This is a genomic window from Anaerobacterium chartisolvens (assembly GCF_003337415.1).
GTDB classification, from domain to species: Bacteria; Bacillota; Clostridia; order Acetivibrionales; family DSM-27016; genus Anaerobacterium; species Anaerobacterium chartisolvens.
Genome location: NZ_QPJT01000004.1, coordinates 1 through 115,343 on the forward strand (window position 1 = coordinate 1; position 115,343 = coordinate 115,343).

Annotated in this window: 80 protein-coding genes and 1 pseudogene (1 of these 81 running past the window's edge); 20 read left to right on the top strand and 61 right to left on the bottom strand. The window is 44.9% G+C overall.

Translation table 11 applies throughout. The annotated features are described in order from the left end of the window. Positions 1-1,157, bottom strand: a 1,157-nt coding sequence (locus DFR58_RS04320; protein ID WP_207659123.1) for an Ig-like domain-containing protein, incomplete at its 3' end; no start/stop codon positions are given. 160 nt (positions 1,158-1,317) lie between these two features. After that, positions 1,318-2,388: a cadherin-like beta sandwich domain-containing protein gene (locus DFR58_RS04325; RefSeq protein ID WP_114296588.1), complete on the bottom strand. Its 1,071-nt coding sequence runs from the start codon at positions 2,386-2,388 to the stop codon at positions 1,318-1,320. Positions 2,389-2,613: 225 nt separating this feature from the next. Here DFR58_RS04325 and DFR58_RS04330 point away from each other — a divergent pair, with 225 nt between their 5' ends. Continuing rightward, positions 2,614-2,856: a phage tail protein gene (locus tag DFR58_RS04330; protein ID WP_114296589.1), complete on the top strand. Its 243-nt coding sequence runs from the start codon at positions 2,614-2,616 to the stop codon at positions 2,854-2,856. A 70-nt stretch (positions 2,857-2,926) separates the two neighbouring features. Beyond that, entirely contained in the window at positions 2,927-3,160 is a 234-nt protein-coding gene (locus DFR58_RS04335; protein ID WP_278278797.1) for a phage tail protein, read from the top strand. 83 nt (positions 3,161-3,243) lie between these two features. Here DFR58_RS04335 and pflA read toward each other — a convergent pair whose 3' ends face one another. The 3 genes from pflA to DFR58_RS04350 all read right to left on the bottom strand — a co-directional run bounded on the left by pflA (position 3,244) and on the right by DFR58_RS04350 (position 7,643). After that, a complete protein-coding gene (gene pflA / locus DFR58_RS04340; protein WP_114296590.1) occupies positions 3,244-3,984 on the bottom strand; it encodes a pyruvate formate-lyase-activating protein in 741 nt (246 codons plus the stop codon). Positions 3,985-4,004: 20 nt separating this feature from the next. Further along, positions 4,005-6,233: a formate C-acetyltransferase gene (gene pflB, locus DFR58_RS04345; protein WP_114296784.1), complete on the bottom strand. Its 2,229-nt coding sequence runs from the start codon at positions 6,231-6,233 to the stop codon at positions 4,005-4,007. A gap of 150 nt (positions 6,234-6,383) precedes the next feature. Next, positions 6,384-7,643 carry a PDZ domain-containing protein gene (locus tag DFR58_RS04350; protein ID WP_114296591.1) on the bottom strand — a complete coding sequence of 420 codons (1,260 nt, stop codon included), beginning with the start codon at positions 7,641-7,643 and terminating at the stop codon, positions 6,384-6,386. Positions 7,644-7,845: 202 nt separating this feature from the next. Here DFR58_RS04350 and DFR58_RS04360 point away from each other — a divergent pair, with 202 nt between their 5' ends. After that, the gene (locus tag DFR58_RS04360; protein WP_114296593.1) at positions 7,846-8,664 is read left to right on the top strand and encodes a tetratricopeptide repeat protein; all 819 of its coding nucleotides are present in this window, start codon (positions 7,846-7,848) and stop codon (positions 8,662-8,664) included. A 74-nt stretch (positions 8,665-8,738) separates the two neighbouring features. Here DFR58_RS04360 and DFR58_RS04365 read toward each other — a convergent pair whose 3' ends face one another. The 17 genes from DFR58_RS04365 to DFR58_RS22595 form a co-directional block, all read right to left on the bottom strand. Further along, positions 8,739-9,002, bottom strand: a complete 264-nt coding sequence (locus DFR58_RS04365; protein ID WP_114296594.1) for a type II toxin-antitoxin system RelB/DinJ family antitoxin — start codon at positions 9,000-9,002, stop codon at positions 8,739-8,741. A gap of 171 nt (positions 9,003-9,173) precedes the next feature. Continuing rightward, complete coding sequence (locus DFR58_RS04370) at positions 9,174-9,443, bottom strand: hypothetical protein (protein WP_114296595.1); 270 nt, start codon at positions 9,441-9,443, stop codon at positions 9,174-9,176. Between the two features lie 83 nt (positions 9,444-9,526). Continuing rightward, positions 9,527-9,784 (bottom strand): acyl carrier protein, encoded by a 258-nt coding sequence (locus DFR58_RS04375; protein WP_114296596.1) that lies wholly within the window; start codon positions 9,782-9,784, stop codon positions 9,527-9,529. 67 nt (positions 9,785-9,851) lie between these two features. Then, on the bottom strand, positions 9,852-10,706 hold the full coding sequence (locus tag DFR58_RS04380) for a 3-hydroxyacyl-CoA dehydrogenase family protein (protein ID WP_114296597.1): 855 nt from the start codon (positions 10,704-10,706) through the stop codon (positions 9,852-9,854). Between the two features lie 220 nt (positions 10,707-10,926). Continuing rightward, positions 10,927-12,249: an aspartate aminotransferase family protein gene (locus tag DFR58_RS04390; protein WP_114296599.1), complete on the bottom strand. Its 1,323-nt coding sequence runs from the start codon at positions 12,247-12,249 to the stop codon at positions 10,927-10,929. Between the two features lie 4 nt (positions 12,250-12,253). Next, complete coding sequence (locus tag DFR58_RS04395; protein WP_114296600.1) at positions 12,254-13,204, bottom strand: ACP S-malonyltransferase; 951 nt, start codon at positions 13,202-13,204, stop codon at positions 12,254-12,256. A gap of 3 nt (positions 13,205-13,207) precedes the next feature. Continuing rightward, entirely contained in the window at positions 13,208-14,353 is a 1,146-nt protein-coding gene (locus DFR58_RS04400; protein WP_114296601.1) for an acyl-CoA dehydrogenase family protein, read from the bottom strand. After that, positions 14,350-14,598, bottom strand: coding sequence for an acyl carrier protein (locus DFR58_RS04405; RefSeq protein ID WP_114296602.1), 249 nt, complete (start codon positions 14,596-14,598; stop codon positions 14,350-14,352). The genes DFR58_RS04400 and DFR58_RS04405 overlap by 4 nt, the downstream gene beginning before the upstream one ends. A gap of 4 nt (positions 14,599-14,602) precedes the next feature. After that, on the bottom strand, positions 14,603-18,865 hold the full coding sequence (locus tag DFR58_RS04410; RefSeq protein ID WP_114296603.1) for a beta-ketoacyl synthase N-terminal-like domain-containing protein: 4,263 nt from the start codon (positions 18,863-18,865) through the stop codon (positions 14,603-14,605). A gap of 34 nt (positions 18,866-18,899) precedes the next feature. Beyond that, positions 18,900-19,667 (bottom strand): ABC transporter ATP-binding protein, encoded by a 768-nt coding sequence (locus DFR58_RS04415; RefSeq protein ID WP_114296604.1) that lies wholly within the window; start codon positions 19,665-19,667, stop codon positions 18,900-18,902. A gap of 243 nt (positions 19,668-19,910) precedes the next feature. After that, positions 19,911-22,277, bottom strand: coding sequence for an FtsX-like permease family protein (locus DFR58_RS04420; protein ID WP_114296605.1), 2,367 nt, complete (start codon positions 22,275-22,277; stop codon positions 19,911-19,913). Positions 22,278-22,359: 82 nt separating this feature from the next. Next, positions 22,360-23,664, bottom strand: coding sequence for an MFS transporter (locus DFR58_RS04425; protein ID WP_114296606.1), 1,305 nt, complete (start codon positions 23,662-23,664; stop codon positions 22,360-22,362). 247 nt (positions 23,665-23,911) lie between these two features. Next, positions 23,912-24,382, bottom strand: a complete 471-nt coding sequence (locus DFR58_RS04430) for a DUF6790 family protein (protein ID WP_114296607.1) — start codon at positions 24,380-24,382, stop codon at positions 23,912-23,914. Between the two features lie 23 nt (positions 24,383-24,405). Beyond that, entirely contained in the window at positions 24,406-25,173 is a 768-nt protein-coding gene (locus DFR58_RS04435; protein WP_114296608.1) for a thioesterase II family protein, read from the bottom strand. A gap of 6 nt (positions 25,174-25,179) precedes the next feature. Then, positions 25,180-26,076, bottom strand: a complete 897-nt coding sequence (locus tag DFR58_RS04440) for a hypothetical protein (RefSeq protein ID WP_147273139.1) — start codon at positions 26,074-26,076, stop codon at positions 25,180-25,182. Positions 26,077-26,114: 38 nt separating this feature from the next. Further along, the gene (locus tag DFR58_RS04445) at positions 26,115-42,581 is read right to left on the bottom strand and encodes a non-ribosomal peptide synthetase/type I polyketide synthase (protein ID WP_114296610.1); all 16,467 of its coding nucleotides are present in this window, start codon (positions 42,579-42,581) and stop codon (positions 26,115-26,117) included. 282 nt (positions 42,582-42,863) lie between these two features. After that, a complete protein-coding gene (locus DFR58_RS22595) occupies positions 42,864-43,055 on the bottom strand; it encodes a DUF6444 domain-containing protein (RefSeq protein WP_423230826.1) in 192 nt (63 codons plus the stop codon). Positions 43,056-43,585: 530 nt separating this feature from the next. Between DFR58_RS22595 and DFR58_RS04450 the strand changes: the two genes are divergently transcribed. Further along, complete coding sequence (locus tag DFR58_RS04450) at positions 43,586-45,541, top strand: glycoside hydrolase family 9 protein (protein ID WP_114296611.1); 1,956 nt, start codon at positions 43,586-43,588, stop codon at positions 45,539-45,541. A gap of 125 nt (positions 45,542-45,666) precedes the next feature. Here DFR58_RS04450 and pdxA read toward each other — a convergent pair whose 3' ends face one another. From pdxA to DFR58_RS04470, 4 genes are all read right to left on the bottom strand, one after another. Next, complete coding sequence (pdxA, locus tag DFR58_RS04455) at positions 45,667-46,671, bottom strand: 4-hydroxythreonine-4-phosphate dehydrogenase PdxA (protein ID WP_114296612.1); 1,005 nt, start codon at positions 46,669-46,671, stop codon at positions 45,667-45,669. A 121-nt stretch (positions 46,672-46,792) separates the two neighbouring features. Continuing rightward, positions 46,793-47,632, bottom strand: coding sequence for a divergent polysaccharide deacetylase family protein (locus DFR58_RS04460; protein ID WP_114296613.1), 840 nt, complete (start codon positions 47,630-47,632; stop codon positions 46,793-46,795). 21 nt (positions 47,633-47,653) lie between these two features. After that, positions 47,654-48,436 carry an N-acetylmuramoyl-L-alanine amidase gene (locus DFR58_RS04465; protein WP_114296785.1) on the bottom strand — a complete coding sequence of 261 codons (783 nt, stop codon included), beginning with the start codon at positions 48,434-48,436 and terminating at the stop codon, positions 47,654-47,656. A 286-nt stretch (positions 48,437-48,722) separates the two neighbouring features. Next, entirely contained in the window at positions 48,723-49,700 is a 978-nt protein-coding gene (locus tag DFR58_RS04470) for a LysM peptidoglycan-binding domain-containing protein (protein ID WP_114296614.1), read from the bottom strand. A 395-nt stretch (positions 49,701-50,095) separates the two neighbouring features. Between DFR58_RS04470 and DFR58_RS21675 the strand changes: the two genes are divergently transcribed. After that, positions 50,096-50,284 (top strand): hypothetical protein, encoded by a 189-nt coding sequence (locus DFR58_RS21675; RefSeq protein WP_147273140.1) that lies wholly within the window; start codon positions 50,096-50,098, stop codon positions 50,282-50,284. Between the two features lie 185 nt (positions 50,285-50,469). On the opposite strand, the gene DFR58_RS04480 is transcribed toward DFR58_RS21675, so the two are convergent. The 7 genes from DFR58_RS04480 to DFR58_RS04510 are packed head-to-tail and all read right to left on the bottom strand — an operon-like array spanning position 50,470 to position 70,875. Further along, positions 50,470-51,006 (bottom strand): RNA 2'-phosphotransferase, encoded by a 537-nt coding sequence (locus DFR58_RS04480; protein ID WP_114296616.1) that lies wholly within the window; start codon positions 51,004-51,006, stop codon positions 50,470-50,472. A gap of 42 nt (positions 51,007-51,048) precedes the next feature. Next, entirely contained in the window at positions 51,049-51,432 is a 384-nt protein-coding gene (locus DFR58_RS04485) for a DUF6960 family protein (protein WP_114296617.1), read from the bottom strand. Between the two features lie 32 nt (positions 51,433-51,464). Further along, a complete protein-coding gene (locus DFR58_RS04490; protein ID WP_170138029.1) occupies positions 51,465-61,763 on the bottom strand; it encodes an RHS repeat-associated core domain-containing protein in 10,299 nt (3,432 codons plus the stop codon). A gap of 34 nt (positions 61,764-61,797) precedes the next feature. Beyond that, complete coding sequence (locus DFR58_RS04495) at positions 61,798-62,763, bottom strand: hypothetical protein (protein WP_114296619.1); 966 nt, start codon at positions 62,761-62,763, stop codon at positions 61,798-61,800. Between the two features lie 20 nt (positions 62,764-62,783). Then, positions 62,784-63,746: a hypothetical protein gene (locus tag DFR58_RS04500; protein ID WP_114296620.1), complete on the bottom strand. Its 963-nt coding sequence runs from the start codon at positions 63,744-63,746 to the stop codon at positions 62,784-62,786. Positions 63,747-63,760: 14 nt separating this feature from the next. Beyond that, positions 63,761-67,183: a fibronectin type III domain-containing protein gene (locus tag DFR58_RS04505; RefSeq protein ID WP_114296621.1), complete on the bottom strand. Its 3,423-nt coding sequence runs from the start codon at positions 67,181-67,183 to the stop codon at positions 63,761-63,763. Positions 67,184-67,230: 47 nt separating this feature from the next. Then, positions 67,231-70,875 carry a fibronectin type III domain-containing protein gene (locus DFR58_RS04510; protein WP_114296622.1) on the bottom strand — a complete coding sequence of 1,215 codons (3,645 nt, stop codon included), beginning with the start codon at positions 70,873-70,875 and terminating at the stop codon, positions 67,231-67,233. Positions 70,876-71,189: 314 nt separating this feature from the next. Between DFR58_RS04510 and DFR58_RS04515 the strand changes: the two genes are divergently transcribed. After that, on the top strand, positions 71,190-71,615 hold the full coding sequence (locus tag DFR58_RS04515; RefSeq protein ID WP_114296623.1) for an EamA family transporter: 426 nt from the start codon (positions 71,190-71,192) through the stop codon (positions 71,613-71,615). A gap of 84 nt (positions 71,616-71,699) precedes the next feature. Here the strand turns inward: DFR58_RS04515 and DFR58_RS04520 are convergent, their stop codons facing one another. From DFR58_RS04520 to DFR58_RS04595, 17 genes and pseudogenes are all read right to left on the bottom strand, one after another. Beyond that, entirely contained in the window at positions 71,700-73,808 is a 2,109-nt protein-coding gene (locus DFR58_RS04520) for a glycoside hydrolase family 20 zincin-like fold domain-containing protein (RefSeq protein ID WP_114296624.1), read from the bottom strand. Positions 73,809-73,832: 24 nt separating this feature from the next. Beyond that, positions 73,833-75,269: a M81 family metallopeptidase gene (locus tag DFR58_RS04525; protein ID WP_170138030.1), complete on the bottom strand. Its 1,437-nt coding sequence runs from the start codon at positions 75,267-75,269 to the stop codon at positions 73,833-73,835. Between the two features lie 26 nt (positions 75,270-75,295). Then, the gene (locus DFR58_RS04530) at positions 75,296-75,655 is read right to left on the bottom strand and encodes a sensory rhodopsin transducer (protein ID WP_114296626.1); all 360 of its coding nucleotides are present in this window, start codon (positions 75,653-75,655) and stop codon (positions 75,296-75,298) included. Positions 75,656-75,668: 13 nt separating this feature from the next. Beyond that, positions 75,669-76,841, bottom strand: coding sequence for a M24 family metallopeptidase (locus tag DFR58_RS04535; RefSeq protein WP_114296627.1), 1,173 nt, complete (start codon positions 76,839-76,841; stop codon positions 75,669-75,671). 105 nt (positions 76,842-76,946) lie between these two features. Beyond that, positions 76,947-77,948 carry a substrate-binding domain-containing protein gene (locus tag DFR58_RS04540; RefSeq protein ID WP_114296628.1) on the bottom strand — a complete coding sequence of 334 codons (1,002 nt, stop codon included), beginning with the start codon at positions 77,946-77,948 and terminating at the stop codon, positions 76,947-76,949. A gap of 57 nt (positions 77,949-78,005) precedes the next feature. Next, complete coding sequence (locus DFR58_RS04545; protein ID WP_242987394.1) at positions 78,006-79,034, bottom strand: ABC transporter permease; 1,029 nt, start codon at positions 79,032-79,034, stop codon at positions 78,006-78,008. Then, positions 79,034-80,548, bottom strand: coding sequence for a sugar ABC transporter ATP-binding protein (locus tag DFR58_RS04550; RefSeq protein ID WP_242987395.1), 1,515 nt, complete (start codon positions 80,546-80,548; stop codon positions 79,034-79,036). The genes DFR58_RS04545 and DFR58_RS04550 overlap by 1 nt, the downstream gene beginning before the upstream one ends. 150 nt (positions 80,549-80,698) lie before the next feature. Further along, positions 80,699-81,781 carry a LacI family DNA-binding transcriptional regulator gene (locus tag DFR58_RS04555; protein WP_207659124.1) on the bottom strand — a complete coding sequence of 361 codons (1,083 nt, stop codon included), beginning with the start codon at positions 81,779-81,781 and terminating at the stop codon, positions 80,699-80,701. Positions 81,782-81,990: 209 nt separating this feature from the next. After that, entirely contained in the window at positions 81,991-82,308 is a 318-nt protein-coding gene (locus DFR58_RS04560) for an L-rhamnose mutarotase (RefSeq protein WP_207659125.1), read from the bottom strand. Positions 82,309-82,463: 155 nt separating this feature from the next. Continuing rightward, positions 82,464-82,991 (bottom strand): ribonuclease H-like YkuK family protein, encoded by a 528-nt coding sequence (locus DFR58_RS04565; RefSeq protein ID WP_114296632.1) that lies wholly within the window; start codon positions 82,989-82,991, stop codon positions 82,464-82,466. A 252-nt stretch (positions 82,992-83,243) separates the two neighbouring features. After that, positions 83,244-83,468 (bottom strand): glutaredoxin family protein, encoded by a 225-nt coding sequence (locus DFR58_RS04570; protein ID WP_114296633.1) that lies wholly within the window; start codon positions 83,466-83,468, stop codon positions 83,244-83,246. Between the two features lie 29 nt (positions 83,469-83,497). Then, entirely contained in the window at positions 83,498-84,391 is an 894-nt protein-coding gene (locus DFR58_RS04575) for an NAD(P)/FAD-dependent oxidoreductase (protein ID WP_114296634.1), read from the bottom strand. Positions 84,392-84,420: 29 nt separating this feature from the next. Further along, positions 84,421-85,317, bottom strand: coding sequence for a thioredoxin-disulfide reductase (gene trxB, locus DFR58_RS04580; protein ID WP_242987403.1), 897 nt, complete (start codon positions 85,315-85,317; stop codon positions 84,421-84,423). A gap of 102 nt (positions 85,318-85,419) precedes the next feature. Beyond that, positions 85,420-85,698 (bottom strand): annotated as a pseudogene (locus DFR58_RS22340) (thioredoxin family protein); the annotation flags it as partial. 62 nt (positions 85,699-85,760) lie between these two features. Beyond that, complete coding sequence (locus DFR58_RS04585) at positions 85,761-86,342, bottom strand: TlpA family protein disulfide reductase (protein WP_170138031.1); 582 nt, start codon at positions 86,340-86,342, stop codon at positions 85,761-85,763. Positions 86,343-86,430: 88 nt separating this feature from the next. Then, positions 86,431-87,120, bottom strand: coding sequence for a cytochrome c biogenesis CcdA family protein (locus tag DFR58_RS04590; RefSeq protein ID WP_114296637.1), 690 nt, complete (start codon positions 87,118-87,120; stop codon positions 86,431-86,433). 129 nt (positions 87,121-87,249) lie between these two features. Beyond that, complete coding sequence (locus tag DFR58_RS04595) at positions 87,250-88,158, bottom strand: Rpn family recombination-promoting nuclease/putative transposase (protein WP_114296638.1); 909 nt, start codon at positions 88,156-88,158, stop codon at positions 87,250-87,252. Positions 88,159-88,402: 244 nt separating this feature from the next. Here DFR58_RS04595 and DFR58_RS21750 point away from each other — a divergent pair, with 244 nt between their 5' ends. From DFR58_RS21750 to sleB, 5 genes are all read left to right on the top strand, one after another. Next, on the top strand, positions 88,403-88,567 hold the full coding sequence (locus DFR58_RS21750; protein ID WP_170138032.1) for a hypothetical protein: 165 nt from the start codon (positions 88,403-88,405) through the stop codon (positions 88,565-88,567). A gap of 170 nt (positions 88,568-88,737) precedes the next feature. Next, the gene (locus DFR58_RS04600) at positions 88,738-89,058 is read left to right on the top strand and encodes a membrane trafficking protein (RefSeq protein WP_114296639.1); all 321 of its coding nucleotides are present in this window, start codon (positions 88,738-88,740) and stop codon (positions 89,056-89,058) included. Between the two features lie 69 nt (positions 89,059-89,127). After that, the gene (locus DFR58_RS04605; protein WP_114296640.1) at positions 89,128-89,535 is read left to right on the top strand and encodes a hypothetical protein; all 408 of its coding nucleotides are present in this window, start codon (positions 89,128-89,130) and stop codon (positions 89,533-89,535) included. A 16-nt stretch (positions 89,536-89,551) separates the two neighbouring features. Beyond that, positions 89,552-89,896: a hypothetical protein gene (locus tag DFR58_RS04610; protein WP_114296641.1), complete on the top strand. Its 345-nt coding sequence runs from the start codon at positions 89,552-89,554 to the stop codon at positions 89,894-89,896. Between the two features lie 178 nt (positions 89,897-90,074). Beyond that, positions 90,075-90,782 (top strand): spore cortex-lytic enzyme, encoded by a 708-nt coding sequence (sleB, locus tag DFR58_RS04615; protein WP_479722724.1) that lies wholly within the window; start codon positions 90,075-90,077, stop codon positions 90,780-90,782. Between the two features lie 227 nt (positions 90,783-91,009). Here the strand turns inward: sleB and DFR58_RS04620 are convergent, their stop codons facing one another. Both DFR58_RS04620 and DFR58_RS04625 read right to left on the bottom strand, forming a co-directional pair. After that, the gene (locus DFR58_RS04620; protein ID WP_114296643.1) at positions 91,010-91,807 is read right to left on the bottom strand and encodes a hypothetical protein; all 798 of its coding nucleotides are present in this window, start codon (positions 91,805-91,807) and stop codon (positions 91,010-91,012) included. A 172-nt stretch (positions 91,808-91,979) separates the two neighbouring features. Then, on the bottom strand, positions 91,980-94,133 hold the full coding sequence (locus DFR58_RS04625) for a Tex family protein (protein WP_114296644.1): 2,154 nt from the start codon (positions 94,131-94,133) through the stop codon (positions 91,980-91,982). A 105-nt stretch (positions 94,134-94,238) separates the two neighbouring features. Between DFR58_RS04625 and DFR58_RS04630 the strand changes: the two genes are divergently transcribed. Beyond that, the gene (locus tag DFR58_RS04630; protein ID WP_114296645.1) at positions 94,239-95,198 is read left to right on the top strand and encodes a GGDEF domain-containing response regulator; all 960 of its coding nucleotides are present in this window, start codon (positions 94,239-94,241) and stop codon (positions 95,196-95,198) included. A gap of 12 nt (positions 95,199-95,210) precedes the next feature. On the opposite strand, the gene DFR58_RS04635 is transcribed toward DFR58_RS04630, so the two are convergent. Then, positions 95,211-96,773 (bottom strand): response regulator, encoded by a 1,563-nt coding sequence (locus DFR58_RS04635; protein ID WP_170138033.1) that lies wholly within the window; start codon positions 96,771-96,773, stop codon positions 95,211-95,213. After that, positions 96,766-98,586 carry a cache domain-containing sensor histidine kinase gene (locus tag DFR58_RS04640; protein ID WP_114296647.1) on the bottom strand — a complete coding sequence of 607 codons (1,821 nt, stop codon included), beginning with the start codon at positions 98,584-98,586 and terminating at the stop codon, positions 96,766-96,768. The genes DFR58_RS04635 and DFR58_RS04640 overlap by 8 nt, the downstream gene beginning before the upstream one ends. Before the next feature lie 202 nt (positions 98,587-98,788). Between DFR58_RS04640 and DFR58_RS04645 the strand changes: the two genes are divergently transcribed. The 5 genes from DFR58_RS04645 to DFR58_RS04665 all read left to right on the top strand — a co-directional run bounded on the left by DFR58_RS04645 (position 98,789) and on the right by DFR58_RS04665 (position 104,018). Next, positions 98,789-100,153, top strand: coding sequence for an ABC transporter substrate-binding protein (locus tag DFR58_RS04645; protein WP_114296648.1), 1,365 nt, complete (start codon positions 98,789-98,791; stop codon positions 100,151-100,153). Positions 100,154-100,229: 76 nt separating this feature from the next. Further along, entirely contained in the window at positions 100,230-101,099 is an 870-nt protein-coding gene (locus DFR58_RS04650) for a carbohydrate ABC transporter permease (protein ID WP_114296649.1), read from the top strand. A gap of 3 nt (positions 101,100-101,102) precedes the next feature. After that, the gene (locus DFR58_RS04655; protein WP_114296650.1) at positions 101,103-101,933 is read left to right on the top strand and encodes a carbohydrate ABC transporter permease; all 831 of its coding nucleotides are present in this window, start codon (positions 101,103-101,105) and stop codon (positions 101,931-101,933) included. Between the two features lie 45 nt (positions 101,934-101,978). Further along, positions 101,979-103,217: an alpha-L-fucosidase gene (locus tag DFR58_RS04660; RefSeq protein ID WP_207659126.1), complete on the top strand. Its 1,239-nt coding sequence runs from the start codon at positions 101,979-101,981 to the stop codon at positions 103,215-103,217. Positions 103,218-103,265: 48 nt separating this feature from the next. Next, complete coding sequence (locus DFR58_RS04665) at positions 103,266-104,018, top strand: copper homeostasis protein CutC (RefSeq protein ID WP_114296651.1); 753 nt, start codon at positions 103,266-103,268, stop codon at positions 104,016-104,018. A gap of 20 nt (positions 104,019-104,038) precedes the next feature. On the opposite strand, the gene DFR58_RS04670 is transcribed toward DFR58_RS04665, so the two are convergent. The 5 genes from DFR58_RS04670 to DFR58_RS04685 all read right to left on the bottom strand — a co-directional run bounded on the left by DFR58_RS04670 (position 104,039) and on the right by DFR58_RS04685 (position 108,568). After that, positions 104,039-104,971, bottom strand: a complete 933-nt coding sequence (locus DFR58_RS04670; protein ID WP_114296652.1) for a 1-phosphofructokinase family hexose kinase — start codon at positions 104,969-104,971, stop codon at positions 104,039-104,041. 391 nt (positions 104,972-105,362) lie between these two features. Then, positions 105,363-105,512 carry a hypothetical protein gene (locus DFR58_RS21755; protein WP_170138034.1) on the bottom strand — a complete coding sequence of 50 codons (150 nt, stop codon included), beginning with the start codon at positions 105,510-105,512 and terminating at the stop codon, positions 105,363-105,365. A gap of 66 nt (positions 105,513-105,578) precedes the next feature. Continuing rightward, complete coding sequence (gene uvsE, locus DFR58_RS04675; protein ID WP_114296653.1) at positions 105,579-106,541, bottom strand: UV DNA damage repair endonuclease UvsE; 963 nt, start codon at positions 106,539-106,541, stop codon at positions 105,579-105,581. Between the two features lie 54 nt (positions 106,542-106,595). Next, the gene (locus tag DFR58_RS04680; RefSeq protein ID WP_242987396.1) at positions 106,596-107,360 is read right to left on the bottom strand and encodes a class I SAM-dependent methyltransferase; all 765 of its coding nucleotides are present in this window, start codon (positions 107,358-107,360) and stop codon (positions 106,596-106,598) included. Then, positions 107,357-108,568: an NAD(P)/FAD-dependent oxidoreductase gene (locus tag DFR58_RS04685; protein ID WP_114296654.1), complete on the bottom strand. Its 1,212-nt coding sequence runs from the start codon at positions 108,566-108,568 to the stop codon at positions 107,357-107,359. Before DFR58_RS04685 ends, DFR58_RS04680 begins: the two co-directional genes overlap by 4 nt. A gap of 284 nt (positions 108,569-108,852) precedes the next feature. Between DFR58_RS04685 and DFR58_RS04690 the strand changes: the two genes are divergently transcribed. Next, the gene (locus tag DFR58_RS04690; protein WP_114296655.1) at positions 108,853-111,297 is read left to right on the top strand and encodes a mannose-1-phosphate guanyltransferase; all 2,445 of its coding nucleotides are present in this window, start codon (positions 108,853-108,855) and stop codon (positions 111,295-111,297) included. Between the two features lie 193 nt (positions 111,298-111,490). Further along, positions 111,491-112,435, top strand: a complete 945-nt coding sequence (locus DFR58_RS04695; RefSeq protein ID WP_114296656.1) for an RluA family pseudouridine synthase — start codon at positions 111,491-111,493, stop codon at positions 112,433-112,435. A gap of 74 nt (positions 112,436-112,509) precedes the next feature. Here the strand turns inward: DFR58_RS04695 and DFR58_RS04700 are convergent, their stop codons facing one another. Together DFR58_RS04700 and proS are read right to left on the bottom strand one after the other, a co-directional pair. Next, on the bottom strand, positions 112,510-113,295 hold the full coding sequence (locus DFR58_RS04700; protein ID WP_114296657.1) for a CAP domain-containing protein: 786 nt from the start codon (positions 113,293-113,295) through the stop codon (positions 112,510-112,512). A 171-nt stretch (positions 113,296-113,466) separates the two neighbouring features. Continuing rightward, on the bottom strand, positions 113,467-114,903 hold the full coding sequence (proS, locus tag DFR58_RS04705) for a proline--tRNA ligase (protein WP_114296658.1): 1,437 nt from the start codon (positions 114,901-114,903) through the stop codon (positions 113,467-113,469). 350 nt (positions 114,904-115,253) lie between these two features. Between proS and ispF the strand changes: the two genes are divergently transcribed. Next, positions 115,254-115,343 carry the 5' end (the start) of a 2-C-methyl-D-erythritol 2,4-cyclodiphosphate synthase gene (gene ispF, locus DFR58_RS04710; RefSeq protein ID WP_114296659.1) on the top strand. 381 nt of this gene lie beyond the right edge of the window, so the window shows 90 of its 471 coding nt (coding positions 1-90); the start codon lies at positions 115,254-115,256; its stop codon lies off the right edge, out of view.

Below are 115,343 nucleotides of genomic sequence, written 5' to 3' on the forward strand. Positions count from 1 at the left end.
TCCGTAGCCGCCATACCTGTGTTTCCTGCCGCATCAGTCAGGGTAACACTTACCGCTAGCGTCCCGTCAGTCAGCCCGCTTACATCTATTCCCGTCACCTGCTGGGTTGCCGAAGTCACCGTTCCGCTCCCCGTTACAGGCGTTCCGCCTCCGGTGCTGCCTATAGTGTAGTCGTATGTACTGCCAACCTCTGCTCCCGCAAATGTGAACGACATGGAGGCTTTATTTGAATTATTTATATATGCCTGATCTATTTCTATGGCATAGCCTATAGGCGCTGAAGTGTCCACCGTTATGGCAAAGCTCCCGCTTGCAGACCAGTTTCCCGCGTCGTCCCTCTCCTGCACATACAGCGTATGTGTTCCGTCAGACAAGCTACTTCCGGGGGTATAGTATGTATCTGTTGTCTCGGTGGCTCCTGTGCTTAAGTCACTGCTGTTAACCTTGTACCTGTATGTACCATTGCCCGCATTGACTCCCTGTGTCCAGCCCCATGTGGGAGTGGTATCATTTGTGGGTGTTGTGCCTGTTACATTGGGAGCATCTGGTGCATTTGTATTAGGCGGTAAATCCGTAGAAGCATTTTTAATCGTAAAGCTCCACAGCATAAAATACCAATGCGCAGTTGTTCCAGCACCTTTTGTGTAATAAATTCTGAAAGAATCAATAATTTTATTTTGAGATTCGGTCATGTCAATGTTGAAATTTTGATTTGTCCCATCCATAGGACTTGAATAAGCTGCTGTAGAAAATGCCTCTTCACCATTTGCATACCCCACAACATAAACATTATTATATATACCGTCCTCCCACTCGCCAACATCCACATCCTCCAATTCAAAGCTTCCAAGGCCGTTAGAGCTTGTAACATCAAAATATACTGTTTCTTCACCTGTCTGATCACCATCTTCAAGCCACGCAGAAGTTTCATCATCTCCAAACACATATTTTGATGCCTTAAGCGAAAAGTAGCCATCATTACTTGCCGCTGTATCAGTCCCGTCATAATTAAAGTATGTATTGCCAAATGTATGCATCCCACCAATAGCTATGGGGTCAGCATAGGCATTAGCTGGAATGAAAACAAAAGCTGCAGTGATGCATACAGAAAGTATAACTAAAATTGCTGATACTCTTTTTAGTTGTTGCCTTTGCACTGCCCTTTCCCCCTATCATAATTATTTATTATTAATAATCATTATATTATAATGTATGCTTCTTTGTTAAATTCACATAACACCCATGTCTAACTGATTTCATCTTAATTTTAGACATAGGTGTTATAAATTAAGCAACAATATTAAAAGCTTTTATTGCTTACACTATAGTTATTCCATATTCTTCACTGTCAACCCCGATACTGCTTGTCACATTGATAGGTATTCTTGTTGTACCTACAACTACAGGTATTGAGCTAGAAGTCTCACCGCTGATTAGATTTTGGTCACCATTTACAAGGATTGCTGCACTTGTATCCTGCGAGTAAGGCGTAATGGTAACATTTGTTATTGTATTGGGTATATCGCAATTATACTCTGTCTGACCCGTAATAATGTCTATAGTTTGCGTTGTAGGTGATTTCCCACTTTTATAGGTTACATCAACTTTTGTTAAATACGGGCTGCTTGCCCTCGTCACCGTCACAGTGTACGTTGTCTGCGAAGTACTGTCGCCTGCCGTTACCTGAACCGGAATTGCATTGCTTCCCACGTTAAGGCTGACAGGTGCAGACGGCTGACCGTTTGTTGCCGCTACTCCATTCACCTTGATTATCGCATTGCCCTGCTCGGCAGTGGGGGTCAGTGTGACGGAAGCTGTATCATATGGTACGGTGGCAGTATATGCTGTAGTATTCATGTTAAACGTAGGCTGCATTACGATACACTGCTGTGCGGTATTGTTCAGAACCAGATTTGTCAGCTTGGAGCTGTCCGGCGCCTTATAAATTTCAAGCTCCATGGCCGAAGCTAACTTGGTATTGCATCTAAGTCCCTTGCTGACATACATCCTGAAATACCTGTATGTAACTATACTGGGAAGGGTGTGATCAACTATGGCCAAACTGTTTCCGGTAACGGTATCCAAATCAGTCCATAGTGCGCTGTTGCTCATACTGCGTTCATCAGTTACGGTATTACTTCCCTGAAGCTTAAAATCCACAATGTTATAATCGGGAGAAGCCCACCCGGCCGTACTCATATTTCTGATAATCCATCTGTTGACCCTGTAAGCAACTCCCAAATCGACACATATCCATCCGGGCAAATTGCAGCAGAGCCACCTGCTCGTGGGAGCAGTGCTTCCGTTCACAGCTCTCCCGGCAGTATAAGGCAAAACACTTGAGCTTGAATAAGCAGGCCTGTTTAAAGCCAAATTAATAGCACTCATTTTTTCCACCCTCTCAAATTAATATAAATAAAATATAGACATATTATAATAACCCTTGTCATCGTATATGACTTACTATAATTATAAACAATTACCATTGAAAAATCTACACTTATTTTACTTTTAAGCGTAAAATAATATATTAGTACTATAATTGACATATTTTAATGATGATTATATAATTTATATATGTAAATAAAAATTGTCATTAAAGGAGGACTTTTTATGGATGCTATTTTGAGTCAAATTCAGTTATTTCCATTCACCTTTGAAATGATGGGCTGGATGTCCTGTCAGGGGCAAACACTCCAGATAATGCAAAATCAGGCGTTATTCTCTCTTATAGGTGCTACATACGGGGGAGACGGCAGAACTACCTTCTGCCTGCCTAACTTGAAAGGTGCGGAGCCGCTTCCGGGCACGAGGTACTACATTGCTACCGAGGGTCTTTATCCCCAAAGGCAGTAGTGTGCTGCGGCTTATTATTGAAATTTAACAAATTTTATTTTAAGAAGGGGGGATTTTTACGGATCCTATTTTGAGTCAAATTCAGCTTTTCCCATTTAATAATTTTGAAATGGAATACTGGTCATCCTGCCAAGGCCAGACGCTTCAGGTAAACCAGAATCAGGCGTTGTTTTCACTTATCGGCTTTACCTATGGAGGTAACGGCAGCACTACCTTCTGCCTGCCGGATTTGAGAGGCGCGGAGCCCATCCCCGGCATGAGATACTACATAGCTACTGCCGGACTTTATCCTCAAAGACAGTAATCTTTACGAAACACACATCCATAAGGGGGAGTCGGAAATTCCTCCCCTCCCCCTATGGCTCACAAATATGGTTCAATATCAATTCAATCTACGCTTTTACCTGACTCCAGAATATCTCTGGCTTTTTTAACCTGCTCCTCCGTTGGGCTTTCCACTCCCTCAAGTAGGTATTTTTGCCCCAGCTTATCCCACTTGAAGGCTCCCATGCTGTGATACGGAAGCACCTCTATTTTTTCGACAGTCTTAATCTGGCTTATAAATTCCGCCGCGGGCTTTAGGTCCTCTTCTCCATCGGTATACCCCGGTATAAGCACATACCTTATCCATATGGGAATCCCCTTTTGCGCCGCATAAAAGGCGAATTCCCTTATTCTGCTATTACCGACCCCGGTTATAGCCCTGTGCTTTTCGTCAACCGCATGCTTTATGTCCAGCAGTATGAGATCAGTGTAGCAAAGCAGCTCCCTCACCCTGTCCATATCCGCAAAGCCCGAGGTGTCCAAGGCTGTATGCACGCCTATCTCCCGGCACCGCTTAAACAGCTCCGCTACAAAATCCGCCTGCAGAACAGGTTCCCCCCCTGTAACCGTTATGCCTCCCCCGGAGGCTTTGATATAATTCATATATTTGCTTACCTGATCTATAATTTCATCCACGGTATACTGCTTTCCACCCAACGGATCCCATGTATCCCTGTTATGGCAGTACAGACACCTGAGAGGACATCCCTGCATGAACACCACAAACCTTATTCCCGGCCCGTCCACCGTACCGAAGGTTTCAAAGGAATGCACCCTCCCGTAAAGCTCTTTATTCCCAGTCATTGCTCCAACCCCACTTTAATCTATATTTTTTCGTGTATCGTCCTGTTTATTACATCAAGCTGTTGCTTTCGCGAAAGCCTTACAAAATTAACGGCATATCCCGAAACCCTTATTGTGAGTTGAGGATACTTTTCGGGATGCTCCATGGCATCTAACAGCGTTTCCTTTTCAAATACGTTTATATTTATATGATGCCCGCCGTCCTTAAAATATCCGTCCAGCAACGCAGAAAGGTTTTTTATCCTTGTATCCTCATCCCTGCCCAGAGCCCTTGGTATAATGGAAAAGGTGTATGATATCCCATCCTGGGCATATTCATAAGGAAGCCGTGAAATGCTTTTAAGCACCGCAAGAGCCCCGTTAATATCTCTTCCGTGCATGGGATTTGCCCCCGGAGCAAGAGGCTCCCCTGTTTTTCTCCCGTCAGGCGTATTCCCTGTCTTCTCTCCATATACGACATTTGATGTTATGGTAAGAATAGATAAGGTTGGCATCGCTCCCCTGTAAGTCCTCTGCTTCCTGAGCTTATCCATGAACACCTTTACAAGCATTGTAGCAATAGAGTCAACCGCCTCGTCATTGTTTCCGTATTTGGGATAATCGCCCTCCACCTTAAAATCCACCACAAGCCCTTCAGAATTTCTTATTGCCTTAACTTTTGCATATTTTATCGCGCTTAAAGAGTCTGTCACCACCGACAGCCCCGCAACACCGCAAGCCATTGTCCTGAATACCTCTCTGTCGTGCAGCGCCATTTGAAGCCTTTCATAGCAATATTTGTCGTGCATGGAATGTATGATATTCAGTGTATTCATATAGAGCCTCGCAACCCAGTCCAGCACCATGTTAAGCCTGTCCTTCACATCGTCATACTCAAGGTACTCGCCTTCAACCGCCGAAAATCTGGGCGCCACCTGTATGCCCGACATCTCATCCCTTCCGCCGTTTATTGCATACAGCAGTGCTTTTGCAAGGTTGCACCTTGCCCCGAAAAACTGCATCTGCTTGCCCAGCCTCATTGCCGACACGCAGCACGCTATTGCATAGTCGTCCCCCCAATGATGCCGCATTATATCGTCACTTTCATACTGTATGGAGCTGGTATGGATAGACACCCTTGCACAGAATTTCTTAAATTCCGACGGCAGATTCACAGACCACAGCACTGTCATGTTGGGTTCTGGAGCTGGGCCAAGATTGAACAGTGTGGTTAACATCCTAAAGGATGATTTTGTTACAAGAGTCCTCCCGTCCAAGCTCATGCCTCCTATGCTTTCCGTCACCCACGTGGGATCTCCGCTAAAGAGCTTTTCATATTCCGGAGTCCTCAAAAATCTCACTATGCGCAGCTTTATTACCAGTTGGTCTATAAGCTCCTGTGCCTGCGCTTCATCCAGCCTTCCGGCTTTTAAGTCCCTCTCTGTATATATGTCGAGGAAGGTGGAAATCCTGCCTATGCTCATGGCTGCACCGTTCTGCTCCTTCACCGCGGCAAGATATGCAAAATACAGCCACTGCACAGCCTCGGAAGCATTTTCCGCGGGACGGGACACATCGAAGCCGTAGCCTGCCGCCATACTCTTAAGCAGCTTAAGAGCCTTTATTTGTTCACTTATTTCCTCTCTGTTTCTTATGGTGTCCGAATCAATATAGTCATACTCCAAGCTTTCCATTTCGTAATTTTTTTCGTGTATAAGCCTGTCAACGCCATATAGAGGCACTCTCCTGTAATCTCCTATTATTCTCCCTCTCCCGTAGGCATCGGGAAGCCCCGTAATTATTCCCGCCTTTTTGGCTCTGCGCATTTCGGGGGTATATACGTCATATACGCCTTCATTATGAGTCTTTCTAAAGCTTGTGAATATCTCAAGCACATCGGGGTCCACCCTTTTGCCGTATGCCTCACAGCCCTTCTCAATCATGCGTATTCCGCCAAAGGGCATTATCGCACGCTTAAGAGGCTCATCAGTCTGAAGGCCCACCACCTTTTCCAGTTCCTTATTAATATATCCGGGACGGTGAGAGCTTATGGTGGAAATTGTATGTGTGTCCACATCAAGCACTCCCCCCTTCTCCCGCTCCATTTTCAGCAATACCTTCACCTGCTCCCACAGCTTTTGCGTGGACTGTGAAGGGCCGCACAGAAAGCTGTCATCCCCCTCATAGGGAGTATAATTTAGCTGTATAAAATCCCTGACATCTATTTCGGTACACCAGTTGCCTTGTTTAAATCCCTTCCACGCCTCCATGCTCATAAGTCACCCTTTCTTAGAAAAAAATATAGTACGGCTTAAGCCTTACTATATTTATACCCTTGTATGGGAGATTTAATGTTAAATATTATTGGGAAACATTCGTACGGAACACCCCCTGTGGTGTTCCGCCACGGGGGGCGTTCCCTACAATGGCCTTCCTGTCCCCTTAAAACGCTGCACCATGTTTTTTAATACGCTCATGTCTTCAAAATAATCTATGTTGTATGTGATGCGCTCCTCCCGGGGAACAGTCATTATTTCCAGATTGTCCGCTCCGTTTGGAAAGCATCTGTACTCATAGTATTTTTTGTTACCGTCTGCGTCAACGGCATCCACCCATATGAATGTGGGGAATTCCATCAGTGCCCCCGCTATTCCCTCCTCGGTCTGTACGTCCTTTCCGTTTACACTCAGTATTACATCTCCACGCTTCATCCCCATTCTATGTGCATGGCTTCCGACAGGTATATCAAATACCTTTACTCCTCTTCTTACCGTTTCAAACAACGGCCGCCCGTTCTTCTCCCTATGCTTCCCGTAAATTATTATTCCCTCGTGCCCCGCAATGGCAAAAACCGCACCTATTATTTTAAATACATGCAGGTACACGGAAGCCCATGCAACAATTAACAGAATAATGCTGTAGATTAAAAGCCTTCCCGCAGTTTCACGGCTTTTTTTATCGGGCTCCTTTGTAATACAAACATCGGAGTAACCAAGCACAGCGGCTATGCATCCCAGCCCAAGGCTTGACGCAGCACCTGCGGCTTCAGGTTTGAACGGCATCCAGCCCCCGCCTGCAATAATATCCAGCAGCGATTGTCCAGTAGCTCCCGGAAGGAATGTCAGAAGCACTACCGGCACAGGCCAAAACCTCTGTGTAAAAAAGGCTCCCACTATGCCACTCTTGTGCTTAATAAGCACTGGAATCGTGTATTTCCCCGGGCTTGCATATATCATTGCACTTTCCACAATGTGCAGTATGGCAATCAACGCCAGTATTGAGGAAGCATCGGAGCTCTTAAACCCCAAAACGGTATTAATCAGAGCCAGTATTCCCCCCGCATAGGCAATGCATAAATACCTTATATTTATAAGCCTCAGAATAATCAATATAAGCACCATGTATTCATATGACCTTGAATCAACAGTGATACCCCCGACAACAGAAAAAAAGCTTGCTATAAAGCCCGCCACCGCCCCAAAAAGCACCGACTCTTTTACCAAATCTCTTACTGTCCCTACAGGCTTTACAAAGCGGCCATCCTCAAGCATTTTATATTTTTCATATTGATCCCTTATTACATATACAAGCATTGCATAAACAACAAGAAATATAAAATTCAGCAAAAAGGAACTTGCCAATTGAGCAGCTATGGCAGAGGCTATTTCTAATAATGCCAATGAAGGTCCACTCCTATCATGGAAAAATATTTTATGACGTTAATGCTGTGAGTTTCCCATACCGCTTATATTATACCATATTTTATTCTTTAATACATTTTCAAAATGCATATTTTGCCCGCCTTATTGCTTGCGGCAGGTATACCCCTGGGTTTATAATGATATATAATATAAGCAACATTAAACTTTTGGAGGTAGACCTATGAACAGAGTGAAAAAAGTTCTTATTAACCTTGTTCTTCCCTTAATTGTAATATTCATATTGTTTACGTACAACCTCTTTCTGGGTATAGCCGGAATTTTGGCATACATTGCCTATATAGCCTATACCATCAGAACGGCAATATTTGTTTTTCTAGGGAACATAAGATACTCAAAGGGAGACTTAAAGGGCTCGTCAGAATACTTAAGAAGGGCCTATATCACAGGGAAATGCAAGCCTGCCACTACCGCCTCCTATGCCTATCTCCTTCTGAAGTCAGGAAATATTGAGGAATCGGAAAAAATACTTGAGCGCCTCGCGGCATCCGATATCAGCAGTGACGATAAAATGCTTGTAAAGTCCAATCTTGCGCTGGTATACTGGAAAAAGGGCATGATAGACGAGGCTGTGGATATGCTTACGGAGGTGTTTGAGAGCTATAGAAATACTACCGTATACGGAAGCCTGGGCTATATGCTTATACTGAAGGGAGATCTGGAAAGGGCGTTAACCTTCAATTTGGAGGCATATGACTATAACGGCAGCAATCACGTCATACTTGACAATCTTGGACAAACCTACTATCTTAGAGGAGAATATGAAAAGTCGCTTGAGATTTTTGAAAAGCTGGTATCCCAAAAGCCCTCCAGCCCCAGTACATACTACAACTATGGTCTGCTTTTAGACAAGCTCGGCAGGCCTGCCGACGCTTTGGAAAACCTCAAAAAAGCGCTGGGCTATAATATAACCTTCCTAAGTGCCGTGACAGAGGATGAAATAAAGGACAAAATCAGCGATATAGAAAAAAGGATGGGCTGATACGGAAATGCAAGAGGGAGGTGTCTGCCAGTATAGATAATCCTCCCATGCTTCATCAAACCAAACTTTTCTCATCACTTTTCCTCTATAGGCTCGTGCTCTTTACCTTTCCCTGCATTTAAAGCCTCCATTCCCCGGCGTAAGTGTTTTAAATTACTTTCGCTGTAAAACGGGTCGTCACTGGCGGCAATTTCAAAGGGAATACGTCTTTCACGTAAAACAGCCCTAGCAAATAGGTTTATTGCAACCGATGTATTCATCCCAACATCTGCACAAAAAGCATCGAACTGTTTTTTTACGTCTTCATCCATACGAATACTTAATGTCGTTTGTGCCACAATGTAACACTCCTTTCGCTATTAGTATATACATTGTATCACAAATTAATGTATATGTAAATGCAAATCCGCAATGCTATTATGATTTCACAAGCAGTCATCACTATCGGTAAATTACATATCAAGTGTTATACCCCATGGCGCCCCCTTTTTTCTACACTCACCGAAGGTTTATCTTCTTCTGTTCACCAGCTCCATTACCAGTGCAGCTAAAAGTGCAGCGGCAAATACTGCCGCAGAGATCATTGCCATTATAAAGTTCCCCAGAGCCCCAAAACCCTCCGAAAAGCTCATGGCCTTTATATAGAACCCGAGAGCTGTACTCGCGGCAATCCCTGCAGGGATATATTTTAAAATCCTTCTGCTCTTCATCCGTATTCCCAAAAAACATGCCGCACCTGCAAAAATTACTGCAAATAGTACTATTATAAAAATAACCATTTTGCTTGTTCTCCTTTCATGATCCGAGCCGGGACATTCATATCTCCGTTCTGTGCGTCAGAGGCAAATTCCGTTGCATAGTACTAATTGCGTTTGTTTACCGTTTTTTTATCAATCAGTGTCATGATATTGTTTATGGTGCTGAAGTTCTTTAAATCCAGCTCGTCATTATCAATTTCAATTTCAAAGCTTTGTTCGACAAAATTCACAAGCTTCATTGCAAACAGTGAATTCACAAACCTCAGCTCAAAATAATTGTCATCGTCTCCCAGCTTGACATTGTCCTCGTCTATTGACAAATTCTCCATAATAAATTTTCTTATCTCATTTCTGCAATCCATTTTTATCGCTCCTTACCACCCAGTATTTATAGAAATTTCAATGTAATGGGGAAAACCCTGTATACTCTCATATGTATTTATAGAAGCCTTTCCCGCTTTTCCTGCCCAGGCAGCCCGCGTCTACCATCTTCTTAAGCAATGGGCAGCACCTGTATTTAGAATCCTGATAGCTCTCGTAGAGTACCTCCAGAGAATCGACAACGGTGTCCAGGCCTATTAAATCGGCAGTCTCCAGAGGGCCCATTTTATGGCTGAAGCCATGCTTCATAATATTGTCAACCTGCTCCGCCGTTGCAATACCGTCCTGAACAATAAACGCCGCCTCATTCATGAAAAGGTGCGAAAGGCGGTTGGAAACAAATCCCGCCAGATCATCTATTACAATAGGGTTTTTCCCCAGTGTCTTTAAGAATGAAACTACCTCGCCTTCCGTTTCCTCCGATGTATGCCATCCCCTTATCACCTCCACCATTTTCTTAAGTGGAACGGGATTCATTAAATGTGTACCTATAACCCTCTTGGGATCAGGCAAATATGAAGCCAGCTTTGTAATGGAAATACAGCTTGTATTCAGAGCAAAGAAAGCTTCTCTTCCGCACATTTCAGACAGGTTCCCATATTCTTCAATCTTTTTGCCGATATCCTCACTGATATTCTCAATGATAATATACGCCTTGTCGATACCCCCATAATCTGCCTTAAGGGTTATCCTGCTTAAAATATCGTCAAGCCCCACGGAAGAATACTCCCTGTTCATCATGCAGGCTGAGCGGTATTCATATTTCATTCTCTTTTCCGCCTTTTCCAGAGCCTCGGCGGAAATATCCTTTAAAATAACGCTGTATCCGTGTCTTGCCACATCCAGCGCTGTCGCGCAGCCCATAACGCCCGCTCCTATAATGGCTATAATCTTATTATCCATGCCTCTTTATCCCCCTCTTCTTTTATCAATTTAAGTAATACTATGTCATATTGATAGCAGAAAGTAATTTCTGTAGGGTAATTTTTTAGACCCGTAAGGAATACATCTGAGGAAAGCGCATTTATGCTCGTTCCCTAAAGACTTTTCCCTCAAATGCGTCTTTCCGATGCTGTTAAAAATTATCCCGGAAGATATTACTTTCTTAACTGTCATAGTACCGTTAAGCCATTTCATCATATGCTTCCTTTGTTTCCCTCAACGCCGCGCCAACCCTTTCCCGGAACCACTCCACATCCTCCATGCTTATGGAAATATTGGGGTATATCCTTGAAAAGGTTGAAACAAGAATTCCGTTTTTAGAAAGATTATTATTTAAAATTATATCGAGAGTCATTATGTCATAGGTATAATCGCAAGTGTTTTCTATCACATCCTCGCAGCAGTGAAAGGCCGCACAGCCCGGAGGCCCCTGAATTACAAGCGGAAGCCCTGCCTTAGCCGCCTCGGACCTCATTACATCATGCATAAGCTCTATTTTTTCATTCATTCCTGCTATAGCCCGCCCATTATTCCGGCTGAGTATTTCAAGGGTAGCCTTAACTGCCGCTGTCCCCAGCGGGTATCCGTTAAACGTTCCGGCGTGTATGACCTTCTTATCCGTCAAAAGCTGCATAATCTCTTTTTTGCCCGCCAGTGCCGAAACAGGAACTCCGCCTCCGGCAATTGCCTTGCCCAATGTAGTTATATCAGGTATAACGCCAAACTCCTTCTGAGCGCCGCCCAAGCCCATGCGGAAGCCCGTTATAATCTCATCGAAAATGAGTACGGCGTTATATTTATCGCACAGCTCCCTCACCCTTTTCAAATACCCCGGCGCAGGCATTACACTTCCCCCGTTTACACAAACCGGCTCGGTAATCACCGCCGCAATTTCGTCACCTTTTTTTATAAGCAGCTCCTCCAAAACAGAAGCGTCATTCCATGGCAGAAGGTATGACTGGCTTTCCAGCGACTCGTGCGCACGCCCCGCCGTCCCCTTTATATCTCCTATAAAATCCGACGGAACGGGCTCGCCTTTTCTTGGAGCCCTTCCTCCCATTATATTGTCGGCATTTCCATGATAGTGTCCTTCAAACCTGACAAAACGATTCTTTCCCGTCCACGCCCTTGCTAAGCGGAGTGCGTTTTGGACAATTTCGGTGCCCGACAGGCCAAAGCGTATCATTTCAGCCGACGGTACGTATCTGGCAACCAGCTCCATGGCCTCGGCGTCGATATCACAGTGGCTGACGGAAAGAATCCTGTCAATGGTTTCTTTCAAGCACTCATTATATTCCTCATTCCCGTGGCCGATGATTAATGCTCCGAACCTCGCGTACAAGTCGAGGTACTCATTTCCGTCAATATCCCAAACCCGGCTGTCATTGGCTTTTATGAAATGAAGAGGAGTCTCCTGCCACGGAAGGTTAAAATTATAGTGAACACCACCGGGCAGGTATTGCTTCACCCTGTTGTTATACTCTATATTCCTTTGAGATATCATTCTGCTACCCCCTTTTAATATGCTCCAGTATTTTCTTTGCGTCTTGTTCATCTTCAAAGGCAAGAGTCTCGGGCAGCTCGGGATTCTCGCGTATGAGGTTTCTCATTATAACCTGAGGCCCGATATCCACCAGCAGCTCCACCCCGGCATTGCACATTTGCTTAAGCGACTGATTCCAGAGGACAGGCAGAACAAGCTGGCTGCCAAGAATGCCGGGAATGCTGTCTGCGGTGTCTATTAACCTTCCTGTAACGGTAGACCATATGTTGAACTTTGGCTGCTTAAAGCTTATGCCGTTAAGAGCCTCACGGAGCTCCGGCCTTATGAACGTCATAAGCTCACTGTGATAAGGCGCGTCAGCCTTCATCGGTATCATTCTAAATGGAATAAATTCCGCGCCGTGCTTATCCGCCTCCTTGTCAAGGGCCTTAAGCGCGGCTTGAGTTCCGGCAACAATAAACTGCCTTGGAGAATTGTACCCCGATATTGTTATATACTCAACTAATGCTATTGACTCAATAATACCCTCCAGAATATGCAGCTCCATGTCGGTTACAATTCCCGATCTCCCCCGCTTCTCCTCCATTGCGCGGTGCATAAGCCTTCCTCTCTTTCCGACATACGACAGCCCCTGCTCAAACGACAGCGATCCCGCCGCAATGAGGGCGGAAATCTCGCCTAAGCTGTGCCCAACGGCATAAGAGGGCATTACCCCTGTTTGATGCTCAAATACGCGAAACAGTGCATAACTGGCAATTACCACCGCAGGCTGTGCATTTTGTGAAAGCGTCAGCTCCTCAATTCGCCCGTCCAATATCATCGAACGGATATCAAAACACATTATTTCATTGGCCTCACGGAAAATCTTATCTACATCGGAGAACTCCTTAATCAGCTTTCCGCACATTCCTATGTACTGGCTTCCCTGTCCGGGAAACAGTATTGCAAGCTTCATGTTCTATCTCCTTTTATAATATCGCTGCAGCCCGAAGCTGGAAATCATCTCCTGCTGCATTTGGGAGGATCCCTCTATAACCTCCAGCACCTTCGCTTCCCTGTACAGCCTCTCCACGGGGTACTCGCTTAGAAAGCCGTTTCCTCCGTGTACCTGCAGGGCGTCATTCGCAACGTCCACAGCCACCTTGGACGCGAAATACTTTGCCATGGTTGTCTCCATTACCGCATCGGGGTCCTTTTGCTTGCGCAGTTCACCCGCCTTTAAGGCAAGCGCTCTGGCTGCGTGGGTTTTGGTAACGGCATCCCCTATCATTCCGCGGATAAGCTGGAAGCTTCTCAGCTTTTCATTGAACTGTGTACGGGTGCGGGAATACGATACCATCGCCTCCAGTGCCTCCTGAGCAATCGCCACACCTGCCCACGCTATGCTGTAGCGTCCGCAATCAAGAGATGTTGAAACAATATACTCGAAGCCTAAGTTGATTTTTCCAAGCACATTTTCCTTTGGAACCCTTACATTGTTTAAATAAAGCTCCGCAATACAGGTGGCGCGGGCAGCCATCATCCCCTCTATCTGCTTTGTTTCAAAACCGGGGAAAGCCCTCTCCACTAAAAATGCCGTACTTCTGCCTTTATTTGCCGCAATAATAATGAAGAGGTCGGCTAAATGTCCGAAGGTAATCCATCTTTTAGTGCCGTTAATCACATAGCAGTCATCTTCTTCATGCCAGCTTGTCTTTATATTCTTGGCATCGGAGCCTATATCCGGCTCCGACAGGCCAAACGCCCCGATAGCCTCACCCCTTGCCAGACGGGGCAGCCACTTGTTCTTCTGCTCTTCCGTGCCAAAGCGCACCAATGTCTCTCCCACAAGAGATGTATGTACGGTAATAAGGCTTCTTGTTGCGGTACACGCCTTTCCAAACACCTCTGTAAACAGTCCGTAGTACACGGGATCAAGCTCAAGGCCTCCGTACTGCTTTGGAAGAGCAGCCGCCAGATACCCCTTTGCCGCCATTTTGTCTATAAGCTCCCTTGGTATGCCTTTGTTTTCCTCAAAGCATTTTACATAAGGGCGTATTTCCTGATTCACAAAAGCCTCTGCTTCATCCACTATTTTTCTCTGCTCTAAATCACAGCTCATCATACAGCCTCCTCCCTGCACTCATATAGATACCCTGCAAATGCGGATATGGTTTTATATTCGAACATAGCGACGGGTGAAATATCTATGTCCAGCTTCTTTCTTATCCTGTTAATAATTTTTAATGCCTGTATGGATGAAACGCCTATTTTCAAAAGGTTGGTCTCTTCATCTATGGAATCGGCATCCTGCATCAATATTGCGCCAATTTCAGATTTTATTGTCATAATAATATCTTCCTTGCTCATAAACTCATTCTCCTCTCAATTGATCTATCCAGAAGGACTTTTTTTCAAACGGATACGGTGGCAGCGACACTACCCTTCCCGATCCGTCGGGATGGATGCTCTTCCAGTCAAAGTCTGCTCCTGCCGCATATAAGTCTCTTATAACCGAAAGCAATCCCGAGTCAAAGCAACCCCCTTCCGCAGGCTGTGCAACAAGGATTTTTAACTTGTCCCCAAGTCCTTCAGGCAGCATTTTTGTGCAGTCGTCCTCTGCAATGCACAGGCCCAGCACAATATCAGCTTTCTTTAGAGACTGTCCCAACGCCTGATTTTCATTATCGCCCCGGCTTTCTTTTTTTCCTGTATTGCCTCCGGCAAAGTATTCCTCTAATGCTGCAGCCCAATCTATTTCATTGTTCAGCACATCCGCCGCTATTTGCCCTGAGCCCATCCCGCTGATATTTAAAATATCTGCCCCGGCATGTTTTATTTCCCTTGCTAACCAATACCAGTATGCAAAAAATGATAATTCCTTGCCGTCATACCCCTCCAATGCCATGATATTATGCCGGTTTACGCTGTCATAAAGCTCCGGCAGGTTTTGTTCCGGCACCCTGCCCTGCTCCCCTCCATAAGCAGCTACATTTTTTGTGATACATTCCTTTATATCCCCTATTATTATACAAACCCTTGCCGGCCTGTTCTTTAGAAAACTGCCCTTGCTCACGGCACTGAGGCTGCCCGTGCTTCCGCCTGAAGAGACAATACAGGCGGCGCGATATCCGTAATGCCTTCTGTAGCGGTTTCTTGTAAAGCACAAATTGTTGATATCCATATCAGGAGTATTCTTAAGCATGTCCTCGGTTTGACTTATAATACTCTCCAATGCGCCCTCCGACTTAGCAGACATTGTCAGTATTTGCAGCTTGCTCCCGGAAGCTGCGGCAGGCTCTTCCCTCCACTCCTCCAGTACGATATGCGTGTTTGTCCCTCCCAGGCCAAAGGAGCTTATTCCCGCCTTCCGTGTCCCGCTCTCCCTTGCCGGCCAGTCCCCGGCTTCCTTTACAATATATAGCGGGGTCTTTTCAAGCTGCAAGGCGGAGTTGACATTTTCCGTATGCAGTGTGGGGACCAGCTTTTTATTCTTTAAGCAAAGCAAAACCTTTACAAGCCCCGCGCCGCCGGCAGCAGGCAGCAGGTGTCCTATATTGGTCTTAACGGAGCCTATTCCTATATGGCGGGGCGTATCCTTCCCATGCTTGGAAAACAACTTGGACAGTGCGTTAATTTCTATGGGATCCCCAATTGCCGTACCCGTTCCGTGTACCTCAATATATCCTATTTCATCCGGCGAAACTCCGGCATTCATATATGCGTCCTCTATAACCTTAAACTGCCCCTGAGGATTTGGAGCCATTATTCCCAGAGAATACCCGTCGTTATTAACGGCAGCTCCACGTATAACTCCGTATATATTTTTGCTGTCCCTTACCGCCGTATCAAGAGGCTCTAAATAGACAACCACAACCCCTTCTCCAAGAACCGAGCCGTCGGCGTCTTTATCAAACACCTTTGAATATTTCGTTGAGGAAATAATGCCTGCATTTCGTGCCAGCACATGTATTGACGGATCTGCCAGAATATTTGCACCCGCGACAACCGCGCCGCTTATGCTGTTATTTGTTAAGGCGGAGGCCGCATGGCATACGGCGGCTGAAAATGAAGAGCAGGCGGTGTCAATAGCCATTGCGGGGCCTGTGAAATTATATTTATGCGATATTGCCGCGGCTATTATATTGGGCATATTGCCCACCATTGCATTGTGGTGAACCTTGTCTATACCGTTTTTCTCTATATGTTTTATAAGCAGATTAAGATAAGTGTTTGAGCTTATCCCCGCATATACCCCGACATTACGCTCCTCCTCCATGCCGGGAACCGCTCCCGCATCCTCAAGGGCTTCATAAGAGGCCTCCAAAGCAAGCCTTTGCTGAGGATCTGTGACCATTGCTTCCTCGGGAGACATCTCGAAAAAGTCATTGTCAAACATATCAATATCCTCAAGCTCTCCCATCCACTCATCCCACTGTGTGCCGCCGCATAATTGCTTTCTCCGGGCACTTACCTTGGCAATGCTGTCCCTGCCGTTGTACAGGTTGTCCCAAAATATCCTGTGGTTTTTAGCACCGGGCAGCCTTACGGCTATTCCGGTTACTGCAATGGCCCTGTTATCCTCAGAGCTGTTCTCCGGCCTTAAGTCAGATGTCTTTTTACCTCCGCAATCCGCCCTTGACTGAAGATACTCGGAAATTTCCCTTATTGTCTTGCAGAGAACAAGCACCTCAGGGCCTATCTCCCTCTTCAGATGCTTTTCAATTGCATCCAGAAGCTGGTACGCCTTTACGGAATTGCCGCCAAGCTTAGAAAAGGAATCATCAATTGATATTCTTTGCGGGGGGATATTTAAAAGCTCAGACCAGCTTTTATGCAGGAATATCTCCAGTTCATTCTGCGGAAGGCTGACAATCCTCTCTCCCTCCCCGCACTTGTCTATGCCTGCCTGTATTTCGTTTAATAAAGTGTCATATACTCCGCTTTCATAATAATTGCACAACTGAAAACGCTGTACCTTGCCGCTTGTGGTTTTTGGTATCAATTTAATGGGAATGACATGGGTTACCTGTACTCCCAGTGTCTCATTCAATTTATCTACAATGCTTTGGCGTAAGGGCAAAAACTTTTCTATATCAAGCTTGTACTTTATAAACACAAGCAGCTCTTCCTGCCGGGTCTTGCCGCTAAAAAGCCCTGCGACAGCGATATTGCCCCGGGGTATCGTGCCAAGCTCATATATAATTTCCTCTAAATCATGGGCAAAATAGTTCTGGCCCCGGATAAATATTATGTCCTTTATCCTTCCACTTACCACCAGAGAATTATCGGCAATAAACCCCAAATCCCCCGTGCGCAGCCACCCGTCAACATACATCCTGCTTGTTATGTCATCACAATTATAATAGCCCTCTGTAACAGATTCTCCCTTTATCTGAATTTCTCCAATCATGCCCTCATCAAGCGTTCTGCCGCTGTCATCCGCTATCCTCACGTTTATATTCTGTATAGGGCCTCCCTCTTGGACAAACTCAATTTTATCAGCGTCATTGTCATCCTCGACAGGGACGGCAATATTTTCATTAATCATTTTTGTTCTGGAAATGCTATGAACCTTGGGCAGCTCTCCCACAATTGATATGCATACGGCAACAGTCGCCTCCGCCATTCCATATCCGGGGAGCATCATGTTTTTCCTGAAACCGCATTTAGAAAATTTTTCTGCGAAAGTATTATTTACTGCCGTAGATATAGGCTCCGCACCGTTTAGCACAAATCTGAGTGAGGACAAATCCAAAGAAGACAGCTTCTCATCGGGTATTTTTTCCGTCATCCACGCATAACCGAAATTAGGGGATGCAAACCATGTACCTTTGTGCTCGGTCAGCTTCTTCAAAAACATATACGGCGAACGCACAAAGGTAAAGGGTGAGAACTTCATTATGTTACAGCCGTTGACTATAGGAGTCATATGCTGTGCAAACAGCCCCATGTCATGGGTATGTGGCAGCCAGGTAAAGGCTATGTCATTTTCTGTAGCCTCAAACCTGTTGCTGAGAGCAATTATGTTTGTAAGTATATTTCTGTTTGTGAGCTTGACTCCTTTAGGAATGCCTGTGCTGCCTGAGGAAAACTGTAAAAACACCAGATCCTCCGGCTTTGTCGGAAATATTTCCTCCATGTCGCCGCAAACCAATTCATCGGTGGAAATAACCTTGAGCTCCCCGTATTCCTCACAGCCTTGAAGCAATTTATAATGCTTGTGGTTTTGCTTTTCAATAATTATTACGGGTCTGTCAAGAATTTCCCATACCCTGGTTAATTTCAGCAGCCCCGTCGAGCCCGGCTCCCATGATGCCGGCTGGGTAACAGGCGCCGCTATAATTCCCCCTAAAATACACGCCCAAAACACGTTATAAAATTCCTTAGAGTTATCAATCTCCAATATCAGCTTGTCCCCCGGCCTTATACCATTTTCATAAAGCCTTTTAAGGCATTTGCGCGCATTGTCCACAAGCTCCTGATAGCATACAAGCTCCTCTCTGCCAGCTGCGTCTATGTATCTTATGCCCTTATGGGGATATTTTTGCGCTATATACACAATCATTTCCGCCAGAGTATTGTACTCCTTTGGATAAATAAGCGATTTACCGTTTAAAACAGCCTTTCTAGCCATTTCTTACGCCTCCTTGCAATTCCTCTTATGGTGCTTAAAAGCCTCTCTGCTTCAGCCACTTGTTCATTTCATTTTCACGTTCTCTTAAATCTTCCTTTTCACTGTTGTATTTGCCAAGCATGTATTCCGTCTCTATTTTTCCGTCGGCTAAGTAAATCACTCTCTCAGCTCTTGCCGCTACCTTTGAATCATGTGTGACAACCAGCAGCGTGGTTCCGTTTTGATTTATATCATTTAAAATTTTCATTACCTCCAGTGCCGCACCTGAGTTTAGGGCTCCTGTAGGCTCGTCTCCGAAAATGATTCCGGGGCTGTTGATAAGTGCCCTGCATATGCCGGCGCGCTGCAATTGCCCGCCTGAAACCTTTGTAATATCATGCCCGCCGATTGCTTCTATGCCTATCCTTTGCATCAGCTCCTCCGCATCCCTTATTACCTCCGCCCGGGTCTTTTTACCGGCTTTAATTCCGGGAAGCATTATATTCTCTTTTATAGATAGTGTCTTTAAGAGATGAGAATGCTGAAAGATAAATCCCATTTTGTTAAGCCTTATTTTACTTATTTTGTCGTCGGACAAGCTGGAAATATCCTCTCCGTCAAACAGCACCTGTCCACGGGTCAGCCTGTCCATTCCGCTGATATTGTACAGAAGAGTTGATTTTCCCGAGCCCGACTGACCCATTATAACAACAAATTCTCCTTGCCCTATCTGGAGATTTATCCCCCTTAACACTGCCGCTTCGTCTTCCTTCTCTTTCCCGAAGCTCTTATATAAAGCCTTTGCCTCCAAAACAATTTTCATGGCGTCACGTACCCCCTATAATTTATAAAGCCAGCTTCTATATATTTAGCAATAAAGATTTTACATGGAGGATATAATTTGATGAAAGAAATTTTTTTGACCCGTAAGGAATACATCTAAGAAAAGCGCCTGATGACATACCCGTGAGACATTTCCCAGCAAGGCGTCTTTTCGTTGCTATTAAAAATTTCTGTAAGCAATTATATCCTCTATGTTTGTAAAATCTTTATTGCATCCTATATATCACTCATTAATAAGACGGATTATGTTATAATTTTTAAAAACAGCCGAGCAATACCATGTCATCGATACAACAATTATCAGAATAATAAGCGGACAAAATAAATACGCTTCAACGGGATTAATTACAAATGATATTTTTGAAATTCCTATCCCCACAATTCCTATAATACCGCTTACTATGCCTTCACCGAGAGTATTTGCAAACAATGTTCCGACAAGGATGCCTATAAGGGACACCAGGCATGTCTTTATAAGGTATTGCTTTCTTATATCCAATACTGTGAAGCCTATTGCCTTGGATATGGCAATGTGAGAATATTCCTTTACAATCTGCAGCTTTAAGTACAGTATTATAAACAACGCCACAAAGCATGCCACCATAGCCGCAACCGCAAGCACCGCCTTGCTAAGCTGTCTGGTCACGCCGCCCACCGTCTGTCTTGCAAATTCCTCCATATCCATTACCTCAACGTCTACCCCCATGGCTTCGTGGTATTGGTCTACCTTCTGACCGGCATTCACGCCATCCTTTAAATTTACGCTGAAGGAATATTCCTTCACAGCCTTTTTATCATAATCTCCTGTCATTTTAGCGGTATAGCCCCCGCTTGTAACATCCTGATAAATGCCCGAAACAATTACTTCCGTTTGCTGCCCGCCCATCCTCATTTTCAGGGTTTTGCCCGCGCTTGCCCCAAGCTCGTTTGCATTCATTACCGAAATTGCGATTTCATTTTCATTCACAGGCATGTTCCCTGAGATATAACGCAGTTCCTCATTTGCTTTATCGCTGCAGTCAACGTTTATATTTATCCACTCTCCGTCCTTATTGACCGCTTCGTACACAGTGCGGGCCTCTATTGAATAATTCGCTACATCGGCGTCCCCGGAGAGAATCTCCACCGTTTTGTCATATTTATCCGTAAGGCTTTCGGCTGTGGATACTGAAATAACTATATCGCTTATCGATTTCCCCATGTAATTAATGAACTGCGGTGATTTAAATGTGTTAAGCAGGTTCATGGGAACAACCATGATGCTTGTTGTAACAAGCATTATAAAAAACAGCATAAAATATATTTTGCCTTTTGCCATAATATCCCTTACACCCATGAATAAATTGACAGGCAGGCGTTTAACCCTTTGAAGCCCCAAACACCTTACAGCCCGGGAGATTTTAATTTTGTCATTGCCTTCGCTGCTTATAAGTGCTTCCACAACGGAAATCCTTTTTATCTTTTTCATAATTCTTTTGCTGAAATGCATTTCAAGCATATAGACGATACATACCGCAAAAATCGGTATAATCACGGTGGCAGCACCCGTCTGGGGTGAACCGAAGGTTTTAGTTATGTTTGATAGGAACAGCCTGTTTGCAAATATGGATATGACATACCCTATAATGCATCCCGCTATTGCCAGCGCTCTGTATTTTATCATGTAAAGCTTTCTTATATCGCGGAATGAAATACCTATCGCCCTCATAGTGCCTATTGACTTTATCTCCTCCTCCATTGCAGTCAAAATTGTAAACCTTAAGCACAGGCATACGATAAAAATAAGGAAAAAGCTTACCAGAATAATTACCACCACCATCATAATATCCGGCAGACCGCTTACCAGCCTGATAGCGGTATAAGTAATGGCAGGCCCGTTTGCAGGAAGTCCGGCATTTTCATAGGCAGTCTGGAATTTCATCTCCTGAGACAGGTCTTTAAGATAGAATTCTATCAGGTGCTCAATCTTCCCGGTATTTTCCTTCAAAATTTCATGTTCCCTCTCATTCACCAAAAACCGAGTGGATGAACACATGGTGGAATTCATCTGCGAATCACGGACATAGCTTGTTACTGTAAAGCTCATGGAAAAATCCCCGTCCTTGATTGTTATGGTGTCTCCAATGTCTATATCGTAGCTGTCCAGCAGTATGATCGGCACCCCGATTTCCCCTTTTGAAGGATAAATGGGCTTATTGTCCATATTGAGCAAAAGATCATATTTCTCGCTTTGCTTTATAAAGCCAAGATCTAAAAGGGAGTTTATCATTGAAAAGCTTGTTCCGTCAGGCTTTTTTATCCATATATTCCCACCGTAGACATTGAGCATTTCTATATCCTGCCAGTCCTCCACATAGTCTATGCCCTCGGCAAAATCATTTATTTGCCCAAGTTCCGCATCTCCCATATGCATCTGCATGAAGTGAGGCGGCCGAGCTATTTTATACATGGTATCAATTGACTCAAATACCTGTATGACTATCATCGTTCCTATGGACATCAACGCCGCGGATAAAACAATAAACAGCAGCAGAGTAATGTTAATCGCTTTATTCCTCAGCAAATCCTTTTTTACCATTGATAAATTCATGCTTTAATCCTCCTAAGCGTTTCTGCCGACAAAAAACACCTTACAATATTATCACAAACATATAATATTCTCCATATAATCGTTAACATTTCTGCACATTTTCCGTATAATTCTTCATATGGTTTTCCAAATTCCTTAAAGGCTTTGCCTTTCTCACCAATACCGCAGTTGCCACTACCGACAGTCCTGCGATTATCAGCATGAAGCCTATGCCCCTTCCCTTGCCTGTGCCTGTGAACAGCCCGATACTCTGTGCCAGAAGTCCCCCGTTCATTAATAACGGTCCGAACACATAGTCGGCCAGCACGCCCGAAACGGCATATGCCACAAGGTAGCCGGCCTGCGACAGGACGCTTATAAAGCCCCATGCCCTCCCCTGCAGCTCATTCGGTATCTTAAGCCTTGCCAGAGTATCGGCGCAGGCGGTTGCAAAGGGCAGACCCAAAAAGAACATCAGCCCTGTGCCGATAATTACGTAAATATTTGTCGTAAGCCCCATACCCGCCATAAACAGGCCGATTACTATAAGGGAATTTGATAAAATATTTACATAGTTTTTCTTAATGCCTAAGACACTTATAATAACACTGCCGATTAAAATGCCTACCGCACTGACCGACTGAATAATTCCCAATGTCTTAGAATCTGAAAAGGAGAGAATCATAGGAGCCAGCAGAGTCTGTAAAAACCCCACATAGAAGCATACCAGTGCCATCAAGCCAACTAAAACCCTTATTCCCATATCTCCCGTCACGGCATTCCACCCTTCCCTCAACGCCTTAACGGGATGAAAGCCGTCATAGGCAGCCTTCACAGCAGACCTCACTGTCCGCATTCCTTTTCTCACTAATAAAATTGTAAACACAGTAACAAATAACGTAGCTATATCGATCAGCAATATCAGCCTTACATCCGCAAACACCAGAATAAACCCGGCAGCGGCGGGAGAAATCAGAAACTTGGCGGAGGATGCAAGCTGTACTAAGCCGCTTGCCTTTGCAAATTCATCCTCTGTCAGAAGATCCGTAACAGTGGCTTTATAGGCAGGCCCAAGCAGTGAAACAAATGTTGCGCTGACGGTAACACCTATATAAATTTGCCATATCTCAACGCTGCCCGTTTGCATACATATAAGTATATAAAGAAGGCCCAATGCAGAAAAAAGGTCACCGCATATCATCATCAGCCTTCTGTCAAACCTGTCCGCTAAAACACCCCCGATAGGGTTTAACAGCACGGTGGGCAAAAAAGCAAAAAGCGTAAACAGAGATACCGCAGTCGCACTTTCAGTCATTTTATATATATAAACACCAAGAGCAAAATTGCTCATACCGCTGCCGATACTGGAAACCAGCTCCCCGACCCATAGCATCAAAAACTTTTTCATTCATTAACCTCTCCACATAATATCCTGTTTAAAATCTATCACTGTAGGGGCAGACCTATGTGTCTGCCCTGATGTTTGCCCTGATGTTTGCCCTGATGTTTGCCCTGATGTCTGCATGTTTCGTGTCTTTGGGTAATTCAGGGCAGACACGCAGGTCTGCCCCTACGATTTTTTTCTCTTAATCTGGTTTTCTTTCTTGCACCTTCCAATACGGGTTTTATTTCTTCAAACTGTTCTCCCCCAATCCTCAGCCCCATACTCCCGGCACCTGAAGCAATAAAATGGTTATAACCACATGATAAATAACATCCAGAATAATGTTGGCAATTTCCGTCTTGGACTTAACCTCACTTTTAATTACCTCTGCCGTATGCGTCCACAGCCCACTGATTCCATACATATACAATGTTACCAGTGTTCCGATCCAAAACGGCCCTCTCAGCCATATGGATAAAATACCCATTACCCCGACACCCAATTGTGAAAAACCGTACTTCACCTGAAACGGTCCTCCCGGCCAGCCAAGGGACTTAGCCGTGCTATCTGCCTTTATAACATTAATATAAAAGCCAAGCACACCCAGCAAGCCGTGAGTAACCGCAAACTGATGCAGCACAATCACCTCGCAGATCACGCTTACACCCCCGCCAAACCCAATTATTAATAAATGCACAAGCGCAGAAAGCAAGCCCGCGCCAATCAATACTAAAATCCACATAATAATCCTCCCGAAATAATGTTTTAAATAAGTGTATCATCTAAAATAAATGCGCCATCAGATATTTTCTCTATGTACTCCGCAACCTCAGACGCTCTGCTGTCAATAAACAGGTGCTCTCCCTCTTTTATCGGCAGCACCGTTATCTTATCCTTTATATATGAAAGCCACTGTCCAAGCGTATCCGCAGGCTGAACGGAATCATTTTCCCCCCAAACCAAAAAGGTTGGTATATCAATTGCAGTATCGGGCTCCTTAACGGCGGCGGATTCCAGTATTTTATAATCCGCACGGAATACCGGCAGAAAAAACTCCAGCAGCCCTGTTTCCTGTATTACTTCTTTGGATATAGCTCCATACGCAGCCAATTTTTCCAGCAGCTCACTATCGGGCAGCAGAGAATTTTTTTCATGCCTCATTGAGCGGGGAACGGCACATGCCGACAGCACCAACGCCTTAAGCCCCCCAGCTATGTCCCGGTTCTCCATTATCTTCTGCGTCAGATAGTAGGCGATTACACCTCCCATGCTATGCCCGAACAGAATGCATCCGGGAGTGATTATTTTTATAATCTCCTTGTAATACATATCCGTTAAAACGTCTATGTCCTCTACCGGTTCAAGCTTTGAGCTGCCATGTCCCGGAGGGTTTGCCACCCATACGTTCATATGTCCTCCCAGCTTATCAATCAAGCCGTTAAAGGCCGAAGCTGAACCGCCCAGATATGGAAAAAAGATAACCTGCCTGCCCTCCTCTCCTTTTCTCACTTCACTAAACAACGAAATATTCATAATAAATTACGCCCCTACTATGGAATTTTTATTTTTTGGATAACTTCTGTTTTCTATAAAATCGGGAAACACTTGCAATATTTCTTCCACCGGTTTATTTGCGTTACGGCTTTTAAATACAAAATGCAGTATGGCAAACAATACGCAGTATAAAAGAATCTCAACAATCTGCACGCTTATATTAAACTCGTACAAGCCAAGCTTTCCGCCTGCGCCCGCCACCCACATTGCCAGCATATAAAACAATACATTCCCCCCAACATCATTCAAAATATAGCTGATGCATACGCTGAATATAATATGCTGCACGACATATAACAGGCAGGTTGCGATATCGGGAGCCGAAGGGAAGAATAAAAGCCCCAGCAGAAGTCCTGTCATAGCTCCGGCCTTTACATTATTTTTATACTTCCTCTGAAAATATGGAAGCACAAAGCCATAAAACCCTATTCCTATCCCAATCATGCCCGTTTCTCCCCAGAAATTGCTAAGGAAAACTACAAGCATCTCCATCGGCTGCATTGTAATTTCCGGCACATAGAGATTAAATAAAATCAATATATACCGCACGCTCACCGAGCAAAGGGCTGTTACAGAAAGTATTATGGGAATCCACAGCAGGTCCTTTCTTCGTGGGATTAATGTGCGTAAGAAATTACCCAAGCCCCGTGGCCCGCCATAAATAAGATAGATAAGAAGGCACGGAATGGCAGGAGAATTCAATCCAATCATTGCAAGCGGATTATTTCCGTCCAGCTCTCCGAAACGGGACACCATAAAATCACTGAATAAGACGTATGGCAGGATTATCAGCAGCCAGAGGATGCCAAAGGATATTGAGATAAAAAGCAGCAGATATTTTCTGTATATGTTTTTTTCTTTTTCCGTTTTTATCTTTACCATAAATACCTCCCTTAAATTAATAGTATTCTGTGCCGACCCTATGGGCGCAGCGAATGCTTGAATGTCATGGTTTTTCTCCCTGTGCATGAGCAGCCCTCACCCTCAAGTATTTGCTCAATGGCTTTAACATTAAGCCCCTCCGAGCATTCCAAGGTGATATACATTGAGTCCTTGTCATAGTCAACCGATATGAGCAGCTTAGCCAGCAGGTCTCTATCCTCTATGTTGTTTTCACTTTCCAGTATAAGCCTCCTTTCCTCTTCCGTTATGGCACCCTGGAAATTGTAGAGAGCAACATTGAAGCACAGGGTATCTATCATAAAGTATTTCTCCAGAGCCTTTGACAGTCTGGGATACTCTTGCGACAAATTTTCATCATGTATCAGCGTCAGGAAGTTGATGCTGTGGATGCGGCAGAAATCAAGCAGCCTCGCAAGCTCCTTTTCTACCTCGGCATCGTCCAGCAGGACGGGAATAACATCTAAAAACTCTCCGATGCAGTTATAGTAATCGGTGCCGTTATAGCTCCTTCCGAAGTTAACTATATACATAGGAATATACTTTTCACCGGTATATTCTCGCAGCAGCCTTGAAACCAGATTATATGCATACACCCATATGTTTTGCTTTCTATCGTCAAGCGGGATTGATATTTCAACCTCTCTGAACTCCCTGCCAGGTATTTGCTCCAGCTTTTTAAGGAATATTTCGTTGCTACTTCCCCACCTGTCGATACTGAACATGTCGAATATTTCCTGCTCGCTCACTCCTACCGGCCCTTTCTTCAGCAGCGACACATAGTCGTCGTACCTCTGCATATTCTGCACACCGCTGCTTAAAGCTCCGTCGGAGCCATATATGGCGGCGAGTATTTGCCTCTTGATTATTTCGGAGCACATTCCGTCAAAGCCAGAGTGATCAAAGAACCACATCAGCTTTGTTTCCTTTTTGCTGAGCTTTAAGCAGCATAACCTCCATGTGAGCTTTCCTTCTTCATATTCTCTGTATACCAGATCCGAAAATATCCTTTTGATAATTTCGTTCTGTGTTTCGCTGTCATACATTTCAAGGTTTGTATAGGATACGCACTGAGCTAAAATATCGGCCTGCCCCTCAACATCAAATTGGCTCCACAGCTCTACATTTATATCCTTTATTGCACAGTGCATCATCTGGTGCTGTTCCACTATATTTGCCAGAATGCTTCGCAGATCCTTCTCGGATACCTCCTCCTCAATGCTGAAGTTAAACCCGCAATAATTGGTTCCAGCCTTGATATGCACCGATTGAACCGCCGTCATTTCAAACTCTGATTTTATGCTGCTTAAGGAAACCATGTCCGACATCATTGAGGCGGAATTGCAGATATACTGCACTAAATTGTCAATCTGTCCGTCATTTAATTTGATAATTCCTTCTTTTACATCGCCCCCGTCCTTCAGCTTCTGGTTCATTGCCGAAACTACACATGGCTGTACGGCAAGCTCTTCAGCGGTTGCAAAGCTAAAAATGTCGTTTACCAGCAGCTCAATTCCCGATTCACGGAGCATTTGAGTAAGCTGTATTGCCTTTATAGAGTGCCCGCCCTTTAAGAAGAAGTCATCCTTTACTCCCATATTGGGGTTGTCCAGTACCGTCCTCATTGCCTCTAAAATCAAACGCTCTGTCTCATTTCTGGGAGCGTCGCAGGCAGCAATCTCGATATTTTCTTCACGGATTTCCGGCAGCACCCTGCGGTCAATCTTACCGTTATGGGTAAGCTTTAAGCTGTCCATGCGCTTCATTCTGCCCGGAATCATATAGTCGGGAACCTGATTCTCCAAAACCGAGCGTATATGCTCGGGGGTGATATGGGAATATTCCTCCCCGCTGACGGTATAATAAGCCGCCATGTACAGGCTTCCTGTTTTGTCCCTGTTGGCTATGACCACTACATCCTTAATGCCGTCAATCAGAGCAATGCGCTCCTCTACCTCCCCAAGCTCGATCCTGAAGCCTCTGAGCTTAACCTGAAAGTCTATGCGCCCTAAGAATATTATATTTCCGTCGGTGGAAAGCAAGGCTCTGTCGCCGGTTCTGTAGACCCTTTCCCTGTTGCCGAATTGAAGGTTTATAAATTTGGAGTCAGTCATTTCCTTACGGTTTAAATACCCTTTAGCCACACCGCAGCCTCCTATGCAAAGCTCACCGGGGATGTTGGGAGGCATAAGCCTTCCCTTTTCATCAAGAATATACAGCGTTGTATTGGATATCGGACGCCCTATGGGAATACTGGTCCACTTGGGATCAAGGTGATTAATGGTATAGAAGGACGCTATTACCGTGCCCTCCGTCGGACCGTATACATTTACCACATGCCCCGGCCCTAAGCTGTCAATAGCCTTGCGAACATGCTTAAGCGACATTGCCTCTCCACCTATATACATGTTGCGGACGTTTTTAAGTGCCGACACCTTATAGTCCACCAGCATGTTAAATACCGCCGTAACCATTTCACATACGGTAATTTTCTTTTCCTCAAAAATCTTAGCCAGCACAGGCATCTCAAAGGACGCCTCATGCGGCACCATGACTAAGCGCGCGCCATTTAGGAATGCACCGAATATATCAAAGACAGATGGGTCGAAGGTATGGTTAGTCATCTGCAATACCCTGTCGGACGTATCTATCGACACATAATTTGTGTCCATCACGGTACGGATTACGCTCTTGTGGCATATTACCGCTCCTTTGGGCGTTCCTGTCGAGCCCGACGTAAATATAATATAAGCCTCATCCTCACCGCATAGATCTCCCGGTGTATGGACACACTCAATCCCCGTCTCTTTAAAAGCATCCAGCTCTGCACCCTCTTTATCGAGAAGCAGGCATTCCACAGGAGGATCAATCCTTGCCACATGATGCGAGTATGTCAGCAGCAGCTTAGCTTCTCCATCCTTTACCATGAAGCTGGCCCTTTCGTCGGGGTATTCATGGTCTATAGGGATATAAACGGCCCCGCATTTTAATATTCCAAGTATACTGATTATCTGCTTCGGCCCTCTTTCAATAAATATCGCAACCTTATCGCCCTTCCCTACATTTTTACCGGCTATTTTTTCAGCAAGCTGGTTTGCCAGGCTGTTCAACTGCTTATAGGTATAGGCCTCCTCCTCAAATTCCAGAGCAATATTATCTCCATGATCTCTTACGATATTTTCGAATATTTGTATGGTGCTTTTCTCTATGGGAGCGTTGGAGGGAGTATTGTTTATTTCGTTAAACAGCCAGTCCTCCTCCTCGGGAGTTACAATTGAAATATCCAACAACAAGCTTTCTCTGTTTTCCATAATAATCTTAAGCATATTTGAAAAGCGTTTGGCAAAGAGCCTTATGCTCTCTTCCTTGAACAGCTCGGTTGAGTATTCAAGCTCAATTCCGTATTGTCCATCCTTTTCAATAACGGTGAATTGAATATTATATTTGGTGTCTATGGTTTCGGGCACCACAGGCGTTAACGCCAGTCCGTCTATTTCCAGCTCATCCGTGCCCATATTCACATAATTCAGCACCACACTGAACAACGGGTTGTTTGACAGCCCCTTATCAAGGTTCAGCCTTTCAATCAGAATGTCAAACTGACAGTCCTGATTCTCAAAGGCCATTACCATTTTATTTTTTATGTACTCCAAATACTGTCCTATTGTCAAATTCTCGTCAATCTGAGAACGCACCGGCAGAAGGTTTACAAACATGCCTACAATGCTGTTCAGAGAGGAATTTCTCCTTCCCGCCACGCCGGTTCCCACAACAATATCCGTCTGTGCGGTGTATTTCCACAGCAACAATTTAAACGAGGCCATCATGAGCATGTACGGAGTAATATGGCAGTCCTTAACAAAGGCGTTTATGTCCCTGCTGCCCTCCATACCCAATTCAAGGCTCATTACCCTGCCCTTATGCGAAGTGTTCTGAGGGCTCTGGAAATCAGTGTACATACCTAATGCAGGCGCCTCACCGTCAAACTCATTCATCCAGTATGAGAGCTGCTTCTCCATTTGCCCGTTTTTCAGCATTTTATTCTGCCACGCCGCAAAGTCAATATAGCGTATATCATTTGGCGGCAGAACTCCGCCCGAATAAATAACGGAAAATTCCTTCAGTAGTATGCCTATGGAGCTTTGATCAGAGATAATATGGTGCATGTCGATGATCAAATAGTGCTTTTTGTCTCCTGCACTGATGACCTTAACCCGTATCAGCGGCGCTTTTGTTAAATCAAACGGCTTGATTGATTTGTTGATTTCCTCAAAAATATCCTCCTGCCGTGCTTGTGCAAATTCCACCACCTGCGGAGCTTCCTCCGAAATATATTGCACAACTTGACCGTCTGCAAGCCCGAAGTATGTCCTGAAGGATTCATGCCTCTTTACAAAGGTTGAAAAGGTATGCTTAAGCCTTTCGCGGTCCAGTACTCCTTCCATGAGGTAAACGCTGGCAAGATTGTATGCCACAGCATCCTTATCAAGCTGGTTTACCGCAAACATGCGCTTCTGTGCGGAGGAGGTTTCATAATACGGCCGCTCCTCCAAAGCCTCAATCCCATCGACCTCAAGGCAATCGGTATTTTCCTCCCTATGCTCATACAGCCACCTTGCAATATCCCCAAAATGAGAATTTCCGAATATCTCGGCAACGGGAATATTGATTCCCGTCCTTTTCTGTATCAGAGAGGCCATAAGTATTGTGCTTAATGAATCGCCTCCAAGGTCAAAGAAATCGTCACATTCACCGACTGTCTTTATTCCTAAAACCTCATTCCATATTTCCGCCAGCCTATTATTAACATCCTCTAAGCTGGTTAACTGTCTTTCAGCCTTTTCCGATGCATTTTCCTTGTCCCGTGCGTTTAAAATATTACCGGGTACAACATCGCTGTCAAACTCAATTCTGTCAAATACGTAGCCCGGAAGCGGAATACGCGCTCTCGTCTCCGAAGAGTTTACCTCATTCCAGTCAATACTGCAGCCGCTGCACCACAGCATACCCAATGTACCGTAAATGTCCTTAAGCTCCAGCTCTTCCCCGTTCATTGCCGGAATAACACTGTCCGCTTGCAGCAGCTCCTCATCCGTTTCCTTTAAGCTTGCACCCATATTGACGACAATTGTTAGATCCAATTCCTCTTTTAATTGTCGGCTGATACTGTCAACCACCGGCACATGTGATTCTCTGCCGGTGTATTCAGGCCATTCCCCTCCGGCGGAGTCCCTTCCGCAGCCCCCGCGTATTAAGCCTACCGCATCCTCTAGGCCTATTGCATTTACAGCCGCAAGGCCGCTTAGCTTACCTATTCCCCTTCCATAGATAACCTCCGGCTGTACCCCTAAGCCTTTTAAGGTCATGGTTAATGCATAATTAACGGCAAACACCGCAATATCCCTTTGGAAGGAGTCGGCAGCCCCTCTGCCCGTCAGTATATTCTCAACAGAGGTATATTCGTCCCGCTTCAATTCATTCAGCACAGCGCGCACATATTTTTCAAAGCTTGTCGAAATGCTGCATGGCCGCTCTGCCTTGTACAGGCTGCTTCCCACCCTTTGGCATATTTTTTTGCTGTCTTGCAGTACAAACACTATTGTTTTCCGGCCTTCCTTTACCCTGCGGCCTCTATCCTTTATGAATTCGTGCAATAAGCTGTCATTATCCATCTGTTTTCCCGTAACAAGGGCTTTCCTGTACTCAAAGCTTCCGCGCCCCACCTGCAGTGTCCATGCTGCATCGGACAGGTTAAGCTCCTTATGTCCCGCAATATAGCTTATGACTCTTTCGGAAGTGTTTATAAGGGCACTCTCACTTCTGGCGGAGAACAGTAAAATATTGACCTCGGAAGGCTGATTGGACTTCTGCGCCTTTGGAGCCTCCTCAACAATGACATGGGCATTTGTTCCCCCTATTCCGAAGGAGCTTACCGCCGCCCTTACCGTTCCGGCATCCAATTGCTTTGGAGAGGAGTTAATATAAAACGGGCTGCCCGCGATATCTATTTTAGGATTTATGCCTCTAAAATTAATCATTGGGGGAATCATACGGTTTTTTACAACCAGTGCCGCCTTAATAAAACCTGCGACCCCTGCCGCTGTGTCCAAATGCCCTATGTTTGCCTTGATTGAGCCTATGGCGCAATATCCTCTCCTCTGCGTGCCCCATGCCTGCTTCAGAGCTTCAATTTCTATAGGATCTCCAAGCGCAGTACCTGTTCCGTGAGCCTCAACATACTGTATATCCTCGGAGCTGATTTTTGCTCTTTTAAGTGCCTTTTCTATTACATCGCGCTGTCCCGCAATGCTTGGCGCCGTAAACCCTATCTTCTCTCTGCCGTCGTTGTTAATGGCGGAACCCTTTATTACGGCGTAGATATGGTCATTGTCCCGCAGAGCCCTATCCAGTTTCTTTAAAACAACCACAGCACAGCCGTTGCCGGATACCGTTCCCGATGCCTCATCGGAAAACGGCCTGCAATGTCCGTCCCTTGAATAAATCATCCCTTCATGCCATAAATAGCCTTCCTTGCGGGGATATGATATTGAGACGGCACCGGCGACGGCAATATCGGTTTCGCCGCTTTGCAGGTATTTTACCGCTTGGTGTATAGCCACAAGCGAAGTGGAACATGCCGTCTGGACATTCACACTGGGGCCTCTTAGATTAAGCTTATACGACACCTTTGTTGTAACAAAGTCCTTGTCATTTAATGTAAGCAGCTCAAAAGCGTTCATTGAGTCGGTATTGCCGCTTAAAAAGCTCGTTATCCACGGCACATTGGAGCCGCTTCCGGCAAACAGCCCTATCCTTCCGGGATAGTCGAAGGAATTGTAGCCCGCATCCTCAAGAGCATTCCATACACACATATGCAGCAAGCGTATCTGCGGGTCGGTGGTGTTTGCCTCTTTCATTGTGAAGTTGAAGAAGTCGGCATCAAAGTATTCCGCTCCCTCCAAATAGCCCTTTGCATTCACATAGCGGGGATCACTCATCTCCTCCTTCGTTATTCCCGAAGCTGCAAGCTCCTCGTCAGAGAATGGCCTTACCGACTCGTTTGCCGCGACGATATTCTCCCATAAATTGTCTATATCTTGGGCTCCGGGGAACCGTCCGTACATACCTATTACAGCTATATCACCGTCGTCATCCGGCCCTATTGCTTCCTCGTGTGCCAGTAGCGGGCTGTTTTCATCAATTTTAAACGATTTTGCCAGCAGCTCCACCGTGGGGTTTTCAAACAGCTGCATTAACGGCACTGTATATCCCAATAATTCATTCAGCCTATTATTTACCAGCATAAGTCCAAAGGAGTTTCCTCCTATATCAAAGAAATTATCCCTTACTGTGATATGTGAAACATTTAAGACATCTTTCCATATTGCTATTATTTCTTTTTCTATTACCCTCATAGGCATTGCCGACGCCTTATTTTCTATGACCTGATCGTCCTCCGGCAAAACAAGCGCCTGCTTATTCACCTTTCCATTGGGGAGCAGAGGCATTTTGTCCAGCTTTAATATATATGCCGGCATCATATAATCAGGCAGCTTTTTTTGCAGCCGTTCCTTTAACTGCCCGTTTATGCCACCTTCGGCATCACTTTCTTCCTTAACACAATAAAACAGAGCCAGCCGCGTATTTCCGTTATCACTGTGAAATGCCTTCACTACGGCGTATGAAACATTGCCCTCCTGCATGGCTGTATTTTCAATTTCACTTAGTTCTATGCGGTAGCCCCGGATTTTGACCTGAGCGTCAAGCCTCCCCATAAGCTCAATCTCACCGCTTGGAAGCATACGCGCACGGTCGCCTGTTTTATAAATGAGTATGTCTTCGTTTTGCTGTAATTTTGTAAACTTAAGCGCTGTCTCATCCGGGCGGTTTATATACCCTCCCGACACACCGCGCCCTGCAATACAAAGCTCTCCATATACGCCTATGGGCTGCATCAGGCCCTTTTCGTTTATTATAAACAATTGCGTGTTAGCAATAGCACTGCCGACAGTTACCGTTCTTGCCTCGGTCAAATCCTTAACCGTTGCCGTTACAGTTGTTTCTGTCGGTCCATACATGTTATAGAGAACAGCCCTTGTGTTTTTCTGCAAGTATTTCATAAGTGACACAGGGTAAGTCTCTCCGCCTCCCACAATCATTTTAAGCCTGCTTAAGGCATCGCTGAAGCGAGGATTTTCCACCATGGCCCTCAGTCTTAACACAGGGCTCTGGATATGTGTCACCCCATATTGCACGATCTTGCCGGCAAGCAAATTGGAATCCAGATATTCCGTTTCATCGGCCATATAAATTGAGTGCCCGGTGCAAAGCGGAAGGATAGATTCAAACACAAATATGTCAAAGGAAGGGGTTGCTATGCAAGCTATCCTGTCATCCTCAGCGGCAAAAATATTTCTGTTTATATGGTCGCTGATAAGATTAATCACGCCCTCCTGCCTCACCATTACGCCCTTTGGCATCCCGGTAGATCCGGAGGTGAATATTACATAAGCCAGACTTTCCCTGCTCCCGCGCCTTGGCGGATTGGAAAGGCTTCCGCTTGGGCTTTTAAGGCTTTCCAGCTCAACAAAGCCGCCCTCAAACCCAAAGCAGGTACGGTATTTCTGAGGAGCTATAAGCACCCTTAGCCTGCTCTCCGATATCATATAGGAAATCCTGTCCTCCGGGAAGCCTGGATCAATTGCGGCATATGCCCCTCCCGCCTTCAATATGCCCAGCATTGCTATAAGCAGGCTTTCATCCCTTTGGGGAACAATTCCGACGACGGTATCCTTATCCACACCGAGCTCAATAAGCCTCCAGGCCAGACAATTTGCCTGCTCATTCAAGCAGCGGTATGTGATCTCACGGCCATCTGAAAGAATTACCGCAGCCTTGTCCGGCAATACCTCCGCATTCCTTTCAAACATTTCCTGAATAACAACCTCTTCATCTATTTCAAGCCTTGTCCGTTCAAGCTGGCTGAGAATAAAATCCCTGTCCCATTCAGTCAGCATGTCGATTTTGCCGAGCTCAACATCCTGATTTTCAGTTATGGCATATAATATTTTTTTATAGTGCCCCGCCATTCTTTCAATAGTTTCTTTTTTGAACAGTCCCGAGGAATAATCAATAAAGCACTCTAAGCCCCGTCCCTTATCCTCGTTGCAGGTAAGCAGCAGGTCAAGCGACGCCGATTCAATATGCATCTGGCATGGTGTGAACCTAAAGCCCTCAATCTCCAAGTCATACAGCTCCATATTGTGATAATCAAACGAAACATCAAACACGGCGTTGCGGTTAAGCTCTCTCTTGACATTTAAGTGTTCTACCAGAGCATCAAACTGGTAATCCTGATTTTTCAGCGCCTCTATGGTGTTTTCCTTTACCTCGCCCAAAAATTCGCTGTATTTTTTATCAAGCTCCGGGTAATTTTTTATAGCAAGCATATTTACAAACATGCCTACCGTTTCACGGATTTCATCCCGCGTTCTTCCCGATACCGGGGTGCCCACTATTATCTCCTCCTGCCCCGAATACCTTGCAAGCAATATATACCATGCACTGAGCATAGTCATGAAATTAGTGGCTCCATGCCTGCGGGACAGCGCGGTAATTTTTTCTGCCAATTCACTTTCAATGCCAAACCCAAGCCTTCCACCCGCAAAATCCGATATATGTGGCCTTTCAAAATCAGCAGGCAGCTCAAGCACCGGGAGTTCTCCCTTTAAATGCTCCAGCCAGAACTCCTGCTGCTTTTTCATGGCCTCCGACTTTAAGAAGCTGTTTTGCCATATCGCATAGTCCTTATAGTGTATTGGGAGCGGCTCCAGTTCCCCAAAATAAAGCGCGTTAAAATCGCGGCTCAAAATTTCAACAGCCGTGCCGTCAGCAATAATGTGGTGTATATCAAATAATAAAAGCTGTCTGTTTTCTCCTGTTTTCACAAGCTCCATCCTAAAAAGAGGAGCCTGTGATAAATCAAACGGTCTGATAAAGTCCTTTGAAATTCCGTGCAGATCCTCATCACACTCATACCTGCGCTCCGAATAGGCAATTGGCAGCTCTGTTATCTCATTCAGCTTCTGAACAAGCTGTCCGTCAACGATATTAAAGGAGGTTCTGAGGGCTTCATGCCTTTCCATAAGCTTCCTTACAGCGGCCTCCATTCTGTCCTTCTTCCAGTCTCCTTCTATAAGCGTAGCCGAAGGAAGGTTGTAGACAAGAGTATTTTTGTCCATAAGGTAGAAGGTATACATCCTCTTCTGTGAGGAAGAGAGAGGATAATGATGCGCCTTTTGGGCAGGCTTAATTGCCATGCCGATTTCAAAGCCGGTATTATTGTTGAGGATAAATTCTGCCAATCTCTTTGGCGTTGTCTGCTTAAAAATGTCCCGTATTTCAACCTTTATGCCGAGCATCCTTTTTAATACCGAACCAAGGCTGACAGCCTTCAAGGAGTCGCCGCCAATATCAAAGAAATCCTGGCCGCCTTCTATGGTGTCAAATCCGAAAACCGTCTTATAAGCTTCAATAACGGCATTTTCCACCTCATTTATATCGCCCAGTTCTGCTGACATTGGCACCTCAGGCTTCATATGTCCATATGCGCTATGCCCATGTTTGGGAGCTGCCTCCTCATGCCATGAATCAAGCACCGTATCAATCGGGAAATGTACCCTGTCAAACGCATATGCGGGCAGAGATACACGCTTTCGCACACATTCTCCCTTAAGAGCATACCAGTCTATGTCGAGGCCCGCCTCCCAAAGCTGTCCCAGCTTTTTGCCTATATATTCCACATCATTTTCATCCTCTCTGATGTGGCGTATAAGATTTATAAAGCGGTGCCCATGGTCCTTAGCCTCATGCTGTCTGGCGAATGAGCACAGCGTATTTCCGGCACCCGCCTCTACAAAAACAGCATCTGTGTCCTTTAATACCTCCGCCAGACCCCCTTTAAAGTTAACAGCGTTGGATATATGCGATGCCCAGTACCTGGGCTGCGTCATTTCATTTTCCCCGATCCATGTACCGCTGAGGTTAGAAATAATCGGTATCGTGGGCTCATTTATTTTATATTCCGTCAATTTATCATGGAATTGTCTCGCCGCCGCCTCCATCATAGGAGTATGGAAGGCATGGGAGGTTCTTACTCTCGCAGTCTTTATCCCAAGCTTATTCAATTTTTCTTCAAACCGTTCAATTGCCTCCTTGCTGCCTGCCGCCACACAATTATTTGTTGTGTTCTCCAAAGCCAGCCATACATCGGCATCCAGCTCCCTTTTCACTACAGATGCATCGGTCATAACGGCAAGCATTGTACCCGGCTGCTGTCTTTGCATTATACTGCCCCTGTACCTTACTATCCGTACCGCATCAGACAGCTCAAACACACCGGCAACGGCGGCTGCCGTGACCTCACCGATGCTGTGTCCAATCATTCCCGCCGGATTTATACCCAATTCCATCATTGTTTTAGCAAGAGCATAACCGGTAGCAAATATTGCAAACTGCGTATATTCAGTCTGATTAATTTTTTGCGGGTCTTCACTGCCATACATTATTTCTATGAATTCTCCGCGTTCCTCTTCCTCCAGCATGTCCAAAACCCTGTCTATATGCCGCTTAAAAATACCCGAAAGCCCACTGTGGTCTTCCGAGAGATAAAGCCCGCGCCCCATGCCCTGATACTGGCTTCCCTGCCCCGAGAACATAAAATAAATATTCCTTTTTCCAGTCTTAGCCTCATACACAGTAGCTCCATCCAGTTCTTCAAGCACCTTTTTGGGGTTCTCAAGGAGCTTTTCATTAATAACCAGAGACTTTCTGTATTTAAACGGCTTTCGTCCTATCTGAAGCGTCCACGCCGCATCGGACAGGTTTATATGAGGATTTTGCGCAAGATGCCTTACAATATCCTGTGAGGTTTGGGAAAGAGAGCTTACGCTCTTGGCCGAGAACACCAAAAGGTTTGTCCTTTCGGCAGGACTGCTTTCCTCTGAGAGCGGCGCCTCCTCCAAAATCATGTGGGCATTTGTCCCACCCACTCCAAAGGAGTTTATCCCAGCGCGCAGCAATCCTCCGGACGCACCTGCATCCTTCCACTCACAGCCATGCGGTTTTACGATAAACGGTGTGTTTTCAAAGTCAATTTTGGGATTGGGTGTTTGGTAATTGACCGTTCCCGGAATATATTTATGCTTTAAGCTAAGAGCTACCTTTATTAAGCCCGCAATCCCTGCCGCCGTGTCGGCGTGTCCTATATTTCCTTTTAATGATCCCAGCACGCAGAACTGCTTCCTGTCTGAAGCAAATGCGTTTGTAAGTGAATTTACCTCTATAGGATCGCCAAGAGATGTGCCCGTGCCATGAGCCTCAACATAGCTTACCGTTTCGGGATCTATCCCCGCGGTACGGTAAGCCTGCCTGACTACATCCACCTGACCGTCTATACTTGGAGCTACAAACCCAACCTTTTGCTTCCCGTCATTGTTGATGGCGGAGCCTTTAATAACGGCATAAATATTATCTCCGTCTCTTAGGGCATCATCCAGCCTTTTCAGAACAACCAGCCCCATTCCGTTTGAAAAAACCGTTCCCTCCGCTTTTGCGTCAAAGGGGCGGCAGTGGCCGTCAGGAGAAAACATCATGCCCTCTTCATAAAAATACCCGCCCTCATTCGGAAGCTCAACGGTTACCCCTCCTGCCACAGCCATGTCACATTCGCCTAAAATCAGAGACTGACAGGATATATGAGGTGTAACCAGAGTGGTTGAGCACCCCGTAAGCGCAGAAAACGCAGGCCCCTTAGTGTCAAGCTTGTATGCTATTCTGGTTGCCAGAAAGTGATTTGTGCTGAGAGTAAAGGCTTGATACTTGTCACTGAAATCACTTCCTCCGAACAGAACCCTTTTATACCATTCAAAATCATCCGATCCTCCTAAGAATATGCCGATTCTCGATGTGTCGGAGCCGGGATAATATCCCGCATCCTCAAGAGCCCGCCATGCTCCCTGATATAAAATCCGAAGCTGGGGGGACATCATTTGCACCTCACCCGGAGTATACTCAAAGAATTGCGGATCAAAATAATCTATTCCGTCTATACGGCCTTTCGCCTTGACATAGTTTGGAGAGCTTATTGTATCCGGGCTTATTCCAAGCCCTTGCAGCTCATCGTCACTATAGAAATGTATGCATTCCCTTTCACTCTTTAGGTTATCCCAGAACTCACCTATGCTTTCCGCTCCCGGTACATGCACCGACAATCCGATGACAGCAATATCCCTGCGCGCAATATCTCCCGGTTTTTTGAAGTACTCCTCTCTGTTGGCTATTGCCTCCTCCTCATCTGCTGAAAAGTGCTCCGCCAAGAGGCGTACGGTAGGCATCCTGAAAAGCAGCGTTACGGGGAAATCCTTATTCAAAGCCTTTTTAAGCTTATTATGCATCTGTATAAGAGATAATGAATTTCCTCCTATTTCAAAGAAAATATCATCCACTCCAACGTCAGGCACAGCCAGAACCTCTTTCCATACTCCGGCTATTCTCATCTCAGTATCGGTGCTGGGAGCAGTATATTCCGAGGCTATATTTTTAAGATATTCCCTGTCCGATATAAGAATATTTCTGTTGACCTTACCGCTGTTATTTAGCGGCAGCTCCTTTTTATGTATAAAAAACGACGGAATCATATATGCCGGGAGTGAATGTGCCAGATATTCCTTAAGCCTTGCCGGAGGTATTTCGGCGTCTGAAAGATAATACGCGCAAAGATTGTCAGGTCTGCCCGGCTCCTTCTTGACAACAACCACAGCCTGAACAATACCCTCGTATCCGGCAAGCACATTTTCAATTTCACCCAATTCCATGCGGACACCCCGCAGTTTCACCTGAAAATCCAGCCGTCCCAAAAATTCCATAGCTCCCCCGGGAAGCCAGCGCGCCAAGTCCCCCGTACGGTACATATACCTGTAGTGCCCCGCATCAACACCCTCTCTGAAAAAAGGATTCGGTATAAATTTCTGCTTTGTCAGTTCCTCCTGGTTTAAGTACCCGCGAGCCAAGCCCGCACCGCTTAGGCAAAGCTCTCCCGGAATTCCCACCGGCTGCAGCTTATTGTCCTCCACCACATACAACCGGGTTTCGTTAAGCGGCTTCCCGATGGGGACATTTGCCGCATGGGTGGAATCGTTCAATGAGCAGGTAGAGGCCCATATTGAGCATTCGGTGGGCCCATATACGTTTTCCAGCCTGACACCTGTTTTAAGAGAATTAAACTTATGTACAATATCGGGAGTGACCGCCTCTCCTCCTATAAATATCCACTTTAAAGGATTCAGCCTTTTAATATTGGATTCCTTATCAAAGACCTCCAAAAACAGCCTGAACATAGAAGGAACGAAATTGATGTGCGTTATTCTGTGCTTTTCAATTTCGTTCAATATCAAATCTGTATTCATTTCTCCGCCCGGCTCTAAAATAAGCAGGCTCCCCTCGCCCATAAACCATCCGAACAGCTCCGTCACGGAAACATCAAAGGTGTATGCGGTTTTCAGCAAAAAGATATCGTTCTCCTTCAGTGGGAAGCGTCTTTCCAAATCCAGCAGGGTATTAACTATACTGTGGTTTTCCAGCATTACTCCCTTGGGCTTGCCCGTTGAACCCGAGGTATACATAATATACGCCAGACTGAAGGGGTCGCACTCTTCCGGCAGATTGCTGCTGTCGCCTGTATAGGTATCTGGATCATCAACAAAAATAACACTGACGTTGTCCGGCTTTTCCCCGTCTAAGCTGCGCGAGGTTATTAACAAAGAAATTCCGGCATCCCCTACAATAAACTCTTTCCTTGCCATAGGATACGAGGCATCTATTGGCACATAAGCACAGCCTGCCTTAAGAACAGCTAAAATGGTTATAACCATGTCCCTTGAACGCGCAAGCTGTACGCCCACCGCCATGTTATTTTTTCCTTTGAAATCCATAATCCTTTTAGCCAGTTGGTTTGCCTTCAAATTGACCGAAGCATAGGTTTCCTTTTCATCTCCCTCAATCAACGCTATTCTGTCGGGATGCTTTGCCGCCTTGGAATTAAATATATCTATCACCGTTTGAGGGCGGTGCTCAAAATAGCAGGTGCTGTTAAAATCCTCTAAAACAGCTTTTCTCTCATGCTCTGGCATAAGATCAATATTCTCAATTTTAATATTTATATCAGCCGTTATTATTTCTAATAATTTGAGAAATCTCTGTCCAAGCATTTCTATCGTTTCGTCAGAGAAAATTTCCGGCTTATACTGAATTTTTATTATATGGCAGTCGGGCTTTTTATTTAAAACCACCATCAGGCTTCCGGGGAAGGTAACAACATCCTGATCTATAATCTCTGATTTTATGCAATATTTTTCAGTATCCTCATAAACGTCGTACACAAACGACACATCAAAAATTGAAGGCGACCCCGACATCGATATCAACTGGCTGTCACGCAGTATAAGATTATTAGGATATCCTATGTTTTTATACGCATCATATATTTCCTTTGAGACTTGATGGACAATGGCTGAAAACTGCTCCTCCTTACCTATATTGAAGCGTATCGGCAACATGGAAACAAAGCAGCCGATTGTTCTTTCAAAGTCCAAATCCGGCCTGTAGGAAAAAGGAGAGGACAATGTAATATTTTCGTTTTGTGTGTACTTATTCATAAGGACGCCAAACATTGCAAAGAACACTGAAAAAACCGTTACCTCCTGCTCCATTGCCATAGTCCCGACAGCTTTCATTGCTTGGGCAGGTATTATAAAGCGTTTTTCCCTGCCCGTACCGTTGCTTTTTTGCTTTGCTGAAAAATCAGCCTGTAATGCCAGCGGTTCTGCTCCCTGCATTTTTTTTATCCAGAATTCTTTTTTCCTGTCAAACCTTCCTTTAAGCAGCTTTATGTTCTCCTTTTCAATAAAGCTGCAAAAGCCGCTGTCGCAAGTCAATACAACCGGCTTGGTGTTTACGGCCTTATAGTAGTTGTCCAATAATTTATCCTTAAAAATTTCCAGAGATACTCCATCTGAGATAATATGGTGTATGCAGATAATAAACAGGTGCTTGCTCAAGTCTGTTTTCACCAGCCTTGCTCTGAACAGAGGAGCCTTGGTCAGGTCAAAGGCCTTGCCTATTTCCTCCTCAACAATTCCTTTCAGCAATTCCTCCCGGTTGCCTGGGCTTTCCGAAATATCCTGCTTGACTAATTTAAAGTCAACGCCGTCGTGAACCGAATACATAGGCAGGTCGTTAACTATTTCTAGGCAGCTTCTCATCGCCTCCTGCTCTATAACCAGCAGCTTCAGCGCGTTTTCAAAATATTTTTCCTGTAAGTCCTCGAATAAAATAGAGGCCGATATGTTGTAGGATACAGGGTTGTCTATTTGACAGTCAAAATATATACCCTTTTGAATTTCGGTCAATTCCAATCTCTTTATTATCATACTTAAACACTACTCCCCTGTTTTTGTTTGTTGTTCTGTTTTTAATGTCCATACATCATGGTATTTGCAGCCCAACTCCGGGCACAAGTATATAAGCCTATAAACAAGACCGTTTAAACCATGTTTATAAGCAGCTTAAATAAAGGGACACTTGCCGACATGTCCGCCACTGGGGGCTCATTTATCTTTGCTTTAATCACTGGAATTCCGATAACCTGCTTGGATTCTGCAGGCTACTTCAATATCTGATAAGCCACATGCACAATCACAATCTATGGGGCTTTATTTCCACTGCCCCACCTTGCCTGATATTATGTACACATACTTCACCTTATTCGGGCCATCAGAAGATGGAGGTTTGCTACCGTTACGACTGTTTTTGCTGCGTTGAGCTTTAAGTTTTTTACACATACAAACTGTGCCATTAACTTCTAATTTTTTAAGTACCTTTATCTTTTGAACATAATATAACATAAAAAGATATATTTTTCAACTATGTTTTGGATATTTCTCTGTATTTTATCATTTTTTTACATGACCTTAACTTTGCTTAAAGCTTTGCAATATAAAAAAGCGATATTGGAAAATGATAGTCTATTTCCGCAGGCTTTTGTCCTATTTTACCTTTTAATCTAAATTATGCTTGAAAAAAGCTTTAAGTATTTATATAATATAAGATATTGTAAAATTTAAATTTTTATTTTTAAATTTATAATTTTTACTGTCGTTTTGTATCAGGCATCACAGGGAAGCAGTAAATTTATCGCAGCTCAACAAGACGCATATCAATATATCAAAACAGCACTGATTTATTTTTTTACGCAGCATTCTTCTCAGTCCTATACTTCCCACAGCACTTTTAATACAAGATTTATACACTTTTATAGCTTTTTAGGATAGTAAGGGTGTTAATAAAAATATGAAAAGGAGGGATTGTTAAAACTAAATTCCGAAAGCATATTATACAGAACCAATATTAAAATGTGAAGGGGGAAGTATGTGAAATGGGGTTAATTAAAAAAGTCTGGAAAGAAAATTTGACCCGCAAGGTATTAAGTGTATTTTTAGCAAGCGTGGTATTGCTGGTATGTATAGCCGGCACAGGGCTTTATCCTGTTACGGTGTCTGCACAAACCATATCTCTGGGAAATTATCAATTGGATTCAAGGATAAGATTAAATTCGATAGGCTACCTGCCAGAACAGGAAAAAAGAGCAACGATTGCTGCAAGCTGTTCTGATTTCCACCTTGTAAAGGAAAACGGAGAGGTGGTGTTTACAGGTAAAACTGCTTCAATGTTCAATCCTGATACAAGTGAGCAGGTATTTATAGCAAATTTCTCCCCGGTAACACAGGGTGGAGTTTATTGCCTGGTTGTCCCCGGTATTGGCAAAAGCATTACATTCAAAATTGCAAACGACATATATATGGAGCCTTTTAAAACATCAATGCTGGGAATGTATTTACTGAGGTGCGGAACAGAGGTTTCGGCAACATACCGGGGGCAGACATTTTCGCACCGGGCCTGCCATACCAACGATGCATATCTGGACTATATAACCGGGCAGCATACAAGGAAAGACGGCTCAAAGGGCTGGCATGATGCCGGAGATTACAATAAATATGTCGTAAATGCAGGAATAACTGTCGGTTCAATGTTTATTGCATGGGAACAGTTTAAGGACACACTTAAGGACATTAAGCTCACCATGCCGGAAAGCTCCAATTCAATTCCTGATTATCTTGACGAGCTCAAATATGAAATTGACTGGCTTTTAACAATGCAATATCCCGACGGCAGCGGGAAAGTCAGCCATAAGCTGTCTACAAGAAACTTTGGTGGGTTTATTCTCCCCGAGCATGAAAATGACAACAGGTATTTTACACCCTGGGGCAGTGCGGCAACAGCGGATTTTGTGGCAATGATGGCTATGGCCTCCAGAGCATTCAGACCTTATGATTCGTCATATGCCGATAAATGCATTAATGCAGCCAAGGTAAGCTACCAATTTTTAAAAGCCAATCCTTACAACACAAATGCTGATCAGAGTGCGTTTTCGACAGGTGAGTATGCTACCTCCGACAGTGACGACAGGCTTTGGGCTGCGGCAGAAATGTGGGAAACCTTAGGCGACAGCAGCTATTTAAGCGACTTTGAGAGCAGAGCAAGCAGCCTTTCCAGAAAAATAGACACCGATTTCGACTGGGGCAATGTAAGTAATTTAGGAATGTTTACTTATTTGCTTTCTGAACGGCAGGGGAAAAATCAAGCTCTATATAATTCAATAAAATCCTCCCTCATATCGACTGCAGATGGAATTGTAGCCACCAGAAACAGCCATGGCTACGGAAGGCCTCTGGGAGCATCATATTACTGGGGCTGCAATGGAACGGTGGCAAGACAGACAATGATTCTTCAGATTGCCAATAATCTGTCTCCTAAAACCGATTACATAAATACGGCTCTGGATGCCATAGGATTTTTGTTTGGAAGAAATTACTATAACCGTTCCTTTGTGACGGGTCTTGGTATTAATCCTCCTATGAAGCCGCATGACAGGCGTTCGGGTGCAGACTCAATACATGACCCATGGCCGGGCTATCTTGTTGGAGGCGGTTGGCCGGGGGCTAAGGACTGGGTTGACATAGAGGAAAGCTATCAAACCAATGAGATCGCAATAAACTGGAATGCCGCTTTAATATATGCATTGGCTGGATTCGCGGAAGGCATCCCATCCCCTCAAATTATATATGGTGATGTTGACGGCGACGGAACTGTAAACTCAAACGACTATGCTTTTATCAGAAAGTATCTTTTAGGCTTAATTGATACCTTTCCGGGAAAGGACGGTTTAGAGGCCGCCGATGTAGATAAGAATGGTGCAATAAATTCTACCGATTTTGCATGGGTGAAAAAATACCTGCTTGGGGCTGTTGATAAGCTTCCAATAAGCTCTTAGCCTGCTTTAAAAATATTTTATACTTTCATCCCCATAACTAAAAAGGACTGGGAGCTTTGGTTTGTAAAGCTCCTAGTCCTTTTTTCAAATTTAACGTCTAAGATTTTCCCTAATTTATCCACCAATCACATGGGAGCTTTAAAATTCAATGCGTATTTTGCGGCAACACGAATTGCCTCAATCATGCTTATCTCACTGGCTATTCCTTTTCCGGCTATATCAAACGCAGTCCCATGGTCGACAGAGGTTCGTAAAAACGGAAGTCCGTTTGTAACGGCAATTGTTCTTTCAAAATCCAGAGTTTTAGTTGCTATATGTCCCTGATCATGATACAGAGAAAGGACAGAATTATAGCGGCCCTTCAATGCCAGATGAAAAACCGAATCCGCTCCTATAGGGCCCTCGACGGCATATCCCATATTTTTGAGCTGTCTGACCGCCGGAAAGACCTCCTCCACCTCCTCATTTCCAAACAGCCCATGCTCTCCCGAATGTGGATTAAGGCCAGCTATAGCCATTGTTCCCTCTGCAACCCCCAGTCTGTGCAGAGCCTCATGGCACCTGACCACATAGTCCACAATCCTTTCCTTTTTTACCATGGTACACGCTTTGGCAAGTGATACATGGCGTGTCAGAAAGAACACCCTCATGTTTCTTACTTCAAACATTGTAAGAGGATCCTGCGTTCGGGTAAGCTGCCCAAATATCTCCGTATGGCCTATGAAATCCACATTCCCGGCTTTCAATGCCTCCTTGTTAATGGGAGTAGTTGACACGGCATCGACAGTCCCGCTGTTTGCAAGCTCAATGCTTTTTTTGATATATTCAAACGAAGCCTGTCCGCACAAGCCGGATACCTTTCCAAATTCAAAGCTTTCCGGCACTATGTTTTCAAGGTCTATAACATTAACAATTCCATGCTCAAAAACTCCTTCATCAGGGGATTTGATTATGTTGATTTTCAGTTTTACAGAGGTTATTTTTATCGTTTTTTCAATAATCCTTTTATCCCCTATAACAATACATCTTGCTATTTCGGTAAGAGCAGGATCTGCAAGAGCCTTGACAACAATCTCAGGCCCTACTCCTGCCGGATCTCCGATAGGAACTGCAATCACAGGTTTTTTCACTCTATTTACTCTTCCTTTCTGAATTTTGATTTTAAAAGCTGCTTGGTGCAATTAACCATCACATCTTGCTAGCCAGTCATTTCTCACTAAGTATATCATTAAAAGAAGAATAAAGCACAACCTACCGGGCCAGCTCCGACACATAGACCAGCTCAATCCCTCTCCGATCAAATTCAGGCAGCATTTCACTTATTGCCGCTGCTGTTACCTTTCCTCCCTCAACCCCCACATGGCCTATGGCAACCGCATAGCCCTTTTTAGCGGCTTTGTCTGCAGCCTGATTCAGCCTTTCTTTTACAAAGCTCTTTGGTTGCTGTCCGTCTATAAACACATCCCTTTCATAGCAGCGCACCCCCTTTGTATCGGCTATTTTTTTGCTGATTGGCTGATTTGCGGTTCGACTGTCCACAAAGTACAGATCCTTCTCTTTAATAATATCCAGTACGGCAGAAACTATATCCTCATCACTACTGGCCTTTGAACCCATATGAATATTTGCGCCAACGGCAAACGGCACATCGTCAAACGCATCTCTTACAATTTTCGCCACGTCATCTCCATTCATTCCCGCAAGAATGGGATGCGGCCCAAGCCAGCTCCTTTTGCCCTGATTGGGCTCCATCGGCAAATGCACGATAACCTCATAGCCCTTTTTGTTAGCTGCCGTTGCATCTTCCTGGGAGTGCTCGCAAAACGGCATAACCGCAAAGGTCAGATGCCTGTCTATTGACATCATTTCCTCCACACCCCCTCTACTGGAGCCGAAATCGTCAATAATAATTGCAAGCTTTCCTCCATTACCGGCGTAACCAGCTCCCTCCGCAGAGGTTTGCACCATCCCGCTGCTGGTACTAAACGGAATTACACTCCACAGCAGCAAAGCTGCCACAAAAGCAATAACAGGCAAAAATACAGCTAGGGCTGTCTTTTTGGGAACAACCACAAAATACAATCTTTTCATATACAAATCCCCCTCTGGATTTTAATTAATAAGAATATGCCTCTTATAGTGCGAATCAGGCAAAAGCACCTCACCGGATTGCTTGAGATAGATCTCTGCTCCATCTGCAACAGCCCTTGCAAGCTGCTCCCGGAATTCATCCGTTGTCAACAGATGCCGCTCGGTACTGTTAGACATAAATGCGGTCTCAACAATTGCTCCGGGAATTTTAGAAAAGCTCAAAAGATAATATTCTGACTCAACGGGATCATGAATAGTGCGCTTTATCCCGTCGATCTCCATACCGTTCAGCGTTCTCTGAATGCAATAAGCCAGCCTCTTATTTTCTGCAAAGGTATCATCGTAAAATACAATGCCTCCGTCGGTAGAGGTCTTTTTGAAATTGCAGTTGACATGTATGCTTAAAAAAAGCTGTGCATTACTGCCGTTAATTATATCCAGCCTTGCGTTCAGATCCCGCTGATGCCTGTTCTGGCCCGTATTATTCAGATGGTCTAGCGCAATATCCTCATCTCTTGTCATGACAACCGTATATCCCTTTTCATGCAGAAATGTTCTAAGCTTTCGGGAAACATCGAGATTAATTTCCTTCTCCAGTATTCCGTCTTTATTTGTTCCTCCGTCAATTCCCCCGTGCCCCGGATCGATTACAATAATTCCGCTTTTGGGATCAACGAATGTATTGGCGGGCAAGCCGGACAAATAGACCCACAAGGATATGCAGGCCAGTAAAAGGGTAAGTGCTGTCCAGCAAAAAAGCTGCGTCTTCCTTTTTTCTAAAACAAAAATTCTTACCTTTTTCATAGTAAAGGTTCCATACATTCATCAAAGCATCTGATCTATTTCTATTCGCTCAATACGGCCTTTATGTGCTTTCGATTATTGGGGAAGAGTATCGACAAAAAGCCTGCCCCTGTGAAAAGGGCAGGCTTTCTATAAGCTTTTCTCTGCCTGTATATTTGCATTATATAAAAAAAGATCCCATAAAACAGTCTGGTCAATTTTGAGGCTAATACTAAACGGCCTCTTTTTAACTGACTGTTTTATAGGATCTATTTCATGTATATTAGCGCTTTCAGCGCTATACTAACTAGTTTGGTATTACGATTTTTTGTCCTTCAAAAATCAAATTGGCATTTTTAATTATACCCTTATTAGCCTCATATATCTTAGTATACTTGCTCGCACTTCCATAATGCTTTGCTGCAATCTTGCCAAGCGTATCTCCTGCTTTTACGGTGTACACCTTTCCTTTTTCGGTGTTAAGCACCGGCAAAAGTCCATCAGAGGGTAAAATGAGTTCCATTCCCTCAGACAGACGGTCTTTATGTTTCTTAAGAAGCTCTTTGTTTGCTTTGTATATTTTTGTATGATATTTATAGCTTCCATAATTGTTTAACGCAATAGTTCCCAGCGTATCTCCCTGCTGAACCTTGTATGTAGTGTTCACTTTAGGAGCAGGTGCAGGTGCAGGCGCGGGTGCAGGCGCAGGTGCAGGCTCTTTTACAGGCTCAGTCTCGGAAACCGGTGACGGAGCTGGCTCTTCGGCTGGCTCCTCAGTTGGTTCCTCAGTTGGCTCCTCAGTTGGCTCGGGAGCCGGTGCAGCGGCCTCATCAGAGCTCTTATAAATAATCGTAGTGGTATTCTGATCATCCCCAAAGCTGAATATGTAGTAAGGATAAGGACAGCCCCAGAAATTGATTCCAAGAGCTGCTGTTGCTGTTTTATTTGCTTCAATTTCAGTCAAACCTCCTCCCAAACCTTCTACTTCCAACTCTACATTGCCTGAATAGTAGCCGTCTGGGTCATAAGCTCTTACGCTGGCAGACATCTTTTCCTTTGGCGTAAACTTTATCTCGGCATCTTCTCCAACATAAATAACCTCATACTCCTGAGGGCCATCGGTTCCTTCAAATTCAATCGTCTCCATCTGAACCTTCAGCATACCTGATAATTCATAGGTATACTTGTCAGCAGGAACCCCTGAAGCCGCTGAAGGAATTACAGTAAAAAGCAATACAGCAACTGAAAGCACTAAAGCTAAAGAAATTGTTTTAGCAATCCTCATGATATACTAACCTCCGTAAATAGTTATATTTTGCATTGGCGTCCAAAAGCTCCTCTCTAAATAAAATTACCCATCCCCCCTTACTTTATGTCAATGACTTCCAATTTGTTTTGTACATCTTTAAGATAGGAGAATTATTAATGAAAAATTCCATTTTTTTCACCAAGCAATACAATTATATATCTTATAATTCTTTCAAGCAATAGTTTATGTAAAGTAAAAATGGGAGCTTTTTTCATTCTCACCGCAAATGGTTAACTGCTTGCCCAAGTCTAAAATACCTGCCAAGGTATTTGAATGATAGACCGCCCGTTTAAAGGCAAAGAAGGAGGCTGCCAAAAAGACGCTACATTCGCAGGGGGCTGCCTTATCCGCATTGCAGGGCAGCAGCAAAAATGAGGCACAGTGGGAAAAGCATCCCTTTGTCAGCCCATAGCAGCAAGGCGCGGGAGGCGGCAGGGGGATTTGCAGGAGGCGCGGCATTTTGGTGCAGGCAGGATAAACGGGCGTTTGGCTGGGCGGCAGCAAGGCGGGCGGGACAGCGGGAGCCGTCGGGAGCGCGAACCGCCATGGCGGGAGACTAGCGGCCCCGGCAGCGCAAAGCCCCCCCCGCGCGAATGTGCCGATGCGCCGGGATGGGCGCGGTACGCCGGGGAGGCCGCGAGGCTTGCGGCGGCGGGGGGCGAGGGGTGCATGGGGGGCGCGGATGTGGGGCGCGAGGGCAGAAGGAAGCCCCGGCGGTGGGGGGGCCGGGGCTTCCTTTCTACTGTTAGATATTTATATATTTATTGGGTATAGCATCAGTTAACCAAACTTTATCGTTTCCTTGATAAAATACTATTCCTTCTTGTGATGCTTGCATAGCATTGATTTTTAGGATAATTGGCTCACTGTCACGTCTTTTGCCTACCTGTAAAGCTATTTCAGTGTCTACAGATAAATGAACATATTGCCGATTTTGTGGCAAAAGACCTTTTTCCTTTATTAACGGAATAAATCGCCTTGCTGTACCATGGTACAATATTTCCGGCGGAACCTTAGAATCTTTTAAAATTTTTTGCGGAATTGAATGCCCATATAACGCTCTAATTTTACCGCTGGCTATTTCGTGGCGTTTTTTATCGGAGTTTTTTATCATCATATGTAAATCCTTTTCGCTTAATTCCTGCCACTCCATAGAATCACTGAGGGAAGAAAGTAATTGCTTAATATCAACCCAGCCTTCTTCATCCAGTTCCAACTCATATTCCCATGGAACATGACGCAAAGCATAAGAAATTTCTTTACTCAACTTCGAATAGTCCATTTACTCCGCCTTCTTTCATGTCTAATATTCTCTAATCTTTTGCTATGTAGCAATCAAATCTTCATTAAAGTAGCGCGTGGATTTCTGTTTCCCATTTATGGAAATATAGTACATAGGAACCTTATTTTTCTGATGCCATTGTATTTCTTCTATCGTCCCTACCTGTGTATTATCCTTTACTAGCTTAACATTGCATCCAATTTCAAAAAAAGGAGCATCTACAATCTTATACAAGTCAGACTTTACCCTGAATGTCTCGTTTCCATACTTTAGGACTAAGTATCCATCAACTTCATCAATACATCTGAATACCTTTCCATACGGCGATAATTTTTTAAAACTTTCAATATCTTTTGGAAATATTAGATATTCCCCATCTTCTATAAACCATGGATAAAGTCCCCATGAATTGATAAATTTCTTCAAAACCCCACAACCTCTCTCGAATAGTATCTCATTTACTTACCATAAGGCACATATCCTTGGAAGTCCTTAGAGAATACATTAGACGGCAATTTACTAAATGCCCCTTGTGCTGCATCTAAGGAACCAGCTCCTGGCTTGAAGTGACCACTCGCATTGTCAACTTTATATATCTTACCCCCACGTATCTCAACAATTCCTGCTGCCTGTACTTGGGGATTAGAACCGCCAATAAGTGTTGGGTGTGGCATATGTTGGCCTCCACGGCTCCCAATTATGATATTCCCCTGGGGATCAACCACATACATATACTGACCGTTGAACCTTGAGTTACCTACATAATTTGAGCCTTCTTTAATTAAACTGTTTATGTTTTGTGCGGTAGGATTTTTTACATAGGAGCCCTTTTTCAGTACCCCCGCTGTTTCGTCTGCTGCTTGCATTGTCGGGTCAACGCCCCAAGTCTTTACCGTTCCACTTAAAACCTTCACAGTCCCGTCAGTAGCCGCAATTACAGGTATTTGCCACAACCCTTTATTAGTTATGGCAGCAAGCATATCTATCTTTTTCCTGTCGTTTGCTGCATCAAACTCATTAATCCAATTACTGATGTCTATATCTATGGCACCAATTGAGCCGTAAGGGTCCAGCAGTGTACTACCAAGCCCTTCAAAGAAGCTCTGGAAATAGCCTCCCATTTCGTCACTGAATTCACGCGCCACTCTCGGATCATCAGTAACCAATGCGTTCCCGAACCTCTCGAAAAATGCGGTTATGCTGTTTCCCGTGTTCTCAAAGTTCATTCCTACCTTGCTGCAATAACGGTTAAGGTATTCCTCAAAGGTCATTACCTGACTCGCGGTCACGTTACCTATTCCTATATATTTATACCAATAACTGTCCAGTGCTGCCCATATATTGTCGGGGTTTGCATATGTCTTGCCGTTTAGCGTTGTCTTTGCATCGATCACTAGCGGTAGGCCGTTTATAGTCACATTCTGTCCGTCGAACCCAACCTTTACACCCTCAAAGCGTGAGTCTAACGCTATTACATCCCTTACCCACTGCTGGCCCAGCTTTTCCGTAAGAAACCTTTCTTCCGCGCTCATTGCCGAACTCATAAACTGTATTCTTAGTGCCTGATCAAATCGTCCTTCGGTTACACTCCCCATATCAAATCTCAATGAGTCTGTGCCATTGCCTATGTACGCGCTTATGCCTCCTATTGAACCGCTGCCGCCTATGTTTATTCCCGGTATGCCTGACAACATATTTTGTGCATCCCAGTTAAAGCTTTTAGGATTGTTTATGTTAATCAGAAGCATACTGCCGTTATTTTGTATGTTTGCCGTCGCTCCGCTTCCTATATCTGTAACTAATATTCCCCAATTGTTAACTATGCTTGTACTGCTCTTGCTGCCCGTGCTTATACTCCCTATAGTTCCGCTGTTTTTTATCGCGGTGCTGCTGCCTATGCCTGTGGTTATGCTGCTAATCGATCCATAGTTGGTTATGCTTGTACTGCTCTGTGTTCCCGTAATAATCGATCCTATCGATCCACTATTGGTGATTGACGCGCTCGTTCCGCTCCTTACGTTTATGTTGCTTATGGATACTCCGCTGCTCACGGTCACACTTCCCTGCACGTAGAAGTTGTTGGCTATGGAATTCCACTCGCTTTTGCTCATGCTGCTGCCGTCCGATATGGAACTGCTGAAGCCGCTGTAAAAGCTGCTGTTGTGGCTTGACTCGCTGACTCTGGCTATGTTTCCCGACTCATTTCTTATGGCGTTGGCCTTATTGGTTATCTTCTGCTTCTCGGCCTGCGTGCTTGCAGCATACCACTGCTTTGTAAGCTCCACTATCTGAAGCTGCGCGCTCTGCGTAAGCTTTTCGTCTCCCTGCTTCAAATGCCCCGTCGGGTCGATGTAGTTCACGGGATCATTCTCACAATATGTATATCTGTTCAAGCTCAATGGACTGCTGTCCTCGCCCCAATAACTGTCCTCGCTTATGAATCTGCCAACGTAAGGATCATAGTACCTTGCGCGTAAATAGTACAACCCTGTCTCGGCATCCATGAATTCCCCCGCATACCTTATGGCACACGCATATTCCTCCACCGTCAGCGTCGGATTTCCCCATATGTCATAGTCATAGCTGTTCTGTACCTCTCCGGCTGCGTTCACCGTCTGCACCACATCGCCATGACCGTTATACATGAAGTATGAAGCCTCATTGGATGAATCCAGTCTTGCTATGTAGTTTACTCCCCTTACATACCGCACCTTTATGCCATTATCCGCGTCTGTCTCAAGTATTACGTGCTGCCTGTCGTACAGGTATTGGGTAACCTCTGGCCTATTCTCGTTGTCCGACCGCCTTACCGTCTTGCTTACCCTCAAGTCATCCCCGTCATAGGTGTACCGGGCTATGCTTCTTACGCCGCTCTTTACAGTCTCGGCGGTGGTTAGGCGATTAAACCCATCATAGACATAGCCTGTCCTCTCCAGAAGACTGTCCACCCCTACCTCTATGCTGTCGCCATAGGCAGAGCCTCTTGATCCCTGACTAAGCCCTGTGTTGTCACGCATTATATAGCTTATGCTTGTGTTAAGCTGGTTTCCGTTGGTGTCATATTCATATCTGGTGGTCTTCTGCGCGAGCTCCTTTCCATCCTCTCCGTACATCCTCTCTACCAGCTTAAGGAGTGTGTTGCTTGCAGAATAAGTATATTCACTTTTCTTTATCTTAAATTGTATATCCTTTCCTATGCTTTCGTCAATATATTCCATAGGCTGGACAGAGGTATAGGCTTCATTCTGGGATACCCTGTTCCCTCCCCTGTCATAGGCGTATACCGTCGTCTTTCCGGGAGCAGTTACCCTGATTATCCTTCCCGCACCGTCATACTGATACTCCGTCGTTCCGTAGCTGTCGGTTTTGGATACCTGCCTTCCCGCCAAGTCATAGCTGTAGCTGTACCGGGATATGCTTCCGCCGTCCGGCCTGAGGTTCTTTAATTCCACCAGACGGTTGTCCATGTCAAAGCTGTATTCCTCCCTTAGTCCCCCTCCGTAGTCTATAGACCTCCTGTTGCCGTTTTCATCATAGGCATAGCTTGTGGTGTTGCCACCATATGCCACACTTTCCAGTCTGTTGGATTTGTCATAGCCGTAGCGGGTGGCAAATCCCTTTTTGTCGGTTACACTTTCTATGTTCCCCACAATGTCATAGGTATAGGATATCTGCAAGCTGCCGCCCTTCCGTATTTCCAGCAGCCTTCCGTTGCCGTCATAGTTGTAGGTGCTTGTGCCGCTTCCGTCCTCCATTGATGCCCTGTTCCCCGCCTCGTCATAGGTATATTTTATTACGTCCCCGGTTTCCTGAACCTTCCTTTCGAGCATAAGCCCCCTGCTGTCATAGCTGAAAACGGTGGTGTTCCCGTTTCTGTCCCTGATAGAGGCAGTATTGCCGTCAAGACTGTATTTATATGCGGTGTCCCTGCCCTCTGCGTCAGTCACTTTTGTTAAAAAGCCTGCCGCTCCATAACCGTATCTGGTCAGCTTGCCCCTCCCGTCGGTCATCGTCAGCTTGCTTCCCAGCCTGTCATAGGTGTATCTTGTGCTTATACCCAGAGCGTCCGTAACCCTTGTCAGGTTCCCTGCACTGTCGTATTCATAAGCTGTTGCATTCCCCAGCCCGTTGGTCTGCCTTATAAGCTGCCCGTACTGGTCATACCGATACTCCGCGGTATATTTGCCCTGTGCCGCCGCCTCGGGGGAGGACTTCCGTATAAGCCTTCCCTCAGGATTGTAGGCATAAAGCGTTGAATGACCCTTTGCATCTGTCTCCTTTACTACGTTTCCGGCCACGTCGTATTGACTTGTGCTTATTACGATTCCGTAAGCGTCGGTGACTGTTTGTACCCTTCCCAGGCTGTCATAGCCATACTCCATTGTGTTGCCCTTGGCATCGGTCTGCGATATCCTGTTTCCCGCTATGTCATAGCCATAGGCTATTGTCCCGCCTTCGGAATCGGCAGAGCTTACCAGCCTGTTCATGCTATCGTAGCTGTGGGTTGTTTCAAAGCCCCTTTCGTCTGTTTCCTTTATCCTGTTCCCCGACTCGTCATAGGCATACAGTGTGCATATATCCCTTCCCTCATGCCTTCTCGTTACCTTTTCCAGCCTGTTTAACGCATCGTAGGCAAACAGCACAGTATATTCCTGCCTCTGCTCCTGCTGCCCTTCTCCATATGCGAAGGCCATCGGGCTTGTTTCGCTGATCCTGTTGCCAAGCACGTCATACCCGTACTCCGTTATCAGCATCAGCCTTCCGGGGTATTCTGCATCCCTAAGAGACTCTATTCCCGGCATCGCGCCCGCATTATGGATTTCGTCCTCATCCGCACGGTCTATGGAGGCAGTCAGCCTATCCATGCTGTCGTATTTAAGCCTGCGTACGCTGTATACGCCCTCTGTTCTCAGGCTTTCAGTTTTTATTGTGTTTCCGTTCTTGTCATACCAGCTCTTTGTATACGCCCCGCCGCTGTCGGTTACCGTGCTTACAAGTCCGTTGTCCCAGTAGGTATAGCTCACAGTCCGGGACGAAAGCCTGTCGCCGGTGCCCGAAACAGTCTTTCCTGTCACGCTTCCAAGCTCGTCGTAGGAATAGCTCTCCGTGCGGTATAGTATGTTGCCGTTTGCATCCCTCTCAATTGGAATTCTCTTTTTTACCGGCCTGTTCGCCGTGTCATAGCTTATATATGTCCAACTGCCCAGCTTGTCCTTTGAAGCCGTTATATTTCCTTCGGCGTCCGATTTGTATTCCAGTGTGTTCCCAAGAGCGTCGGTTTTCAATTTTATAGACCCCAGACTGTTCCATTCATATAATGTTGTGCTGCCGAGCTGATCCCTGCTCAGCACCTTTCTTCCCATACTGTCGTAAGCATATTCCACCTGCCCTCCGTCCGGGTAGGTAATTTTGGCAAGAGTTCCGTCGGGGTTGTTTTGGTATGTTGTTACATTCCCTCTTTCATCGGTCATTTTAGTAAGGCTTCCAAGCACATCATATTCAAAATGCCTGCTGCCGCCCAGCGCATCAGTTGAGTCTGTTACCCTTCCCAGCCCGTCATATGTATATATTGTCCCCGGCGAGGTGTCAATGCTTCCCGCAAACCGCAGCCCGTCAACCCTCTTTGCCACATTACCGTTAAGGCTGTATTTAAGGTATTCCACTCCCTCTCCCTCAGGTGACAGCGTTGATGTACGCCTGTTCATGCTGTCATAGGTATAGGACATGCCCTCCATTGCCCCGGCAAGCTCCGGGGTATCCGTCTCCACAGTATAGCTGTTCGGCTGTATCTGATTTTTCAAGTTGCCCGCTGCGTCGTATATGTATCTGGTTACGGCAAGCCCTCCGTCCGCAGCCGAACTCTTTTTTCTTATCAGCCTGTCCATGCTGTCATACTCATAGTATACCGATATATTCCTGGCGTTTTTCTCCTCTATGAGATTGCCTTTGGTATCATATATATACATTGTGTCATACCCCATGGCGTCGGTCTTTCTTACCGGCCTGCCGTCCAGATCGTATTCATATGAAGCCGTTCCGCCATTAGGACTGGTCTTAGCCTTTAGCTGCCCGCTGCTGTAATAGCTGTAGAAGGTGGTTAATTTTACCCTAGTAGTATATTCGGAATCAAGCACGGCTTTCCCAAGGCTTGCTGTGTCCAGCTCGGAGGTTTCCGCAAGCAGGGCCTCAGAGATAAGCCTCGACTGTATATCATACTGGTATCTTGTTATACGGTAGTACCCGTCCCGCACCTTCTGCTTTCTGGTGATAAGGTTTCCTTTTCTGTCATATTCGTTTGCCGTTTCCTTTCCCATCGGCCCCATAACCCTTATAAGCCTTCCGTTTTTGTCATAGGTATATTCAACCCTGTCACCGGCGGGCTTTTCCTGTCCTCCTTCAACGGAGCCTTTTGGTACGGTATATTCAAAGGTTTCCGAGGTCAGAATGCTTCCTGTCCCGTCATATGTATTCTTTACAAGCCTGTAGCGATCATAACCCGCCCCCGTGGATATGTATTCCTTCTTTTCAGTCACATTGCTCTGTAAATCATACTCAAAGTATTTTGCGCTGCCCTCCCTGTCCCGGCTCTCAGCCAGCTCTCCTCTGGCATTGTATCGGAAGGTCTCAGAAGTGTTATCGGGGTACTCTATCCTGTATGCCTTTCCGAACAAATTGCTGTATGATGACGTTTTATTCCCCGCTCTGTCGGTCTTTACAGTCTTTACCCTTCCTGTCAGGTCATAGGCATAGCTCTCCGACAAGCCGTCAGGGTATGTCTTTTTCTTAAGCAGTCCGTTTAAGTAATATGTGTTTTGAGTTACCCGGCCTAAAGCGTCTTCCTCTGTGAGTACATTGCCTGATCCGTCATAGGTGTATTTCATGGTATGCTCCGACCCGTCCTTTGAAGCCTGTGCCGAGGTATAGACAATTACATTGTTTCTTGCGTCGTACTTATATGTGTTCCCTATGGATTCCGCGGGGTTGTCGCTGCTGTAGCCGTCCCCGTCGGCCTCCTTTATTACATTCCCGCGTCCGTCATACTCCCTGTAAGATATTACAGTGCTTGACGTGCTGTCAAAGACGGAGGTAAGTATCTGCCTGTTCAAAGCATCATATTCATACCCGGTTCCGGGAGCCGAAGAGGTCTCCTGTGACGAGTACCTAGCGTCAATCTCTTTTATAAGGTTGCCGTTCTCATCGTAAAGGTGTCTTGTTATATACCCCATCGGGTCTATTTTGGCAGTATTTCTTCCCATGCCGTCATATTTGTACTGCGTGGTTCGGGCCTCTCCACCGAATGCCACAGTTTCGGAAAGCACATTTCCGCGTTTGTCGTATGTGTAGGAGGTGGTTTTTACATCCCCTTCGGGTGTTAGGGGCTGTGTTTTTTCCACAAGCCTTCCCCTGTAATCATACCTGTACGAGGTGGTATCAAAGCTTGTTCCGTTGTATCTCTGTTCTTCTGTCAGACTTCCTGCGTGGTCGTAACGGAACTTTTTCATATAGCTTCCCTGCTCGTCCCCAGTACCTGCGCTCATAACGCCTGTCTCTATTATCATTCTCCCGGCATAGTCATAAGCGCAGATGTGCTTTATTGTCGCCGCTCCCTGCGCGTCTATGTACTGCACTGCCTCCGTCCTGTTTCCGTTATTGTCGTATTTATACTCGGTACGGCTGGTGACGGAAGCGTCAATTCCGGCATATTCGCCAACAAGCCGGTTCATTTTGTCATAAGCATAGCGTGTAGAGGAGGAAACACTGTCTCCACCGTCTTTAACACTTCCCCTTACAATTGTTTCTATGTTATCCGACCTGTCATATGTATATCTTGTGTATGTATAGCTCTCCGGGCTGTCCTCCTGATATATTCTCTCTTCCTTTGTCCTTCCCATGCCGTCATATATGTATTTTGTGGCTTTCCCCTCAGGCTCGGTGATTGTATCGGGCTTTTCAAGCCCGTTATAGGTATACAGCGTATGACCTCCCACGGCATCGGATACAGACTCAAGCTGCCCCAAGGCATTGTATCGGTATTGTGTTGTATGGCCCCTCGGATCGGTGTCGCTGACCTTGTTTCCCGCATAGTCGTAAGCACAGGTTGTGGTATAATATGTATTACCATCCGGGGTTTCGTCGGTTCTTACCAGCCTTTCCAGCTTATCATAGTATAGCCTGTGCTTATACCCGTCCTCGTCCGTCATAGTGACTAAAAGCAGTGTTTCATCACCTGCCCCGCCATCACCGCCATAGGTATACGCCAGCAGTATGCTTTCCTTTCTTGCGGCATCATTCTCATAATATTCCTTTTTAGTGAGCCTGTTTTCACTGTCATAGGAATATCTTATGCTGTGCCCATTTGAATCCCTTTCCTTTGTTTTGCTGCCTTTAAAGTTATACAGGGCTTCATTTATGAGCTGCCATCCGCCTTCACTGTATGCCTCATGCGTCAACTGATTTCCAAATATATCATACCGATACCTTACCCTGTTTCCCACTGCATCGGTATATTCAATGTTTCTGTCCTTATCCCTGTATTCACCATATACATATTTGGACACGCTGCCGTCAGCATTTGCAATACGGGTTACCCTGCCCAGTATGTCGTACTCATATGCTGTTATGTTTGACCTTGCGTCTGTTTCGGATTTCAAGCTTCCTGTATTAAAATCATATGCATACCTTATGACTGCTTCCTCACCCCCGGCAATTCTGTACTGCTTTGTAAGGTATGCCCCCTTGTGATCGGTGCCGTAATCGTCAGTTCCGTACTCATAGCGGGTAACGTACAGGTTTCCGTCCGAATGCACTGTTTTCCCCGTCATGTTTCCCCGGCTGTCATATTCATAGTCCGTTTCAAGCCAGAGTGCGGCATCTCCGGTATTCACTCTCTGCTCCTTTACCACATTCCCCATGTCATCTATTGTGTATATTGTCTGGCAGGTTGTGTCCTTGTCCTGTTTCCAGGTCTTTAAGCTCAGTACATGGAACCTGTCATATGCGTATGAATATACAACGGTATTCTCGCTGTCTGCCGGGTATCCGTTGTCGTCCCTCTCCGCCATAGGGCCCGTATAGTTTGTCAGGTTGCCGTAATCGTCATACCTGAAGTTTTCAACCGTCTTTACCGTCCGCCCCTTTACATTTCCGTTTTCCATAGCGCATACGGTTTTTTCTGTCTTTTTGGGAAACTTCATCTCGTCATACTCGGTGACTGTTGTTCTTTTATGCCCGCTTCCCGTTTCTTCGGTACCCACATGCTGATGCAGCCCGTCATAGGTGTATCTTAAAACAGTTCCGTCATAGACGGTAACATCGGTATAATACCTGTAGGTGTCTCTAAGGTATGGCTGGTCACTCTCCTTATAGCCCTCATACCCAAAGCCGTCGGCTTCGTTTGTGTATTTATACGTGGTTCTGTCCTTTATATTAAATGCGAATCTGTCTAAAAATTCGGTCTTTGAAGCGTCGTAGCCGGTTCTTGCAAGCTCGCTTTTCTCAAATATTTTTCTGTACTGCATACTGCCCTTGTCCGAAAGTCCCTTTGTGCAGGTGCTGTATGTAAACCGCTCTAGCCTGTTTGTTTTGCAGTAGTCAATCTGTGTAAGATTCTCATACCTGTTGTAAGCCGAATACTGCTTACCGTTGGTGTAGGTAAAGCCAAGCTGCGGCTGGTCGTACCAATAGTGGTACTTTGGCTTTCCGTCCACATCATACACCCGCTGGAGCCTGGTTCTTAATATATGGTTTGTTTTGCTGAGAAGTACGGCTGATTTGTCATATACAAGCTTTTTATTTCCCGGCAGGGTGATTATAACCTGAAATTTACCCTTAAGATCGCCCGAATGGGTGGTGTCAGGGTTCTGTGACGCCATATGGCTATCCTCAAGGCCGTAGCGTTTATCCTCAATCGCCCCTGCGGTAAAGCTCTCATCCTGCTTATATTCTATAGCCGTCTCTCTTCCTGCTGTGTCTATTATTTTGGAAATGAGCTTTTTGCTTTTGTCCGTCCCGTCTACGGTATATGGAACAGAGGTATAGAGAAAGGTTATTGTGTTGCCGTACCTATCCCTTATTCCCAGAACTCTCCCGTCATCGGCAAAGTATGTCCTCCTGCCGTCCTTGCCCTCCATCATATAGAAGGACGTACCGTCGGTCTGTCCGTTGCTGAAGCCCTTATTCTCTTTTACAGTGACATCCTTTATGGTCTGGTTTTCGGGTTTGTATGTATTGACATTGTCAACACTTTCAGGCCCCATCAGCCTGTATACGTCCCCTGCCTCGGTATGCAGAAACCTGTGGCTTGTCCCATCGGAGTTTTTCTTTATTTCCATTGCCGGGAACGAAAACCTCATTCCGACTCCCAGATCGTACCTGTCCTCATAGAATGATGACGTTTTATTGTCGGAGTACACCTGATCCACCCACGCACCGTTTACATACTCCGCCTTCATCTCCTGAACATTGGCGGTACCGCTCCTGTACATTCTCTTTATCTCAAGATCAAGCCCGTTTATGCCCGGAAGCACATAGTCGGTCTGCACCAGACTGATGTCTCCGCTCTGCGGGCTTATTGACTCCTCTGTGGCGTTGTTCCTTAAATATGCCGGTGACAGCATTGTGTTGTATTGCTTTGCCGGGCCTACAAGGTTGTTCAGCCTTTCCTCCAAAGTCTCGGCAAGTACTCCCTGCACCTGTATGAAAACTGTTATAAGTGTTATTACGCATATAGCGAAAATTTTAAATATGTGCCGCTTCACTAAAAAACCCCCTCTTATTTGGTGAGTATATACTCTACCCAAAATAATATTTCTCCTCATAGGCACGGGCATAAATTCCTTCGTTTGAAAGGCCCTTCTTTACCCATTCCAGCACAGTTACGTCGGAAACCCCGAGCTTTGACGCCATAACCAGAGCCTCCACTACCCGCTTCTGCGAAAGCCCCGTCTGCTCACAATGCTTCTCAAGCTTCTCATGGGTAACAGGTACACGCGGCAGCTGTTCGTCACCGTTTACAATGCCATACCCGGCGTTTATCAGCCTCCAGCTCATTCCCGACTGTTTCTTCGCTATTATATCTCCAATAGATATTCCCAGCCTCTGGCTTACCCTGTCGGCCATCATAATATCGTCCTGAGTTATTCCCGGCGTTTCCAGAAGCTTGTCGAGGTACTCAGAATCAAACGAGGTGGGAACAAATTCAGGGTTGTCCTTCACATATTCCTTAAAAATTGCTTCCCAATTCTGCCCCCGGGCTTTCATGCCCAGAAGCCTTTCAATGTCCTCAAGCCTTCCGAAGCGGTCGTTGAGGAAGGAGTAAGCCGTGAGGATATCGGGAATCCCCGCCCCCTCCTTTATATGTCTTTCCAGCTCGATTTTAAACCTTGTATGTACATTCAGTCTTTTAAGAAGCGCGCTGTAGTTGTCAACGTTGCGGGTGTAGCCTTCCGGGTCGTAAGCCTTTATGCAGTCCAGCACATTCTGGGTGATGCTGTAATCGGCTTCATCCTCCAAAATTTCACCCTCGGTCATGCTCTCAGCTATGCTCTCAGCTACGCTCTCGTTTACACCCTCATCAGGCTTGTCCGTCTGCGCCGCCGGCTGTACTTCCGTGTTCCGTCCGTTATCGCTCTGCCCTGTGGTCTGCTGCTCATCCGTAGTCTTTACGGCAACCATGTGGTATGCTCCGTATGCGGCCTGCGCTATGAATACCAGAGCAACGGCAATTATAATTATCTTTATTCCTTTAATGCTCCTCATAAGCTTTATCTCCTCTGCAATCAGTTATTTACAGGACTTATAGGACTTATTTGTCTTATTTCCTCCATTATTTCATCAGTCGGATTTTTGGGCCTTAGATCCTTAGCCGATATATCGGGCATATCAGGCAACGGGCTTGTGCCGGACAAGGAATCCTTACCTGCCGCAGGTCCGCCGTCTGCATCCGTCCCGGCCTGCTTAAAATCGCTTGCCGTGCTGTTCCCCCTCTGTATTTGCAGGAGGGCTTTTTCTTCTATCTTAGAGATGGTAATTATATTTTCAGCTCCCAAAAGAAAAAGCTTTTGATCCTTTTTATCCAAATACGAATTTTTATCCATTATGCGTTCGTTTATGTCGATATCAAGCTGCAGTGAAGAAAGGTATTCGTCAAAAGCAGCTTCAATGCTCTTCATATCCTCTTTAAGCCTCAGCATGGAGCGTATTGCAGCACTTTTGTCCATTTTTGCAGCAAGCTCACGGTATGCGCCGTTATCCCTGTAGGCCTTGTCCGGCTCCCCCGTTGTTCCATTAATTGCCGCCGAACCTTCCGCATTCCATTCTATTTGCTGAAGCTGGAATTCTACTCTGTCATAAAGCATTTTTGCATAGGTTATATCCTCATCCGAAAAGCCCTCTTTTTTAAGACTGTTAACCAGCTCTTCCTCAAGCCCCGCTTTCAGCAGCAGTTCCTCCCTCTTGGCTTTTTCGCTTCCAGATCCTATATAGTACGTGTCCTTCAGCGCACTCAGCACCTCGTTCCATGAACGTCCGCCGTTTTTCAGCCTCATGACCTCTTCAATGCTGACTCCCGTCATATTCGATATTTCTGAAGCTGTCTTCTGATCGTTTGCGCCCGCAGCGTCCGCGTCTCCCTTCTGCTTTCCCATGAAGCCTCCAAGCGTCAGGGGCAGTGATGTCAAAAGCAGCACAATGCAAATTACCACTGCAAAAGCCTTATAGCTACTGTGTATAATCCGTCTCATTTTTTCACCTCGCCTTATCGCATGTTGAAGCTTATGCTTGTCTTCCCGTCTGTTTTAGGGCGGAATACTATTGTGGCTATCTCGCCCGACCATGCCGTTCCCGGCGCTATGCTCTCGTTTACCGTAAACTCTATCCTTCCGGGGGTGTATTTTACGCCAAGGCTTGTGCCCGGTATCCTTCCCTCCGGCATTATGTCTGCGGCTGCCGTAAAGCGGCACAAATCCACTGCCTCCATATCCTCCGGGCTGTATTCCACCACAAACTTGAGCCCTGAGAAATCCTGTACATTTGAGGCCAGAAGGGAAAAGTCAAGCTGTACGTCCCTTATGCATTCCAATTCATATACCGGGCTTGTGGTGCTCTTTGTTATAGCTGCACTCCATGCGGTAACACCTCCGGCATTTTTACCTCTTACCCTGTATGTATGTGTTGTCCCGGGAGAAAGCTCTTCGTCGATATACTCCGGCAGGCTTCCCGCATCAATTATTTTTCCGTCCGCCTCTACATCATAGCTTGCTCCCTCGTTTCCATCCCACCTAAGCTCTATATAGGTGTTGCCTGAGGATGCGGTTATGTTTGATGGTGCTCCGGGAGGAGACGGAAGCGTAGAAAGAGCCAGAACAGCGCACCATTGTCCTTTCCCCTCTCCGTCCTTCAGCCTTACCCTGTATGTGTGAAAGGACTGGGGCGGAAGCCCCGTATGGTTGTATAACGTGCTTTCGCCGTTGTCAATTGCCTCCCCGTCCACCTCTATTTCATACTGTGCGTCTCTTGCGGCTGCGTCCCACGACACCATAACCGAGTTAGTGGTAACCACCGCAACCATGTTTATAAGTACAGCCGGCTCAGCCCCTCCGGCATCCTCTTGAGGCAGCACCGACATTTCTATGGGCCTGCTCCACTGGCCTTCACCGCTTATGTTTTTTGCTCTTATCCTGTATGTATGCTTTGTACCCGGCGTAAGCCCCGCGTGGGTATATGACATGCCTGCGGTATTTTCGATACCATTTCCGTCCAGTTCTATATCATAGCTTTCCGCCCATTGTATGCCGTACCACGTTATTGCAATAAAATCACCGCCTGAGGTTGCCATTATGTTTGAGGGCACGGCAGGTATTTCAGGCCATGTGGTTATTTCAACGGGATCGCTCCACTCGCTTTTGCCTCCCCGGTTCCAGGCCCTTACCCTGTATGTGTGGCTGCTGTTTGCCAAAAGCCCGTCATGCAGGAAGGAAAGCTCCGCCCCCGCATCCCTTATATCCCCGTCCGCGCTTATTTCATAGCCCTCCGCCCTTTCACATGAGAGCCATGTTACCGTAACATTGGTCCTTGTGGGTTCTGCTTTTATATTTGCAGGGGTATCCGGGGGATTGGGGATTGTCTCCACAGAAAGCTCTTCGCTCCACTCTCCGCTGCCTCCCTCGTTTACGGCTCTGACGCTGTATGTATGCGGAGTTCCCGGCAAAAGCCCTGTGTGCGAATAGCTTATATTGCTTCCTATATCAATTATTTCGCCGTCGGCCTTTATATGATAGGCATCGGCTCTTTCCGCCGGATCCCAGCTTATCCTTATCTCGGTCTTAGCTTCCTCCGTCGTGATATTCTGAGGAACGCCGGGAGGCAGGGGCAGGGTTGAGGCTCTGAATGAATTACTCCAGCCGCCTGTCCCTCCCGCGTTTCTGACCCTTACCCTGTATGTATGTGATGTATCAGGCTGTAATCCTGTATGAGTATATGCGGCTGCGGTGCCTGAGTACACAAGCGCTCCGTCGGCCTCCACGTCATAGCCCAGAGCACCGCTTGACGGGCTCCATTCCAGCCCTATATGCTCCATGCCTCTTGCAAAGCTGACACCAGAGGGAGGATAAGCAAGAGTAGTGCCTGTCTTAACCTGTGAAAACTCCGTTTCAACACCCTCATTGTTTTTTGCCTTGATCTTGAAGCCATATTGTGTTCCCGGAGCCAGCCCCCGCACAGTAAGCTTTTTTCCTGTGAGTGTTATCCACACCGGCTGGGATGTAAGTGTGCCGTCCTGCGAGGCATAGCTTTGTCCTGCCATAAGCTGATACTGTGTGGCCGCCGGGTTTGAGTCGCTCACCGATACGTCTATGGAGGTTTCGGCAGGACTGCCTAAGGATAACTGCGGTGCCTGTGCTTTGGTGTGGATTGCTTTTGAAACACCTGAAATATTGCCCACCGCATCGCGAGCTTCAAACTTTACCGTATACTGTGTATTTGGAATAAGTGAGCTTATAGTACACGAAGCATTGGAACTCCATGACTGGTATACCGTGCTTCCCACCGAGTACCTGTAAGGGGTCGAATGCAGTCCTGATATATTGTCCGAAGCAGATCCCGTTACAATTATGCTTCTTCCACCCTCCACCGCCTCAAGCTTAACATCTCCAATAGACGGAGGATATCTATCAACCTTAAATGCAATTGTTTTTACTACAGGATTATCCCAATTATCACTCACTTCAAATTTAAGCGTATGGTTCCCCTCAGATAATAAAGCCATATTTATGCTCGTAAAATTAACTAACTGAGTAGAGGCAGTATTGGATACAGTTTTAGTCTCCCTCGGAGAAACCTCGGAATCTATATAGTACCTGCAAACCAGAGTATCTTTATCGGCATCCGAGACTGAAATTGATGGAGTAAAAGCCGTATCCAACTGTCCGAATATTCTATTTTGTGCTGGCGAAATAATTGATACCGAAGGCAGCTCATTAGTGTTAATCATGCTTGTCAAAGACTGTAGACTTGCAGAAAATCCTGATTGTATATTCCCAAAAATGCCCTTGGTGTTTGTAAACAGACTTGTGTATACACTCTTATACCACTCGCTTGCTATTACAGATACAGTAATATTGTCATTTTTAAGCATCTCTATTTCGTCAACCATTAAGATTTTCTTTTGGGAAGTGTCAAAGCGCGTACCCTCTTTATAATCAGCATCCGTGACAAGTATAATAAATTTCTTGGAATATTGTTGATATGCCATCCTTCTTGCTTCCTCTAAAGCATCTACTGCAGACTCAGGGCCGTCTCCTCCGCCATCAATTATAATGTTTTCTAATGTTTTTCTAAAATCACTTGCATTACTAAACCATCCTCTGTTTATAGTTGACCAATAACCATCCTCATATATGTCCTTATACTCAACCAGTCCTAATCGCACATTTATGTTGTTGGCATTAAGAATATTAACGAATTCGCTTATATTGTTCTTTACATTGCTTATCTCATCATGCATTGAGCCTGTGGTGTCTATTGCAAACACAATATCCGCATTCCTTGCATTAGCGGCATAAGCCTTGTTATTGAAATTTAAAAGCGTTCCGTTTTGCAAGCCCTCGGGCAAATTACTTAAGCTGCATATACCAAAAATTAAAATCAGGCATACTATTTTTTTAATCAGCCTTTTTATCATAATAACCCCTCCAATACTACAAATATATCCCGATACGCACTCTCTTTCTACTCCACTCTGTACGACATGCCTGTTTTGGCGTTTGTCCTGGACATCAGCCTTAAAACTATCACGACTGGCTTACCCGCATTTTCAACTCCATATACTATCCTGTCCCCGGAAAGCTCCTCTACCTCAATACCCGTGCCTTCAATCCTCCCGGACTCCATATCAATCACCGCTGTAGCGGCGTACAGGTCAAGTACCTCAATATCACCGGGGTTGTACTGAACCTCCACACTATACTTATCAACGTCCTGCTTTGCCGGCAAAGCTATAACAAAGCTGAACTCAGCATCCCTCGCGACCTCTATAGTAATCTCCGGCACGGTGTTTGCCTCCACAAGCGCGCTCCATTCGCCGCATACTCCATCCTCATTCCTCGCTCTTACCCTGTATTCATGCCTTGTGTTGGGCAGAAGCCCCTCATGGGCATATGCGGCGTCCGTGATCCCCTCCACAACCTCACCGTCGGCCTCCACATCGTATGAGGCGGCATTATCCGGGCCCTCCCATGTCAGCGTTATTTTATTTATTTCCGGCTCCGCCTTGATATTTACCGGCACCAAAGGCCCTGTCACAACGGTGACGGGCTCGCTCCATTGTCCCTCGCCGTTTTCATTTTTTGCCCTTACCCTGAAGGTGTATTTTGCATCCGCCTCAAGCCCGTTATGAAGGTATATTGGATCACAACCGTTATTTATAATGTCCGCGCCGTCCTCAACGTCATACTCGGCGGCTCCGTCCACCTCATCCCATATAAGCGTTATACCTCCGTCTTCTACAGACGCTTTTACATTTGCAGGTATTCCCACCAGTGTGAACACAGCCTCGGGATCGCTCCATTCCCCTGTGCATATTTCGTTTCTCGCTCTTACACGATAGGTATGCATACTGTTTGGCTTTAGATCCCTGTGAACATATTCCGTGCCGCTTCCGTTGTCTGCAATTTCCCCGTCTGCAAGCACATCATAATCCGTGGCTCCTTCCACCCCGTCCCATGCCAGTGCTATCGACGTGCTTTGCGCGTAAAAGGTTATGTTTAAGGGTTTGCCAAGCAAGGCGGTTCCATAGGCCGGATCGCTCCAGTCCCCCGAACCGTTTCCGTTGAAGGCCCTCACCCTGTAGGTATGCTCTGTTCCCGCAACGCTCGCCTCATGAATATACCGCGTATCTATTCCAGTCTTAAAAAGCTCCCCGTCAATTTCAATGTCATAGCCGTCCGCTCCCATTACCGCATCCCATTCCAGCACTATTTCTCCATCCTCAGAATGGGCCTTAAGCCCCGAAGGCACCGGAAGAAGAGTACACACCTCAAGCAGCGTACTCCAATCGCCCAGGGTGCTCTCGCTTCTCGCCCTTACACGGTAGGTGTGCGCCGTGTCGGGAGCAAGTCCCTTATGCAGGTATGTAACGGCAGCTCCGTTATCGATCACCGTGCCGTCTACCTCAAGGTCATAGCCCCACGCGCCCTCTGTCTCCATCCAGCTTAGGCCTATTTCACTGTCGGTAACGGACAATACCGTTATATCCGAAGGAGACAGCGGCAGCACAATGCCTTTTATTTCTTCACTCCACTCACTGACCCCGTCGGCATTCCTTGACCTTACCCTGTATACATGCTGTGAGTTGGCTTCCAGAGGTGTATGCATATATGTGTTTGTATCAAGGCCGATTACGTTTGTCCCGTCAATTTCAATATCATATCCATCCGCACCGGCCTGATTGTCCCACGTTATTTTAAGGAATATATCCGAAGCATCAATCCATATATTATTCGGAGCTGCCGGAAGTGTAGATGCCGCTGTAACTTCGCTCCATACTCCCGCTCCGCTTGAATTCTTTGCCCTTACCCTGTAGATGCGCTGTGTATTGGCCTCAAGCCCGGTATGTGTATATGAAGCCGACGCTCCGTTGTCTACAGGCGTACCGTAAACCTCTATGTCATAGCCCGAGGCTCCGTGAACCTCATTCCATAAAACCTTTATAAAGCTGCTGCCGGACACGGTGCGTATGTTTAAAGGTACGTCCGGCAGCGTCGGAATCTCCATAAGCTCCGTCCACCCACTGTTTGCCGCCGCTCCCCTCGCCCTTACCCTGAAGGTGTACATATCTCCCGGCAGAAGCCCGTCAAGAATATAGCCTGTGAGCTGCCCGTTATCTGTAATATCTCCGTTCAGCTCCACATCGTAGCCCCCGGCGCCTTCCACCTCATCCCACCGTATGCTTATACGGGTTTCGGTTACGTCCTTTATAATGTTAGATGGCTTATCAATAAGCGTTACGCCTGTCACATACTCACTCCACGGGCTCAGCATTACGCTGTTCCGCGCCCTGACTCTGTAAGTATGCTCCGTTCCCGGAACCAGCCCGGTATGTATATACGATGCCTCCGCACCGCTGTAAACAACAGCCCCGTCGGCTTCAACCTCATAGCCTTCGGCACATGCCACAGGCCCCCAGCTTATATCCATGCTGCTTAAGCCCGGCACGAGGGTAATGCCTTCAGGTGCTGCAATGGGCTCGGTACCCCACGCCCTGTCTCCGTTTATGTATATAACAGCCCTGTCCCAATCCCTGTAGCCGGTGTTGCCCCGGTCGAAGGAATAGTCGTTAAACTGGCTGTAGCTTGTCCAGCTTGAGTTTGCCACCCTGCACTGAAGCTCTGCGCCCTCTCCCGGCCCAAGGACTCCCGCCCCGCTTTTAAAGCCGATTTCAAGGAAGCAGTCTGCATTCTCTATACCCACATTTATCCTTTGAAAGCTTGCCTTTACATATGTGCTTCCCACGCTTGACCAGTCACAGAAAAAGCTTTGCCGCTCCTCGTTGTCCACAGTGTAATAGTACCTTATTTTTGCATCCTCCAGCTTAACCGGGGCATCGCCTGTATTGTAAAGCTTGTACCAGATGTACAGCGTATTCTCCCTGTCGCCCTTCCCCGCATGGTATACCTGAAGCTTCAGTGAGCCTCCGCTGCCTTCTCCGGCATCATCTTCCTCTTCTTCCTCCGCGTCCTGCATCCCCGGCTCGTTCCCCCACAGCAGCCCGCCCGCGCAGTACGCCGATGTCCTGTCCCAGTCGGAATAACCGCTGCCGGCCGGGTTAAAAGAATAGTCGTCCGACTGGTCGTAATTTGTCCAGTCGTTCTTTGTAGCCCTGCATTTAATTTCCGTGCTGTCTCCGGGGGCAAGCACACCTGAGCCGCTTTTAAAGCCTATCTCAAGATAGCAGTCGGCACCGGGCTGTTCAGAAGCCATTTTTATAAAGCTGCCGTAAACATTGGAGCTTCCCGAATCCGACCAGTCGCACCAGAAGCTCTGCTGCTTTTCCTCATCTACAGTGTAGTAGTACCTTATAGCGAGATCGGACTTATTGATCGGTGCAGTACCGATATTGCATATTTTAATGTTCAGTGAAATGGTATTGCTTTGGGGACTTGTATTTGAATTGTACATCTGCAGGCTTATTGAAGGAGCAGCCTCCGTTAAAGCCCGATTATCGTACTCCTCAGAGCCGGACTCCCACAGTGCCTGATGCTGTCCTGTAACATCTTCGTTCATGGCTTTTATTCTGTAAGGCGTATACATGAGAATTGCCTGAAATATGATTGAAGCACACAGAATCACACAAGCCGGCTTGAAATGTTTTTTCATCGTAGTATCCTCCGTTTATTATTAACATAATATTTTGTATTTTATTCTATTCCAATACTTATAAGCCAGTATATTGAATTTTTTTAGTAAATCATATCATTTATAGTAATATTATGTCAATATTTTTGGGAGAATTTACATTTGGTTTTTTATTTTATGCACTCAGTAAAAATGGATCGGGTTTGACAAAAAGCTGTGTTTTATGCTATAATTTTTGTGTGCTATAAATTTATAAGGAATTAAAAATGCGTTTGGACGCCTACCGCAAACAAGGGTTTTTCTCTTGTTTGCGGTTTTTTGTTAGAGGAGGAATCATGCTGAATTTCATCTGGCCGATTTTTGTTGTAGTTGCGGCAAACACTGTTTATAACATTTGTGCTAAATCAACGCCTGCAGGCGTTCAGCCCTTTGCGTCGCTTGCCGTCACCTATCTTACGGCCGCCTTTTTATCTGTGCTGCTGTTTTTTGCCACAAGCGGGAGCAAGGATATTGTGGCGGAAGCCCGGAAGATCGATTGGACGTCGCTGGTCTTTGGCTGCTCCATTGTTGCGCTTGAATTCGGATACATTTATATCTACAGGGTGGGCTGGAAGGTCAGCACAGGGTCATTGATCGCCAATGTATGCCTTGCCTGTGTTCTGCTGGTAATAGGAATTGTTTTATATAAGGAAAGCATCACCCTCCGGCAGATTGCCGGAATGGTATTGTGCATAGCGGGTATATTCATGATCAGCAAGTAGATTTTAGTTTTGAAAAGAAGGGGCATAGAAAAGTTGTCAGGAGAATAATCCCCCTGACAACTCACGCTGGCAGCTCTTGCGCTTTTACAGCCACAGCCAGCCAAGAGCCTCAACGCCTAAGTATATCGGCTGCTCGTCCCTTTTGTCGGGGTACAGCTCATTGTCGATAACACGCTTCAGCTCGTGATACGGTATCATGCACGATTTTGTACCTGTTTCCGCAACGGGGTTTACATCGAAATAATTCCTCTTTACTATGTCGAAGTTTCTTTCGTTATGCCGGGACATTTCAAGCAAATACCTTCTTTTGTCCTCCTCCGTCTTTGCATTGTCATAATTTATAGACGCAAGGGCAAGGTCATATATAACCCTGTTTCGCATATTAGCCACAATCAGCTTTTTGAAGTGCAGTGAGTATACCTTAAGCCTCTCATGCCCGTCAATAGCCTTTTTAACGCTGTAAAGCTTCGACATTATAGCTTCGTGCCGTTCAATTGCCTTTTGTATTGCAGGTATGTCCCTAGCCTCCACCTTGTTTCGGGCAAAAGGAAATTCCGTGGGGAATATGCTCATCTGGCTCTCGTGTATGGTGAACATGTTTTTGAGTACGTATAATATGTCCTCGGCAAGCCGAGATCCAAACACCGTCTCAATGGAATACCTGTAGAAATCCTCCGGCTCCATGCACGAGCCCCACCCGTAATGTGCGTGTGCAAACAGGTGCAAAAAGAAGCCGTACCATTCAAACATATAGCCGTTTATTCCCTTTGCGCCAAGGCTTGCCGAGCCTATATGCTGCCTGATGTCCTCCTCAAGGTACTGGTGGTTGCTCTCCTCGTCACACCTTAAGCCGTTGGAGCGGAAAATTCTTATGAGCCTTCCAAGACATGATGAAACCGCATTGGATTCGGTGTCACGCGCCCATATCCTGTCCCGTCCGAAGGCTTTCGCCCATTTTTCAAACTCCCCCTCGGAGCAGTACAGCCCCGGCGCCCAGAAAAGACCTACATCCTCGGGTATCGAGCTTACCATTCTTTTAAGGTACTCAGGGTCTTTTTCAAGAGGAGGCTCCCTCCATGCCCTTATACCTATTATGCATCGGGGGTTTTCCTCCCTTATGGCTGCGTAAAGCACCTTTAGCAGCTCATAGTTGGCTATGTGCTTTGCCTCTGCGGGTGATGAGGCCGCCGACAGATATTTTTCCCTGCACCTATCACAGTCGCAGAACCACCACGCCTCCTCACTCTCCTCAAAGTCAATGCCGTCATATCCCAGCCTTGCTATTGCCCTCATTGAGTCCTTAAGGTATTCAATTGTGTCGGGCTGGCTTAAGCATAGCGTGTCAAAATCATTTATAAATTTACTGTTTTCGGGCAGCTTCATTCTCTTGCTTTTGTATATGCTGGGATAGCCTCCGTTATAGCTGTTAAGCCCTACATATGCAAAAAATTTCATGCTGAGCTTATGTCCATACTCTAAAAGCCTCGAAAGAAATTCCTCTGCAAGATTGGGATGTATATAATGTACCGCAACCCAGCTTTCGCTTTCTTCATTCCATACCTTTACAGGGTAGTTCTTCATCACCGCTTCAGGGTGGGAAGGAAGCTCAAAGGGCCAATAGCCGTACATGCACATGTTAAACTGGTTAATTTTCATGTCGGAGCAGATATTAAGGTATTCAACCCACTCGTCATAGCCCCATAGCTGCATGTCAAAGCCAAGCCGCCCGTAGCCTGCATACCATGAAAAGGTGTTGGACACCGACCGGATCTCAACGGTAGGCCAATCGGTTATTTTGCAGAGCTGCATTACATAATGCTCTCCTGATTTCACAAATAATTGCTTCAGTGTTGCAAGTGCGTATACAAGCCCCTGCCTGTTCTCAAATTTTATCGTTACAAGCTCCTTCTGCACTGTCAGCACATATCCCTGCTCTGCAAAAAGCTTCGGGCAGTCCGTCTCTTCTCCCTGAAGCCCATATATGAGCCTTAATTCCATGAGCTCGGGGCAGCCGATCTGTTGTTCAGAAACCTTAAGACCGGGATAGTCCCACAGCTTCATTTCCACTATCTCCCTGTATTGAAGCCCTTCGCCAACGCCGGCAGAGGACAGGTCAAGCTTAAAGCCTGAAAAGGATTTGCTGCACCCCTCTGTTTCTTCCGTTATTTTAGGCACAGGCAGTAGCTTATTCATTAAATTCGCCTCCTTATAAGCTTTTTATACAATCTGAACGGGAGTCCATTCAAAATCCGTGTCTATAGGGTATATCGGCCTTGTAATATTTTTATAGCCAAGGCTTGAAAACACATTTGTACTTGTGCCCGGAGTCAGCGCAAATATTACCTCTCCTGCCACAGGCACAAGCTTGGGGAAGAGGTAGCCCATCTTGAGCACAATAATTTTATAGTCACTGAGCTTAAGCCCAAGGCCCTCAATGTGTGCTGGCGAAATGAATGCGGCCCTCTCGTTTGTAATAACCAAATGGATTTGCCCAAGGTCGATTACTACCGCGTCTCCCGCATCTTCTCCAGCCCAGCCCGTAACCTTTGTCTTGTTAAGTATTTTTCCCTTTACTGCCGTAGGAATTACAAAGCTCTCATGGGAGCTTTCACCTATTACCGCGTCTACTTCATCTCCTATATTCATTTTCAACAGCTCGTTTGTTTTTTCCCTGTCATTAATACCACAGACAAGGACATTGTCAGCCTTGCTTTCCATAAGTAGCCTCAGCATCAGTGTTCCTTCACCCTCTGCCCCGGCTGTGGTGTTGTCCCCCGAGTCTGTTATAAATACAGGAAGCCTGTCCGATTTAATAGCCGACTCAATCGCTTGGACAGGCTCTAAAGCCGGAACGTCAAACCTGAAGCTACCGCGGCCCTCCCAATGAATCGCGGATATTCTTCTTGCGGCTTCAACGGCAAGCTCCCTGTTATTTATATAGGATATGACAACGCTTGGCCCTGTAAATTCATAATCAACCCACGGCTGGCCGTTAAATACCGCCGCAGACGCTATATCCTCATTACTGTCGAGAGGCTCCAGCATTTCCATCATATCCTTTAGAGGATATTTGTCTGTTGTAGCGGCATCCGCGCCCAGAACGGGGGCTTTGAACATCACCGTAACGGGAAGCTGCCGTTTTAGGGCACGTCTGCACAAAGCCTCCGCTGTCCGTATTTCCGTCTGATCATGATCGATATGGGGCGCTGTTCTGAAGCCGTAAACTATATTTACCTTTTTTATAAATTCACTGGTGTTGTTGGCATGAAAGTCCAATGCAACTCCAATGAGAATATTCATACCTATCTTTTGCCGTATTGCGGTGATAAGAGCCTCCTCACCGCTTCCAATTCCCTCCACACACATTGCCCCGTGCAGGTAAAGGTAGACCGCGTCAATACCGGGATTATCATCAATGACCTTTAGTATCACATCCCTTACATAATTAAACGCTTGCTGCCTCACCTCTCCTGACGGCAATGCACTTGCAAAGACAGCGGGTATGATTTCAAATCCATTATCCGCAAAAACCCCCGATGCGGCAAGCCTGTCAATAACCTCTGTTCCCTGCACTATTTCAAAATCCTCCAATGAGGCCTTCTTCTTGCAAAAGGTATTGGATTCACACTGAAATGACCCAACTAATACCTTCATTCTACCATCTCCATATTCCATAGCGTTTAAACACTAAAACCCTGCACCGGGTAGTACGCCATATCCTTACGCCTGTCCAATCTTCCGAATACTGCAATTACCGGCACATCACTGTTTACAACCAGCGAATACTGTCCCGAAGTGTTTTGAAATTTTTCCTCTCCAATAGGGTAATCAAGCCTGAAGCAGTTAACCCTTTTAGCAGGTACCGTTACCCTCACCCCTTCCTTGGGGTCCTTATCCTCATAATAATAATCCAGTGAAATCTCGGCTGCAGTTTCATTCATATTCAGCACCATAAGCGCTTCATGGCCTAATGGCTCCTCATCTCCCTGCGGCGGGAGATCTCCGTCTGCGAAAACCCAGAATCTTTTACCCTTCTCCATAAGCTAACTCCTCCTATTCAATGTCCTTTGAAAGTATTTCATCCATTTCCGGGCATAGAGGCACACACCCTTCGTCAGTAATCAAAAAGCCTGTCTCTATCCTTGCCCCGTTCCACTCGGGATGTCCAAAGAAGCTGACGTCAACGCAAACCGTCATTCCGGCAACAAGAGGCTCGTCTCCGTTAGGACCGAAGAACGGCGCTTCCGCCTCCATCAGCCCTATTGTATGGGCAAACGGGCACACCAGGTATTGGATGAGGTTATTTTTAACAAAATACTCTCTCCCGGGCACATCTATCTCCTTACCTGTCATTCCGGGCTTCAGCATAGACTTTGTAAGCCTGTATGCCTCCCTCAGGTGGTTGACACAGGTTTTCTGGCTCTCTGTGTACACTCCGTTTACAGGCAGTGTGTCTCCCATAACCCCGCAGTAGCCGTTAATTCTTGGCGCAAGCCCAATCATTACAAGCTCCCCGTCAAGCATCTCCTTATTAAGCGCGGTAGGCACAACGGCATTCGATCTTGCTCCGCTTCCTACTATTGCAGAAAAGCCAAAGCTGTTTGCGCCCCGCTTTCTGCACACATATTCCCCGGCAGCCGCTACCTCATACTCATATGTCCCGCAGGCTACCTTTTCCTTCATTGCCTTATAGGCCTCCAGAGAAAGCTCAAAGCCCTTTTTTATATTTTCAATTTCCCACGAGGATTTTACATACCTCAATCTTACATATTTATCTGTTATGTCTACAAGCTCCACGCCCTTAAAGCCCGCCTCCAGCTGTGTATAAACCTGATACGGCATAGCCTCGGTTCCCACTATTCCCACCCTCTTAATGTCAATGCTTTTCTGGAGCTCTGCAAAAAGCTTGGGAAAATCGATAATTACGGCATTTGGGTATTCCTCGTCGGGAACCATGAATACCGGGAAGTTCCTTGTGTTTTTAATTGCACTGTTGAGAATTGCAAACGGTTCACTTTCAGGTCCTCCCAATATCAGCGGCTCTCCATTTCTCGGCACAAGAACGGCTCCCTTTTCAAATTGAGGACACCAGCCTGTCAGATACCATCCGTTTGCTATATTCAGCTCATCATAGTAGACAAGAACTGCGTCAAGATTTTCCTTCTCCAGTATTTCCTTTACCTTAGACAGCCTTCGCTGTGTTTCCATCTCGTTGTAATATGACATTTTTAACTCCCCTTTTAATGTTTATTATTTCGTTTTTCGCACTGCCGGAGAAATCGGCTCCTCCGGCAGTACAAACGGACTTAAGCACGTACTCTACGTTCACAATTATTTTCTCTGATCCAGATATTTCTGAGCTGTTGCAGCATCCTTAATAGGCACATAATCAACTATAATTTTCTTCTTAGGCTCAGCTCCGTTCAAGATATCCCTCATTTCTCTGACGGCAAGGTCGGCTTCAATCCAAACATCATCAAGCACCGATGCGGCATATTTTCCGTCAATTACTCCCTGAAGAGCCTCTGTATCCCCATCTATACCAACTACCTTTATCTCCGTTCTTCCCGCTGCCACACATGCATTCATGGCACCAAGCCCCATACCGTCGTTGTGAGCGACAATTGCATCTATTTCAGGATATTTTGTAAGCCAGTTCTCCGTAACAGCCATAGCCTTATCCTTGCTCCACTCACCCGATTGCTGGTCAAGCATCTGTATGTCGGGGTATTTTTTAAGAGCCTCAGTTATTCCTGCCGCCCTGTTAACCTGCCCGGAATGTCCCATCATGCCCTCAATCATCAGAACCTTTCCTTTTCCGCCAAGAAGCTCTGCAATAGTTTCCCCCGCCATAAGCCCCGACGCCTTAACGTCAGTTCCGACAAAGGTAGCATATTCCTCATTCTCGGTATAAGCAACCAGCTCAACCAAGGGGATTCCTGCCTTCTTGCAGGCCTCAACAGCCGGACTGGAGCCTTCAAAGCTGTTTGCATCCATTATTATTCCGTCAACGCCCTGTGCAATTAATGTGTCAACATCATTGAGCTGCTTTTCCACAGAATCGTCAGAGTCTATGATTGTAAGCTCAACATCCTTAAGCTGTTCGTCCGTGGCCTTTAACGCATTTACCAGGTTTTTAATAAATTCATGCTTCCATGCCTGTGTTGTAACCCCTATTTTCCATACCTTTTCGGCACCTCCATCAGAATCCTGCAGCGTTGAAGCTTGACTGTCCGATGTCCCCCCCTGCCCCGACGGTGCGGAATTACCGCAGGCTGCGAGCATCATGCTTAATGCCAGAATAAGTGCCATTACCTTGAATAAATTTTTCATGACTCTTCCTCCTTAATTTTTTTGTAAATTTTGATTAATAGATTGCCTAAAATAAATTTACTCTATATGCTTCGTCCTCTGGTCAAGGATAACCGCCGCCGCTATGATAACTCCTCTTATAATTTGCTGGTAATAGGATGACACTCCCATTAGCACAAGGCCATTATTAAGTACACCTATAATTAACGCTCCTAAAATAGTACCGCTTATTTTTCCCGCGCCTCCTGTAAGACTTGCGCCGCCTATAATAACCGCCGCGATGGCATCAAGCTCATAGCCTGTTGCAGCAGACGGCTGCCCGGAGGTAATCCTTCCCGCCAGCACTATTCCGGCAATACCGCAAAGAGTTCCGTTAAGTATAAAAACCATCATCTTTACTTTGTTTACGTTTATTCCCGAGGCTCTTGAGGCTTGCTCATTCCCTCCTACCGCATAAACATACCGTCCGAATTTTGTTCTATAGAGTATAATCATCGATACCGCTGCAACAATTACAAATATAAGAACAGGAGTCGGTATGCTTATCTGATCCGGAGAGCTGGTTTCCCAAAGATACCCGTTTCCTAAGGATATATAAAAGGGATCCTTTATTGTATGCGGTACTCCCTCTGCAATAACCAATGCCAAGCCCCTTGCAATTGTAAGCATTGCCAGAGTTGCTATAAATGGTGCTATCTTAAACTTTGATACGATGAAGCCCACAACGGCGCCTAAAAAGCTGCAGGCAAGCACTCCCGCTATAATTGCCACAAAGGATATGCCAGGTATCCTCTCCAGCATTATTGCCGAGGTAACGCCTGCAATAGCGCAGAGAGAGCCTATTGAAAGATCTATCCCTCCGAGTATTATTACAAAGGTCATACCCACAGCTAAAATACCATTGATTGAAATTTGTCTGAATATGTTTACTATGTTCTTTGGCGTCATGAATGTAGGTGAAATAATAGACAGCACAATAACCATAACTAAAAATACCACCAGCAGTGCATAGCTTCTCATATACGATTTAAATGATTCTCCCGGCTCCTTCATCAGTGCTGCGGCTCCGTCCGAATTTAAAGCTGAATTATTTTTAAAACCAAACATCACTTATCTCCTCCTAATGCACACGCAAGCAAGTCATCCTGAGAAATATCCTCCCTTGCAAACTCACCCTTAATTTTTCCTTCTCCTACAACCAGTATTCTGTCACTCATGCCTATTACCTCGGGCAGCTCGGACGAAATCATTATAACCGCCAGCCCCTGAGATGCCAATGTACTCATAAGCTGGTATATTTCCGCCTTCGCGCCTACGTCAATTCCTCTGGTGGGCTCATCAAGTATCAGTATCCTGGGGTTTTTCATAAGCCATTTGCAAAGGACAATTTTTTGCTGGTTTCCTCCTGAAAGGCTTTCTGCATTTTGCTTAAGGCTGCTCATTTTAACCCTCATTTTGGAGGTCATATTCACACATCTTTCATTTTCAAGCTTGCGCTTTACAAAGGGCCCCTTTGAACAATCGTCAAGGCTCGCAAGAGAAATATTTTCCTTAAGCGACCTGCAAAGCACCAGCCCGAGCTCCTTTCGATCCTCCGTAACCATTGATACTCCATTTTCAATAACCTGCTTTGTGTTTTTTGCTTTAAGAGCCTTGCCGTTAAGAATAATTTCTCCCGAGCTATAGCTGTCAAGTCCGAATATAGCGCGCATTATTTCGCTTCTGCCTGCGCCGACCAGTCCATACAAGCCCAGTATCTCACCCTTTTGAAGCTTAAAGCTTATGTCGTTGAATACGCCCTTTTTAGAAAGGCTTTTAACCTCTAAAACCGTCTCTCCTGTCTGTACCTCAGTCTTGGGGAAAATATCCTTCAGCTCCCTTCCAACCATCATTGATATGAGAGAATTTTTATCAAGCTCTCCTATAGGCCGCGTCCCTATATACTGCCCGTCACGAAGGACAGACACCGTATCGCATATCATGAAAACCTCTTCCATTCTGTGCGAAATATAAACAATAGGAACATTTTCTTTTTTAAGCCTTTCAATTGTTGCAAACAGAGTATTTACTTCCTCTTCGGTGAGGGATGATGTGGGCTCATCCATTACGATAAGCTTGGAGTTGAGTGAAACAGCCTTAATCATTTCAACCATCTGTTTCTGCGCCGTAGACAGCTTTGACATTTTCCAGCGCGGATTTAAGGGCATCTTGAATTCCTCCAGAAGCACCTTTGCATCGGAATAAAGCCTTTTGTCATCAATAAAAAGTCTGTTCTTTTGCATCGGCTCCCGGCCTATAAATATATTCTGAGCTATAGTCATGTCCAGAATGGGGTTCAGCTCTTGATATATCATAGATATGCCTATTTTTAACGCTTCTGTGGGAGATGTAATGCAAACCTTTTCACCATTGAATATAATCTCTCCGCCATCAGGCTGATACATGCCGTTGAGTATTTTCATAAGCGTCGACTTGCCCGCTCCATTCTCACCCATAAGAGCATGAACCTCTCCAGGCCTTATATTCAGGCTTACGTTGTCTAATGCCTTTACTCCGGGAAATGCCTTGGAAACACCCTTCATCTGCAAAACGTACTCTGCCATTGATTCACCTCTTTTCATTATTAATACTACATTGGGCCTGCTATAATTCAAACGGGAATCCCATTGTAACTTCAATCTCGGTTTTAGCGGCTTCACTCTGCAAAGGTTTGCAAAAAGAGATAAAAAAATTAAATTTTACTTTTATTAGGTGATTTCATTTTAAAATGCCTATCTTTTGTAAACTGTTCCGCTGCTCTCCTTTATAATAAGCCCGGGCTCAAGCAATATAGTCTGCTTTGCCGTTTCCTGTTCAGTCTCTTTAACGGAGAATTTCTTTTCTTTAAGCCTTCTGATAATTAAATCCGCGGTAAGGCTTCCTATCTCTCTCTCAGGCTGCACGATAGTTGTAATGCCGGGAACGATCAGCCCTGACTTGTCATGAAAGTCACAAGCCGCAACCGCCAGATCCTCAGGGATGCACAATCCCTCCTCCCGTATAGCCGAAAGCGCACCCAATGTCATTTTTTCCGAAGTAACATACACTGCGGTGAAATCACAATCGCGCTTATTTTGTATAAGCTCCTTCATACAGCGATAACCTGAATCATCCTTATAGTTGCCATATTTTATAAGCTTCTCATCTACTTCTATTCCGTTTGATTTCAAAGTTCGGATATATCCGTTAAGCCTTTCATATCCTGTTGTTTCGCTTTGACTGCCCGCAATAATGGCAATTCTCTCATGCCCGTTTGATATAAGGTGCTGAACCGCCAACGCACTTGCCTTGGCATTGTTAATCAATACGGCATCGTAGCTCTCCGAAAGGTTGGGAAGGTTATCAATAAATACTACAGGAATATCATTGTCAATGTACATCCTCAGCGGTTTAGTGTTTTTTGAAACGGTCGCGAGCACCAGAGCCTCTACCCTTTTTTGGAACAAAAGCTCCATATAGTGCTTTTCCTTTATCTCACATTCGTTTGAATCGCAAAATATCAGAAAATAACCGTTTTCGGTTAATATCTGGTCGGCCCCCTTAATAATCTGTGCAAAAAAACCTTCGGTTATGTCGGGAACTATTATGCCGATCATGTTTGTTGTCTGATTCTTAAGTGAGCGCGCAACCTCGTTGGGAACATAATTGTATTTGTTCAACAATTCCAGAACTCTTGCTCTCGTTTCCTCATTTACATTATCTTTGTTGTTAACAACTCTTGAAACAGTAGACACCGATACGTTTAATTCCTTGGCGATAGATTTGAGATTAAAAAACATCTTTCTCTCCTTACCTTTTAAATACTTAAAAGACACTTTCGTATTAAAGACACTATCGTCAATTAAATGTCTGCATCATAGCTCTCCGTCAGATATTTATGACAACGTTGTCAATAACATATTATCAATAAATATGCGTTATGTCAATACTTTTAAAATTAAAATTAGGCATAGATTTTGATATCGTTTGCATACAATGCCGCAAAAAACAGTTTACAGCGGCATTGTACCCCCCATGTAAACTTTTACTCCAGAAGGAACATAAGCTGCATGGGATATTCCTTCTGCCCGTTGCCGTCAATATTAATTATATCCTCCATATAGCTGCGCCACTCTATAAACTTAGGCTCGCTAAAAAGTATTTCGGCAGCTTTTTTATCGGCCTCCTCGCTGTCTATTTCATAGTACCCGAACAGCAGATCCTCAAAATTCCATATTGAATAATTTCTTATTCCGGATTTTTTAATTGCCTCAAGCACCTCGGGCCATATGCTGTCATGCCGCCTCTTATACTCCCTCATATGCTCGCTGCTTTTAAGCTTAAACAACACGGCTTTCCTCACTCTCATACCTCCATTCTCATTTTAGCTGCCATTTAATTGTGTTAACATAATTATATGGCAAACAAAAATTATAGTACAAATATTTTAGGCACAAGTCAACAGGTTTTTAAAATTATACCTTCCCGCCGCGCATAACCTTGGCTGCATAGCCTTTTCTACATAGCTCTGGTGTACCTGTCGGCAAAGCAGCTCGCACAGTAGCTGTCAGGCTTTATTTTGGGCTTGAAGCTGAGCCCTTTTACCATTCCCACCATCTCATTAATAAGCGCTTTGGTCTCTCCGTTGGTTCCGATATCTATGTGAAACTCAAAGTCCACGTTCTTCCCCACCGTCCTCCGTATTTCATCTATATGCCCTTGCTCAAACATATATGAAAGCTGAAGCGTGGCGCAAGTCTCAAGATAGATTTTTTCCCTCAGGCTTTTTATTTGTCTGGGTATCTGAGTTTTATGAAGAAACCCTATCGCGCCCTTTCCTATTTTATGAACATGTATGCAGGAAACAAAAACCGTTCCCGCACCTACCTGGGAATCCGTTCCTATCGACACCCTGTAAGGGCTTCCCAAATCCTCTTTTATAAATTCAAGTATTCTTTCATATACCTCGGCAAAGGTCATATTATCTCTTTGGGAGTTTCTAAAAAGAGTAGAATGATCAAAGTAAATAGAATTTCCTAATAGCATTACGCCACACCTCCGTTTTTGAATTTAAATAATAAAAAACCCTGGGCACAAAGCCACAGGGTCATAAATGGTCACTTTTAAAGCTGCAACTGTCTTTGAATACAACAACATGCCGCCGGTAAAAATTATATTTTTCATCAAGCTGCGCTTTCATAGCAGGGTCTCCTTCAAAATCCGTATATTTTCATATTATCACATATTTTTTTATGAAACAAGGATATAATTTTTACATAAATGTTAACTCTCCATACGTTAAATCAGGCTGTCTATTTTGTCCTTGTCAAAGCCTACTATAATGCTTCCGTTTATATCTATCACAGGTACGCCCCTCTGCCCGGATTTGCTGACCATCTCGGCAGCAGCGTTCCTGTCCGTGGAAACATCAACGTCATCATAGCTTATGTTTTTTGAATCAAAATATTTTTTAGCCATTGTGCAGTACCCGCAGGTAGGTGTTGAATAAATTTTTATCGACATATAAATTCCTCCATTCTTAAATTCTTAAATTAATCTTCCTTATCGGACTTCTTAAGCCCTCTTACGTACTCAATAATTTTTTTACCCGCCATGGCGCCTTGCCCCACAGCGGTTGATATCTGCTTGAAGCCCCCTGTGCAATCTCCTGCGGCAAACAGCCCTTCAAGATTTGTCGTCTGGTTTTCATCCACAATTATGGAATTATCACGGGTCATTATCCCCAGCTTTCTGGCAAAATCCGAGGTAGAAGCAGTTTCATATGCAACAAACAATCCATCCAGCTCCTCGCTTGTGCCATCCTTAAAATGTATGCTCTGCAAAGCCTCCGAGCCTTCAAGCTTCAGTATCGGCCTGGTGTTTATTTTGAACCTGTACGCCTCCTCCGCAAATTTATCTGTGAGCTGAAGCTCCATTCCGTTGGTGTATATGGTTATATTTTTTGTAAACGCCTCAAGCTCCATAGCCTCATGCACGGCATAGTCCTTATATCCTAAGACTCCGACGGTAAGTCCCCTGTAAAAAAATCCGTCGCAGGTCGAACAGTAGCTTACTCCGTTCCCCTCAAACCTCTCAAGATTTTGAAGCTTTATTTTACTATATGCCTGACCCGTCGCCATAAGTACCGTTTTCCCGGTATAAACATTTTGGGAGGCAGTAACCTCATAGTAGGATTGCTTTTCTATCGAAACAACCTCTCCCGAAACCATCTCAATTCCAAGCCTCAGTACCTGCTTCTCTCCTTCGGACAGTAAATACTCTCCACTTATAGGCTGTGAAAATCCATAGTAATTTTCTATTTTGGATGCCCTTTTAAGCGCACTCTCCCTCTGACCTATTACAAGAGTCTTTAGGTTTGCCCTTGCCGTGTAAAGCGCCGCCGATATTCCCGCAGGCCCTCTTCCTATTATTATTACGTCATACATTATTTAATATACTCCTTAACCCTATAATCCTATTTCCCATTTACATACCTTTCAGCCATAATCCCTGCTATTGCGCCGTCTGCAGTAGCTGTCGCAATCTGCCTGACCTTTTTGACCCTTATATCTCCGGCTGCAAATACCCCGTCAATATCAGTCTTCATATCCTCATCAGCATATATATACCCATTCTCATCCATCCCAATCATATTTTTGAATAATTCCGTTTTGGGCACCATTCCTATATAAACAAAAATACCGTCGATGTTCAATTCTTTTCTTTCTTTCGTTTTTACATTTTCAATTATAGCACTCTGAACAAAGTTTTCGCCCTTTATCTGAACTATTTGCGAGTCCCAAACCACATCTATCATAGGGCTTTTTAAGGCTTCCTCCTGAGAGGCCTTTGACGCCTCAAACCTGTCAGCCCAATGTATTATTGTAACATGCCTTGCATATCTTGTGAGAAAGACCGCTTCCTCTACCGCCGAGTTTCCTCCTCCCACAACAAGCAGGTCGGTGTCCTGATACATTGCGCCGTCACATGTGGCACAGTAGTGTACCCCTCTGCCCCTGAACTCCCTTTCTCCTTCAGCCGGAAGCTTTCTTGGCTGTGCGCCGGAGGCAATTATTACACTTTTCGCGTAATAATCCGTGTCCTCGGTCTTTATATGCTTCTCCTCCCCCTTAAGGCTTACCTCAAGTACTTCCTTCATATCGTCTATCTGAGTACCGAAATCAGCGGCCTGCTTCTTCATATTCTCCATGAGATCCATTCCTCTTATAACTCCGTTTGTACCCGGATAATTGGCAACATGAAAGGTTGTTGCCACCTGCCCCCCCACAAGTCCCTCATCCACCACAACAGTAAAAAGCTTGGCTCTGGACGCATATATTGCCGCAGAAAGCCCTGCCGGCCCCCCACCCATTATAAGCACGTCACAGTATATCTTTTCCCTTTCCTTTCTCGTACACTGTCCCCCGAGTATGCCTTCGATGGACTTCCTGATCTCAAGTCCGCCTACATAGCCGTTAAGCCTTGAGCAAACCTCTCTGCCATCTTTAAAAAACAACAGTGTAGGGCTGCTTTTTATGTTGTAGCTCTCGGCAAGCTGCCTGTTGTGCTGTCTGAAAATCCTGACAAACCTCATGCCGTCTCCATAGCTCTCAGCTATTCTGTCGAACATGGGATTCAATGCCATGCATGGCGGGCAATCCTCCGAATAAAAATAGACAAGTACAGGCAAGCTGGATTTTAATACATCCTCTTCAAATTTTCCTGCATCTGTATAAATTACTTTACTGCTCATATTTCCTCCCCCAGTCTTTAAGGGACAAACTCAATTTACTTCCATATATTCCGAAAGCCGATCTACTTCCTTATTTCATCAACCATTTTCTTCAGCGTCTTTTTGTCTATAGCCCCCGGAGCATATTTATAAAGTGTCCCGTCCTTTCTTATAATATACGTTGTAGGAAATCCATTGACACCATAAGCTGCCGCGATAGAGCCATCCTTATCTATTAGCACGGGAAGAGTAATTCCGTTGTCGGAGAGATACTTCTTTACAGTCTCCTCATCCTCCTGAACATTCACAGTCAGCATCACCACATCGTCTCCCGATTCGGCATATTCCTTTTGAGCCTCCTGAAACTCCGGCATCTCAGTCTTACAATACTTGCACCATGTAGTCCAGAAATTGAGAACGACAATTTTGTCCCTGTAGTCCGAAAGCTTAACCTCATTGCCCTCTATATCGGGAAGCGTGAAACCCGGCATTTTAACAAGCTCCTCTTCTCCCTGGGCGGCGGGCCTTAAGCCTCCTATCAGCCCCTCATCCTCACCTGTGCCTGCGTACTTTCCGTACACGACGTACAGACCCGCAAAAACAGCTATTGCCGCCACTACCCATATTATAATATTACGAGTTACAACACCACGAGATTTTTTCACGTTAACCATCCCCCATAAAATTAAATGTTTATTTCCCCTGCATACAACTGATTTTTCAAAGCTTATAAAGCATTTTACCGTGCTTACTCTAAATATTGCCCAGATATTTTATTTTATCTGTATAAACAAGTATTCCCGCAGCTATTAATATAATTCCTGAAACGATGCTTACTGCCCTGCTATGCTTTTGAATTTCCTTAAGCGCGCTCTTAATCCTTTCAAACAGGAGGGCTGATACTACAAACGGCATTCCAAGCCCTATAGAATAGGTAAAGAGGAGCATAACTCCTTCCGCCATGGTGCCTGAATTTGCCGCCATACCCAGAGCAGATCCTAAAAAGGCCCCAAGGCATGGAGTCCAGCCGAAGCCGAATACCATTCCAAAAATTATTGAGCTTAAAAATTTAAGCCTGTCAAACTTAAACTCAAACCTCCTTTCCCTGTTTAGAAAGCCTATTTTAAAAAGACCCGTGAAATTCACACCGAAAATAATCATGAGAATGCCGCTGGCTCTCCTGAATACCTCAGCATGATCCTTCAGGAAGTGCCCAAGAGATGTCGCGGCGGCACCTAACGCTATAAAAATTATTGTAAAGCCTATTACAAAGCCTATTGAATTTAAGAGAACCCTTTTTTTGTCTAAAGAGCCTTCCCCCGAAGCAGCATTGGAGGAGCCGGCAAGGTAAGAGAAGTAAACAGGCAGCATTGGAAGTATACATGGTGATATAAACGTAAGAATCCCCTCTATAAATGTCAGTAAGTATGAAAAGCTATCCAACAGGTCATCCGTCCTTTTATTATAAATTTAATCTTATTTACCACCTATTGTATATTATAATCAAAAAATCAACAAGAAAATTTAGAACACAGCTTTTAGAACCTTTAGCTGTTTTCAACCGCTAAAGGCCTATTTTATATTCTCAACCTCTTCCTGTGTAAGCCCTGTGACTCTGGCTATATCGCAAGCCTTCATACCCATACTGCGAAGGTTTTTTACTATGCCCGTTTTTGCTTGCAGAGCACCTTTCTCTATGCCTTTCTCTATGCCTTTATCTATGCCCTCCTTCATACCCTCGTCTCTGGCAACCTTCTCCCTTGTTCTCTGATCCATGAGCCAAAGCTGCCTTGACTCATACTCCAGCCTCTTTTGCTCATCATTGCTTATAACCTGCAAATAATTGAACGCATCCCTTATAGTCTCATTCGTCTCAGCCATAATCTCCATCTCTCCCTTCGTTCTTGCACCTATAAACCTCATCCAGTCTATAGACGGGTCATTCATATCCGTTATCCCCGTCCCCTCCCTTACCTTCTTAAGCTCACAGAAATGCACCTCAACCGCATCCGTCAGCCTGTGCCCCGTCTCATCCTCATTTAAGTGGTATACCGTGTGCATCTTCCTTACAGGCAGAAATTCATAGTCCACTATATTTATTGCTATACACTTTTTAAGCGCGTGAAAGGTTTCTCCCTCTTTTACCTGGGTCGTGTACATCTTGCCTAAATAGTACAGCGTCCTCTCAGCCATAAACACAGACGGCAGCACCTGTATCTCTATATCAACCTGCTTTCCCCCGGAAAACCTCGCACGTATATCAAGTATACCCTTTTTGTCCTCCTCGAACATCCTCGGCAGCTCGGTGTTGATAATTTCTATCCCTTCAAACTCCTTCTCAGGCAGCCTCAGTATGGCACTTAGCAGCGATATGAGCCTTTCCTTATGCTTAATGTCTCCAAACAAAAGTTTGAAAACAAAGTCTACAACAGGCAGCATTATAAAGTCGCTGTCTTGTGCTGCTTTTGTATGCTTAGACATATGCTCTCCCCTTCCGCAACCTTCAATATACTATTATTTTACCAGAAATCTTCATGCATTAACATAGATTTGCTCCTAAATATGTGTTTATGTCCTGTGTTTAGAAAACAGTTTTGTTATATATCTATAATTTATTGTAACATTTTCCCCACGCCTTGAATATTATTTAAATATAACCATATTATTTCTCCCGCTTTGTTTATATAGGCCGGGAGTCTTTGTTTTAACCCCAAGGGAGGTTGCTATGCACAGTAAAAACACCGAGCTTTTATTCTTTATACTGGTCTTCCTCTTGCTTTTTTATGACGACAGGTATCTGGAGCTGCGCAGGGCCATAAATCCTAGAGCCGGACTTGGAGACAGCAAGATACTTTTCTTCATACTTGTATTCCTTTTGCTTTTTTATTGATCTAAAGCATCCAAATATTTTATAAAAGCATCGTTGTTAAAAACAATTTTTTTTGTTTTGTAACACTTTATATGTTTTTTAATATTATATATGGTAAAAGTGTTTAATAAAAAAGACAATATATCATGGGCAATCCGTATTAAATATTAAATTATAGAGAGGATGGTTTTATGAATGAGTCACTGAATAAGAAACTGGCCGAAATGCTTGGGAAAATGGATGAAAAGGTGGTTAAGGCCAAGCTTAATTCCGCACTTGACATGCTTAAGAAGGGAAATACTGAGGACCTGGCCAAAAAAGTAAATAAAATGGATAAAGAAGATCTGATGAAAAAGTTTAACGAGCTCGACGAGAGCAAGCTAAAGGAGCTTAATATCGACAAGGATGATCTGAAGCAAAAAATATCCGGCGCAGACTTAGAAAAGCTGTCTCAGCTCATAGGAGAAAACGGAGATGAAATAGTTAAAAAAATTAAGGACTTTATTAAGTAATCCCTGAATATATTATTAATAGGTTTAACAACCATCTGATCCCTTTTAGCAGTATTGGAGGCGTAATCAATGAGTGATGATATGAGTAAAAAGATAAAGGAAATAGCTGAAATGCTGGGACAGGAGAACATGCCCGATAACGTAAAGGGAATTATTAACCTCCTGGCAGGCAGCGCAGGCCAAGGCCAGAGTCAGGAAAGAAAAAGCAATTCGTCTGACGAGGATTCGCCCGTCGCCTCTTCAAAAGAGCAAAGCAGGGAAAGAAGTGACATGGACGAAAATATAGAAATGCTGAGAAAAGTAAAAACGATAATGGATCGCTTAAACAGCACAAATGATCCCAGAGTTAATCTGCTTACGGCAGTAAAGCCCTTTCTAAGCAGCAAGAGACAACAAAAGCTGGGGACCTGTATAAGAATGATCCAGATGACCGGCCTTACAAGACTTATGGAAGGATCTGATAAAAGTTCTTTATAAAGGGGGAAGAAGGGTAATGCCTTACCGCAAAAAACCGCTATATAATAAGAAATATACATATTCAGGCTCTCTTTCAGACAATTATAGAGTACCTGAAAATGATAAAACTGTTAACACAATAATAAAGGAATCCTTTGAAAAGAATAAGGACATTCCCCTGCCCAACGAAAAGGAAATCCCTGATGCCAATGATAACAGCAGCCGCGGAAAAGGCAAATTTTCTCTGATGAATATTATAGAGAGCATCCGTCTGGAGGAAATAATTCTTATAGGACTTATTTTCCTTCTTATTTCCGAAGGACTGAATGGAATAGAGGACGAGTTTCTTTTACTCATACTTATTTACATACTTTTTGTCTAATTCCAAATTTTAGCGTCACATTATACAATACGGGGGCTTTTTCTAAGCCTCTATTTTATTTCTCTTTTTAAAATGCATGAATATTTTGCTTCAAATAACAAAAAATATTTCTATAAAATATACGTTGCTCTAAACAGTACTTTGCTTTTTTCTTAAGAAAGCAGGTTATTTAAGGAGGATTAATTTGCAAAAGACGAAGCTGTTATCATGTTTTTTAGTTCTTGCGGTTACAATTCTGCTTTGCGGAACAGCACTTTACGGGAATGGTGTAACAAATTTGTACGGCTACAGCAGGGCTGCCCTTTCATACTACGGGTCAAGCGGGCAGGAGGTAAAAAACATCCAGTCAAAGCTAAAGAACTGGGGGTATTACAATGGAGCGGTAGACGGAATATATGGGTATCAGACCTATACGGCGGTGCGGGACTTCCAATATAAAAATAAATTAGAGGTGGACGGCGTTGCCGGTCCTGAAACTCTTTCAGCTCTTGGCCTGCCTACAGGTGAAGCCGAATCGTCCGCAGCAAATTGGAAAAGCAGCGATGTAAAGCTTCTTGCCCACCTAATCCACGGTGAAGCAAGGGGTGAGCCGTATACAGGCAAGGTAGCCGTTGCGGCGGTTGTAATGAACAGAATAAGAGACAGCCGGTTTCCCAAAACCATATCGGGAGTAATATATCAGCCGGGAGCCTTTGATGCCGTTGCGGACGGGCAGATAAATTTAGAGCCCGACGACTCGTCGCGTAAAGCGGCCAGAGACGCATTAAACGGATGGGACCCCTCATACGGCTGTATTTATTATTACAATCCCTCCACAGCAACCAGCAATTGGATATGGACAAGGCAAATAATTGTAAAAATAGGAAAACACAACTTCGCAAAATAGTCCATATAGGACGCGATAAAGATTTTACAAGCATAGAGGATATAATTGATTACAGAAATTTTTAATAGCAACGAAAAGACGCCTTGAGGGGAAATGTCTCACGGGTATGTCATCAGGCGCTTTTCTTAGATGTATTCCTTACGGGTCAAAAAAATTTCTTCCAGCAAGTTATATCCTCCATGTAAAATCTTTATCGCTGCATATCTATGACAAGAGGAGACGGCTTATCAAGCCGGCTCCTCCTTTAAAGGTCTTGTATTCTTCACAGAAAGTATCTTAAACGCGGCAAATACATATGTAATTAGAACTGAGAAAAACGCCGTATAGAAAATCCACTTTATTATAAGAGCTGCGATTGTTCCGCTTATGCCCATAATAATCAATTGAAATAAAATGAAAATAATATCAAAAGCAATAAACCTGGAAACCAGACCCCAGAAATACCTGTCCGCCGTACGCTTTCCCATTATAAATGCCTTTGCTCCATAAGTCATTGCAGCCGGATACCAAAACGACATGTATGTACGAAAGAACATGAATCCTAAAAACACAACGCTTATCGTTATAAAATCAATAGCGATCGCGGTAATTAAAAGCTCCTGACTTCCTGAAAGCGCGGCATTTGTTATAACCATTGCGGGTACTGAGGCAACAAGTATAAAAACAACAAACACAACGGCAAGGAACAGGAATACGAATGACATAAGAAATATGCGAAAAAAGAATCTTTTTATTCCCGAGGTAAACTCCCCCTTCTCCTTAGGCCTCCCCTCAAGGGCATTGTTAACCATTCCGAAATATCCCGAAAAAATTATTGCTATGCAAATGGAAACCGCTACAAGAAAAGCCGCCAGCAGAATAATGCCCTGAACATTCATGACTGCCTTAAGCACTATCTGAAGCATTATAACTATGCTTTGAAATATGTCTCCTCCGCTCAAGGTGCTCCACTTTAAAAGTATATTGGCCAAGGGGTTAAAATTGTCTATAATACAGTATACAAATGCGATTATACTGAAAAACACAATAATCAGAGGCCTGCTCAGTATAACGCGTATGGTTTTCCCGAAGGCTTTCGTAAAACCACCTTCCTTCTTAAAATGATTATATACGGCTTTTCTGAATTCAGACTTAAGCCCAGTGGTAATTATAGCACACTCTAATTATGGTGTAAATATCGACACGAAATGCATCCGCCTATATTCCCTTCATACTGAGCGATATCCTCTTTCTTGCGGCATCCACCTCCAATACCCTTACCCTGACAATGTCTCCTACCGCCACAACCTCCATCGGGCTTCGTATAAATCTGTCGCACAGCTCGGATATATGCACAAGCCCGTCCTGATGAACACCGATGTCCACAAAAGCTCCAAAGTCCGCGACATTTCTTACTGTCCCCGTCAGCACCATTCCCTTTCTCAAATCCTCCAGATGCAGCACATCCGCCATAAGCATGGGCTTGGGAAGCTCATCTCTAGGATCTCTTCCGGGCTTTAGAAGCTCGTCTATTATGTCAAGCAGTGTAGGCACTCCCACCCCCGCCTGCTCGGCAACATTTTGCAGCCCCTTTTTCAAAACCTGATTTTTAAGATCCCCCAGCTTCCTATCTCTAACGTCATTTAAGGTATAGCCCATTATTTGCAAAAGGCTTTTTGCCGCGGCATAGGACTCTGGGTGTACAGAGGTATTGTCTAATATGTTTTCCCCTCCGGGAACCCTTAGGAATCCTGCACACTGCTCAAATGCTTTATTTCCAAGCTTCTTTACCTCACGTATTTCCTTCCTGCTCTTAAACCTTCCGTTAAGCTCCCTGAACTCTATGATATTTTTAGCGATTGCCGAATTGATCCCCGATACATATGACAAAAGGGATGCGGATGCCGTATTTAAATCAATTCCCACACTGTTTACGCAATCCTCTACAACATTGCCCAGAGACTCTCCCAGCCTTTTCTGATTCATGTCGTGCTGGTACTGCCCCACCCCTATGGCTCTAGGATCTATCTTAACAAGCTCGGCAAGAGGATCTAAAAGCCTTCTGGCGATTGAAACGGCACTTCTTAATGCAACATCAAACTCGGGGAATTCCTCCGCTGCCAGCTTCGATGCCGAATAAACAGACGCGCCCGCTTCACTCACCACCATATAGTATACTTCCCTATCTATCTCTTTAATCAATTCCGCTACAAATATTTCCGATTCCTTCGACGCTGTCCCGTTTCCTATGGATATGATGTCAACACCGTGCCTGCTTATGAGCCCCTTCAATACCTTTTTTGCTTCCTCCACCTTGTTCTCCGGAGGAGTGGGATAAACAACGGTGGTTTCCAGAACCTTCCCGGTATCGTCAACAACGCCTATTTTGCAGCCCGTCCTGTAAGCGGGGTCAAGCCCTAACACCACTCTTCCCTTTACGGGAGGCTGCAGCAGGAGGTTTTTCAAATTGACGGCAAATACCTTCATCGCCTGCTCCCCGGCACGCTCAGTCAGCTCATTTCTTACCTCTCTCTCTATGGATGGCCCCATTAGCCGCTTATAGCAATCCTCCACCGCCTCCTCGACATATTTTGAGGTAATGGCGCGGGGGCTTTTAACGGTCTGTGCTTTCAGAAAGTCTATGATGCGCTCGTCGGGTACATCTATTCCCGCCTGAAGGTACTCCTCCTTTTCCCCTCTGTTGACAGCCAGTACCCTGTGCGCCGCAATTTTCGCCAGCGGCTCTTTAAAGTCATAGTACATCCTGTATACCGAATCCTCTTCCTTCTTCGCCTTTGAGGAAAGCATACCATGCCTGAAAAACATTCCCCTCACAGCTTTTCTGTACTCAGCATTGTCTGAAGTATTTTCCGCTATTATATCCTTTGCCCCATCCAACGCCTCCCCAATTGTACACACCTGCTTCGCGGGGTCTACAAAAGGCTCCGCAACGGCTTCTATGCTTCCCTTAAATATGCTCTGAAGGTAAATAATATTTGCAAGAGGCTCTAAGCCCTTCTCCTTTGCAATTGTGGCCCTTGTCCTTCTTTTGGGCCTGAAGGGCCTGTAAATATCCTCAATCTCCTGCAAGGTACAGCATTTATCCAATGCGGCGGAAAGCTCCGGCGTAAGCTTCCCCTGCTCGTCTATCAGCCTTTTGGCATCCTCTCTTCTCTCATTGAGGCTTCTTAAGTACATAAGCCTCTCATAAAGCTCTCTTAGAACCTGATCGTTCAGCTCTCCCGTGGCTTCCTTACGGTAACGCGCTATAAAAGGTATTGTATTCCCTTCGTCTATAAGCCTTACAGTATTTTGAACCTGAAGCGGCTTGAGCTTGAATTCCTGTATCAATTGTGAAATAATATCCGACATATATCCTCCGAAATAAGCTTATTGGTATATATTATACACTTTATCCCAATAATATAGAAGATGCCTCGTTTATAAAATCTTAAAGCCGGTATAACGGAGGGTTTTATGCTGAAAAATAAAGAAACACACATACTTGTGATAGATCCCCACTCTATCCCGGCAGGAAAGCTTTCCCGGCACCTAAGCGGAATAGGCTACACAACCTCCTTCGCCTGCACTCCCGACGCTGCCCGTGAGCTTATGTCTTCCTCCCTGCCCGATATAATAATAATAGACATTCTTATGGAGGATGAAAACGGCAAAGGCCTGATGCCGGAAATAAGCAATGCCGCAAGGCCATATGGCATTCCAATAATAGTATTGTCCTCGTCAAATGATATTGATGCAAAAACCTATGCCTTTGCATGGGGCGCAAGCGATTATATATTGAAGCCCTTCAGCTTCCGTGAGCTTACCTCGCGCATTAACGTCCATCTGAAGACCCGGGGCAGGCACAACGAGCTTAAGGAAAAGGTTAAAAAGCTGACGGCAAGGAATACGGCTCTCAAAAAAATGGCTCTTACCGATACATTAACAGGACTGTATAACAGGAACTATATAGCAGGCAGCCTGCACATAACCCTTGCGCGCTCAATAAGATCCGGTGAGCCGATATCCTTTATTATGGCAGACATAGATTTTTTTAAAACGATTAACGACACCTACGGGCATCAGACAGGCGACTGTGTAATTCGGGATGCCTCAAAGATTATAAAGCACTCAGTCAGAGAGTCGGATATAGTGGCAAGATATGGCGGAGAGGAGTTCCTAATTGTGTGCCCCATCACCGAAGCCTCGGGCGCAAGAAAAATCTCTGAGAGAATAAGGAGCAATATAGACAGCAATACCTTTATATGCGGAGACCACAGTATACATATAACAATAAGCCTGGGAATAAGAAGCATGGCTTTAAAGCAGGGGACAAAAACAGACATTATTATGAATAAGCTGATTAAGGAAGCGGATATGGCTCTTTATAAGGCAAAATTCAAGGGCCGCAACAGGGTCGAGGTGTTTATTCTGTAAGCCTTTCGGCTATTATTCCCTTTTTTTGCCGACAAGGCTTTTATACTCACTGGGAGACATGCCTGTTTTTCTTTTAAAGACCTTGCTGAAATGGAAAGGATCACAAAAGCCTGTAATTGCGGCAATATCCTTTGTCAGTATGTCGGGCTGGCCCTCGATAACTTCCTTTGCCTTTTCTATGCGGAGGTGAAACAGATAATCGGCTGGCGACATGCCCTTGTGCTTGCGGAAAAGCTTACTTAAGTAAGAGGGGACAAGCCCGAATTTTTCCGATAACAACTGGTTGTTTATCTGCTCTGTCAGATTTCCGGCAATGTACATGTCTACCTTCTCCATCAGCAGTTCAATACTTTCATTGGAATATCCAGCTTTTAATTTTATCTGGAACATCTCCTCGAAAATGTACCATACATTTATAAAAAGCTCTTTATAGTTATTTGAATTTGATACAGCTTCATTTATCTGCAATTCAAGGTCTGTAGAATTAAAGGAGTTAGATAGCCCAAGCCCTCCCAAGCACAGAAACACTACATCCTTCACCAGCTTTTCAACCCAGATCTGCAAAAAGCTTGATGCCTCCCACTGCTGAAACAGGTTTAAAAGCTCATTTTTTAAAGACGAGATGCTGCCGCTTTCGGCGCATTTCAGTATTCTTTTTTGATTGACAGTGTCCATAACAGGCATATCGGGTTTTAAAGCATCAAGGCTTTGAGCGGAGGAAGCGGTCTTGAATATCTGCGATTTGGCAAATACCATTTTCTTATTTAATTGTGTCCTGAGATCGTTTAAAATACCGCCTGCCGTTTCAATTTTTTCTATATAGGGGCTGATTCCTATGTTTATGCAGCCGTACAGTTTATTCAGCTCTTCCAGCGCGGAAGCCGCAATATACTTCGCCCGGTCGTCCGAAGAGTCCTTCAGCGTCAATACAGCAACTCTTTCAGCGCCCGTGGTTCCCTTGAAAGCAAAACAACTCTCATCGCTGTGCAAAAATTTCAGCATTAATTTTTCCAAATCGGTATTCTCCCAGAAAACCCTTCTGGGAGAATAATAATCAAGAGAATAGGTGGGAAAGGAACCCGCGCAAAAAAGCATTAAAAGCAGATAGCCTTTGGAGGAAATGCATGAATCCCCTTCCGTAGAGACAATCCTATTTTCAATTACTGAATTGAAAAATTCCCTTTGACGCTTATTTCTCTTGCCGTTAATATCATTTGCCAGCTTGCTTAGGAGAACCGACAGCTCACTCCTGTCCAAAGGCTTTAAAAGATAATCCTCTACGCCGAGAGCCATTGCAGACCGGGCATAATTGAACTCACTGTAGCCGCTTAATATTACCACCTTTATATCAAGGTCTTTGTCACGGATGTGCTGTATAAGCGCCAAGCCGTCAACAACCGACATCTGAATATCTGTGAAAAGCACATCCGGTATGTCTGTCTCAAGCATTCTTATTGCGTCAGAACCGCTGTCCGCCATTGCGATGACCTTAAATTCATGATTTACAGCTTCAATAATGCTGCAAATACTTCTTAAAATAGGGGGTTCGTCTTCAACAACCATAACCTTAATCATATATAGGCCCTCCCAGCGTAATCTTTGTCCCTCCCCCGGCATTTTGCTCTATTTTAAAAATCATATCCTCTTTATATAATAGCCGGAGCCGTACAATAGTATTTATAAGTCCCATTCCCCCCAGCTTCAGATCCTTTATACTGGTATAAGGGTTTTTGACAAATTCATCAACCTGTTCAAAAATCCGCTTTATTTTGTCCTCGCTAAAGCCTGCGCCGTTATCGGAGACCTCCACATACCAGGTGCTGCCGCCGCAGAAGGCGTTGATTTTAATATGCCACGGAGGCTGTATGCTCCTGAATCCGTGGTGAAAACAGTTTTCTACTATCGGCTGAAGTGTCAGCTTTGGTATATCTGTCTTTTTCTGATAAAGCTTGTCGTCCACAGCTACTTCGTAATCAAGCTTGTACTCAAACCTTATCTTCATAAGCTTAAGGTAATTTGTTACATGCCGTATTTCATCACCAACGGGTAAAAAGTCGTCATTGTAGGAGGTCGAGTATCTGAGCATGGAGGACAGCAGCACACAGATTTGCGTGGTTTTTTCCGAGCCTGTTGTCTGGCTGTCTGCATTAATTACCGAAAGCATGTTATATAAAAAATGCGGATCCATCTGTGACTGGAGGGCTATCATATGCGCTTTCATTTCATGCGCCCTGGTCTGAACGAGCTCGTTCATTGAGTCCTTCAGCCGGGCAAACATGCCGTCAAACAAATGATTTAATTCAATAATCTCATCGCTGTCATCCGATTGTGCAATATCCATTGACAGATTGTCGAGAGTCACCTGTCTTACAGAATTCCTCAGTATTTTCAAAGGGCGTGTAAGCTTGTTGGAAAGTATAAATATAAATATAAGAGAAATGAACAGAAGCCCCGTCCCCGTGAGTACAATAATCATTCCCGTCAGCCGTATAGGCTTTAGCAGATTTTCCTTAGGCTCCGCAAGAATAAGCGTCCAGCCGGAGTAATCCGATCTGGTATAGTAAATAAGCTCGGACTTATTTGTGACGGGCCCCGTGACATCTGCATTGCCTGATTTGCCGGTATTGATTCTATCCAGATAATATACTGCGTCACTTGAGGTAAAATCCGCAGACACAGGATAAACAATGTCCCCGCTTTCGGTAAGGAGATAAATGCCTCTTCCGGGAGAGTCATTTTGCTTTAGCAGCTTTTCAAGGCTGTCGTAAGGCTTTTGCGTTTCAACAATACCAAAGGATTCATAGCTGCTCGGTATAATAATTTGTCTTAAAACGGAGATCATTTTGATATTTGCGTCTTCCGACCAAAAATCATCATGCGTAGGAAGAATTACCTTGCCTGGCCCGGAAATGAGCTGTGTATACCATTTGCCGTAATCCTCATGGTATACGCGCTTTGCAATAGCGTTTGAATTATCGCGTATTCCCGTGCTTATATAATCCCCGTTTGCATTATAAAGGCTGGTTCTGAAGGGAGTCTGCAAATTTGCCAGGCATATTGACGCAAGCGTGTCCGATATTTGCCTGTTGTCTTCGGTAGTTACCGAAAAGTAGTTTTGGGCTTCCTCACTTTTTTTAATGCCTGAAAACACCTCTTTCACTACTGGATTTGATATTACATAGAGGGTTGTCCTGTCCATGTCAAGCAAAAAATTGTCTATTTGACTCATAGTGCTTGTAGTCAGCTGGTTCAAGTTTTCCTCCGACTGCCTAAGAGTAATCTGGGATATATATATATAGAAAAAAAACAACGCCGAAGAAACAATAAGTATAAAAACAACTGAATAGTACATAAAAAGCTTTGTCTGAAATTTGAGGCTGTTAAACATTTTCACTGCAGCTCCTTATTGTTATGCTTACGCTTATTATATCATAGCAATGCCCCATATATTGATTTTTTAATATGAGACATGCTTCTCTTTCATTTGAAACATTTATTTATTTTTTAATAAGCTTATAATATAAATATAAGGCGCGCCGGATATGCTTATAGAATACAAACAAGTGAATTAAAAAGAGGAGGTACACGAAATGAACTCGTCTAAGCTGAAAACAGCTCTTGCAATTACAATTGCTGCTTTTATGACTGTATCAACTGCCGCATGTGGCCAATCAGGCACCTCGGATAACAAGGGTACCCAGAGCCAGTCAACCAATGCCCCGATAAAAACAGATGACTCCAAGAAGGCTCTCACAATAGCCTATCTCACTTCAACTACCAAATTCAAGGATGTTGAAAAAGACATGGCGGAACAGCTTAAAGCGGATGAAAATATTACAGTGGAATTTCAGATAGTGCCGGATGACCAGTATGTAACTCTGGTTAAAAGTAAATTGGCTTCAGGAGAGGTTCCTGATGTATTGGATTATAATTTCCCGACACAAAACAGCAGTGATCTTGGCGCCTCCAAAAACATGGAGGATCTGAGTAATGAGCCATGGGTATCCAGGCTTAATAACGCCAAGCTTGTAAAGGACCCGGATGACGGCAAAATATACGCTCTTCCAAGGGAATCCTCCTCCTTCTTCGGTGCCTGCTACTATAATAAAAAGGTTTTGAAGAGTGTGGGAATAGAAGATCCACAGCCCAAAACCTACAAAGATTTTCTCGACATCCTTGAAACCATCAAGACAAAAGGCAACGGGGTCGTCCCCTTCTATGCCAGCAACAAGGATAGCTGGACCACTCAGATATTCATGACGCTTGGGGTTCCCATAGCATTAAGTCCAAACGATCAGGCGGTATGGGACAAGCTGCTTGCCAATGAAATGAAATGGTCGGATATTCCTGAGTTTAAAGAGATATTAAACGATTATCACGATTTGTACAAAAAGGGCTATGTGAACAAGGATAATCTTTCAGCGACATATGACATGGCAAAGGAGGCTGTTGCAACAGGCAAGGCAGCAATGATGCTTAACGGTGAATGGGCGGCAACCGACATAATGTCAAAATGGCCTGATGCTGAGCTGGGAGCATTTATTATTCCGTTCAAAGATAAGCTGATGATAGGAACAGGGGCATATGTTCAGGGAATATTTGTTCCTAAGAACGGTAAGCAGGTTGAAAACGCAAAGAAGTTTGTAAATTTGTGGTCTCAGCCCAAGTATCAGAACATGTTCTGGGAAAAAAATGCCGGCTTCCCCGGTTTCACCGATGTTGATGGCGGAGACGTATTGCCTTATATAAAAGCTCTTGTTGACACCTATATTACAACAGGCCAATACTGCTATCAGATTAATGACCCTATGGGAGCGGCCAGCGGCAGCTTCGGCGACCTTTGGAATTATTATATTGAAATGGTTGCGGGCAGCTCTACGCCTGATAACGTTCTGCAAAAATTTGATAAAAAGTACTCAGATTTTATGAAGCAAAAGAACCAGCCGGGATTCTAAGGTACAAAAATACTTTTGGGATTACTTTTAAAGCAGGCCTTGCTTTTAAGGCCTGCTTTATTTAAGGGGGAGTATTATGAAAGCAAAGAATCTTTTGTATCCAAAATATTTGACATATCCGGCTATTTTAGTATTTGGTGTGTTTTTTATTCTGCCTGTGGCGGCGGCATTTATATTAAGCTTTTATGATTGGAATATTGACAGGCTGCTTACGCCAAAGTTTATTGGTTTTGAGAATTTTAAATATATATTCGGTGATGAATACTTTATTTTATCGGCAAGAAACACTCTGGTTTACGCAATAATTACTTCGTTTATGAAAATTCTGCTGGGGCTGGCACTCGCAGTTGTTTTAAACATGCAGCTTCGTGGAAGGAATATTTTAAGGACAATATTTTATCTGCCCGCGGCTCTTAGCTATATTGTTGTAGGGCTTGTCTTTTCATCCATATTCCGCATGGACGGCATGTTTAACAACATGCTGGCCGGCATAGGGCTGGCAGGCCTGCAGACAGACTGGCTGGGAAACGGCACAACGGCCCTGTACTGCGCCTGTGTAGCCGAAATATGGAAATGGAGCGGCTTTACAATGGCAATATTCATCGCCGGGCTCCAAAGTATTTCCAGTGATTATTATGAATCTGCAAGAATCGATGGTGCAAGCTCGTTACAGCAGTTTATTAAAATAACGCTTCCTCTTTTAAAGCCGGCAATAAGTGTAAACGTGACAATTGCCATAATAGGCGGACTAAAAGTGTTTGATTCGGTTTTTGTCATGACAGGAGGAGGCCCGGGCTTTGCTTCACAGGTACTGAACACATATGTGTATAAGGCTTTTGGAGAAGGCACGCTGGGACGATCCTCAGCAATGGGTATAATGCTGTTTATAGCTATATTTATCATATCCAGCATCAGTAATAACCTTACAAGAAGAGGGGTGGAATGAAGCATGAATCAGGCGTTTTTAAGAAAGCTGCATAAAATCCTTATAGAAATTATCATGTGGGTAATAAGCCTTGTAGTACTGATACCATTGCTAATAGTACTTTTCGGTTCTTTAAAATCAGCCCCCGAAGCGGCGCATTTCAATATTATTCCGCCGCTTGAATGGCATTTTGAAAATTATATTCATGTTATTAAAACTGGCGGTCTTATCAATGCCGCTAAAAACAGCATTCTCATTACATTTTTTTCAATTGCTTTGATTATTCTGGTGTCTGTGATGTGTTCTTTTATTATAGCAAGAAGAACCGGCAGATATTCGTCAATAATATATAATATTTTTCTTATGGGAATGATAGCGCCCATGCAGCTTATAACCACCTTCGGGCTTTTAAAGGTGCTGAATTTGATGGGAACCTATTCGGGGGTCATTCTGATTTTCAGCGCAACGCAGATACCGTGGGCAGTGTTTATGCTGACAAGCTTTATGAAAACCATTCCGAGGGAAATGGATGAAGCGGCTTTTATTGATGGAGCGGGCCCCATAAAAATGGTCTTTGTAATTATTATGCCATTATTAAAGCCGGTAATAGCCACTACAATTGTTATACTCTCCATGTCGGTGTGGAATGATTTGATGATTCCTCTGTTTTTCCTTAATTCCTCGTCGAAATGGACAATGCCTCTTACCGTTTATAACTTTTTCGGGCAGTATTTCAGTAATTGGAACTATGTTTTTGCTGATTTGGTGCTTACCGCGCTTCCCGTTGTAATACTTTATCTGTTCTTCCAGAGATATGTAATAGCCGGAATGACCGCAGGCGCCGTTAAGGGATAATGCGGCATGAGGCGGCATAAATTAAAGTTAAGGAGTTGATGCTTTTTGTTATTGCCGATACCGTCACAAAGGGTTAAGAATTTTGAGAGAATGGGCTTTGGTATGTTTATACACTTTGGCTTATATTCACAGCTGGAATCCGGCGAATGGGTCATGAACCTCAAAAATATACCGTTATCCCAATATGCAAAGCTGAAGGACACCTTCACGGCAGAGGACTTCGATGCGGAAAAAATTGTTTTGCTTGCCAAAAGAGCAGGAATGAAGTATATAACGATGGGAGCCCGTCATCATGAGGGCTTTTCCCTGTACGATACAAAGGGCTTGTCAAATTATGACTCGGTACACAGCCCGGCCGGAAGGGATCTGGTGGCTGAATTTGTAAGCGCTTGCAGGCAAAACTCCATTGTACCGTTTTTATACCATACTACACTTGATTGGTATCAGGAAAGCTATAAAACAGATTTCAATGCGTATCTTGAGTATCTCAGAAAATCCATAGAAATTCTTTGCAGAAATTATGGCGAGATAGGCGGCCTATGGTTTGACGGGAATTGGGATAAGCCTGATGCCGACTGGAGGCTGGATGAATTGTATGGAACCATAAGGAAGTACCAGCCTGAGGCAATCATTGTAAATAACACCGGGCTTGAGGCACGGGGGGAGCTGTCTCATCCCGAGATTGACAGTGTTACCTTTGAGCAGGGCAGGCCGGTGCCATTAAACAGGAATGGCATGAGCAAGTATGTAACGGGGGAAATGTGCCAGACCATGAATGAGAATTGGGGTATAGGGAAACGGGATTTAAATTATAAATCGACCTCCGAGCTGATTGAAAATCTTTGTGCCTGCCGCAAAGCGGGCGCAAATTATTTGCTGAATACAGGCCCCACCGCACAGGGCAGCATACCCGGTATTCAAAAGGAACTCATGGAGACTATAGGAGACTGGATGAGCCTTAACGGAAGGGCAATATATGAAGGAAAGCCGTGTATGATCAGAGGAGGCCATGAAGACTTTGCCCTTGAAGGTGATGACGGCAAAGTTTATCTATTTATATATAAGCTGCATGTGCAAGGACACCCCAATGTCACTTTAGGAGCTAACAAATCCGGGCCGCGAGCATTTTATGGCGTTCACAGGAAGGTTAGCGGCGTGCGCTGGCTGGATAATAATGAAGAATTGGCTTTTACGCAGGATACAGACTCGGGGCTTTTCTGCTTCGATGCCACAGGATATCCTTATGGTGAAAATTTAGTGGTAAGGGTTGCGGAACTTTATTGATATCTCTGAGGCTTAAGCCTGAAAATTTGATTTAGGAGGAATTTCCATATGGAAGGCAGAGTATTAACAGAAATTTGCTGCGGCTCTCTTGACGATGCTTTAATTGCCCAACAGGCCGGTGCCGACAGAATAGAATTAAATTCATGCCTGCAGCAAGGAGGACTTACCCCGTCTCTCGGGACTTTTATAGAGGCAAAAAAACGGTTGAAAATCCCGGTAATGGTTATGGTTCGTCCCCGCGAGGCCGGTTTTGACTATAGCGGAAATGAAATTGAGGTTATGGAAAGGGATGCCGGGTTATTTATAGAGCATGGGGCTGAAGGAATTGTTTTTGGGTTTCTTAATAGCGACGGGACGATAAATTTAAAAAATTCACAGCGCATGATGAAAATTATCGGACGCGCGGAGGCAGTGTTTCACCGTGCCTTCGATGTTGTGCCGGACCCTTTTAAGGCACTTGACCAGCTTATAGAAATTGGGGTTACAAGGGTGCTTACCAGCGGTCAGGAAGCTTCGGTGTACGATGGAGTACCTCTGATCGCAGAATTAGTTAAATATGCAAAGGGCAGAATACAAATACTTCCCGGCGCAGGTATTAAGCTGGGCAATGTACAGGAAATAATTCACAAAACCGGCGTAAGTCAAATACACTTTGCATCAATAGCAACCCGCTTTGACACATCCACTGCCGGCAATTCAAAGATTTTCTTCGGAGGGGCTTATTATCCGCCGGAGGACAGGCACACAATTGCAGACTTAAGCACGATGAAAAAAATAATACAAAAGACAGCGAAAAATTAAGTGGAACAGGGCTGAGGCATTTACCCCACCCGCCTGATTATTGTTTCAGCCCTGTACTTCCGAACCAGATCCCTGCTCACAACGCCTATCTCCATGAATTGGGTGTTTGCAACCGCACAGGCTGTCCCCAGCCTGAAGGCCTCCTCCAGTGTGTAATTTTCAGCCAGCGCGGAGGCAAAGCCCGCAACCATTGAATCCCCCGAGCCTATTGTATTAACGGCCTCCACCGCAGGGTTTACCGCCTCAAGCACCGTGTCTCCCGACACAAGCAAGGCACCCCCGGCTCCTAAGGAGGCTGTCACCACCTCCACCCCCTGTGAGTTTATAAGCCTGCACGCTCCAATTATATCTTCCTTAGTTTCAAGCGTCCTTCCTATATATCCGCTAAGCTCCCTTATGTTTGGCTTTACCATATAAGGCTTTGCCTTTATTCCCTCAGCCAGCATTTTATTGCTGCTGTCGAGAATGACCTTTATATTGCGGCTGCGGGATATTTCTATAAGTGTTCGGTAAAAATCCTCCGGGATGCCGTGCGGAAGCCCTCCTGAGCATACCAGCACACTGGTTCTTTCCAAAATCCTTTTAAAAGCCTCAAGAAATGCCTCTGTGTCAGCGGGGGTTATATGCGGGCCCCTTTCCAGAAGCTCTGTCTCGGTATGTAATTCGCTGTCTATTATGTTGATGTTGGTTCTGGACTCGCCTTGAACCTCTGTAAAAAACGTATTCACTTTAAGCCCGTCAAGCTGTGATACAAGCCAGCTTCCCGTATCTCCAGCTTTAAATCCTACGGCGTTGACCCGCTGACCTAAAGCAGCCGCCACTCTGGCAACGTTTATTCCCTTCCCCCCCGCCGATTTAACTGTATCCTCGGGCCTGTAGAGCCCACCGGCCCTAAAGCCGTCCACAAAATATATTTTATCCACGGCGGGACTTAAAACCACTGCGGTAATCATAAACAGCCTCCCAAAATAAATTAACCGTATTGCGCCAGGTGCCTGCACCTTCATGCACCCAATGCTATATAGTTTAGGCTTTTACATATCGGATAACGGAGGATGTAAAATAATATCCTCCATAATAATTTCTACTCTAACTATAAAAGCATGTATACCTGTAGAAGGCGCTTGTGATTTTAGTTAGCTTAAATTATATCCAGGTCACGCATTCCGGGGAAATTATTCCTCCGGAAATTATTTTACATCCTTTTTAGATAGTCTGTATCCTAATTTATATAATTATAGCACTCCGGCTGCGGTTTTGAAATCGGTAATTTTCAAAAGAGGGGGGACAAGCAAGAGGCTGTGAGCATCCGGCTCACAGCCTCCCTTGCGCTTGTCCTTACCCTTACTTGCGTCCCTGCTTTCCGCCGTTTTTGCCCTTATTGTCATACTTCTCCGCATAGCCCGCATGTGACGCATTCTCTCCAAGCTGATCATTGCTGGGTCCCGGACCGGTTTTAGCCATTTTGCTTCCGTTGGAATTTTTCTTACTCATGTAAATACTCCTCTCTATGATAATGTTTTTACCTGTAAATATTATCTGCAAAGCTTTAAGCTTTTATTACATCTCAAACTCCGCTTCATTTAGCCTGATAACACCATGAATATTCCCCAGCTGCTCTGAAAGCCTTAATAATGCCGAGTCCTTGCTTTTTGCCTCCAGCATGACATCGAAATCTATTCCCGGCTTTACGGCATATCTTAAAAATTGCTCGAAATCCTCAGCATTAATAAAGTCGGCATGGCTTCTGAAATCCTTTTGGGATTTTGGGCTCGAAAAATGTATTTTGGGCCTGAAATACTCCCCGTCCCAGGTTTTAAAAATGTCCTCCAGAATCACCTCAAGAGCTTCGCCCCTGTTCAGACACCAGTCATGGTGTACGTCTACCACCATGGGTATATTTAAGTCGCGGCAAATACACAGCACATCATGCGCGTCATAGCTCTTGTCGTCATTCTCAAGAATTATCCTTTTTGCTATTCTGTCTGGCAGCCTTGTGAAATTATCCCTGAATCTGGATATCGAAGCCTCCCTGTCGTTATAAAGCCCGCCTACATGCAGGACAAGCTTATACCTGTAATCATCAAGCCCCATGGCTTCAAGCAGCCTTACGTGATAATCAAGATCACTCACAGACTGCTTTATTACGTCTTGAGAGGGTGAATTGATGAGCGTATAGTGGTCGGGGTGGGCGCTTACCCTGAAATCATTTTCCTTAATGAAATCCCCTATTTTTTTAAGCTCCCTTGCGAAATCGCCGGTATAATCCCAGCCTTTAGTAAGGGGATGGGTGGCAAGAGGTATAAGCTTGGACGTGAGCCTGTAGACCTTTATGTTGTATGCCTTGTTGTAAATAAGAATCCTCAAGGTATTCTCAAGGTTTTTTGCGGCAACCCTTTTTAGCCTGTACATCCTCGCCTGCTCATCGGGAAGCCTTCCAAGCACCGCAGCAGTCACAGTGCCCGACGGTGAACAGTCGTGAAGATTTAATGTCATTGCAACATACCCAAGCCTGAATTTCATGAGCAGCTCCCTCCGACATTATATTTTCCCAAAAAAAGAAAGCCTATTCGGCTTCTATTTAACAGCTTTTACTACAAGCATAAATGAATTTTCGTTATAGGGAGTGCCTGTGAAGTCACCGTAAAGGCTTATATCCTTAAAGCCTTCCCGTTCCAGCATTTCAGCCATGTCACGGCTCATAAGCGGGAAGAGCGGGACTATGTTTTCATAGCTCTGCACCTCACTGCCGTTAGCTACTTCAAGGACGGTGTTGAAATCAATCAGCCCCGTGTCGCGGCAATATTTATATCGCCTTATAAACTTAAGTCCCGCTTCACGGTTGGTGATATCAGGAAGACCCTGTACGTCAAGCCTGATAATTCTGTCATAATTGATAATCTGGATAATAAGAGTGCCGTCATTGCCCAGAACAGAATGCATCTGCCCTAAGACATCCGATATTTCCTTTTTGCCCGCCAGATGGACTATGGAGTTTCCTATACAGTAAACACAATCGTTCTCTCCTGTCACCGTGCCGCTTAAATTTCTCATATCGCATTTAAAGGCGCGTATATCCACTCTCTCTTGTGATGCCTTGCTTTTTGTCTTTTCTATCATTTTTTCGTCAATATCCACTGCGGTTACATCATAGCCCAGCTTTGCCAACTCTATTGCGTAGCCTCCCGAGCCGCAGGCGACATCCACAACCTTTTTGGGCGGAACACCCGCACACTCCCTTATAAAATCAAGCTGCTCCCGCCCTGCCGGGAAAATATAATCATAATATCTGCTTATCTGTTCATAAAAGCCCATTTCACAGCTTCCTTTCCTTTTCGTCACTTCAGAGAAAATTCCTCCTCCAGCAGCCTGTGATGGAACTCCGAGGTGTCAACACCCTTGCGTATAAGCTCGCCTATGCTCCTTAAGCTTCTGGTATCACCTATAAGTATCATTCCCTTAACAACACCGTTTTTAATCACAAGCCTTCTGTATGCCCCGCTGTCGTAGCGGCGCGACAGGATTTCGCAGTCCTCCTCCGGGTTTACAAGCCCCATTGAAACAAAGGGTATATCCCGCATCTGAACCTGATTTAAGCGGGCCGCCTCAGCAGAAAAGCCCTGAGGCTGTCCCGCCATGCTGAAAGCAGCCGCTCTTCCCTGATTCATAGCATTAGGCCATATACAGGCAATCCTGCTATTGCCTGATTTTGCGTCAACCAGCTCCGCGGCATCCCCCGCCGCGTAAATATGGCGGCAGGAGGTTTCCATAAATTCGTTCACTATAATTCCCCTGCCGATTTTAATTCCGCACTGTGCCGCAAAAGCTACGTTAGGACGAGTGCCGCTTGATACAACAAGCATATCATATGTAAGCTGTGTTCCGTCCGAAAGAAGAATTGTATTTCTCTCTCCGCCACACGCCTTGACAATAGTAGTTTCCATAAGAATTTTTATTCCTTCATTCCGTATCCTTTCAAGCATGACCTCCGAGGACTCAGAATCCATCTGCAAAGGCAGAATTCTCTTTTCTCTTTCAATTATGCATACCTCCATGCCCAAGGCTTTAAGCGCAAAGCCTGTCTCAATTCCGGTAAGCCCCGCACCCATTATTACCGCTCTTCCGCCTTGACGCGACTGCTGCCTTATCCTGTCTGCGTCATCCAATGAATTCAGCGTAAGGCAGCCCGCCTCCCGAAGCCCCTCGACAGGGGGAATAAGCGGAGTACCTCCCACTGCTATAAGCAGCCTGTCATACTCAATGGAGGTACCGTCATTTAGGATAATCCTCCTGCTCTGCGCATCTATATCCTTGCATGGATTATTTCTCACCAGCTCAATATTGCTGTCGTGATAAAAATTATGGCTTCTTAAAAAAAGCTTATCCTTATTAAGCTTGCCTCCGATGTAATCGGGAAGCATGGGCTTTGAATACACCGGCCACGCCTCACCGCTGACAATGGTTATGTAATCATTTGCATTGGCCTCTCTGAGCTTTGCCGCTGCCGTTATACCCGCAGCCCCATTTCCTAATATTACATGCTTCAACATCTTTCACCTCTTTAATTTCTGTTGTATCATGGAAAATTTCGAGTTAAGGAATTGACATCAACAGATTATATATATGCCACATAATTCACTGTTTAAAACGTTTTCTTTCAATTGATAACACCTAACATTTTTTCACATTTTAGAGGATTTTTAAATTATTTATGGAATATAATTATTATATATTACTATTAACACATGGTCTATTATATTTTCTTCAATTCAAAGCATTGAAGCAGTCAATATGTTCCACCGGCTTAAAATACCAACGAAAGGGTGATGATTTAATGAAAGCCATTATTATGGCCGGCGGCGAGGGCTCGAGGCTGCGTCCTCTGACCTGCGACCTGCCCAAGCCAATGGTTCCTGTAATGAACAGGCCTATTATGCAGCATATTATAGAACTGCTTAAGTCTTATGGAATAATTGACATAGGCGTCACCTTAATGTACCTTCCCGATAAAATCAAGAACTATTTTGGAAACGGCTCAAGCCTTGGTGTGAATCTGCATTATTTTATAGAGGATTTCCCTCTGGGAACCGCCGGAAGTGTCAAAAACGCCCAGCATTTTCTGGATGAAACCTTTATAGTTATAAGTGGAGATTCGCTTACCGATCTGGATCTTTTAAAAGCTCTGGAATACCATAACCGTAAGTATTCAAAGGCCACTCTTGTGCTTTCCAAGGTTGAGAGGCCCTTAGAATACGGTGTTGTCCTCACCGACGAGGATGACGCTGTCATAGGCTTTCTTGAAAAGCCAAGCTGGGGTGAGGTATTCAGCGATACTATAAACACAGGCACTTATATACTTGAGCCTGAGGTTCTGGACTATTTTGAAAAGGGCAAAAAATTTGATTTCAGTCAGGAGCTTTTCCCCTTGCTGCTTGAAAACAAAATACCCATGTATGGATATATCTCATACGGATATTGGTGCGATATAGGAGATCCCACAAGCTATTTGCAGGCACATTATGACGCTTTTGAGGGCAAAATAAAGCTTCCTTTTGAAGGAGAAGAGATAAAAAAGGGAGTGTGGGCAGGCAGCGGGACGGTCATTGAGCCCAACGCAGAGCTGAACGGCCCCTGCCTTATAGGCAGCAACTGCCATATAGGCAACGGAACCGTCATAGATAACTTCTCCGTTATAGGCAGCGGCAATATAATAGAGGATGAGGTGTCCATAAAAAGAGGGGTGCTGTGGGATAATACTTCCATACAGTTTGGCTCTGAAATACGCGGAGCAATCCTTTGCAATAAAGTGACGCTGAAGCATTATGTATCTGTTTTTGAAAACTCCATAATAGGAGACAGGTGCATAATTAATGAGAGGGCTATTATAAAGCCCAACATAAAAATATGGCCCCAGAAAACCATTGACCCCCTTGCAATTGTGGACAGAAATGTTATATGGAGCTCAAGGCAGTCAAGAACTATTTTTGGTGAAAACGGGCTGTCGGGCATAATTAATGTGGATATATCCCCTGAGTTTGCCACACGCCTTGGCGCCGCCTACGGCTCGATATTTAAAAAGGGCTCTAAGGTTGTTGTAAGCTCCACAAACTCAAACTCCGCCAGAATGTTCAAGCATGCCTTTGTATCAGGAATACTTTCAATAGGCGTGGAGGTTTTCAATCTAAGCAGCCTTCTTACGCCTATCTCAAGACATGCCATCAATTTCCTTTCGGTGGAGGGAGGAATACATATAAAGGTCAGTGACGACAACCCCAATAAGCTGAGGGTTGACTTTATGGACTCCAAGGGAGGAAGCATAAGCAGAGGCACCGAGAGGAAGATTGAGAATGCGTATTTCAGGGAGGACTTTAAGCGGTGCTCGGGAGAGGAAATCAGCAGGCTCAATAATATAACCGATTTTAAGGATTATTACATAAGATCCATACTAAATCAGACCGATGTTCATAAGATAATGGACATATCCCCTAAAATCTGCGTTATATCCCCCTCTGATTTTGTTATTTCAATTGTGCTGTCAATGCTGGCGGATTCGGGCTGCAAGGTTGTAAGCTTTTCCTCTTGCAATCCTGAGGCGGTGGATCTTATAATATATGAGATAAATAAAACCAACGCGGACTTTGCCGCTTTTATAGACAGCAACGGTGAAACGCTGATATTAATTGATAAGAATGGAAATATAATAAAGGATGACCTGTTTTTATCGCTTTCGTCGCTCATTGCGTTTAAAAGCTCGCCAAATATCAGTGTTGTAGTGCCGGTAACAGCGCCGTCCGTTATAGAAAGCCTCGCTTCCAAATACGGAGGCAGGGTGGTTCGCACCAAAACCTCCTCCCAGGCGGTTATGGAGCAAATACTGAGCCGGAATCCCTATAAAAGCAGAGAGGACATGGGGCAGTTCCTTCTTAATTTTGACGCCCTTGCAGGGCTGGTAAAGATTATAGAGTATTTATGCATTAATAACATAACGCTTACTGAAGCTATAAATGAAATACCCAGCTTTTATATGAGCAAAAGAAATATTTTTTGCCCGTGGGAATTAAAGGGCAAGGTAATGAGGACATTAATTACTGATAAAAACAACGAGAGAATAGAGCTTATAGACGGAGTAAAATTTATAATGGATAACGGCTGGGCTTTGGTACTCCCAGACGCGGATATGCCTCTTTGCAGGGTATATTCGGAGGGTAAATCGCCTGAAATAGCAGAAACAATTTCAGAGTATTATCTGGAAAAAATAAACCATATAGTAAATGAATAATCTCCGCAGTACTTTGTCATAGGAAAGAAATATCTTCCGAAATAATTTTCAACAGCATCGGAAAGATGAATTCGCGGGAAAAGTCTCTAGGGACAAACATGAATTCACTTTCCTTAGAGGTATTCCTTACGGGTAGATGAAAATTATTCTACAGAAATTTCTTTCCACTAATACAAGCTTTGGGAGACGCAGAATGAGAACAATAACAGTTACAGCAGCACAATCAAACAAAAAGATAGGCCGCATCATAAGGGAAAGCTTCCCGGAAATGCCCTCAAGCGCCATGTTTAAGGCTTTCAGAAAAAAGGATGTAAAAGCAAACGGAGTTAGGGTGAAGGAGGACTATGTCGCCATGGAGGGCGACAGGCTGGACATTTATATAAGCGATGAAATTCTTGACGGATCACCCGTAAGTGACGCAGAAAACACCAAGGCGTACTTTAACGTCTCATATGAGGATGCCAATATATTAGTTGTCAACAAGCAGCCGGGAATAGCGGTACACCCTGACAGAGAACAGGCTGACAGTACGCTGATAGAGCTTGTACACCGTTACCTGCAGGAAAAGGGAGAATTATACGAGTCTGCTTCGGACGATTTTAAGCCCTCCCTATGCCACAGGCTGGACAGAAACACCGGAGGCCTTGTAATAATAGCTAAAAACAGCGGAAGCTTAAAAATCCTGCTGAAAAAAATAAAGGATAAGGAAATTAAAAAGTATTATCAGTGTCTGGTATGGGGCAAAATGGAAAGGAATTATGAAGAGCTCACCGCCTATTTAGTAAAGGACGAGCTTAGAAGCAGGGTATTTATTTCAGACTCCCCCCCAAAGGGCTCACAGAATATAACCACAAGGTACAGGGTGCTGTCGTATGAAAGCAATATAAGCCGTCTGGAGGTAGAGCTTATAACCGGGCGCACGCATCAGATTCGCGCTCATCTGGCTCACATAGGCCATCCTGTTATAGGAGACGGAAAATACGGCACAAATGCTATTAACCGCCCCTTAGGAGCAAAGCATCAGTCGTTATGGGCATACAAGCTTGTCTTTGATTTTGCGGGAGACGCAGGGTGCTTAAATTACCTCAAGGGTAAAAAAATTCAAGTTGTCCCAGAGTTCAATATAAAGAAAATATAAAGAGGAGGGTATATTTTATTGATATACCCCTCCTCTTTCCCTTCAGCTTAAATTCATTAATTCCAAAAACCGAACTACCTGCCTATAAACTGCTGTACCATTACCTTCCCGTATGTGGGACTATCAACAATACCAAAGCCTACGTAGTTAAAGTTTGTATTCAGAATATTTTTCTTATGGCCCTCAGAGTTCATCCATGCTTTGAATGCGCCCTCCACAGTCTGGTTTCCGGCTATATTCTCACCCGCCGTCTTGAAGCTTATTCCAAACTGTCTCATCATGTCGAAGGGTGAACCATAGGTAGGAGACTGGTGTGAGAAATAATTATTATCCGCCATGTCCTTGGCCTTGGCCTTGGCACACTTCATTACCTCCATATCAAATTCCAATGCCGATGCCCCTGCGTCTGTTCTTGCCTTGTTGACAAGGTTCAGAAGTGTCTGCTCGTCCTGTGTAACTCCCTTCAGAGCAGCCGCCTTCTTAGGTGTTTCAGTCTGTTTAGCCGGAGTGGCTGCGGTATTGCCGGTATTTTTCTTGACATTTGTAAACTCTGCAACCTTGACATATTTGCTGTATGCAGAGCCGACGCATCCCCTTGCGGGATCGTATATGGTATACCAGTCTCCCAGCATTCCAAATACCTTTACGGCCTGTCCCTTTTTAAGGACACACACAACAGGATATTTTGTGCTTGGGCCCTGTCTTACATTTAATGCATGAGGTGTCACCACCCCATCAATAAAGTCTGCCTTTTGGAAATAGGATGCCGCCATAACGCTGCCTGAATGGGAGTCCGTAAGTGCGGGAGCCGACATAAACACCAGTGCCATTACCAGTAAAAAAGCTATCTTTCTTTTCATAAAATCCCTCCAAATTCATGCAATTCTTACTAAGAAGAATTTACTATGTTATATAGTATTAACACATTTAGATGAATTATTTACATAAGAGTATATAAAAAAGCAAAAATTCTAATTCAAATAATGCCAATTCCTAGCCCCTTATTTAAGAAAGACAGCTCCCCTCCGCCGCTAATAAGCCTTGCCCCAGTAAACCATATGCTTTGCGGGCTTTCCGCAGCACATGCATTTATCCGATATTGTCTCCTGCTCAAACGGGATGCACCGGGCAGTTGCGGAGGTTCTCTCCTTTACCGCGTCCTCGCAGGCCCTGTCTCCGCACCACATAGCCTTTATAAAGCCGGGAGTTTCATTAATTGTCCTTTCAAACTCGTCCAGCGTTTCCGCTTTAAAGGTCTTTTTATCCCGCATCTCTCTTGCCCTTTCAAGCAGTGCGTTCTGCAGTTCCTCTAAAATTTGCGGCACCTTGGTTTCCAGCTCATCCATTGAAACAAATATCTTTTCTCTGGTATCTCTTCTCACAAGGACAACCTGATTTTTCTCAATATCCTTAGGCCCCACCTCAAGTCTTAGCGGCACACCCTTCATTTCATGCTCGCTGAACTTCCAGCCGGGCATCTTGTCGCTGTCGTCCATTATTACCCTTGCCACACACGATAGCCTTTGCTTAAGCTCTCCCGCCTTCTCCAGCACACCCTCCTTATGCATCTGTACAGGTACTATCACCAACTGCACAGGCGCTATCACAGGAGGAAGCACCAGCCCGCTGTCATCACCGTGAACCATTATAATAGCCCCTATAAGCCTGGTTGTGACTCCCCATGAGGTCTGATGCACATACTGAAGCTGGTTCTCCTTGCCGGTATACTGGATTCCGAACGCTCTTGCAAAGCCGTCTCCAAAATTGTGCGAGGTGCCCGATTGGAGCGCCTTTCCGTCGTGCATAAGGCTTTCGATTGTATAGGTGGACTTTGCTCCGGCGAACTTTTCCTTCTCTGTCTTTTTCCCCTTAATTACAGGAATAGCCAGAGCCTTTTCACAAAAATCCGCGTATACATTCAGCATTGTTATTGTCTCTTGCTGCGCCTCATCCGCGGTGGCATGTGCCGTATGCCCCTCCTGCCATAAGAACTCAAGAGTCCTCAAAAATGGCCGTGTCGTTTTTTCCCACCTGACCACCGAGCACCACTGGTTATACAGCTTGGGAAGGTCCCTGTATGACTGTATTATATTTGCATAGTGATCACAAAAAAGCGTCTCTGAGGTCGGGCGCACGCACAGCCTCTCTGCCAGCTTCTCATCCCCTCCGTGCGTAACCCACGCAACCTCGGGAGCAAACCCCTCAACATGCTCCTTTTCCTTTAAGAGCAGGCTCTCGGGAATAAACATGGGCATATATACATTTTCATGACCCGTTTCCTTAAACCTGGCATCTAAGTATTTCTGAATATTTTCCCATATTGCATAGCCATACGGACGGATTATCATGCAGCCCCTTACGCTTGAGTAATCCACTAGATCCGCCTTTTTGATGACATCCGTATACCATTGTGTGAAATCCTCATTCATGGAGGTTATCGCCTCTACAAGCTTTTTTTCCTGTGCCATAAGCCTCATCTCCCATTCAATAAAATATTTTAATAATCTTAAAATAAAAAAACCGCCCTTAAAATACTAAGGGACGGAGCTTATAACCGTGGTACCACCCAAATAGACGCGCCAATCCGTGCGCTGTCCGGCTCTGAAAGCCTTTACCGGGGCTCATGCGTCAGTTTCATCAACTGCATCTCAGGGGTGGGAAGAAAAGCTGTTGCCGAAGGCCTCGCACCAAATGGCCCTCTCTCTTAAAAATCCCGCTTCTCATTGATCCCGTCATTGACTTATACTCATATTTAATATAATATACCCATTGTACGATGTCAATATTAAAATAAGCAAAAAGGGAGTGTGCTGAAAGATTGAAGGTAGGTATAGGACAGGACAGCCATAGGTTCGATTTCAACGACAACGCCAAAAAGCTTATATTAGGAGGCGTAGTCTTTGAAGGA

What these genes read in the sequence shown, in the direction of transcription:
- DFR58_RS04460 (WP_114296613.1), bottom strand. Translation starts at nt 47,632, where the DNA reads ATGAAAAGATTGTATTTTGTGGTTGTTCCCAAAAAGACAGCCCTAGCT.
- DFR58_RS04445 (WP_114296610.1), bottom strand. Translation starts at nt 42,581, where the DNA reads ATGATAATAAAGAGATTGGAATTGACCGAAATTCAAAAGGGTATATAT.
- DFR58_RS04625 (WP_114296644.1), bottom strand. Translation starts at nt 94,133, where the DNA reads ATGTCGGATATTATTTCACAATTGATACAGGAATTCAAGCTCAAGCCG.
- DFR58_RS04690 (WP_114296655.1), top strand. Translation starts at nt 108,853, where the DNA reads ATGAAAGCCATTATTATGGCCGGCGGCGAGGGCTCGAGGCTGCGTCCT.
- DFR58_RS04430 (WP_114296607.1), bottom strand. Translation starts at nt 24,382, where the DNA reads ATGTGGATTTTAGTATTGATTGGCGCGGGCTTGCTTTCTGCGCTTGTG.
- DFR58_RS04520 (WP_114296624.1), bottom strand. Translation starts at nt 73,808, where the DNA reads ATGAATAAGCTACTGCCTGTGCCTAAAATAACGGAAGAAACAGAGGGG.
- DFR58_RS04600 (WP_114296639.1), top strand. Translation starts at nt 88,738, where the DNA reads ATGAATGAGTCACTGAATAAGAAACTGGCCGAAATGCTTGGGAAAATG.
- proS (WP_114296658.1), bottom strand. Translation starts at nt 114,903, where the DNA reads ATGGCACAGGAAAAAAAGCTTGTAGAGGCGATAACCTCCATGAATGAG.
- DFR58_RS04650 (WP_114296649.1), top strand. Translation starts at nt 100,230, where the DNA reads ATGAAAGCAAAGAATCTTTTGTATCCAAAATATTTGACATATCCGGCT.
- DFR58_RS04515 (WP_114296623.1), top strand. Translation starts at nt 71,190, where the DNA reads ATGCTGAATTTCATCTGGCCGATTTTTGTTGTAGTTGCGGCAAACACT.
- DFR58_RS04450 (WP_114296611.1), top strand. Translation starts at nt 43,586, where the DNA reads ATGGGGTTAATTAAAAAAGTCTGGAAAGAAAATTTGACCCGCAAGGTA.
- DFR58_RS04395 (WP_114296600.1), bottom strand. Translation starts at nt 13,204, where the DNA reads ATGAAGCTTGCAATACTGTTTCCCGGACAGGGAAGCCAGTACATAGGA.
- DFR58_RS04510 (WP_114296622.1), bottom strand. Translation starts at nt 70,875, where the DNA reads ATGAAAAAACATTTCAAGCCGGCTTGTGTGATTCTGTGTGCTTCAATC.
- DFR58_RS04375 (WP_114296596.1), bottom strand. Translation starts at nt 9,784, where the DNA reads ATGGATTGCAGAAATGAGATAAGAAAATTTATTATGGAGAATTTGTCA.
- DFR58_RS04495 (WP_114296619.1), bottom strand. Translation starts at nt 62,763, where the DNA reads ATGAGGAGCATTAAAGGAATAAAGATAATTATAATTGCCGTTGCTCTG.
- DFR58_RS21755 (WP_170138034.1), bottom strand. Translation starts at nt 105,512, where the DNA reads ATGAGTAAGAAAAATTCCAACGGAAGCAAAATGGCTAAAACCGGTCCG.
- DFR58_RS22595 (WP_423230826.1), bottom strand. Translation starts at nt 43,055, where the DNA reads ATGTTATATTATGTTCAAAAGATAAAGGTACTTAAAAAATTAGAAGTT.
- DFR58_RS04415 (WP_114296604.1), bottom strand. Translation starts at nt 19,667, where the DNA reads ATGAAAATTGTTTTGGAGGCAAAGGCTTTATATAAGAGCTTCGGGAAA.
- DFR58_RS04540 (WP_114296628.1), bottom strand. Translation starts at nt 77,948, where the DNA reads ATGAAAAATTTATTCAAGGTAATGGCACTTATTCTGGCATTAAGCATG.
- DFR58_RS04370 (WP_114296595.1), bottom strand. Translation starts at nt 9,443, where the DNA reads ATGGTTATTTTTATAATAGTACTATTTGCAGTAATTTTTGCAGGTGCG.
- DFR58_RS04420 (WP_114296605.1), bottom strand. Translation starts at nt 22,277, where the DNA reads ATGAATTTATCAATGGTAAAAAAGGATTTGCTGAGGAATAAAGCGATT.
- DFR58_RS04685 (WP_114296654.1), bottom strand. Translation starts at nt 108,568, where the DNA reads ATGTTGAAGCATGTAATATTAGGAAATGGGGCTGCGGGTATAACGGCA.
- DFR58_RS04570 (WP_114296633.1), bottom strand. Translation starts at nt 83,468, where the DNA reads ATGTCGATAAAAATTTATTCAACACCTACCTGCGGGTACTGCACAATG.
- DFR58_RS04525 (WP_170138030.1), bottom strand. Translation starts at nt 75,269, where the DNA reads ATGAAGGTATTAGTTGGGTCATTTCAGTGTGAATCCAATACCTTTTGC.
- DFR58_RS04505 (WP_114296621.1), bottom strand. Translation starts at nt 67,183, where the DNA reads ATGATAAAAAGGCTGATTAAAAAAATAGTATGCCTGATTTTAATTTTT.
- DFR58_RS04470 (WP_114296614.1), bottom strand. Translation starts at nt 49,700, where the DNA reads ATGAGGATTGCTAAAACAATTTCTTTAGCTTTAGTGCTTTCAGTTGCT.
- DFR58_RS21750 (WP_170138032.1), top strand. Translation starts at nt 88,403, where the DNA reads ATGCACAGTAAAAACACCGAGCTTTTATTCTTTATACTGGTCTTCCTC.
- DFR58_RS04425 (WP_114296606.1), bottom strand. Translation starts at nt 23,664, where the DNA reads ATGAAAAAGTTTTTGATGCTATGGGTCGGGGAGCTGGTTTCCAGTATC.
- DFR58_RS04645 (WP_114296648.1), top strand. Translation starts at nt 98,789, where the DNA reads ATGAACTCGTCTAAGCTGAAAACAGCTCTTGCAATTACAATTGCTGCT.
- DFR58_RS04390 (WP_114296599.1), bottom strand. Translation starts at nt 12,249, where the DNA reads ATGATATCTCAAAGGAATATAGAGTATAACAACAGGGTGAAGCAATAC.
- DFR58_RS04550 (WP_242987395.1), bottom strand. Translation starts at nt 80,548, where the DNA reads ATGAAAAGAGGTGAATCAATGGCAGAGTACGTTTTGCAGATGAAGGGT.
- DFR58_RS04400 (WP_114296601.1), bottom strand. Translation starts at nt 14,353, where the DNA reads ATGATGAGCTGTGATTTAGAGCAGAGAAAAATAGTGGATGAAGCAGAG.
- DFR58_RS04440 (WP_147273139.1), bottom strand. Translation starts at nt 26,076, where the DNA reads ATGGTAAAGATAAAAACGGAAAAAGAAAAAAACATATACAGAAAATAT.
- DFR58_RS04575 (WP_114296634.1), bottom strand. Translation starts at nt 84,391, where the DNA reads ATGTATGACGTAATAATAATAGGAAGAGGGCCTGCGGGAATATCGGCG.
- DFR58_RS04610 (WP_114296641.1), top strand. Translation starts at nt 89,552, where the DNA reads ATGCCTTACCGCAAAAAACCGCTATATAATAAGAAATATACATATTCA.
- DFR58_RS04360 (WP_114296593.1), top strand. Translation starts at nt 7,846, where the DNA reads ATGAACAGAGTGAAAAAAGTTCTTATTAACCTTGTTCTTCCCTTAATT.
- DFR58_RS04605 (WP_114296640.1), top strand. Translation starts at nt 89,128, where the DNA reads ATGAGTGATGATATGAGTAAAAAGATAAAGGAAATAGCTGAAATGCTG.
- pflB (WP_114296784.1), bottom strand. Translation starts at nt 6,233, where the DNA reads ATGGAGGCGTGGAAGGGATTTAAACAAGGCAACTGGTGTACCGAAATA.
- DFR58_RS04640 (WP_114296647.1), bottom strand. Translation starts at nt 98,586, where the DNA reads ATGTTTAACAGCCTCAAATTTCAGACAAAGCTTTTTATGTACTATTCA.
- DFR58_RS04595 (WP_114296638.1), bottom strand. Translation starts at nt 88,158, where the DNA reads ATGTCTAAGCATACAAAAGCAGCACAAGACAGCGACTTTATAATGCTG.
- DFR58_RS04380 (WP_114296597.1), bottom strand. Translation starts at nt 10,706, where the DNA reads ATGGATAATAAGATTATAGCCATTATAGGAGCGGGCGTTATGGGCTGC.
- trxB (WP_242987403.1), bottom strand. Translation starts at nt 85,317, where the DNA reads ATGGGTGGGGGGCCGGCAGGGCTTTCTGCGGCAATATATGCGTCCAGA.
- DFR58_RS04630 (WP_114296645.1), top strand. Translation starts at nt 94,239, where the DNA reads ATGCTGAAAAATAAAGAAACACACATACTTGTGATAGATCCCCACTCT.
- DFR58_RS04405 (WP_114296602.1), bottom strand. Translation starts at nt 14,598, where the DNA reads ATGAGCAAGGAAGATATTATTATGACAATAAAATCTGAAATTGGCGCA.
- pflA (WP_114296590.1), bottom strand. Translation starts at nt 3,984, where the DNA reads ATGACTGGGAATAAAGAGCTTTACGGGAGGGTGCATTCCTTTGAAACC.
- DFR58_RS04530 (WP_114296626.1), bottom strand. Translation starts at nt 75,655, where the DNA reads ATGGAGAAGGGTAAAAGATTCTGGGTTTTCGCAGACGGAGATCTCCCG.
- DFR58_RS04435 (WP_114296608.1), bottom strand. Translation starts at nt 25,173, where the DNA reads ATGAATATTTCGTTGTTTAGTGAAGTGAGAAAAGGAGAGGAGGGCAGG.
- DFR58_RS04565 (WP_114296632.1), bottom strand. Translation starts at nt 82,991, where the DNA reads ATGCTATTAGGAAATTCTATTTACTTTGATCATTCTACTCTTTTTAGA.
- DFR58_RS04465 (WP_114296785.1), bottom strand. Translation starts at nt 48,436, where the DNA reads ATGAAAAAGGTAAGAATTTTTGTTTTAGAAAAAAGGAAGACGCAGCTT.
- DFR58_RS04535 (WP_114296627.1), bottom strand. Translation starts at nt 76,841, where the DNA reads ATGTCATATTACAACGAGATGGAAACACAGCGAAGGCTGTCTAAGGTA.
- DFR58_RS04330 (WP_114296589.1), top strand. Translation starts at nt 2,614, where the DNA reads ATGGATGCTATTTTGAGTCAAATTCAGTTATTTCCATTCACCTTTGAA.
- DFR58_RS04635 (WP_170138033.1), bottom strand. Translation starts at nt 96,773, where the DNA reads ATGATTAAGGTTATGGTTGTTGAAGACGAACCCCCTATTTTAAGAAGT.
- DFR58_RS04700 (WP_114296657.1), bottom strand. Translation starts at nt 113,295, where the DNA reads ATGAAAAGAAAGATAGCTTTTTTACTGGTAATGGCACTGGTGTTTATG.
- DFR58_RS04480 (WP_114296616.1), bottom strand. Translation starts at nt 51,006, where the DNA reads ATGGACTATTCGAAGTTGAGTAAAGAAATTTCTTATGCTTTGCGTCAT.
- DFR58_RS04695 (WP_114296656.1), top strand. Translation starts at nt 111,491, where the DNA reads ATGAGAACAATAACAGTTACAGCAGCACAATCAAACAAAAAGATAGGC.
- DFR58_RS04325 (WP_114296588.1), bottom strand. Translation starts at nt 2,388, where the DNA reads ATGAGTGCTATTAATTTGGCTTTAAACAGGCCTGCTTATTCAAGCTCA.
- DFR58_RS04410 (WP_114296603.1), bottom strand. Translation starts at nt 18,865, where the DNA reads ATGGCTAGAAAGGCTGTTTTAAACGGTAAATCGCTTATTTATCCAAAG.
- DFR58_RS04670 (WP_114296652.1), bottom strand. Translation starts at nt 104,971, where the DNA reads ATGATTACCGCAGTGGTTTTAAGTCCCGCCGTGGATAAAATATATTTT.
- DFR58_RS04545 (WP_242987394.1), bottom strand. Translation starts at nt 79,034, where the DNA reads ATGTTTGGTTTTAAAAATAATTCAGCTTTAAATTCGGACGGAGCCGCA.
- uvsE (WP_114296653.1), bottom strand. Translation starts at nt 106,541, where the DNA reads ATGAAATTCAGGCTTGGGTATGTTGCAATGACATTAAATCTTCACGAC.
- DFR58_RS04665 (WP_114296651.1), top strand. Translation starts at nt 103,266, where the DNA reads ATGGAAGGCAGAGTATTAACAGAAATTTGCTGCGGCTCTCTTGACGAT.
- DFR58_RS04500 (WP_114296620.1), bottom strand. Translation starts at nt 63,746, where the DNA reads ATGAGACGGATTATACACAGTAGCTATAAGGCTTTTGCAGTGGTAATT.
- DFR58_RS21675 (WP_147273140.1), top strand. Translation starts at nt 50,096, where the DNA reads ATGAGGCACAGTGGGAAAAGCATCCCTTTGTCAGCCCATAGCAGCAAG.
- DFR58_RS04655 (WP_114296650.1), top strand. Translation starts at nt 101,103, where the DNA reads ATGAATCAGGCGTTTTTAAGAAAGCTGCATAAAATCCTTATAGAAATT.